83 protein-coding genes and 4 pseudogenes are annotated in these 107448 nt (G+C 73.5%); 32 read left to right on the forward strand and 55 right to left on the reverse strand.

Features of this window, described 5'->3' with window-relative positions:
* Positions 1–105 precede the first annotated feature (105 nt).
* From ABTZ58_RS29115 to ABTZ58_RS29155, 9 genes are all read right to left on the reverse strand, one after another.
* A complete protein-coding gene (locus tag ABTZ58_RS29115) occupies positions 106–3633 on the reverse strand; it encodes a non-ribosomal peptide synthetase (RefSeq protein WP_351362906.1) in 3528 nt (1175 codons plus the stop codon).
* Between the two features lie 18 nt (positions 3634–3651).
* The gene (locus ABTZ58_RS29120; RefSeq protein WP_351362909.1) at positions 3652–11607 is read right to left on the reverse strand and encodes a non-ribosomal peptide synthetase; all 7956 of its coding nucleotides are present in this window, start codon (positions 11605–11607) and stop codon (positions 3652–3654) included.
* Complete coding sequence (locus ABTZ58_RS29125; protein WP_351362912.1) at positions 11604–16169, reverse strand: non-ribosomal peptide synthetase; 4566 nt, start codon at positions 16167–16169, stop codon at positions 11604–11606. The genes ABTZ58_RS29120 and ABTZ58_RS29125 overlap by 4 nt, the downstream gene beginning before the upstream one ends.
* Positions 16166–19897 carry a condensation domain-containing protein gene (locus tag ABTZ58_RS29130; RefSeq protein WP_351362915.1) on the reverse strand — a complete coding sequence of 1244 codons (3732 nt, stop codon included), beginning with the start codon at positions 19895–19897 and terminating at the stop codon, positions 16166–16168. Before ABTZ58_RS29130 ends, ABTZ58_RS29125 begins: the two co-directional genes overlap by 4 nt.
* The gene (locus tag ABTZ58_RS29135) at positions 19897–20115 is read right to left on the reverse strand and encodes an MbtH family protein (protein ID WP_351362918.1); all 219 of its coding nucleotides are present in this window, start codon (positions 20113–20115) and stop codon (positions 19897–19899) included. Before ABTZ58_RS29135 ends, ABTZ58_RS29130 begins: the two co-directional genes overlap by 1 nt.
* Positions 20116–20118: 3 nt before the next feature.
* Positions 20119–20547, reverse strand: coding sequence for an aspartate 1-decarboxylase (gene panD / locus ABTZ58_RS29140; protein ID WP_351363151.1), 429 nt, complete (start codon positions 20545–20547; stop codon positions 20119–20121).
* A gap of 70 nt (positions 20548–20617) precedes the next feature.
* The gene (locus ABTZ58_RS29145) at positions 20618–21430 is read right to left on the reverse strand and encodes an alpha/beta fold hydrolase (protein ID WP_351362921.1); all 813 of its coding nucleotides are present in this window, start codon (positions 21428–21430) and stop codon (positions 20618–20620) included.
* Between the two features lie 22 nt (positions 21431–21452).
* Positions 21453–22742, reverse strand: a complete 1290-nt coding sequence (entS, locus tag ABTZ58_RS29150) for an enterobactin transporter EntS (RefSeq protein ID WP_351362924.1) — start codon at positions 22740–22742, stop codon at positions 21453–21455.
* Positions 22743–22750: 8 nt separating this feature from the next.
* Complete coding sequence (locus ABTZ58_RS29155) at positions 22751–24094, reverse strand: salicylate synthase (RefSeq protein WP_351362927.1); 1344 nt, start codon at positions 24092–24094, stop codon at positions 22751–22753.
* A 134-nt stretch (positions 24095–24228) separates the two neighbouring features.
* On the opposite strand from ABTZ58_RS29155, the gene ABTZ58_RS29160 reads away from it, so the two are divergent.
* The 4 genes from ABTZ58_RS29160 to ABTZ58_RS29175 all read left to right on the forward strand — a co-directional run bounded on the left by ABTZ58_RS29160 (position 24229) and on the right by ABTZ58_RS29175 (position 28828).
* Positions 24229–25860, forward strand: coding sequence for a (2,3-dihydroxybenzoyl)adenylate synthase (locus ABTZ58_RS29160; RefSeq protein WP_351362930.1), 1632 nt, complete (start codon positions 24229–24231; stop codon positions 25858–25860).
* A complete protein-coding gene (locus tag ABTZ58_RS29165; protein ID WP_351362933.1) occupies positions 25850–26908 on the forward strand; it encodes a FecCD family ABC transporter permease in 1059 nt (352 codons plus the stop codon). Before ABTZ58_RS29160 ends, ABTZ58_RS29165 begins: the two co-directional genes overlap by 11 nt.
* Positions 26905–27978 (forward strand): FecCD family ABC transporter permease, encoded by a 1074-nt coding sequence (locus ABTZ58_RS29170; protein WP_351362936.1) that lies wholly within the window; start codon positions 26905–26907, stop codon positions 27976–27978. Before ABTZ58_RS29165 ends, ABTZ58_RS29170 begins: the two co-directional genes overlap by 4 nt.
* Positions 27979–28126: 148 nt before the next feature.
* A complete protein-coding gene (locus ABTZ58_RS29175; protein ID WP_351362939.1) occupies positions 28127–28828 on the forward strand; it encodes a phosphatase PAP2 family protein in 702 nt (233 codons plus the stop codon).
* Between the two features lie 87 nt (positions 28829–28915).
* Here the strand turns inward: ABTZ58_RS29175 and ABTZ58_RS29180 are convergent, their stop codons facing one another.
* From ABTZ58_RS29180 to ABTZ58_RS29210, 7 genes are all read right to left on the reverse strand, one after another.
* Positions 28916–29368 carry a phospholipase gene (locus tag ABTZ58_RS29180; protein ID WP_351362942.1) on the reverse strand — a complete coding sequence of 151 codons (453 nt, stop codon included), beginning with the start codon at positions 29366–29368 and terminating at the stop codon, positions 28916–28918.
* A gap of 165 nt (positions 29369–29533) precedes the next feature.
* A complete protein-coding gene (locus tag ABTZ58_RS29185) occupies positions 29534–30295 on the reverse strand; it encodes a cupin domain-containing protein (RefSeq protein WP_351362945.1) in 762 nt (253 codons plus the stop codon).
* On the reverse strand, positions 30289–31215 hold the full coding sequence (locus ABTZ58_RS29190; RefSeq protein WP_351362948.1) for a DUF6807 domain-containing protein: 927 nt from the start codon (positions 31213–31215) through the stop codon (positions 30289–30291). Before ABTZ58_RS29190 ends, ABTZ58_RS29185 begins: the two co-directional genes overlap by 7 nt.
* Positions 31212–32336, reverse strand: coding sequence for a Gfo/Idh/MocA family protein (locus tag ABTZ58_RS29195; protein ID WP_351362951.1), 1125 nt, complete (start codon positions 32334–32336; stop codon positions 31212–31214). The genes ABTZ58_RS29190 and ABTZ58_RS29195 overlap by 4 nt, the downstream gene beginning before the upstream one ends.
* Before the next feature lie 508 nt (positions 32337–32844).
* The gene (locus ABTZ58_RS29200) at positions 32845–33336 is read right to left on the reverse strand and encodes a hemerythrin domain-containing protein (RefSeq protein ID WP_351362954.1); all 492 of its coding nucleotides are present in this window, start codon (positions 33334–33336) and stop codon (positions 32845–32847) included.
* Between the two features lie 80 nt (positions 33337–33416).
* Positions 33417–33587: a hypothetical protein gene (locus ABTZ58_RS29205; protein WP_031106884.1), complete on the reverse strand. Its 171-nt coding sequence runs from the start codon at positions 33585–33587 to the stop codon at positions 33417–33419.
* A gap of 119 nt (positions 33588–33706) precedes the next feature.
* Entirely contained in the window at positions 33707–35593 is a 1887-nt protein-coding gene (locus tag ABTZ58_RS29210) for a CASTOR/POLLUX-related putative ion channel (RefSeq protein ID WP_351362957.1), read from the reverse strand.
* A 289-nt stretch (positions 35594–35882) separates the two neighbouring features.
* Here ABTZ58_RS29210 and lgoX point away from each other — a divergent pair, with 289 nt between their 5' ends.
* The 6 genes from lgoX (at position 35883) to ABTZ58_RS29240 (ending at position 44415) form a co-directional block, all read left to right on the forward strand.
* Positions 35883–37904, forward strand: a complete 2022-nt coding sequence (gene lgoX, locus ABTZ58_RS29215; RefSeq protein WP_351362960.1) for an L-glutamate oxidase LgoX — start codon at positions 35883–35885, stop codon at positions 37902–37904.
* A 219-nt stretch (positions 37905–38123) separates the two neighbouring features.
* Positions 38124–39107, forward strand: a complete 984-nt coding sequence (locus tag ABTZ58_RS29220) for a Bug family tripartite tricarboxylate transporter substrate binding protein (RefSeq protein ID WP_351363154.1) — start codon at positions 38124–38126, stop codon at positions 39105–39107.
* Entirely contained in the window at positions 39104–39643 is a 540-nt protein-coding gene (locus ABTZ58_RS29225) for a tripartite tricarboxylate transporter TctB family protein (RefSeq protein ID WP_351362963.1), read from the forward strand. The genes ABTZ58_RS29220 and ABTZ58_RS29225 overlap by 4 nt, the downstream gene beginning before the upstream one ends.
* A 1-nt stretch (position 39644) precedes the next feature.
* On the forward strand, positions 39645–41138 hold the full coding sequence (locus ABTZ58_RS29230) for a tripartite tricarboxylate transporter permease (RefSeq protein WP_351362966.1): 1494 nt from the start codon (positions 39645–39647) through the stop codon (positions 41136–41138).
* 284 nt (positions 41139–41422) lie between these two features.
* Positions 41423–42538, forward strand: a complete 1116-nt coding sequence (locus ABTZ58_RS29235; RefSeq protein WP_351362969.1) for a GDSL-type esterase/lipase family protein — start codon at positions 41423–41425, stop codon at positions 42536–42538.
* Between the two features lie 239 nt (positions 42539–42777).
* The gene (locus tag ABTZ58_RS29240) at positions 42778–44415 is read left to right on the forward strand and encodes a cellulase family glycosylhydrolase (protein WP_351362972.1); all 1638 of its coding nucleotides are present in this window, start codon (positions 42778–42780) and stop codon (positions 44413–44415) included.
* Positions 44416–44680: 265 nt separating this feature from the next.
* On the opposite strand, the pseudogene ABTZ58_RS29245 reads toward ABTZ58_RS29240, so the two are convergent.
* Positions 44681–44974: pseudogene (locus tag ABTZ58_RS29245) on the reverse strand (M56 family peptidase); the annotation flags it as partial.
* Positions 44917–45306, reverse strand: coding sequence for a BlaI/MecI/CopY family transcriptional regulator (locus ABTZ58_RS29250; protein ID WP_351362975.1), 390 nt, complete (start codon positions 45304–45306; stop codon positions 44917–44919). The gene ABTZ58_RS29250 and the pseudogene ABTZ58_RS29245, both read right to left, overlap by 58 nt.
* A 426-nt stretch (positions 45307–45732) precedes the next feature.
* Between ABTZ58_RS29250 and ABTZ58_RS29255 the strand changes: the two genes are divergently transcribed.
* Complete coding sequence (locus ABTZ58_RS29255) at positions 45733–45984, forward strand: twin-arginine translocase TatA/TatE family subunit (protein WP_351362978.1); 252 nt, start codon at positions 45733–45735, stop codon at positions 45982–45984.
* A gap of 63 nt (positions 45985–46047) precedes the next feature.
* Here the strand turns inward: ABTZ58_RS29255 and htpG are convergent, their stop codons facing one another.
* The 3 genes from htpG to ABTZ58_RS29270 all read right to left on the reverse strand — a co-directional run bounded on the left by htpG (position 46048) and on the right by ABTZ58_RS29270 (position 49700).
* Entirely contained in the window at positions 46048–47943 is a 1896-nt protein-coding gene (gene htpG / locus ABTZ58_RS29260; protein ID WP_351362981.1) for a molecular chaperone HtpG, read from the reverse strand.
* An 86-nt stretch (positions 47944–48029) separates the two neighbouring features.
* A complete protein-coding gene (locus ABTZ58_RS29265) occupies positions 48030–48731 on the reverse strand; it encodes a class F sortase (RefSeq protein ID WP_351362984.1) in 702 nt (233 codons plus the stop codon).
* A 132-nt stretch (positions 48732–48863) separates the two neighbouring features.
* Positions 48864–49700, reverse strand: coding sequence for a hypothetical protein (locus ABTZ58_RS29270; protein WP_351362987.1), 837 nt, complete (start codon positions 49698–49700; stop codon positions 48864–48866).
* A 270-nt stretch (positions 49701–49970) separates the two neighbouring features.
* On the opposite strand from ABTZ58_RS29270, the gene ABTZ58_RS29275 reads away from it, so the two are divergent.
* The gene (locus ABTZ58_RS29275; RefSeq protein WP_351362990.1) at positions 49971–50186 is read left to right on the forward strand and encodes a hypothetical protein; all 216 of its coding nucleotides are present in this window, start codon (positions 49971–49973) and stop codon (positions 50184–50186) included.
* A gap of 18 nt (positions 50187–50204) precedes the next feature.
* Here ABTZ58_RS29275 and ABTZ58_RS29280 read toward each other — a convergent pair whose 3' ends face one another.
* The 4 genes and pseudogenes from ABTZ58_RS29280 to ABTZ58_RS29295 all read right to left on the reverse strand — a co-directional run bounded on the left by ABTZ58_RS29280 (position 50205) and on the right by ABTZ58_RS29295 (position 55061).
* A complete protein-coding gene (locus ABTZ58_RS29280; protein ID WP_351362993.1) occupies positions 50205–50486 on the reverse strand; it encodes a DUF3040 domain-containing protein in 282 nt (93 codons plus the stop codon).
* A 356-nt stretch (positions 50487–50842) separates the two neighbouring features.
* A pseudogene (locus ABTZ58_RS29285) lies at positions 50843–52045 on the reverse strand (cation:proton antiporter).
* A gap of 255 nt (positions 52046–52300) precedes the next feature.
* Positions 52301–53764 carry an L-fucose/L-arabinose isomerase family protein gene (locus tag ABTZ58_RS29290; protein WP_351362996.1) on the reverse strand — a complete coding sequence of 488 codons (1464 nt, stop codon included), beginning with the start codon at positions 53762–53764 and terminating at the stop codon, positions 52301–52303.
* 34 nt (positions 53765–53798) lie between these two features.
* Positions 53799–55061 (reverse strand): MFS transporter, encoded by a 1263-nt coding sequence (locus ABTZ58_RS29295; protein ID WP_351362999.1) that lies wholly within the window; start codon positions 55059–55061, stop codon positions 53799–53801.
* A gap of 207 nt (positions 55062–55268) precedes the next feature.
* Here ABTZ58_RS29295 and ABTZ58_RS29300 point away from each other — a divergent pair, with 207 nt between their 5' ends.
* Positions 55269–59267 (forward strand): glycosyl hydrolase, encoded by a 3999-nt coding sequence (locus tag ABTZ58_RS29300; protein WP_351363002.1) that lies wholly within the window; start codon positions 55269–55271, stop codon positions 59265–59267.
* Between the two features lie 172 nt (positions 59268–59439).
* Here the strand turns inward: ABTZ58_RS29300 and ABTZ58_RS29305 are convergent, their stop codons facing one another.
* Complete coding sequence (locus ABTZ58_RS29305) at positions 59440–60462, reverse strand: LacI family DNA-binding transcriptional regulator (protein ID WP_351363005.1); 1023 nt, start codon at positions 60460–60462, stop codon at positions 59440–59442.
* A gap of 312 nt (positions 60463–60774) precedes the next feature.
* Positions 60775–61188, reverse strand: a complete 414-nt coding sequence (locus tag ABTZ58_RS29310) for a helix-turn-helix domain-containing protein (protein ID WP_309095713.1) — start codon at positions 61186–61188, stop codon at positions 60775–60777.
* A 77-nt stretch (positions 61189–61265) separates the two neighbouring features.
* On the opposite strand from ABTZ58_RS29310, the gene ABTZ58_RS29315 reads away from it, so the two are divergent.
* The 3 genes from ABTZ58_RS29315 to ABTZ58_RS29325 are packed head-to-tail and all read left to right on the forward strand — an operon-like array spanning position 61266 to position 63961.
* Complete coding sequence (locus tag ABTZ58_RS29315) at positions 61266–62117, forward strand: class I SAM-dependent methyltransferase (protein WP_351363009.1); 852 nt, start codon at positions 61266–61268, stop codon at positions 62115–62117.
* Positions 62118–62168: 51 nt separating this feature from the next.
* Positions 62169–62879 carry a ThuA domain-containing protein gene (locus ABTZ58_RS29320; protein ID WP_351363012.1) on the forward strand — a complete coding sequence of 237 codons (711 nt, stop codon included), beginning with the start codon at positions 62169–62171 and terminating at the stop codon, positions 62877–62879.
* Entirely contained in the window at positions 62849–63961 is a 1113-nt protein-coding gene (locus ABTZ58_RS29325; RefSeq protein ID WP_351363015.1) for a Gfo/Idh/MocA family protein, read from the forward strand. Before ABTZ58_RS29320 ends, ABTZ58_RS29325 begins: the two co-directional genes overlap by 31 nt.
* 5 nt (positions 63962–63966) lie before the next feature.
* Here ABTZ58_RS29325 and ABTZ58_RS29330 read toward each other — a convergent pair whose 3' ends face one another.
* Positions 63967–65445 carry a glutamate-cysteine ligase family protein gene (locus ABTZ58_RS29330; RefSeq protein WP_351363018.1) on the reverse strand — a complete coding sequence of 493 codons (1479 nt, stop codon included), beginning with the start codon at positions 65443–65445 and terminating at the stop codon, positions 63967–63969.
* 122 nt (positions 65446–65567) lie between these two features.
* Between ABTZ58_RS29330 and ABTZ58_RS29335 the strand changes: the two genes are divergently transcribed.
* The 3 genes from ABTZ58_RS29335 to ABTZ58_RS29345 all read left to right on the forward strand — a co-directional run bounded on the left by ABTZ58_RS29335 (position 65568) and on the right by ABTZ58_RS29345 (position 68533).
* Positions 65568–66740 (forward strand): MFS transporter, encoded by a 1173-nt coding sequence (locus tag ABTZ58_RS29335; RefSeq protein WP_351363021.1) that lies wholly within the window; start codon positions 65568–65570, stop codon positions 66738–66740.
* A gap of 142 nt (positions 66741–66882) precedes the next feature.
* Positions 66883–67761, forward strand: coding sequence for an SDR family oxidoreductase (locus tag ABTZ58_RS29340; protein ID WP_351363024.1), 879 nt, complete (start codon positions 66883–66885; stop codon positions 67759–67761).
* Between the two features lie 43 nt (positions 67762–67804).
* Positions 67805–68533 (forward strand): maleylpyruvate isomerase family mycothiol-dependent enzyme, encoded by a 729-nt coding sequence (locus tag ABTZ58_RS29345; protein WP_351363027.1) that lies wholly within the window; start codon positions 67805–67807, stop codon positions 68531–68533.
* An 18-nt stretch (positions 68534–68551) separates the two neighbouring features.
* Here the strand turns inward: ABTZ58_RS29345 and ABTZ58_RS29350 are convergent, their stop codons facing one another.
* Entirely contained in the window at positions 68552–68947 is a 396-nt protein-coding gene (locus tag ABTZ58_RS29350; protein ID WP_351363030.1) for a MarR family winged helix-turn-helix transcriptional regulator, read from the reverse strand.
* Positions 68948–69033: 86 nt separating this feature from the next.
* Between ABTZ58_RS29350 and ABTZ58_RS29355 the strand changes: the two genes are divergently transcribed.
* Together ABTZ58_RS29355 and ABTZ58_RS29360 are read left to right on the forward strand one after the other, a co-directional pair.
* The gene (locus ABTZ58_RS29355) at positions 69034–70515 is read left to right on the forward strand and encodes an MFS transporter (RefSeq protein WP_351363033.1); all 1482 of its coding nucleotides are present in this window, start codon (positions 69034–69036) and stop codon (positions 70513–70515) included.
* Positions 70516–70595: 80 nt separating this feature from the next.
* On the forward strand, positions 70596–70880 hold the full coding sequence (locus tag ABTZ58_RS29360) for a DUF6332 family protein (protein WP_351363036.1): 285 nt from the start codon (positions 70596–70598) through the stop codon (positions 70878–70880).
* Here ABTZ58_RS29360 and ABTZ58_RS29365 read toward each other — a convergent pair.
* Together ABTZ58_RS29365 and ABTZ58_RS29370 are read right to left on the reverse strand one after the other, a co-directional pair.
* Positions 70841–71506, reverse strand: coding sequence for a response regulator transcription factor (locus ABTZ58_RS29365; RefSeq protein ID WP_351363038.1), 666 nt, complete (start codon positions 71504–71506; stop codon positions 70841–70843). The genes ABTZ58_RS29360 and ABTZ58_RS29365 overlap by 40 nt on opposite strands.
* 53 nt (positions 71507–71559) lie before the next feature.
* On the reverse strand, positions 71560–72783 hold the full coding sequence (locus tag ABTZ58_RS29370; RefSeq protein WP_351363041.1) for a sensor histidine kinase: 1224 nt from the start codon (positions 72781–72783) through the stop codon (positions 71560–71562).
* A gap of 122 nt (positions 72784–72905) precedes the next feature.
* On the opposite strand from ABTZ58_RS29370, the pseudogene ABTZ58_RS29375 reads away from it, so the two are divergent.
* Positions 72906–73154: pseudogene (locus ABTZ58_RS29375) on the forward strand (PNPOx family protein); the annotation flags it as partial.
* On the opposite strand, the gene ABTZ58_RS29380 reads toward ABTZ58_RS29375, so the two are convergent.
* Complete coding sequence (locus ABTZ58_RS29380; RefSeq protein WP_351363044.1) at positions 73138–74379, reverse strand: geranylgeranyl reductase family protein; 1242 nt, start codon at positions 74377–74379, stop codon at positions 73138–73140. The pseudogene ABTZ58_RS29375 and the gene ABTZ58_RS29380 overlap by 17 nt on opposite strands.
* A gap of 134 nt (positions 74380–74513) precedes the next feature.
* Here ABTZ58_RS29380 and ABTZ58_RS29385 point away from each other — a divergent pair, with 134 nt between their 5' ends.
* Positions 74514–75869 carry a dipeptidase gene (locus ABTZ58_RS29385; protein ID WP_351363047.1) on the forward strand — a complete coding sequence of 452 codons (1356 nt, stop codon included), beginning with the start codon at positions 74514–74516 and terminating at the stop codon, positions 75867–75869.
* A 61-nt stretch (positions 75870–75930) separates the two neighbouring features.
* Positions 75931–76632 carry an MBL fold metallo-hydrolase gene (locus ABTZ58_RS29390; RefSeq protein ID WP_351363050.1) on the forward strand — a complete coding sequence of 234 codons (702 nt, stop codon included), beginning with the start codon at positions 75931–75933 and terminating at the stop codon, positions 76630–76632.
* A gap of 6 nt (positions 76633–76638) precedes the next feature.
* Here ABTZ58_RS29390 and ABTZ58_RS29395 read toward each other — a convergent pair whose 3' ends face one another.
* From ABTZ58_RS29395 to ABTZ58_RS29445, 11 genes are all read right to left on the reverse strand, one after another.
* On the reverse strand, positions 76639–77724 hold the full coding sequence (locus tag ABTZ58_RS29395) for an ABC transporter ATP-binding protein (protein ID WP_351363053.1): 1086 nt from the start codon (positions 77722–77724) through the stop codon (positions 76639–76641).
* A 26-nt stretch (positions 77725–77750) separates the two neighbouring features.
* Positions 77751–78851 carry an ABC transporter ATP-binding protein gene (locus tag ABTZ58_RS29400; protein ID WP_351363056.1) on the reverse strand — a complete coding sequence of 367 codons (1101 nt, stop codon included), beginning with the start codon at positions 78849–78851 and terminating at the stop codon, positions 77751–77753.
* Between the two features lie 26 nt (positions 78852–78877).
* Positions 78878–79825, reverse strand: a complete 948-nt coding sequence (locus ABTZ58_RS29405) for an ABC transporter permease (protein WP_351363059.1) — start codon at positions 79823–79825, stop codon at positions 78878–78880.
* Between the two features lie 2 nt (positions 79826–79827).
* Positions 79828–80379 (reverse strand): ABC transporter permease, encoded by a 552-nt coding sequence (locus tag ABTZ58_RS29410; RefSeq protein ID WP_351363062.1) that lies wholly within the window; start codon positions 80377–80379, stop codon positions 79828–79830.
* A 308-nt stretch (positions 80380–80687) separates the two neighbouring features.
* A complete protein-coding gene (locus ABTZ58_RS29415) occupies positions 80688–81731 on the reverse strand; it encodes an NUDIX hydrolase (RefSeq protein ID WP_351363065.1) in 1044 nt (347 codons plus the stop codon).
* 144 nt (positions 81732–81875) lie between these two features.
* Entirely contained in the window at positions 81876–82076 is a 201-nt protein-coding gene (locus tag ABTZ58_RS29420) for a hypothetical protein (protein WP_094052079.1), read from the reverse strand.
* A 66-nt stretch (positions 82077–82142) separates the two neighbouring features.
* Positions 82143–82379, reverse strand: coding sequence for a hypothetical protein (locus ABTZ58_RS29425; protein ID WP_351363069.1), 237 nt, complete (start codon positions 82377–82379; stop codon positions 82143–82145).
* 453 nt (positions 82380–82832) lie between these two features.
* On the reverse strand, positions 82833–85229 hold the full coding sequence (locus tag ABTZ58_RS29430; RefSeq protein WP_351363072.1) for an ATP-binding cassette domain-containing protein: 2397 nt from the start codon (positions 85227–85229) through the stop codon (positions 82833–82835).
* Between the two features lie 99 nt (positions 85230–85328).
* Positions 85329–85745 (reverse strand): VOC family protein, encoded by a 417-nt coding sequence (locus ABTZ58_RS29435; RefSeq protein ID WP_351363075.1) that lies wholly within the window; start codon positions 85743–85745, stop codon positions 85329–85331.
* A 10-nt stretch (positions 85746–85755) separates the two neighbouring features.
* A complete protein-coding gene (locus ABTZ58_RS29440) occupies positions 85756–86232 on the reverse strand; it encodes a helix-turn-helix transcriptional regulator (protein WP_351363078.1) in 477 nt (158 codons plus the stop codon).
* Between the two features lie 720 nt (positions 86233–86952).
* Positions 86953–87906 (reverse strand): ROK family protein, encoded by a 954-nt coding sequence (locus tag ABTZ58_RS29445; protein ID WP_351363081.1) that lies wholly within the window; start codon positions 87904–87906, stop codon positions 86953–86955.
* A 273-nt stretch (positions 87907–88179) separates the two neighbouring features.
* Here ABTZ58_RS29445 and ABTZ58_RS29450 point away from each other — a divergent pair, with 273 nt between their 5' ends.
* Both ABTZ58_RS29450 and ABTZ58_RS29455 read left to right on the forward strand, forming a co-directional pair.
* Complete coding sequence (locus ABTZ58_RS29450) at positions 88180–89166, forward strand: LacI family DNA-binding transcriptional regulator (protein ID WP_375141736.1); 987 nt, start codon at positions 88180–88182, stop codon at positions 89164–89166.
* Between the two features lie 6 nt (positions 89167–89172).
* A complete protein-coding gene (locus ABTZ58_RS29455) occupies positions 89173–89988 on the forward strand; it encodes a hypothetical protein (protein ID WP_351363084.1) in 816 nt (271 codons plus the stop codon).
* Here ABTZ58_RS29455 and ABTZ58_RS29460 read toward each other — a convergent pair.
* A complete protein-coding gene (locus ABTZ58_RS29460; RefSeq protein WP_351363087.1) occupies positions 89934–91853 on the reverse strand; it encodes a serine/threonine-protein kinase in 1920 nt (639 codons plus the stop codon). The two genes, ABTZ58_RS29455 and ABTZ58_RS29460, sit on opposite strands and share 55 nt — an antisense overlap.
* Before the next feature lie 137 nt (positions 91854–91990).
* The gene (locus ABTZ58_RS29465; protein ID WP_351363091.1) at positions 91991–93292 is read right to left on the reverse strand and encodes a DUF6986 family protein; all 1302 of its coding nucleotides are present in this window, start codon (positions 93290–93292) and stop codon (positions 91991–91993) included.
* Positions 93293–93486: 194 nt separating this feature from the next.
* Between ABTZ58_RS29465 and ABTZ58_RS29470 the strand changes: the two genes are divergently transcribed.
* Positions 93487–94392 (forward strand): endonuclease/exonuclease/phosphatase family protein, encoded by a 906-nt coding sequence (locus ABTZ58_RS29470; protein WP_351363094.1) that lies wholly within the window; start codon positions 93487–93489, stop codon positions 94390–94392.
* A gap of 59 nt (positions 94393–94451) precedes the next feature.
* Here ABTZ58_RS29470 and ABTZ58_RS29475 read toward each other — a convergent pair whose 3' ends face one another.
* The 4 genes from ABTZ58_RS29475 to ABTZ58_RS29490 all read right to left on the reverse strand — a co-directional run bounded on the left by ABTZ58_RS29475 (position 94452) and on the right by ABTZ58_RS29490 (position 97466).
* Complete coding sequence (locus ABTZ58_RS29475; RefSeq protein ID WP_351363096.1) at positions 94452–95414, reverse strand: electron transfer flavoprotein subunit alpha/FixB family protein; 963 nt, start codon at positions 95412–95414, stop codon at positions 94452–94454.
* A 55-nt stretch (positions 95415–95469) separates the two neighbouring features.
* On the reverse strand, positions 95470–96258 hold the full coding sequence (locus tag ABTZ58_RS29480; protein ID WP_309096809.1) for an electron transfer flavoprotein subunit beta/FixA family protein: 789 nt from the start codon (positions 96256–96258) through the stop codon (positions 95470–95472).
* A 219-nt stretch (positions 96259–96477) separates the two neighbouring features.
* The gene (locus ABTZ58_RS29485; RefSeq protein ID WP_351363100.1) at positions 96478–96969 is read right to left on the reverse strand and encodes a flavin reductase family protein; all 492 of its coding nucleotides are present in this window, start codon (positions 96967–96969) and stop codon (positions 96478–96480) included.
* Between the two features lie 83 nt (positions 96970–97052).
* On the reverse strand, positions 97053–97466 hold the full coding sequence (locus ABTZ58_RS29490) for a TlpA family protein disulfide reductase (protein WP_351363157.1): 414 nt from the start codon (positions 97464–97466) through the stop codon (positions 97053–97055).
* Between the two features lie 78 nt (positions 97467–97544).
* On the opposite strand from ABTZ58_RS29490, the pseudogene ABTZ58_RS29495 reads away from it, so the two are divergent.
* Positions 97545–97962 (forward strand): annotated as a pseudogene (locus tag ABTZ58_RS29495) (DUF4395 domain-containing protein).
* 187 nt (positions 97963–98149) lie between these two features.
* Positions 98150–98878 (forward strand): lysophospholipid acyltransferase family protein, encoded by a 729-nt coding sequence (locus ABTZ58_RS29500; RefSeq protein ID WP_309096807.1) that lies wholly within the window; start codon positions 98150–98152, stop codon positions 98876–98878.
* A gap of 27 nt (positions 98879–98905) precedes the next feature.
* Here ABTZ58_RS29500 and ABTZ58_RS29505 read toward each other — a convergent pair whose 3' ends face one another.
* A complete protein-coding gene (locus tag ABTZ58_RS29505) occupies positions 98906–99607 on the reverse strand; it encodes a B3/B4 domain-containing protein (protein ID WP_351363103.1) in 702 nt (233 codons plus the stop codon).
* A 217-nt stretch (positions 99608–99824) separates the two neighbouring features.
* On the opposite strand from ABTZ58_RS29505, the gene ABTZ58_RS29510 reads away from it, so the two are divergent.
* Positions 99825–101195: a hypothetical protein gene (locus ABTZ58_RS29510; RefSeq protein WP_351363106.1), complete on the forward strand. Its 1371-nt coding sequence runs from the start codon at positions 99825–99827 to the stop codon at positions 101193–101195.
* 23 nt (positions 101196–101218) lie between these two features.
* Here the strand turns inward: ABTZ58_RS29510 and ABTZ58_RS29515 are convergent, their stop codons facing one another.
* From ABTZ58_RS29515 to ABTZ58_RS29525, 3 genes are read right to left on the reverse strand one after another with little or no spacing between them, the layout of a single operon-like run.
* On the reverse strand, positions 101219–102289 hold the full coding sequence (locus ABTZ58_RS29515) for a threonine aldolase family protein (RefSeq protein ID WP_351363109.1): 1071 nt from the start codon (positions 102287–102289) through the stop codon (positions 101219–101221).
* Positions 102286–103035, reverse strand: a complete 750-nt coding sequence (locus tag ABTZ58_RS29520; RefSeq protein ID WP_351363160.1) for an SDR family NAD(P)-dependent oxidoreductase — start codon at positions 103033–103035, stop codon at positions 102286–102288. The genes ABTZ58_RS29515 and ABTZ58_RS29520 overlap by 4 nt, the downstream gene beginning before the upstream one ends.
* Before the next feature lie 41 nt (positions 103036–103076).
* The gene (locus ABTZ58_RS29525) at positions 103077–104474 is read right to left on the reverse strand and encodes a DUF6421 family protein (RefSeq protein WP_351363112.1); all 1398 of its coding nucleotides are present in this window, start codon (positions 104472–104474) and stop codon (positions 103077–103079) included.
* 250 nt (positions 104475–104724) lie between these two features.
* Here ABTZ58_RS29525 and ABTZ58_RS29530 point away from each other — a divergent pair, with 250 nt between their 5' ends.
* On the forward strand, positions 104725–105408 hold the full coding sequence (locus ABTZ58_RS29530) for a glycerophosphodiester phosphodiesterase (protein WP_351363115.1): 684 nt from the start codon (positions 104725–104727) through the stop codon (positions 105406–105408).
* A gap of 3 nt (positions 105409–105411) precedes the next feature.
* On the opposite strand, the gene ABTZ58_RS29535 is transcribed toward ABTZ58_RS29530, so the two are convergent.
* Complete coding sequence (locus ABTZ58_RS29535; protein WP_351363117.1) at positions 105412–105951, reverse strand: GNAT family N-acetyltransferase; 540 nt, start codon at positions 105949–105951, stop codon at positions 105412–105414.
* A gap of 72 nt (positions 105952–106023) precedes the next feature.
* On the opposite strand from ABTZ58_RS29535, the gene ABTZ58_RS29540 reads away from it, so the two are divergent.
* Complete coding sequence (locus ABTZ58_RS29540) at positions 106024–106416, forward strand: VOC family protein (RefSeq protein WP_309096800.1); 393 nt, start codon at positions 106024–106026, stop codon at positions 106414–106416.
* A 245-nt stretch (positions 106417–106661) separates the two neighbouring features.
* Here ABTZ58_RS29540 and ABTZ58_RS29545 read toward each other — a convergent pair whose 3' ends face one another.
* Positions 106662–107180 (reverse strand): MarR family winged helix-turn-helix transcriptional regulator, encoded by a 519-nt coding sequence (locus ABTZ58_RS29545; protein ID WP_351363163.1) that lies wholly within the window; start codon positions 107178–107180, stop codon positions 106662–106664.
* Between the last annotated feature and the right edge of the window lie 268 nt (positions 107181–107448).

The raw sequence follows: 107448 nt of genomic DNA on the forward strand, positions 1-107448 counted from the left end.
GGAACACGCCGCCCCAGTGCAGCACATCCTCCAGGGTCCTGCGGTTGTGGAGCACGGCGGGGAGCTGTCCCGACACGCCCTGCGGGTCCGGTGCTCCGGCCTCCGTCAGGTGTCGCGCAGCGCCGAGTCGACCTCCTCCGCCGACATGCCCTCGATCTCCAGGTGGAGCGCGGCGACCTGTTCCAGACGCCCCGGGGTGTGCTCCTCGGCGGCCAGCCACTTGGCCATGCCGCCCGCCGTGAGGGTCGCGAACAGGGCGCGCACCGACACCTCGGAGGTGTCCAGGGCTTCCCGCAGCCGGCTCACGATCACGGTGGCGAGCACCGAGTCCCCGCCGAGGGCGAAGAACCCGTCGTCGAGGCCCACGTGTGCGGCGCCGAGGACGTCGGCCCACACCCGGGCGACGACCGTCTCCAGGGCGCTGCCGGGTGCCCGGTGCCCCTCCTCCCCCGGCCCGCGCGTCTCCCACAGCGCCCGGACGGCCCGGCGGTCGAGTTTGCCGTTGGCGGTGAGCGGCAGCTCCGCGGCGACGGCGATCCGGGCCGGGACCATGTGCGGCGGCAGCACCGCTCGCGCCCACCGCCGCAGCTCCTCCTCCGTCGTGCCCGGACCGGCGGCCACCGCGGCCGCCAGCTGGACTCCGGGGCCGTCCGTCAGGCCCGCGACGGCGCGCCGCACCGCCGGGTGCCCGGCGAGTCCCGCCTCCACCTCGCCGAGTTCGATGCGGAAGCCGCGCAGTTTCACCTGGTGGTCGCGGCGGCCGAGGAACTCCAGCGTGCCGTCGGGCCGGTAGCGGGCGAGGTCGCCGGTGCGGTACCAGCGCACGCCGTCGGCCTCGGTGAACCTCGCGGCCGTGCGCTCCGGGTCGCCCCGGTAGCCGAGCGCCAGGCCGTCCCCGCCGATCCACAGCTCGCCCGGCACCCAGTCGGGGCAGTCCCGGCCGCGCGGGTCGACGACCCGGCAGCGCACGTTGCGCAGCGGGGTGCCGTACGGCACGGCCCGCCAGTGCGCGGGCACCCGGGCGTCCACGACCTCGCAGACGGTGGAGTGGATGGCGGTCTCGGTGGTGCCGCCGAGGCCGGCGAACCGGCAGCCGGGTGCCCGCTCGGCGAGCCGCCCGGGCAGGTCGGTGCCCACCCGGTCCCCGCCCAGCAGCACCGCGCGCAGTCCGGTCAGCTCACCGGGGCCGGTGGCGAGCAGCAGCATGTCCAGCAGGGGCGGGACACAGTTGAGGAGCGTCACCCGGTGCCGGCGCACCAGCTCGGCCCACGGCCGGGCCTCACGGCGGTCGGCCTCGTCGATCAGCACCACCGCGCCGCCCGCGCTCAGCAGCCCGAACACGTCGTAGACGGAGAGGTCGAAGTCGAGCGCGGACAGGGCGAGGCAGCGGTCGGCGGGGCCCACGGCGAAGCGCACGTCGAGGTCGTCGATGGTGTTCATGGCCGCCCGGTGCGGCACCTCGACGCCCTTGGGCTCGCCCGTGGAGCCGGAGGTGAACAGGACGTAGGCGACCTGTTCCTCGTCCACCGGGACGGGTGCGGGCAGCGGGTCGTGACCGAGCGCGTCCGGGACGGCCAGGCGGTCGCCGGCCGTGGGGTCGCCCGGGGGCCCGTCGGTGGACCTGCCGGTGAGGCCGTCGGTGGGGCCGTCGGTGAGGGTGAGGCGGTAGCCGGCGGTGGCGCGGATGCGGTCGCGGCGGGCGGGGGGCTGCTCGACGCCGACCGGTACGTACGCGGCCCCGGCGGCCAGCACGCCGAGGACGGCGGTGATCTGACCGGGCCCCTTGGGGAGGCTGACCGCGACGGTGTCGCCCGGCCGTACTCCCCGGTCCACGAGGGCGGCGGCGCAGCGCAGGGCCCGGTCCGCCAGCTCCCCGTAGGTCAGGGCGCCTTCCGTTCCCCACAGCAGGGCCGGCGCGTCGGGCCGCTCGGCCGCGCGGGCGAAGAAGCCCTCGTGCAGGAGGCGGTGGCTGCGCGGGGCGTCGGTGGCGTTCACCGCCCCGCGCACCGCCGACTGCTCCTCGGGCAGCAGGGCGGGGACCGGCCGCTCCCAGACGTCGTCCTCGGTGCCGAGCCGGGTGACGAGCCCGTGGAACGCGGCGAACATCGCGTCGACCAGCCCCGCGGGGAAGGCGTCCTCGCGTACGTCCCAATTGACGAGCAGTCCGCCGTCGACCTCGGTGACCTGGGCGTCGAGCAGCACCTGCGGGCCCTGCGAGATGATCCACACCGGCGTGCCGAAGGAGTCGCGCACATCCGCGTCGAACAGCTCTCCCAGGTTGAGGGCGCTGGTGAACACCACGGGCGCGAGGACCTGTTCACCGCGCTGCCGGGTCAGGTCGCGCAGCACCTCCACGCCGGAGTAGTCGGCGTGCGCGGCATCGGTGTGCATCCGGTCCTGGAGCCGGCGGGCGTGCTCGGTGAACGAGGCCGGCTCGGCCAGGTCCACGTCGAGCAGGACCGAGCTGGTGAAGTCGCCGACGAGCAGGTCGGTGTCGGGGTGGGAGCCGCGGCGGTCGAACATCGGGACGTTCAGCAGGAAGCGCGGCTGACCGCTGTGGGCGGCCAGCACCTCCGAGAAGGCGGTCGCGACGGCCATGGCGGGGGTCAGCCCGTGCTGGTGGGCGCGGGCGGTCAGTCGCCGCTTCTCCTCCGGCGGCAGCCAGTGGTGCCGGCGCGTCACCCGGGCCGGGTCGGCCCGTTCCGTCTCGGGCACCAGCGGCAGGTCCGGCGCGCTGGGCAGCTCGGGCACCCGCCTGCGCCACCACTGCTGCGCCTGCTCCCGGCTCAGCCGCCGCAGTCCGGCCCGCTCCGCCAGGTAGGCGGGGTAGCTGGTGCGGATCGGTGGCAGGGCGGCGCCGGGGTCGCGGTAGAGCTGCGCGAGGTCGGAGAGCAGGACGCGGTAGCTGAGGGCGTCCGCGGCGAGCATGTCGACGTCCACGTGCAGCCGGCTGCGGCCCTCGGGGAGCAGGGAGAGCTGCACGGAGAACACCTCGCCGGCGGCGACGTCGAGCCGGGCGTGCGAGGAGGAGTGCCGGACGTCCTCCAGTTCGGCCGCCGCGGTCTCGTCGTCCAGGTCCCGCAGGTCGTTGACGGTCGTGGCCGGGCGGGTGAGTCCGGGCAGGATCTGCTGGCGGCCGTCGTCGGTGAACCGGGCCCGGAGCATGCCGTGCCGCCGGACCAGGGCCCGTACGGCGGTGTCGAGCCACTCCGGGTCGACACCGGAGCCGTCGAACTCGACGTACAGATGGGCGGCGACGGAGCCGAGGGTGGTGTCGTCGCCGCGACCGATCCAGTAGGCGTGCTGCATCACGGCGAGCGGGAAGGGCTCGCCCGGTTCGGGGGCCGGGGCCTCGGGCGGGGCTTCGGCCCGGGCCTCGGTGGCCGGCTCGGCATGGGCGGGGGCCCGGGACGCGAGCAGGGATCGCCAGGCGCGCAGGGTGGGTTCGCGCGCGAGTTCGGCGAAGCCGACCTTGACGCCCTGCTTGCGCCAGGAGCCGGCGATCCTCATCAGCGTGATGGAGTCCAGGCCCCAGGCTATGAGGCTGTCGTCGTCGCCCGGCGGGGTGTCCGGGCCCAATGTGTCGGTGACCGTACGGAGCAGCTCGTCCGCGGTCGGGGGGTGCTGCGTCACCGGTTCCTCCGCTGTCCCTCAGAAGCCGTCGTTGTCGTCGAAGTCGTCGAAGTCGTCGCCGTTCTGCTCGAAGGCGTGCTCGAAGTCCTCGATGTCCTCCTGGGTCAGGGCCACCAAGGGCAGGTCCGAGGGGGTGAGTCCGCCCGCCGGGGTGTCGCCGGCGTGCCGCACGAGGCCGCGCAGCGCCCGCTCCCACAGCGTCAGCAGGGCGCGGGTCGCGGAGGGGGCGAGGAAGGCCCGCGGAGCGCAGGCCGAGACGTGCAGCCGGACCCCGTCGGCCCGTTCGACGGCGACGGCGTTGATCTCCAGCCCGAACGCGGCGGGCCGGCCGGGATCCGGCGGCACGCCGAGCACCGGCGCCTCCGGGGCCAGTTCCCAGGGTTCGGCGCCCGAGGCGGCGGCGGTGAACCGGCCGAGGTAGTTGAAGACGACCTGGGGATGCGGGCGTTCGGCCAGCCCGGGAGCGGTGGCGGGGTTGAGGTGGCGCAGCAGGCCGTAGCCGATGCCGTGGTCCGGTACGGCGCGCAGCTGCTCCTTGATCCGCTTCAGGGCCGTGCCCGCGGCCGGGCCGCCGGACAGGGCCTCGTCGAGGTCGAGGGGGCCCGGGTCGACGGCGACGGGGTGGAGGGTGGTGAACCAGCCCACCGTGGACGACAGGTGGACGCCCTCGGCGAGTTCCTCCTCACGCCCGTGGCCTTCGAGTCCGACGAGGAGCGAGCGGCCGGCGAGGTCGCCGCGCTCCTCGCGCCAGGCGGCCGCCGCCACCGCGAAGGCGCTCAGCAGCACGTCCGGAACGGCGGCCCGGTAGGCGGCGGGCACCGTCGTCAGCAGCGGGACGGTCAGGTCCGCGGGAAGCACGAGCCTCTCCTCCCGCACGGTCGCCGCGGTGTCCCGGGCGGGGTCGAGGGCCTGGTCCAGCAGGGGCCGTCCGCGTTCCAGCGTCTCGGTCCACCAGGGCAGTTCGCGCGTCCGCCGCGGCGTGCGGGCCTGCTCGGCCAGGAGGCCGCTCCAGCGGCGGAACGAGGTGCCCCTCCGCCGCCGGGGCGTGGCTGTCCCGGACCGCAGGGCCTGCCAGGCGTCGGCCAGTTCGGCGGTGATGATCCGCCAGGACACGCCGTCCACGACGAGATGGTGCGCGACCAGGAGCAGCCGGTCCGTGCCGAGCAGCACCGCCTGGAGCATCCGTCCGGCCCTGGGGTCCAGCCGGGCCGCCGCCCTCTCCACCTGCCCCTGCGGGCCGGTGTCCGGGGCGCGGGTCAGCAGGTCGCTCGCGCGCACGGTGCCCTCGGCGGGGACCGTGAGGTGGCTGCCGTCGTCCGCCAGCCGGGCGCGGAGCATGTCGTGCCGGTCCAGGAGGGTCTGCAGGACGGTGGTGGCGTCGTCGTCGGTCAGGCCGTCGGGCGTCACCAGGAGGACGGCCTGGGCGAGGCCGCCGTAGGAGCCGTCGGGGCCGGCCGCCCACCGCATGACCGGGGTGAGCCCGACGTCGCCCAGCGGGTCGTCGGCGGGTGCCCCGGCCGTGGCCGGGTGCCCGGTGTCACCGGCGGCCGCGGCCAGTCCGGCCGGGGTGGGCGACTGGAAGACCTGCCGCGGGCTGAGGGCCAGGCCGGCCTTGCGGGCGAGGGTCACCAGCCGGATGGAGACGATGCTGTCGCCGCCCAGCTGGAAGAAGTCGTCGTCGACGCCGACCTGTTCGAGGCCGAGGACGGTGGCGAACAGGGCGCTGAGCCGCCGTTCGCGTTCGTTCGCGGGTTCCCGGGAGGTGCCGGTGGCGGCCGACTCGGGGGCGGGCAGACCGGCCCGGTTCACCTTGCCGGAGGGCAGCAGCGGGAAGGCGTCCAGGACGGTGAGGGTGCGCGGCACCATGTGCTCGGGCAGCCGCTCGCGGAGCCAGTCGCGCAGTTCGGGCAGGACGCCGGGGGCGGCCAGGCAGTATCCGGCGAGCTGTGTGACGCCGGGGGCGTCCTCGCGGACGACCACCACGCCGCGCCGGACGCCCGGGTGCTGTTCGAGGACCGCCTCGATCTCCTCCAGCTCCACCCGCATGCCGCGGATCTTCACCTGGTTGTCGGCGCGGCCGAGGAACTCCAGGGTGCCGTCGCGCTGCCGGCGGACCAGGTCGCCGGTGCGGTAGAGGCGTTCGCCGGGCGGGCCGTACGGGTCGGCGACGAAGTGACCGGCGGTGCGGCGCGGGTCGTTGACGTAGCCCCGGCCGAGGTAGACGCCGCCCGCGTACAACTCGCCCGGCACGCCCACCGGCACGGGCTGCAGCCGTTCGTCCAGGACGTACAGGCGGGTGTTGGAGTTGGGCCGGCCGATGGAGACGGCGCTGCGGACGGAGCCGGTGCGGTACACGACGTGGCTGACGCCGATGGTGGCCTCGGCCGGGCCGTAGCCGTGGTACATCACCGCCGCGCTGGCCTTGCGGAAGCGGGCGAACAGTTCGGGGGTGAGCACCTCGCCGCCGCACCACACGTGTTTCAGCGAGGCGGCGCGGCGGGCGAAGCCGTCCAGTTCGAGGAGCAGGTCGAGCATGGAGGAGACCAGGTAGGTGAAGGTCACCCGGTGCCGCTCGACGGTGTCGAGGAGGTAGTCGGTGTCCCGTTCGCCGCCGGGTTCGGCGATCACCACGCGCCCGCCGTTGACGAGCGGCAGGAAGATCTCGTTGATGGAGATGTCGAAGCCGAGCGGCGCCTTGAACAGGGCCGCGTCGCCGGTGCCGAACCCCAGCAGCCCGCGCTGCCACAGCAGCCGGTGCGCGATGGCCCGGTGCCGGATCATGGCGCCCTTGGGGACGCCGGTCGAGCCGGAGGTGTAGATGACGTAGGCGAGGCCCTCGGGGTCGACGGGGACGCCGGGGTGGTGAGCCGTGGGTCCGTCGAGGGCGACCTCGACGACGGGCGGCGCGTCCGGCCCGAGCGTGTCCCGCCCGAGGACGCCGTCGTCGCCGGGCCGGCCCAGGACGGCGGTCAGGGCCGCGCCCCGGCACACCTCGGCGATGCGGCGGGCCGGCCAGGACGGCTCCAGCGGCACGAAGGCACCGCCCGCCTTCAGCACGGCGAGCAGCCCGACGGCCATTTCCACGGAGCGTTCCAGGTGGATGCCGACGCGGCACTCGGGGCCCACGCCCAGGGCGACGAGCCGCCGCGCCAGGCCGCCCGCCAGGGCGTCGAGTTCGGCGTAGGTGAGGGTGCGGCCGCCGGGGACGCCGTACTCGACGGCCACCAGGTGCGGGGTTCTGGCGACCTGCTCCTCCACCAGTGCGGTGAGGGTGGTGGCCGGCACGGGGCGGGCGGTGTCGTTCCACTCCCTCAGCAGCAGGTGCCTCTCGCGTGGGGTGAGGACGTCGGCCGCGCCCACCGGGCGGTCCGGGTGCCGGGCCAGTTCGCCGGCCAGGCGGACGAACCGCTCGGTCACCTCCCGCGCGGTGTCCGGGTCGTACAAGGCCTCGCTGTAGACCAGGCAGCCGTCGATGCCGCCGGCGTCGGCCCGCTCGGACACGTGGAAGGCCAGGTCGGTCTTGGCGGTGTGGAAGGGGACGCGCCGCTCGGTCAGGGTGAGTCCGGCGAAGTCCCGGACGGCGGGCGGGGCCTGCTGGTGGGCCAGCATGACCTGGAACAGCGGGTGGCGGCCCGTGGAGCGGGTGGGTCCGAGCGCGTCCACCAGCCGTTCGAAGGGCAGGTCCTGGTGGGCGTAGGCGTCCACGTCGGCCTCGCGCACCCGGGTGAGCAGGGCGCGGAACGCCGGGTCGCCGGAGACGTCGGTGCGCAGCACGAGGGTGTTGACGAACAGGCCCACCAGGTCGTCCAGGGCGGGGTCGGCGCGGCCGGCGACCGGGGTGCCGAGCGGGATGTCGTCCCCGGCGCCCAGCCGGGCGAGCAGGACGGCCAGGGCGGCCTGGAGGGCCATGAAGACGGTGCCGCCCGCCTCGGCGGACAGGTCGCGCAGCGCCCGGTGGGTCGTGGCGTCGAGGGTGAAGTCGACGGCGCCGGCCCGGTGGCCGGGCACGGCCGGGCGCGGCCGGTCGACGGGCAGCTGGAGTTCCTCCGGGAGCCCTTCCAGACGCCGGGCCCAGGAGTGGACCTCGCGGGCGGTGTACGCCTCGTCGAGCAGGTCGCGCTGCCACAGGGTGTGGTCGGCGTACTGCACGGCGAGCGGCGGCCAGGCGGGGGGCGCGCCGTCGCGGCGTGCGGCGTAGGCGGTCTCCAGGTCGCGCAGCAGCGGCTCGGCCGACCAGCCGTCGGTGGCGATGTGGTGGACGAGCACGAGCAGCACGTGGTCGTCTGGGGCGAGGGCCGCGAGGGTGGCGCGGACGGGGATCTCGCGGTCGAGGGCGAAGGAGTGGGCGGCGGCCCGGGCGAGCAGCGCGTCGACGTCGGCGGCGGGGGCGGTCACCACGTCGAAGGGCACGGCCGCGTCCCTGCGGATCTCCTGCCGGGGCACGCCGTCGGCGTCGGGGAAGACGGTGCGCAGGGCCTCGTGGCGGTCCACGACGTCCTGGAGCGCCGCCCGCAGGGCCGCCGGGTCGAGCGGGCCGCGGAGCCGGACGGCGGTGGGGATGTTGTAGGTGGGGGTCGGCCCTTCCAGCCGGTACAGGAACCACAGCCGGGACTGGGCGAAGGACAGCGGCAGCGGGTCGGGGCGCCGGGCGGCGGGGCGCAGGGCGGGCCGCCGCTGGGCGGGCGCGTCCAGCAGGGGTGCCAGGCCGGCCGGGGTGGGGGTGTCGAAGACGGCCCGCAGCGGCAGGTCGACGCCGTGCTCGGCGCGGACGCGGGCGACGAGGCGGGTGGCGAGCAGGGAGTGGCCGCCGAGGGCGAAGAACGCGTCGTGGACACCGACCGAGGGCAGCCCGAGCAGGTCGGCGAAGAGGCGGCACAGGGTCGCCTCGGCCTGGGTGCGGGGCGCGGTGGCGGTGGTGAGCGCCGACAGGTCGGGGCAGGGCAGGGCGGCGCGGTCGAGTTTGCCGTTGGGGGTCAGCGGCAGGGCGTCCAGCACGACGACCGCGGAGGGCACCTGGTGGTCCGGCAGGGTGCGCGCGAGGTTCCGCCGGACCTCCAGTGGTTCCGGGCGGGAGCCGGGCCCGGGGACGGCGTAGGCGACCAGGCGGGGTTCGCCGTGGGCGTCCCGGCGTACGGTGACCGCGGCCTGGGACACCCCGGGCAGGGCGGCCAGGGCGGCCTCCGTCTCGCCGGGCTCGACCCGGGCACCGCGGATCTTCACCTGGTCGTCGGCCCGGCCGAGGAACTCCAGGGCGCCGTGGGCGGTCCAGCGGACCACGTCGCCGGTGCGGTAGAGGCGGCTGCCGGGCGGGCCGTAGGGGTCGGCGACGAAGCGTGCGGCGGTCAGGGCCGGGCGGGAGTGGTAGCCCCGGGCGAGCTGGGTCCCGGCGAGGTACAGCTCGCCCGCCACGCCGGGCGGCACCGGGCGCAGGGCGGCGTCCAGGACGAGCGTGCGGGTGTTCCACACCGGGCGCCCGATGGGCACGGAGCCGGAGGCGGAGCGTGTGCCGTCGGCGCAGGACCAGGCGGTGACGTCGACGGCCGCCTCGGTCGGGCCGTAGAGGTTGTGCAGGCCGGTGCCGGGCAGCAGGCGGGCGCAGCGCTCGGCGAGGTCCGCCGGCAGGGCCTCGCCGCTGCACACGATCCGGCGCAGCACGCCCCGGGCCCGCGCGGCGGCGGGGTCGTCGAGGAAGACCCGCAGCATCGACGGGACGAAGTGGGCGGTGGTGACCCGCTGTTCGCGGATCAGGGAGGCCAGGTGGGCGGGGTCGCGGTGGCCGCCGGGGCGGGCGAGGATGAGCGCCGCCCCGGTGATCAGCGGCCAGAAGAACTCCCAGACGGAGACGTCGAAGCCCGCCGGGGTCTTCTGCAGCACCCGGTCCTCGGGGCCGAGACGGTAGGTGTCCTGCATCCACAGCAGCCGGTTGACGATCGCGGCGTGCGGGACGACGACGCCCTTGGGGCGGCCGGTGGAGCCGGAGGTGAAGATGACGTACGCGGGGTGGCCGGGCCGCAGCGGCGCGAGCCGTTCCGCGTCGGTGACGGGGGCGGGGTCGTGTGCGGCCAGGCGGTCGCGCACGCTCGGGTCGTCGAGCAGGAGCGTGGGTGCCGCGCAGGCCGGGACCCGGTCGGCGGTGCCGCTCGACGTCAGCACGAGGGCCGGGGCGGCGTCCTCGATCATCACGGCGAGGCGTTCGGCGGGGTACCCGGTGTCCAGGGGGACGTAGGCGGCGCCCGCCTGGAGGACGGCGAGGAGCGCCACGACCAGGTCGGGTCCCCGGTCGAGGGCCACGGCGACGCGGTGTTCCGGGCCGGCGCCGCGGGCGATCAGCAGACGGGCCAGGCGGTTGGCGCGGGCGTGGAGGGCGGCGTGGCCGAGGGTGCCGCCCTCGTGGGTGAGCGCCGGCGCGTCGGGGGTGCGTGCGGCCTGCTCGGTGAGCAGGGCGGCCAGGGTGGTGCCGGGGACGGGCCGGGCGGTGGCGTTCCACTCCCCCAGCACCTGCTGTTCCTCCGTGGCGGGCATCAACGGCAACCGCGAGACGGGCAGTTCGGGGTCGGCCAGGCCGGCGGCGAGGAGCGTCTCCAGCCGGTGCAGCAGCCGGTCGACGGTCTCCGGGGTGAACAGGGCGCTGCGGTAGGTGGCCTCGACGCGCAGCTGTCCGCCGGTGAGGAAGGCCTCCAGGGACAGGTCGAACTGGGTGGTGCCGTTGTGGACGGTCTCCCATTCGGCGCTCACCCCGGGCAGCCGCGGCCCCTGGAGGCCCTGGGTGAGGAAGAGCAGCATGACGTCGAACCAGACGGCCCGGCCCGGGTGCCGCTCCGGGCGCAGCCGCTCCACCAGCAGGTCGAACGGCATGTCCTGGTGGGCGTACGCCTCGGTGCACAACGCGCGGACCCGTTCGACGAGTTCGCCGGTTCCGGGGTCGCCGTCGAGGTCGGCGCGCAGGGCCAGGGTGTTGCCGAAGTTGCCGATGAGCTGGTCGAGTCCGGGCAGGTCGCGGTTCATCACGGCCGAGCCGACGGGGATGTCGGTGGCTCCGGTGAGGCGGTGGAGCAGGGCGGCGAGGCCCGCGAGCAGCACCATGAACGGGGTGGCGCCGGCCGTGCGGGCGTAGGCGGTGAGCCGTTCGGTGACCTCGGGCGCGAAGGTGTGGAAGCGGCGGTCGCCGTGCGCGGTGGGCCGGGGCGTGCGGGGCGCGTCGGTGGGCAGGTCCAGGGGGCGGGGCGGCGGGGCCAGGGCGGTGCGCCAGTGGTCGAGGTGGCCGGAGAGCCGCTCGTCGGTGAAGGTGGTGCGCTGCCAGAGGGCGAAGTCGGCGTACTGGGCAGGCAGTTCGGGCAGTCCGTCGCCTTCGCCCCCGAGCGCGGCCCGGTAGAGGGCGCTCAGGTCACGGGACAGGGCGTTGAAGGTGCCGCCGTCCCAGGCAATGTGGTGCACCGTCAGCACGAGGGTGTGGTCGTGCTCGTCCCGCCGGACCAGCAGGGCCCGCAGGGGGTGGTCGGCGGTGAGGTCGAACGGGGTCGCGGAGGCCGCACGGGCGAGGGCGGCGGCCCGCCGGTCCCGCTCGCCGGCGGGCAGTCCGTGCAGGTCCGCCGTGTCGAAGCGCAACTCGGCCGTGGCATCGACGACTTGGTGGGGCGTTCCGTCGTCGGTCGTGGGATACCGGGTGCGCAGCACCTCGTGCCGGGCGAGCAGGCCGGCCAGGGCGGTGCGCAGCGCGTGGGCGTCGAGCGGGCCGCGCAGCCGGATGGCCAGGCAGACGTTGTAGGCGGGGCCGGCCGGGTCGAGCTGCTGGAGGAGCCACATCCGGGACTGGGCGTACGACAGGGGCAGCGGGCTCGCGTCCCGGGGCCGGGGCGGGATCCGCTCGGCCCGGACGGGGGTGTCGGCCAGGCCGGCGTTCTCCAGTCTGCGGCGCAGCAGTTCCCGCTTGCGGGCCGCGAGATCACCGGGCGGGGCCGCCTGGGTGTCGGTCACTGGTCTCCGCCTTTCAGCAGCCGTTCGAGGGAAGCGGTCCACAACGCGCCGAGCCGCTCGGTCTGCGCCCGTGTGAAGAGCCGTTCCGGCCAGTGCCAGCAGGCCGTGAGGACCGGGCCGCCGGTGTCCGTGCCGTCGCTGATCAGCGCGTCGAGGACCAGCGGGTACCGGACCGGTGTCGCGGGGTCGGCCCGTCCGCCCACGGCGCCCGTCTCGGGGGCGCCGGTGAACGCGGCGTCCCCGGTCCGCTCGCCGAGGGTCATCCGGCCCAGGTAGTTGACCTGGATCCGGGGTTCCGGGAGCTCGGCGAGGAGGGGGGCGGTGTCCGGGTTGAGGTGGCGCAGCAGGCCGTGGCCGATGCCCTGGTCGGGCGCGGCGGCCACCTGCTCGCGCACGCGCCGGAGCTGCTCGGCGGGGGGCGCGTCGCCGGGGTCGAGGCGGACGGGGAAGACGGTGGTGAACCAGCCGAGGGTGCCCGACAGGTCGGCGTCCGGCAGCAGGTGCTCCTCGCGGCCGTGCCCCTCCAGGGCGATGTGGACGGACTCGTCCGGGGCGGGGCGGCCGAGTTCGCGCCGCCAGGCCGGGACGGCGAGGGCCAGCGCCGTCAGCAGGACGTCCCGCACGGGGTGGGCGAGGAGGCGCGCGGTGAGGTCCGGGCCGAGAGTCGTCTGGTGGCGGCGCACGGTGGCCAGGGTGTCCCGGGCGGGGTCGAGCGCGGCGGCGCCCGGCTCCGGTTCGGGCCGGCCCGACACGGCGGTCCAGTGGGCGAGTTCGGCCGTGCGGCGTGGCGAGACGGCCTCGGCGCGCAGCGCCCGGGCCCATTCCCGGAAGGACGTGCCGGGCGCCGGCAGGGGGGTGCCGTGCCAGGCCGCGGCGAGGTCGGCGGTGAGGACGCCCCAGGAGGCGGCGTCGGTCGCCAGGTGGTGCAGGACGGCCAGCAGGCGTCCCTCGCGGCCCGGCCCGGTGTCGAACCACAGGAACCGGGCCACCGCCCCGGCGGCGGGGTCGAGTTGGGCGGCGAGTTCCTCGAAGGCGCCGGGCACGCGGGCGCCGATCGTGGCGTGGTCCAGCCGGGCGGCGTCGGTGCGCCGTACGCAGTCCGGGGCGCGGACGGTGCCCGGCGGGGCGGTGCGCAGGCGCCAGGTGCCTCGCTCGTCGGGTGCGAGGGTGGCGCGCAGCAGGTCGTGCCGGTCCAGGACGGTCTGGACCGTGCGGTGCAGGCGGTCGAGGTCCATGCCGGGCGGGGTGCGCAGGAAGCGGGCCTGGGCGAGGGTGTCGAAGGGGGCGTTCCGGGCGACGAGCGAGGCGAGCGCCGGGGGCAGCGGGATGTCGCCGACTCCGGCGTCCGGGTCCGCGTCCGGGCGCCGGGCGGTGCAGGCGGCCGCCGCGAGTCCCGCGACGGTCGGGTGTTCGAACACGTCGCGTGGGGAGAGCGCAAGGCCGGCGGCGCGGGCCCGGCCGACCAGCCGCATGGAGACGATGCTGTCGCCGCCGAGCGTGAAGAAGCTGTCGTGCACGCCCACCGAGTCCACCCCGAGGACCTGCGCGAAGAGTTCGGCGAGCTGTTTCTCGGCCGCGGTGCGCGGCGGTTGCGCGGCGGGCCCGGCGGTGCGGGACGGGGCCGGGAGCGCGGCGGTGTCGAGCTTGCCGTTGAGGGTGAGGGGGAACGCGTCGACCGGGACGAACGCCGACGGCACCATGTAGTCGGGCAGGACGGCGGCGGCCGCGAGGCGCAGCAGCTGAGCCGTCTCCTCGGCGGGCGGGGCGGCCGGGGTCGTGACGACGTAGGCGACGAGGCTGCGTACGCCCGGGGTGTCCTCGCGGACCACGACCGCGGCGCGTTCGACGAGCGGGTGGTCGAGCAGGACCGCCTCGATCTCGCCGGGTTCGATCCGGTAGCCCCTGATCTTGACCTGGTCGTCGACACGGCCGAGGCACTCCACCAGGCCGTGCCGGGTCCACCGGGCGATGTCCCCGGTGCGGTACATGCGGGCGCCGGGCCGGAGGGCGAACGGGTCGGCGACGAACCGGCTCGCGGTGGTCCCGGGGCGGCCGAGGTAGCCGCGGGCCAGTCCCTCGCCGGCGATGTACAGCTCGCCGTCGACGCCGGCCGGCACGGGGTTGAGGTGCCCGTCGAGGATGTACAGGGTGGCCCCGGCCACGGGCCGGCCGATGGCGGGCCGGTCGCTGAGCGCGAGGTCGCAGTCGGCGGAGTCGACGGTGCACTCGGTGGGCCCGTACAGGTTGTGCGCGGCCGGCTGGCCGGTCTCCCTGAGGGTGCGCCACAGGTCGGGCGGTACGGCCTCGCCGCCGACGGCCAGCACCTTCAGCTCGCCCCGCCAGTCGCCGCCGCCCGCGACCACCTCCGCCAGCAGGGACGGGGACAGCTCGATGAACTCGATGCGGTTCCCGGCGAGGAAGGCGCGCAGCGCGTCGGGGTCGCGGCGGACGTCCTCGGGCACCAGGTGCAGTTCGTGCCCGGCGAACATCCACAGCATGGGCTGCCAGGAGGCGTCGAAGGCCGTCGGCCAGGCGTGGCCGACGCGCAGCGGCCGGCCGCCCACCGCCGCCGAGGCCGGTGCGTGCAGGGCGGCGTGGTGTGCGGCGCAGAGGTTGACGATCGCCCGCTGCGGCACGACGACGGCCTTGGGGCGGCCGGTGGAGCCCGAGGTGTAGATGACGTACGCGGGGTGCTCGGGCAGCAGCGGTCCGGCGCGGTCGGTGTCCGTGAGGTCGGTGCCGTCCGCCTCCGCGAGGCGCCGCCGGGTGCCGGGGTCGTCGAGGAGGAGCGCGGGCACGTCGCCGAGGGCGGCGGGGCCGGGGGCGGTGCCGGTGGTGGCGACCAGGGCGACGGGCCGGGCGTCGGCCAGCATGCCGGCGATCCGCTCCTCGGGCCAGGCTGGGTCGAGGGGCAGATAGGCGGCGCCCGCCTTCTGGACGGCGAGCAGCGCGGTGATGGTGTCGGGCGTGGGCGGCAGGGCCAGGGCGACGATCCGCTCCGGCCCGGCGCCTAAGCCGGCCAGCACCCGGGCCAGCCGGTTGGCCTCGGTGTTGACCTCGGCGAAGGTGAGCCGCCGCCCGTCGCCGGCGACGGCCACCGCGTCCGGGGTCCGGGCGGCTTGTTCCTGGAAGACCTCCGGCAGGGTGGCGTGCGGGGTGGGCGGCCGTTCCGTCCTGCCGCGGGCGAGCAGCGCGGTCCGTTCCTCGGGGGCGAGGACGTCCAGTGCCGCGAGGGGCGTGTCGGGTGCCGCGACGACCGCGCGGACGAGCTGTTCGAAGCGTCCGGCGAGCCGCTGGACGGCCGGGCGGTCGTAGCAGTCGGGCCGGAACTCGAAGACCACGCCGAGGCGTTCCCCGGTGAGGACGGCGAGGGTCAGGGGGTAGTGGGTGGCGCCGGAGCCCTTGACGTCGCGGATCCGCAGCCCGGCCTCCGCCTCCGCGCGGGCCACCGCCGCCTGGTCGATCGGGTAGTTCTCGAAGACCAGCAGGGTGTCGAAGAGGTCGTCGGCCCCGGCGAGGCGCTGGATCTCGGTGAGCCCGAGGTACTGGTGGTCCATCAGCCGGGACTGCTCGTCCTGCAGCCGGCGCAGGTAGGCGCAGACCCGCTCCCCCGGCGGCACGGACACCCGCACGGGCACGGTGTTGATGAACAGGCCGATCATCGACTCGGCGCCGGGGAGTTCGGCGGGCCGCCCCGCCACGGTCGCGCCGAAGACCACGTCGTCCCGGCCGGTCAGGCGTGCCAGCAGCAGGGCCCACAGGCCCTGGACGACGGTGTTGACGGTGACGCCCCGGGCGCGGGCGGTCCGCCGCACGCCGGCGGTGAGGTCCTCGGACAGGCGCAGGGTGTGCAGTTCGGGCGGGACGGGGACGAGGCCGGCCGGCGCGGGGGCCAGCAGGGTCGGTGCCGCCCTGGCGAGCGCCCGGCGCCAGGCCCGGCCGGACACCTCCCGGTCCCGGCTCGCCAGCCAGGCGAGGAAGTCCCGGTACGGCCGTACGGCGGGCAGCGGCGCACAGCGGCCGGGGGCGATCCGGTGGGCGTACAGCTGGAGGAGTTCGCGCAGGAGCAGCGGGATCGACCAGCCGTCCAGGAGCAGGTGGTGGTTGGTGAGGACGAGCAGACGGCGGTCCTCGCCCCGGTCGATCAGGGTCAGGCGCAGCAGCGGGGGGTCGGTCGGGTCGAAGCGGGCGGCGGCGTCGGCGGCGACGAGGCGCTCCACGTCCGCCTCGTCGGCGGCGGTGGCCTCCCGCCAGTCGACGGGGACCTCCTTGAGGACGACCTGTACCGGCTCGTCCATGTCGTCCTCGTGCAGGAAGGCGCTGCGCAGCACGGCGTGCCGGGCGACGAGCTCCTCGGCGGCGGCGCGCAGCGGCCCGGGGCGCAGCGCGCCCTCGATCTCCACGAGGGACTGCATGGTGTAGACGTCCTGGGCGGCCTCGTCGAACAGGGCGTGGAACAGCAGGCCCTGTTGCAGCGGGGACAGCGGCAGGACGTCCTCCACCAGGGACCCGTCGTCGGCCCCGGGCCCGTCCTCCGCCGCCCCGGCGGGCTCTGTGCTCATCGGCTCCTCCACCTCGCCTTGACGTTGTCGAGCTGCGACGGGCTGAGCGACACCAGCGGCGCGGCGGTCGCGGTGAACTGCTCCTGCGGTGCGGCGCCGTCCCGCCGTGCGCGGGCGAGACCGGCCGGGGTGCGGTGGGTGAACACGTCCCGGGGTGACAGGGCGAGTCCCGCCCTGCGGGCGCGGTCGGCCAGCCGGACCGAGACGACGCTGTCGCCGCCCAGGGCGAAGAAGTCGTCGTGGACGCCCACCCGTTCGACTCCGAGGACCTCGGCGAACAGTGCGCACAGCACCTTCTCCGGCTCGGTGCGCGGCGGATCGAAGGTGCTCGCCCGCGTGAAGTCGGGAGCGGGCAGCGCACGGCGGTCGAGCTTGCCGCTGGGGGTGTGCGGCAGTGCCGGCAGGACCACCACGGCGGCCGGGACGCAGTGCGCGGGGAGACGCTCGGCGAGCGCGTGCCGCAGGGCGGCCGGGTCCGGTACGTCGTCGCCGTCCGGCTCGGGCTCGACGTACGCCACGAGCCGCCGCGGCGCCGTGCCGTCCTGGCGGGCCACGACCGCGGCCCGGCGCACGCCCGGCAGGGCACGGGCCGCGGCCTCGACCTCTCCGGGCTCGACGCGGAAGCCGCGGATCTTGACCTGCTGGTCGGCCCGGCCCAGGAACTCGACCGTGCCGTCGGGCCGGAGCCGGGCGAGGTCGCCGGTGCGGTAGAGGCGGCTGCCGGGCGGACCGAAGGGGTCGGCGACGAACCGTTCGGCGGTACGCCCGGGCTGACCGAGGTACCCACGGGCGAGCCCGTCCCCCGCGAGATACAACTCCCCGGCCGCACCGACGGGCGCCGGGCGCAGGAACGGGTCCAGCACGTACACCCGGGTACCGGCGATGGGCCGCCCGAGCGGGACGGAGCCGGTGGCCGGCCGGTCAGGTGACACGACGGGGGCGACGGGGCCGCCGGGCGGGACGGCCGGGGTGACGGCCCCGCCGGGAGAGGCAGGACGGGTGACCGGCCCGCCAAGAGAGACAGTACGGGTGACCGGCCCGCCGGGAGAGACAGTACGGGTGACCGGCCCGCCGGGAGAGGCGGTGTCGGCAAGGGACCCGATCGGTGCAGCGGTGCCCGGACGTGGCTCGCCCTGCGGGACGGAGCCGATGCCGGACCGGTCCAGCGGCGCGGCATCGGTGACAGGCCCGCCGGGCGGGGCGCCACCGGCGGCCGACCGGCCAGGCGGGACGGTGCCGGCGGCGGGTCCGGCCGGCCGGGCGGTGCCGCCGGCTGGCCCGCCGGGGGAGGCGGTGTCGGCACCCGGCCCGCCCGGCGAAGCACCGTCCCGGCCCGGCCCAGCCGGCGAGGCGGCGTCCGGAGCCTGGCCCGGCAGCGTCCGTGCTGTGCTGGTCGGTTGGGGCGTCGTGGTGTTCTCGGGGGTGTACACGTGGGCCAGGCTGTCGCCCGCCGCTTCCGAGCAGCCGTAGAGGTTGACGAGGCGGGAGCCGGGCCAGCGGGCGGTGAGCCGGCGGGCCAGGTCGGTGGTGAGGGGTTCGCCGCTGGAGATCCAGGTGCGCACCGAGGCGAAGCCGCCCGGCGGGGTGGACTCCACCAGGGTGCCGTGGAGGCTGGGCACCGCGGTGAGCAGGGTGGCCCCGTACCGGTCGGCCAGCGCGGCCAGCGCGGTCGGATCGCCGGCCGACGCGTCGTCGGCGAGGGCCACGGCCTCGCCGGCGACCAGCGCGCCGAGCAGTTCGGTCAGTCCGTCGATGAAGCTGATCGGGCTCTTGGCGATACGCGCGCCGCCCGGACCGTTCGTCAGTTCCCTTCCCCAGGCGAGCCGGTTGGCCAGGGCGCGCTGGGTGCCGAGCACGCCCTTGGGGCGGCCGGTGGAGCCGGAGGTGAAGACGACGTAGGCAGGGTGGTCGGGTGACAGCGGCGGGCGCGGTGCGGCGGTGGCCCTCTCCCCGGGATGGCAGACGGACTCCGGGTCGAGGGCGAGGCGCCGGGCCGTGTCCCGGTCGCTCACCACGAGCGGGGGCCGGGCGTCTTCGAGCATGACGGCGACGCGCTCGGGCGGGTAGGCCGGGTCGAGGGGCATGCAGGCCGCCCCGGCCTTGAGGACGGCGAGCAGGGCGATGACGAGATCCGCTCCGCGCGGCAGGGCGACGCCGACGATCGTCTCGGGTCCGGCGCCGCGGGCGAGCAGGGCGGCGGCCGACGCGCCGGCAGCCGCGTCGAGTTCGGCGAAGGTGAGGGTGGTGTCCCCGTGGTGGACGGCGGGGGCGTGGGGCGTGCGGGCGGCCTGGTCCTCGAAGAGGTCGCGGACGGTGGTGTGCTGCGCGTACCGGCCGTGCGTCTCGTGTGCGGCGAAGGTCCTCTCCTGGTCGGGGCGTTCCCCCGGGGCGCCGCGCAGCGCGTCGGCCGGGGCGGTGCCGAGCCGCCCCACCAGTTGGCCGGGCTCCTCCGTGAACGCCCCAACGAGCCGGTGCAGGCCGGCCGCGATGCCGGTCACCGTCGCCTGGTCGAGTGCCGTGGGCCGGTGACTGAAGGTCAGGGTGAGCCGGTCGCCGGGCAGGGCGGTGAGGGTCAGCGGGTAGTGCGTGGCGTCGCGGACCGACACCTCGGTCATGCGGGGGCCGTCGGGGCCCAGGGCGTCGGCGATGCCCTCGTCGTCGATGGGGTAGCTCTCGAACACCAGCAGCGTGTCGAAAAGCAGGTCGTGCCCGGCGGCCCGCTGGATGCCGGCCAGACCGAGGTGCTCGTGGCCGAGCAGGGCCGACCGCTCGGCCTGGATCCGCCGGAGCAGGCCGCTGAGCGGTTCGGCGGGGCGTAACCGCACGCGGACCGGCTGGGTGGTGATGAACAGGCCGACCATCGACTCGATGCCGGGCACGTCGGCGTCGCGGCCGGAGACCGTGGCGCCGAGGACGACGTCGAGCCGGCCGGTGTGCCGGGCGAGCAGCACCGCCCACAGACCCTGCAGCACCGTGCTGACGGTCACGCCGTGCGCGCGGGCGGTGGCGGTGAGGGCCTCGGTCTCCCGCTCGGACAGCTCCACGACGTGCCGTCCCGGCTGTTCGGCGGGCAGATCGCGTGCCCCGGGGGCGAGGAGGCACGGCTCGTCGAGGTCCTGGAGGGCGTCCCGCCAGGCCTGTTCGGCGGCCGCGCGGTCCTGGCGGGCCAGCCACGCGAGGTAGTCGCGGTAGGGGCGGACCGGGGGCAGGGCGGCCGGGTCGCCGCCCGAGGTGTAGAGGCGGAAGAGCTCGCGGACCAGCACGGGCGCGGACCAGCCGTCCCAGAGCAGGTGGTGGGAGGAGATCAGCAGCCGGTGGTCCCGGTCCCCGAAGGCCACCAGCCGGACCCGCAGCAACGGCGGGCGGGCCAGGTCGAAGCGGGCCTCCCGGTCCCGGGCGAGCAGGTCCTCGAACGCCTCCTGCCGCTCGGCGGGCGGCAGGCCGGACAGGTCCGTGTGGCGCCACGGCGTGCGCACGCCATGGGCGATCACCTGGACCGGCCGGCCCGACCGCTGGGTGCGGAAGGCAGCCCGGAGGTTGGCGTGCCGGGCCAGCAGGGCGTCCGCGGCCGCGCGCAACCGGCCCGGGTCCAGGGGCCCTTCGAGCCGGATGACGAGCCGGCCGGTGTAGACGTCCGGGGCGTGCTCGTCGTACAGGGCGTGGAAGACCATGCCCTCCTGGGTCGGGGACAGGGGCAGGACGTCCTCCACGACCGGGCGGGGCGCCATCAGTCGCCGGCTCCGCGCATGGCCTCGGCCAGGCTGCGCGGGCGCATGTCCGTCCAGTGCCGCTCGATGTGCTCCAGGCAGGCGGCCCGGGTGTCCGGGCCGTGCACGCTCTCCCAGCCGGCCGGTACGGGCGCGAAGTCGGGCCACAGCGAGTACTGGCCCTCGTCGTTGACCAGCGCGCGGAAGGTGCCGCTGTCGTCGTCGAACGGGTTGGCCATGGCTCAGTTCCCCTTCTGCTGGGTGACGGCTCCCGAGTACTGGTCCGGCGCCCCGGGCACCGGCTCGGCCGGATCCGCGCCGAGCGCGAGGATCCGGTTGGCCTTGTCGACGTGGACGACGCGGGGCCGGTGGACGGCCCGTTCGGCCTCGTCGAGCGCGGCGAACGACATGATGATCACGAGGTGGCCGGGGTGGACGAGGTGGGCGGCGGCCCCGTTGACGCCGATGACGCCGGTGCCGCGTGCGCCGGTGATGGCGTAGGTGGTGAGCCGGGCGCCGTTGTCGATGTCGACCACGTGGACCTGCTCGCCCTCGGTGATGCCGGCGGCGTCCATGAGATCCTGATCGATCGTCAGGGACCCTACGTAGTGCAGATCGGCCTGGGTGACGGTGGCTCGGTGGATCTTGCCGTTGAGCAAGGTGCGCTGCACCATGACCCCCTGAGGAGTAGCACTTAGGTGAGGCTAACCTAAATCAACATCGCCGTGTCCGGAAGAACGGCTACGCGGAAGAGTTCCGGAAGAACTCCAGCAGCACCCGGTTCACTTCGTCCGGGCGCTCCAGGTAGCCGTAGTGGCCGCAGCCCTTGATCTCCTGGTAGAGGGCACCGGGGACGGCCTCGGCGACCTCGCGCCCCAGGTGCGGCGGCAGCACGACGTCGTCCGCGAAGCCGATCACCAGGCAGGGCACGTCGATCGCCCGGTAGGCCCGCAGCCGCCCCTCGGGGACCTCCAGGTCGAGCTGGGCGCGCACGCCCGGCCCGGCGGGCTCAGGGGACAGCTCGAAGAGCTCCAGCCAGTCGCGCGCCCGCTGTTCGTCGTCGAGGGTGGCGGGCGAGAGGTTCGTCAGGGCCCGCACCCACGCCGCGTAGGACGGGGGCAGGGTCACCGCGCTGTCGTGCAGGGCGCGTTCGGCGGCGGCCAGGGCGGAACGCAGGGTGTCGGTCCGGCCCCGGGTGGCCATCAGCACGCCCTGCCGCACCACTCGGGGCCGGCGCAGCATCAGCTCCTGGACGACGTAGGCGCCCAGGGAAACGCCGACCATGCGGCAGGGAGCGAGCCCCAGGTGTTCGACGAGGCCCGCGGTGTCGTCGACGAGGTCGTCGACGGTGAAGCCGCCGGGGCAGTCCTCGCTCGGCGGGACGCCCCGGTTGTCGAAGGTGACCACGCGGTACCCGGCGTCGACCAGCGCCGGCACCTGGTGGAGGTGCCAGGCGCGGCCGCGGGCGCCCCGGCCCATGACCAGCACCACGGGTTCGCCCCGGCCGGTGTCGTCGTAGTGGATCCGGACTTTGTTGACGATCGCGCTGGGCATGGCTCTCCTCGCGGGCGCTCGGTCAGTCGGCGGCCGGTGACGGCTCGGCCGGCGCCGTCCGCCCCTCGTCGGCGGGCGGCCCCTGCAGGGTCGCCTTGCGCAGCCCCGGCAGGGCGACGGCGACCGCCGCGACACCGGCCAGGCAGACCAGTCCGCCGAGGGCGGCGGCACCGGCCGCGGAGCCGAGCCCGCGCGCGACCAGACCAGCCTCCACGTTCCCGACGGAGGGTCCGGCCGTGGCCTGGGCCAGCCACAGGCTGCCGACCCGGCCCTGGAGGCGGTCGGGCGTGTAGTGCTGCAGCAGCGCCCGGCGCAGGATCTCGGAGACGGTGTCGCCGAGGCCGGCCAGCGCCAGGAAGGCCAGCGCGGTCCACAGGCCGGGGCTGAGGCCGAAGCAGGTGATCGCCACGCCCCACAGCGCGACCGCGCCGATCAGGGCCCGGCCGGTGTGGTGGATGCGGCCCGTCCAGCCGCTGGTCAGCGCCCCGAGGAAGGAGCCGACGGCGGGGGCGGTGTAGAGCAGGCCGACGGTGGACGGGCCGCCGCCGAAGTGCTCGGTGCCGAGCTCCGGGAAGAGCGCGTACGGCATGGCGAAGACCACTGCGCACACGTCGATGAGCAGCAGTCCGGCCACGACCTGGTTGCCGCGCAGGAACCGCAGCCCCTCCCCCATGGCCCGCAGCGGGTGCTGCGGCTTTCCGCCCCCTTCGGGCGCGAGGCGGGGCAGCGGGGCGAGCAGGGCGAGACCGACGACGTAGATGACGGCGTCGATCGCGAAGCACAGCGCGATCCCGGGCCCGGCCGCGATCACGCCCGCGAGGGAGGGACCGGCCATGGCGCCGAGCTGTGCGGTGAGGGTCATCAGCGCCCCGGCGGCGGCCAGTTGGCCCGGCGCCACCAGGGCCGGTGTCGCGGCCATCAGCGCCGGTCCGCCCAGCCCGGCGGTGCCGCCCGCGAGGACGGCGGCCACGAACACGAACCACACCCGCGGGTCCGGCAGGGCCGCGTTCACCGCGAGACCGGTGATGACCACGGCGGTCGCGGCCCGGGTCACGAGCACGATCCGGCGCCGGTCCACCCGGTCGGCGAGCACCCCGCCGGCGACCAGCCCGACCAGCAGCGACAGCCCCAGCGACAGGCTCATCAGGCCCACTTGGACCGAGGAACCGGTCAGCGCGTAGACCTGGAGGCCGGCCGCGACCGAGGTGAGGTGCGTGCCCAGCATGGAGATGGCCTGGGTGGCGAACAGCAGCCGGAAATCCCTCCCGGACCGCAGGGGTGTGACGTCGACGACGACTTCTCCCAGTCGCACCTTCGCACCTAACTCCTCAGCGACGGCGCGGCGAGCGGCACCGGTTGCGCGGGGACGACGTAGGGGGCGACGCTGCGGAGCTTCTCACAGGTCTCCTCCAGTTCCCGGGCGGGAGTCGACCCGGCGAGGATACCGGCGCCGGCCCGCAGCCAGGTCCGGCCGTCCTCCTCGAAGAGGCTGCGCAGCACGAGAGCGGCGTCGAGCGAGCCGTCGCTGCCCGCCATGAGGGCCGCACCGCTGTAGATGCCGCGTGGTTCCTTCTCCAGCCGGGCGATGCAGTCGTACGCCGGCTCCTTGGGGATGCCGGAGGCGGTCACGGCCGGGAAGACGGCGCGCAGCACGTCCCAGGCGGTGGTGTTCTCGGCGAGCAGTCCGTGCACGCTGGACCCGAGGTGCTGGACGGAGCCGCGCCGGCGCACGCTCAGCAGGTCGCGCACCGACACCGTGCCCGGGCGGCACACGGTGGCCATCTCCTCTTCCGCCAGCTTCACGGAGAGCACGTGCTCGGAGATCTCCTTCGGGTCGGCGAGGAGTTCGGCGCGCAGCCGTTCGTCCTCCTGCTCGCCAAAGCCCCGGGCGCGGGTTCCGGCGAGCGGCTGGGTGAGGGCCCGCCCGTCCGCGCCGACCTCGGCGACGGTCTCGGGACTGAAGCCGACGACCCGGCGTCCGCCGAGGTGCATCAGGTAGGAACGGGCCGGGGTGTTGTGGGACCGGCCGTGCACATAGGTGGCGACGAAGTCGACCGGAAACGGCACCGGGACGGTGCGCGAGAGGATGACCTTCTGCAGGGCGCCGGCCCGGATCTCCTCGATCGCGCGGGCCACGAGTTCGGGGTAGGTGCCGTCGGTGTCGGCGACGTCGATCGGCCGGGCCTCGACGGGGACCCGGGTGACGGGCTCGGCCAGCAGCCGGAGTAACCCCTCCAGGGTCTCCGGGTCGGCACTGCGCACCTCCGCGCCGCCCTGACGGAGCCTCACCTCGCTGTGCGGGACGACGAGATGCAGCAGTCGCCGGTCTCCGGCGCGGTCGGGGCGGCCGGCGTTCAGATGCGCGAACTCATACGCCATCCAGCCGTAGGCGTGCCAGCCCTCGACGGCCATCTCCGCGAGCCGTTCCTGGACTTGACGCAGGGGGTGCGGTCCGACGGGGTCCGCGTGCTCCTCGGTGAGCCAGCGGTGGCGGACCGTGGAGCCGTCGGCCACGACCTCACCGAGCGCGCCTCCGGCGAACCACCACTCGCCGTCCCTCTCGTAGACCATGTACTGGTCGAACAGTCCCGACTCGGCCAGCCTGGCGGCCAGCAGGACGGGGTCTCCCGGCAGTTCCGTCCGCGCGCTCCGGTACCGCAGCAACGACTACCTCCCGAGCTGGCTTAGGTTAACCTAACCTAAGGAGAGACCCTAGCTTCCGCGTCGAAGTCTCGTCCAGGCTTGACCCCGATATGTCATTAGGCAAGCCTTTCCTGAACTGCAGGCGGGAGTTGAGGATGCTCGACGGTTGGGTGCCCTGGCCGGAAGAGGTCGCGCAGCGGTATCGGGCCGAGGGGTTCTGGGAGGGCCGGCCACTGGACCGGCTGCTGCGGGACCGGGCCGAACGCGACCCGGAGCGGATCGCGCTGGTCGACGCGGAGGGTGCCCGGTGGACCTACACCGAGCTCGACGCCCGCGCCGACCGGCAGGCCGCCGGACTGCGGCGGCTCGGCATCGCCGCCGGGGACCGGGTGGTGGTCCAACTCCCCAACACGGACGCCTTCGTGGTGCTGTTCTTCGCCCTGCTGCGGACCGGCGCCGTACCGGTCCTCACCCTCCCCGCGCACCGGGAGAGCGAGATCGTCCACGTGGCCGAGACCGCCGGCGCGAGGGCCTACGCGATCCCCGACACGCACGACCACTTCGACCACCGGGTCCTCGCCCGGGCCGTTCGCAAGGCCGTGCCGTCCGTGGAGCACGTCCTGGTGGCCGGTGACGCCGCCGAGTTCACCGCCCTGGCCGAGGTCGACGCCGATCCCGTCCCGCTGCCGGTGCCCGACCCCTCGGACGTGGCGGTGCTGCTGCTGTCCGGCGGCACCACCGGCAAACCCAAGCTCATCCCCCGCACCCACGACGACTACGCCTACAACGTCCGCGCCAGCGCCGGGATCTGCGGCTTCGACAGCTCCACCGTCTACCTCGTGGTGCTGCCCACCGCGCACAACTTCGCGCTCGCCTGCCCCGGCCTGCTCGGCACGCTGCTGGTGGGCGGCACCGTCGTGCTCTCCCCGACGCCGAGCCCGGAGGACGCCTTCACGCTGATCGAGCGCGAGCGGGTCACCGTCACCGCCGTCGTACCGCCGATCGCCCTGCTGTGGCTGGACGCCGTGGAGTGGGAGGAGGCCGACCTGTCGTCACTGCGGCTGCTCCAGGTCGGCGGCTCCAAGCTGGGCGCCGAGCCCGCGGCCCGGGTCTCACCCGCCCTCGGCTGCGCCCTCCAGCAGGTGTTCGGCATGGCCGAGGGCCTGCTCAACTACACGCGCCTGGACGACCCGCCGGAACTGGTCGCCCGGACCCAGGGCCGCCCGTTGTCCCCGGCCGACGAGATCCGCGTCGTCGACGAGGACGGGCACGACGTGCCGCCCGGCACGACCGGCGAGCTGCTCACCCGCGGCCCCTACACCCTGCGCGGCTACTACCGGGCACCCGCGCACAACGCCCGCTCCTTCACCGAGGACGGCTTCTACCGCACCGGCGACCTGGTGCGCGTCCTGCCCTCCGGGCACCTGGTCGTCGAGGGCCGGGCCAAGGACCAGATCAACCGGGGCGGCGACAAGATCTCCGCCGAGGAGCTGGAGAACCACCTCCTGGCTCACCCCGCCGTGCACGACGCGGCCGTCGTCGGCATGCCCGACGCGACCATGGGCGAGCGCACCTGCGCCTACCTGGTGCTCCGCGGCGAGACCGCCCCGACCCCGCGGGAACTGGCCGCGTTCCTCACCGAGCGGGGCGTCGCCGCGTACAAGCTGCCCGACCGGGTGGAGGTGGCCGGCGCCTTCCCCCGCACCTCCGTCGGCAAGATCGACAAGAAGGAGCTGGGGCGCAGGATCGCCGCCCTGCTGCGCGCGGAGGGCAGCGGTGCCGGCTGAGACCACCGCTCCGGCCCGCCCGGAGAAGCCGTCCGTCGCGCCGCCCCGCCGCCGGACCTCCACCCGCACCCTCGCCGTCCTCGGCGCCCTGCTGCTGCTCCTGGCGGCGGTCCTGCTCAGCCTCGCCATCGGGTCGCGGTCGCTGCCGGTGTCCGTCGTCGTGGACGCGCTGCGGCGCGACGACGGCTCGACCGCCGCCTCCGTCATCTGGGACGTGCGGGTGCCGCGCACGCTGGCCGGGATCGCCGCGGGGGCCGCCCTCGGTGTCGCGGGCGCCCTCATCCAGGCGCTCACCCGCAACCCGCTGGCCGATCCCGGCCTGCTCGGCGTCAACGCCGGAGCCGCCACCGGCGTCGTGCTGTCCCTGACCGTGCTCGGCGTGACCAGCCTGTGGGCGTCGGTATGGTTCGCCATGGCCGGCGCGGTGGTGGCGGGCCTGCTGGTGTACTCGCTGGCCTCGGGCGGACGCGGTGGCGCCACGCCCGAACGGCTCGCGCTCGGCGGCGCGGTGATCGCCGCGGTCTTCACCGGCGTCGGCCAGACGCTGATGCTGCTCGACGCCCAGGCCCTGGACGAACTGCGGTTCTGGAGCGTGGGCTCGCTCGCCCGGGCCGGCAGCGACACGCTGACGACCATCACGCCGTTCGTCGTGGTGGGCCTGGTGCTGGCCCTCGGCCTGGTCCGGCCGCTCAACGCGATGGCCCTCGGCGACGACGCCGCGCGCTCGCTCGGCGCCCATCTGCACCGCACCCGCTTCCTCGGCCTGCTCGCCGTGACCCTGCTGTGCGGGGCGGCGACCTCGGCGGTCGGGCCGCTGGTGTTCGTCGGGCTCGCCGTCCCGCACATCGCCCGCATGATCGTCGGCGCCGACCAGCGCTGGACCGTCCCGCTGTCGCTGCTGCTGGCCCCCGCCCTGCTGCTGTTCGCGGACGTCCTCGGCCGGGTCGCCGTACGCCCGGACGAGCTCGACGCGGGCGTGGTCACGGCGGTCGTCGGGGCGCCGGTGTTCATCGCGCTGGTCCGGCACCGCAGGGTGGTGGCGTCATGAGCACGCGCGCTCCCGCCCCCGAGCGGCTCCCGGCCCGCACCCGCGTCGTCCGCAGCGGCCGCCACCGCGTCTCCCTGCGGCTGGACGTCCGCGCCCTGACGGTCTGTCTGCTGGCGCTGGCCGCCACGGCCGGGGCGGGCGTCCTCGCCCTGGGCACCGGGGAGTACCCGATCTCCCCCACCGACGTCGTGCGCACCCTGCTCGGCAACGGCAGCCCGCGCACCGACTTCGTCGTCAACGAACTGCGCCTGCCGCGACTGCTGACGGGCATCCTGGCCGGGGCCGCCCTCGGGGTCAGCGGCGCGCTGTTCCAGAGCCTGTCCCGCAACCCGCTCGGCAGCCCCGACATCGTCGGTTTCACCTACGGCTCGGCCACCGGCGGCCTGCTGGTCGTGCTGGTCGTGGGCGGCACCGGCGGCCAGGTCGCGCTCGGGGCGGTGGGCGGCGGCCTGGCGACCGCCGTCCTGGTCTACGTCCTCGCCTGGCGGCAGGGCATCCACGGCTTCCGGCTCGTCCTCGTCGGCATCGGCGTCAGCGCCCTGCTCCAGGGAGTGAACGCCTATCTGCTGGCCAAGGCCCGTTTCACCGAGGCCGCCCAGGCCATGGTGTGGCTCAACGGCAGCCTCAACGGCCGGGGTTGGGCCGATGTGCGGCCCGCCGCGCTCGGACTGCTCATGGTGCTGCCGCTGATCGTGTGCGTCGCGGGCCGGCTGAGGATCCTGGAGATGGGCGACGACGTCGCGGGCGGGCTCGGGGTGCCGGTGCAGCGCACCCGGCTGGTGATGCTCGTCCTCGCCACGGCCGCCTGCGCGGTCGCCACCGCAGCGGCCGGCCCGATCCCCTTCGTCGCCCTCATCGCGCCCCAGCTGGCCCGGCGCCTGACCCGGCAGCCCGGACCGAACCTCCTCGCCGCCACCTGCACCGGCGCGCTCCTCGTGGTCACCGCGGACTTCGGCTCGCAGCATCTGCACGAGTCGGCCCAGCTGCCCGTCGGCGTGGTCACCGCGGTCGTCGGCGGCCTGTACCTGGCCCTGCTGCTGCGCCGTCAGCGACGGGCCGGACGGATCTGAGGGACGCCCGGTCGCACGGGGTCGCGGTCCACCGGATGACGGGCCGCCGCCTGGGCACCCGGGGAGGTACCGGCGCGCGGGGGTGCTGGGCGTGCGCCCCGCGTGAGCCGGTACCGTGCTGGGAAGGCCACTGCGGGGAGAACCACACATGACCGATCCGACGACGTCAGACGAGAACGCACTCCGTCCGCTCCCGGAGGACGCCACGCCCTCGGGCGGCCCCGGCCGGCTCCTGAGCGCCGTCATGGGCGATCTCAGGGCCGTGGACGGCGCCCTGTACGCGGCGGTGGCCGCCACCCCGACCCCCACCCTCGACCGGACGCTGCGCCATCTGTCCCACGCGGCCGACCACTCGAAGATCTCCTTCGCCATCGCCGCCGCACTGGCCCTCGCCGGGAAGCGGCCGCGCAGGGCGGCGCTCGCCGGGGTCGGGGCGATCGCCGTGGCCTCGGCCTCGGCCAACCTGCTCGGCAAGCGCCTGGTGCGCCGGGCCCGCCCGGACCGGGAGGCGGCCCGGGTGACGGTGGACCGGCACGTGCCGATGCCCACGTCGGCCTCGTTCCCGTCGGGGCACACCGCGTCGGCGGTCGCGTTCGCCACCGCGGTCGGCGTGGTGCTGCCCCCGGCGGCGGTCCCGCTCGGGGCGCTGGCGGGCGCCGTCGGCTACTCCCGCATCCACACGGGCGTGCACTATCCGGGTGACGTGGCGGCGGGCGCCGTCCTCGGCATCGCGAGCGCCGCCGCGGCCCTGGCGGCAGCGGCGGCCACGCCGTCGGCCCGCACCCAGGCCCTGCTCGCGGCGGCCCGCTCGTGGCCGCGCGTCCGCGTCGCCGGCCTGGTGCGCGACTGAGCAGCGCGGCGCAGCGGACACCGGACCCACGCGGAGGCCGGGCACGGAGTCGCCGCTCCGCGCCCGGCCTCCCGGTCGTGCCGGCGGTCAGCCGAAGGCGCGCACGGCCTGGTAGTACGTCCAGGCCGTGCCGTTGCAGGAGGTCTTGGTGCCTCCGCTGTACGCGTTGCACACCCGCTTCAGGTCCTCGTAGAAGGCGCTGTCGACACGGGACTTGTTGGCGTCGAAGGTGCCCGCGGCCTTGTAGTTGCGGTAGCCGAAGTCGTGGCGGGCGCAGGACATGGAGAACGGGAAGCCGAACGGGTTGTCCGGCGAGGTGGAACAGTAGTCGGTCGACCAGTCGAAGCCGTACGCGGACCAGGCGGCCTGGTTCGCGCGGGCGGCGGCCCAGGCGTTGTAGCTGGACGCGCTGGTCTGCGTCCAACTGGCGAGCACCTGGGGCTTGTCGGCGGGAGCGGCACTTGCGGTCGTGGCGGTGGCGGCGACGGTGACGAGGGCCAGGGTCGAGGCGGCAAGACCCGTGGCGATCTTTCGGTGCATCCCACACCTCCATGCGGCTGCGGCCCGCCCATCGGGCCACAGGTTCATGACAAGAGGATGACCACCTCCCCAGGGGGCTCACACCCGTCGTGCCCCAAGAACCCCTGAGTTTCTGGCTGTTCGAGGAGAACGGCAGCGGACCGGCGGATGTCGCCGGCCCGGCGGCTACCCTCCCTGATAGGGCGTCGTCGTCCCGGGAAGGTCGTACTCGTCTCGGCGGCCGCACATGCCGAAGCCGCCGAGCCGGGTCGGCGCGGCCTCGTGGGCGGTGGCCTCGTCGAGGTAGGCCGGTTCGCCGTCGGCCAGCGCGTCGAGCTGCGCGCCGGTGCGTTCGGCGGTGGCCAGGGCGCCCGCCCGCCACAGGGCGCGCCAGGTGGGCACCTTGTCCCGCACGAGCCGGGCGGCGGCCCGCTGGAACTCGAGGTACGGGCCCTCGTCCCCGGCGACCAGGGCCTCGCGCAGGCCGAGGTAGCCCTCGACGGCCAGGTCCCGGCGGCGGCGCGCGGCCGCCTCGGTCTCCGGTCCCGTGCCGGGCGGCAGGGCGGCGGCGTCCGCGTACCGGCCGGGGTCGGCGAGCACCTCGGGCGGGAAGGTGAACACCGCGTCCCCCGCCTCGGGCAGGCCGCTGTTCTCCATCAGCACGGTGACGCGCAGGTCGCCGCCCTGCACCATGCGGTGCACGGTGCCCGGCGTGAACCAGGCGATCGACCCGGCCTGGAGGGGGATCTCCCGGTAACCGTCGGGGCTCAGCGTCTGGACCGCGCCCCGGCCGGCGGTGACGACGTAGGCCTCCGTGCACACCAGGTGCAGGTGCGGGCTGCCCCCGCGGACCCCGTCGGCGGCCTCCCAGTCGTAGGCGCTGAGATGGGACAGGCCGACCGCGCCGGGCAGCGGGTGCGGGAGGCCCGGCTCGGGTTCGCTCACCACGGCATGCCTCGCAGGTGGGCGCCGACCCGGTCGCGGTCCCAGGCACCGTCGGCGATCACCAACCGGTAGCGGTAGGCGAAGGACTCGCCCGGCGGGAGCTCGAACTCCTCGAAGAAAGCCCAGGAGAAGGCGACCGTCGGGAAGGGCTCGGAGCGCACGAACCAGTGCGACTGGTGGATCGCGGACGCGTCGTCGAGGTTCTCGGGCGCGTGCGCGAAGACCAGGGTGGAGTGGCCGTCGACGTCGTCGTGCTCGGTGGTGAAGGCGAGCCACGGGCCCTGACTACCCATCAGCTCGGCCGCGTCGGCGTCGGTGTCCGGTGCGAGGACCGTACCGCCGGTGAAGTCGCGCGGGCCGCGCCACTGGAGTCCGGTGTAGCCGGCCATCTCCCGGCCCGCGGTGGTCGGTGAGCCGAAGGCCAGCGGCGTGGAGCGCGTGTTGGTGAGGCGGATCGACCAGTCCAGGGCCCAGGCGCCGGCCTCCTCGTCCACCGAGTGGACGGTCAGCCCGCGCACCTCGCGGGCCCACTCCGCGCCGCCGTTCTCGATCCAGGTGAGGTCCTCGGTGAGGGCGAGCCGGTCGTCCTCGGCCGTGAACTGCGGGAAGCCGTCGTGCCGCATCGAGCCGACCCGCTCGGGCAGGCGCAGATAACCCTCGCCGTGCACGTAGCAGTTGCCGCCCCAGAAGTTCTGGCCGGACAGGTGGCTCGCGGTCATCTGCAGGCCCTTGTGCCAGCGGTGGTCGCTCGGGCGGTAGCCGGTCACGGTGCGGCCGGAGAGGGTGCGCACGGGGTGGGCGTACGGCTTGCGGGCCTCGAACGGGTCGGGGTCGGGGCGGTAGACGTAGCGGAGGATCTCCGTGCCGTTCGCCGCCGTGACGGCGACGGCCTCGCCGACCGTGTGGGTGACGCGGATGGTCATGCGCGCTCCTTGGGGGCCCAGTCGGGGTACTCGCCGTGCATGGCCTCGTAGAACGGGTCGCCGGGGCCGATCTCCCCCGCGTGCACGGACCGGCCGGTGAACGCCGCCTTGTACAGGGCGGCGGCGAACTCGAGGGTGGCGCGGGCGTCCCGGCCGCTGCCCGGGGGCCGGGTGCCGGTGTCGTAGGCGTCGAGGAGCGCGCCGAGCTGGGCCGTGTGAGAGCTGGGCACGTCGTGCGCGGGGGTGCGCCAGGCGGTGGCGCGTTCGGCCGGGACGTGCGGGGCCTGGGTGTAGACCCAGCTGTCGTTGGTGTGGCCGTACAGGTGCGTGAGCTCGACCGTGGCGTCCGCGCAGTCGACGCGGATGCGGCTCACCTCGTCCGGGGACAGCACGCTGTTGACGACGGTGGCGAGGGCGCCGCTGCGGAACCGCACCAGGGCGGTGGAGACGTCCTCGCTCTCGGTGTCGTGGACCAGGCGCGCGGCCATGGCCCGGATCTCCTCCCACTCGCCGAGCAGGTGCAGCATCAGGTCGTACTGGTGGATGCCGTGGCCCATGGTGGGGCCGCCGCCCTCACCGGCCCACTTCCCACGCCAGGGCGCCGCGTAGTACGCGGCGTCGCGGTGCCAGGTCGTCTGGCAGTGCGCGACCAGCGGGGCGCCCAGCTCGCCGCTGGTGATCAGCTTCCGGGCGTGCACGGCGCCGGAGCCGTAGCGGTGTTGGAAGACGACCGCCGCGTAGGCGCCCGAGGCCTCCTCGGCGGCGGCGATGTCGTCGTACTCCGCGAGGGACAGGGTGAGCGGCTTCTCGCACAGCACCCAGGCGCCGGACTTCAGGGCGGCGACCGTCTGGTCCCGGTGCAGCCAGGGCGGGGTGCCGATCAGGACGAGGTCGGGGCGCTCGGCGTCCAGCATCGCGTCGACCGAGGTGTACCCGGCGACCCGCTCGCCCGCCAGCTCGCGGAACGCCTCCAGGCGTCCCTCGTCCACGTCGACGGCGGCCACCAGGTCCACCCGGTCGGAGTGGGCGCGCAGCGCCGGCAGATGGCTGCCCGCGACGATGGCTCCGGTGCCGACGACGGCCACGCGGCGGCGGGTGGAGGACCCTGGGGACACGGACATGCGGCGCTCCTCGGACGGCCGGCGGACACACGCTTGGAAAGCGCTTGCACTCGGAAGGACCCTAGGCGCGAGCGAATGTCTGGACAACCCCCCTGCAGCGCACCGCACCCCCTGCGCCCCCGCATTCTCCCAGCTTGGGGCGGAGTTTCCGATTGCTGCCGCAGCCACCGAACCCGCGTTTCCGCGCCTCACCTGGCCCCACCGGGAACGGGGCGTCGGCACCGACTCCGCGTACGGCAGCGCGCAGACGGCGATCCTCTGCGGCGACCGTGCCGCTCCGCGCGACCCCGAGGTCTACTGGCGTGACGCGCGGCGCGCCCGCGATCCGCTGTCGGGCCCGTGACACACGACCTCGGCGCGCGCATTCCGGGACCGGCCGGGCGAAGGTGCTGGCCACGGGGCGCCTTCCGGGGCGGGACCGCGACTGCGCCGCGCCCACCGGCCGTCAGCGCACTGAGGAGCCCGGACCGGTGACGGTCCGGACTCCTCACGGGTGGTGCCGGGTCCCTCAGGACTCGACGATCTTGCGTACGTTGTCGACGGAGCCGCAGCCGGCCTTCAGTTGCCGCTCACGCTCCTGCCAGAACTCCCGGCCGAGCTCCTCGCGCCGCTCCATCGCCACGTTCTCGCGTGCGCCGTTGAGGATGGTGCGTTCCTCCTCGTCGGCGTGGTGGGTCACGGCCTGCACCAGTTCCTCGAGCTTCTCGTCCCACTCGTCGGAGCCGACCTCCTCCACCTGGAGGAGTTCCAGGAGGGCCTCGTTGCCCTCGTCGTGTTCGTGCTCGCCGTGCTCCACCTCTTCGTCGTCGATGTTCTTGTAGCGCTTGAGCGCCGGGTAGACCTTGGACTCCTCGGCGAGCGCGTGCGCGATCAAGAGGTCCGAGAATTCACGCAGTGCACCCTCGCGGTCGGCTTCGACGCTGCGCATCTGACGGAAGAGGTCTTCCATGCGCCGGTGGTCCTGGAGAATGAGTTCGACGACGTCCTGAGTGTCGGCCATGAACAGGCACCCCTTTCGTACGGAGAATCAGGCCTTTTCCCTTTACCCCCTCCCCTGCCAGGGGAACGGGGCCGGATGGGTCACCAGCGGTACCAGCGGCCCTTACGCCCACCTGTGTCCGCGCTGCGCAGTACGAAGCCGAGCAGCCAGACCACCAGCACGATCACCGCGATCCACCACAGGGCCTTCAGAGCGAAACCGGCGCCGAAAAGGATTAGGGCCAGCAGCAGAACAAGAAGCAAAGGAACCATTGTCATCTACCTCCGCAACTCCTGATGCCCGGGCTTTTGCCGCGCACACAGGCGGAATTCTTCGTTTTTCCAGGCGGATGGCGGGCAGATGGACCGATTCGGCCGGGCGGGGGGGGACGTCAGTCCCTGCCGACGACCACGACCTCGTCCCCCGCCGTCCAGCGGCGCCGCTCCGCCTTGGGCGGGTTGATGCGCACGCCGTGGCCGGGGTCCGCCGACGCCTCGGCGTGGCTGCGGTAGCCGATGGCGCACTCGCCCCGCTGCCGTGCCGCGGCCACGACGGTGGCGAAGGCCGTGTCGCACCCGGGCAGCACGTAGTCGCCGGCGGGCCGCAACCGGATGCCGGTGCCGTCGGCGGAGAACAGTTCCTCGAAGACAGCCGCCAGATGCCGGTTCTGGGAGATCTGCGCCATCAGCAGGCCGATGAGCTTGCCGCTGATGATCACGTCGGCGCCCGGGCTGACGGGGGCCAGCGCCCGGTTGCGGTCGTCGACCAGCTCGGTGACGACCGGCAGTTCCCGTCCGGTGACCTCCTCCAGCCGGCGCAGCAGCAGGAGCGTGACGAGCGTGCGGTTGTCCGGGTGGTCCGCGCTCTCGCCGGGAGCGAGGTCCTGGCCGAGGACGATGACGCTGTCGTAGGAGTGCACATCCAGACGCTGCAGGGTCTCCGGGCGGGTGACGTCCCCCTGGTGGAGGGTCAGAACCGGGCCCGTGCCGGACTCGCGCACCTGCCGGACCGTCTCCTCCGCGCAGTCGGCCACCACGTCGACGGCCGACCCGGGCAGGGCGCGGCGGCGCAGCTGGTCGACCATGAGCGGCGCCCTGCGGTTCCAGCCGAGCATCAGGACCCGCTCCGGCCGCGCCGGCGTCGGCGGACCGGACGCCATCACCTCCTTGTCGACCCACTGACCGCAGTCGCCCGGCCAGGCCGTGTCGTCGTCACGGGAGACGACGATGAGCAGATCGTCCGCGGCGATGGCCGTCTGCGGCGGCGGAGCGAGCAGCGGGGTGTCGCCGCGCACCAGCCCCACCACACAGGACGTCGGATAGGACAGCAGCGCGTCGCCGAAGGTGCGGCCGGTCAGGGACGCCTCGCCGACCAGGTAGAACTCGTCGCCTGCGAAGTCGAGGAGCTCCTGATGGACCAGGGACAGCCCGGGGCGGCGGGCGGCCTGGACGATCAGCCGGGCCGTGACCGTGTCGCTCTCCAGGACGACTCCGCCCGGCCCCGCGGCGAGGCAGGCGGCCAGCCGGTAGCGGTCGTCCCGCACGGCGGCGACGACCGGCGGCCGGTTCTCCGCCCCTGCCAGGGCCGCCCGGAGCGCCAGCAGCGTCTTGACGACCTCGGCGTCGGCGTCGGGCTCGTCCCGCGGCAGCACCAGTACGACACCGGCCGTCGCAGGACTGGTCAGGGTGAGCACGGCCGGGTCGGTGGTGGGGCCGCTGCGGCAGATCAGCCGCGTACGGCCGACGGGCCCGACCTTCGTGGCGAGGGCCTCCTCCATCGCGGTCTTGTCGCGGTCGGCCAGCACCGCCACCGCCGCGCGCCGCTGATTGGCGTTGGCCGCGACCAGTTCGCCGACCACCGTGAACACCTGCTCCGACCATCCGAGGACCACGACGTGCCCCTGTTCCAGCACGGTCGAGCGGCCCCGCCGCAACGCGGTGAGCCGTTCCGTGAGGGCGGTGGTGATCAGGCCGACCAGCGTCGACACGTACAGCAGCGCGACCAGGGCGAGCAGCACCGACATCGTCACGCGCAGCGGCGTGCCGGTCGCACCGCCCAGCCGCAGGGTCTCCCCCGTCAGGTGCCACACCTGCGCCAGCCGGCCCGGCAGGGACCGCGGCGCGTCCGGGTCGGTCCAGACCACCGCCGCGCTGGCCGGGACGACGACGGCCAGACACAACAGTGCCATCCACCCGACGAGGGCGGAGGCACCGCGGGCCAGGGTGCTGTCGAACCAGTACCGAAGCCGGTCACCGAACGAAGTGCGCCGCTGCGCCACCCTTCCCCTTCCGTCGCCCCGGGCCACCCGTGCGCCGGTCGGCGCCGCCGTGCGCGGGCGGCGCACGGACGGACGGAGAGCGCGGGTGTGAGTACGCATGTCGCAGTCTGAGGGCACGTGGCGGGCGGTGAGCGCGGTTTGCCGGGCATTCATTCCTTCGGGTTCCCCAGGCGCGCCGAGAGCGCAACGACCCACGTGACGTGCGGGTTTCGCCCCGGATTCGCTCCTTGGGGTCATTGCCCGGCCGAAGCGCGGCGCCCGGTGAACGGCCGACGCTACAAAGTTCGCCATGACTGATGATCACGCGGTGGCACGCCCCGACCACGCGGTGGCACGCCCCGACGGCGGGCTCTCCCGGCGGAGTTTCGCGACGGTGGCCGGCACGGCCACCGTCGCGACGGCCCTCACCGGCGGTACCGCCACGGCCCTGCCCGCGCCGGCCGCGCCGGCCGCCCCCGGCGCGCCACGCGGTGCCGACCCCGAGCGGTGCCTCGCCGTCGCCCGGGCTCTGCTCGTCCTCGACTCCGACGACCGCCCACTCGTCCCGCGCTACCAGCGCGTCCTGCGGGACGGGCTGCCGGCCCGCGGGACCCGCCCCAAGGACGTCCTCGTCATCGGCGCGGGCCCGGCGGGGCTGGTGACCGCCTGGCTGCTGAAGCGGGCGGGGCACCGGGTGACGGTCCTGGAGGCCAACGGCAACCGGGCGGGCGGCCGGGTCAAGACCTTCCGCAAGGGCGGGCACGAAGGCGCCGCGCAGCCGTTCGCCGACCCCCGCCAGTACGCCGAGGCGGGCGCGATGCGCCTGCCCGGCAGCCACCCGCTTGTGATGCAGCTCATCGACCAGCTCGACCTGAAGAAGCGGCGCTTCCACTACGTCGACGTCGACGAGGAAGGGCGCCCCGCCGCGCGCACCTGGATCCACGTCAACGGCATCCGGGTGCGGCGTGCCGACTACGCCCGCTCGCCCCGGCGTGTGAACCGCTCCTTCGGTGTCCCGAAGGCCCACTGGGACACCCCGGCCGCCGCCATCCTGCGCGCCGCCCTCGACCCGGTGCGCGACGAGTTCAGCCGTGTCGGCCCGGACGGCAAGCGCGTCGACAAGCCCCTGCCCGAACGGCTGCGGGGCTGGGCCCGCGTGGTGCAGAGGTTCGGCGACTGGTCGATGTTCCGCTTCCTCACCGAGCACGCCGGTCTCGACGAGCGGACCGTCGACCTGATCGGCACCCTGGAGAACCTCACCTCACGCCTGCCCCTGTCGTTCATCCACAGCTTCATCGGCTCCTCTCTCATCAGCCCCGACACGCCCTTCTACGAACTGGAGGGCGGCACGGCCGTACTGCCGGACGCGCTGCTGGAACGGGTGCGCAAGGAGGTGCGGTTCGACCGCCGGGTGACCCGCATCCAGTACCACCACCCCGACCGCCCGTCGCCGGAGGACGGGCACGTGCGGAGCAAGGGACCGCACGTGTGGGTGGACACCGTGTCCGAGGGCCGCGACGGACCGGTGGTCCGCGAGCAGTTCACCGCCGACGTCGCCGTGGTCACGGTGCCCTTCTCCGGGCTGCGCCACGTGCAGATCGACCCGCCGCTGTCGTACCGCAAGCGGCGCGCGGTGTGCGAGCTGCACTACGACAGCGCGACCAAGGTGCTGCTCGAATTCAGCCGCCGCTGGTGGGAGTTCGACGAGGACGACTGGAAGCGCGAACTGAACGCCGTCAGGCCGGGCCTGTACGAGGCGTACCGCACGGGCCGGGCCCCGGCGGACGGCAGCCTGCTCGGCGCGCATCCCTCCGTGCCGGAAGGGCACATCACGGCGGCCCAGCGCACCCACTACGCCGCCAACCGCGCGATCGGCCGCGACCAGCCGGAGGCGGCCGGTGTGGTGGGCGGCGGCTCGGTGTCGGACAACGCCAACCGCTTCATGTTCAACCCCTCGCACCCGGTCCGGGGCAGCGCGGGCGGTGTGGTCCTGGCCTCCTACAGCTGGGCGGACGACGCCCTGCGCTGGGACTCCCTGGACGACGAGGCGCGCTATCCGCACGCGCTGTGCGGTCTGCAGCAGGTCTACGGCCGGCGCGTCGAGGTGTTCTACACCGGCGCGGGCCGTACCCAGAGCTGGCTGCGCGACCCGTACGCCTACGGGGAGGCATCCGTGCTGCTGCCCGGACAGCACACGGAACTGCTGCCCGTGATCCCGGCGGCCGAAGGGCCGTTGCACTTCGCCGGGGACCACACCTCGGTCAAGCCGGCGTGGATCGAGGGGGCCCTGGAGTCCGCCGTGCGGGCCGCCCTGGAGGTGCACACGGACTAACCGGCCCCGAGTGACGGAGCCCCGGCCGCACGGCCGGGGCTCCCGCGTCTTCGGACGACGACCGCGGCGGTCGCTCCGCCGCGACCACAACGACCACAACCTCCGTTGATTCCGCAAGCGAGACACCATGTCGCCGGCCGGGCACCATGTGGCCCACCTCACCCTCCCCCACAGGGCATCGACCTACCCGCAACGACGTACCGACAGGTGGTGGCACTCGTGCGCCTGCGCACTCCCCTCGCCCTGCTCGGGGCCGCCGTGCTCGTGCTCGTCGGACCGCCGCTGCTGACCACCGGCAGCGGGGCCGAGACCGGCACACAGATCCCGGGCCTGCGTTTCATGGTCCCCAACACGCCGGGCGGCGGCTACGACATCACGGCCCGCACGGCCGCGAAGAACGCCGAGGACGCCGGACTCACCCACAACATCGAGGTGTTCAACCTGCCCGGCGCCGGCGGCACGGTGGGCCTGAGCCGGCTGGTGAGCGAGCACGGCAACGGCAAACTCGCCATGTCCATGGGCCTCGGCGTCGTGGGCGCCGTCCGCTCCAACGACGCCCCGAAGACGCTCGGCGACACCACGCCCATCGCCCGGCTCACCGAGGAGCAGGACGTCGTCGTGGTCGCCAAGGACTCCCCGTACAAGACGATCGACGACCTGATCGGCGCCTGGAAGGAGAACCCGGGCAAACTGCCGGTGGGGGGCGGCTCCTCCCCCGGCGGGCCCGACCACCTCGCGCCGATGCTGATGGCGCGCGCCGCCGGCATCCCGCCGAAGCAGGTCAACTACATCCCCTTCGACGGCGGCGGCGAGCTGCTCGCCTCCATCCTCGGCAACAAGGTCGCCTTCGGGGTCTCCGGCGTCGGCGAGTACCTCGACCAGATCAAGGCGGGCGAGCTGCGTCTCCTCGCGGTCACCGGCCCCGAGCGCGTGGCAGGGCTGGACGCGCCCACCCTGAAGGAGGCCGGGTACGACGTGAACTTCACCAACTGGCGTGGCATCGTCGCCCCGCCCGGGCTGACGGACGGCGAGCGCGCCAAGCTCGTACGGCTGATCGAGGAGCTGCACGACTCCGACGAGTGGCGCGAGGCCATGGAGCAGAACGGCTGGGACGACGCCTTCCTCGCGGGCGAGGAGTTCGGCGCGTTCCTCGACGCCGAGGACAAGCGCGTGGTGTCGGTGCTGAAGGAGCTGGGACTGTGACGACGCGGACCACCGACCAGCCCCCCGCGCGGGAGGGCGAGCGGCGCTCGTGGCTGAACGAGCACTCGGAACTCGGCGTGTGCGTCCTGCTGCTGGCGCTCGGTGTGCTCGTCCTGACCGACGCGCTCACCATGGACGTCGACATCGCCCAGCGCGGGCCGGTCGGACCGAGGACCGTGCCGGTCGTGGTCGGGGCGGGCCTGCTCGTGATCGCGGCGCTGCTCGCCGTGGACGTGCTGCGCGGCGGCCGGGGCCAGGCCGAGGGCGGTGAGGACATCGACCTGTCGGAGCCCGCCGACTGGCGCACCGTGCTGCTGCTGGCCGGGGTGTTCCTCGGCGCGGCCGTGCTGATCGAGCCGCTCGGCTTCCCCGTCGCGGGCGCCCTGTTGTTCTGGGGCGCGGCGTTCGCGCTGGGCAGCCGCCGGGTCGACCGCGATCCGCTCATCGCGGCCGGGCTCTCCCTCGTCACCTACACCGTCTTCAACAACCTGCTCGGAGTGCCCCTGCCCGGCGGTCCGCTGATGGGAGTGCTGTGACATGAACGCCCTCAACTCCCTGCTGGACGGCTTCGGTACGGCCCTCACGCCGGTCAACCTGCTCTGGGCCGCGATCGGTGTCCTGCTGGGCACGGCGATCGGGGTGCTGCCGGGCATCGGCCCGGCGATGGCGGTGGCGCTGCTGCTGCCGGTGACGTACGGGCTGGACCCGACCGGCGCGTTCATCATGTTCGCCGGCATCTACTACGGCGCCATGTTCGGCGGCTCCACGACCTCCATCCTGCTCAACACCCCCGGCGAGAGCGCGGCGGTGGTGGCGGCCATGGAGGGCAACCCCATGGCGAAGTCCGGCCGGGGCGCTCAGGCGCTGGCAGCGGCGGCCATCGGCCACTTCGCGGGCGGCATGGTCGGCACGCTCCTGCTGGTCGCGCTCGCGCCGACGGTCGCCGAACTGGCCGTGGACATCGGCGCGCCGGACTACTTCGCCATCATGGTGCTGGCGTTCATCGCGGTGACGTCGGTGCTGGGTGCGTCCCGGGTCCGGGGCATGGCCTCCCTGCTCATCGGGCTCACCCTGGGCCTGGTGGGCCTGGACCAGATGACCGGCCAGCAGCGCCTCACCTTCGGCTCGCTGCAACTCGCGGACGGAATCGACGTCGTCATCGTCGCGGTCGGCCTCTTCGCCATCGGCGAGGCCCTGTGGGTCGCGGCGCACCTGCGGCGCAGGCCGCCGGAGCCGATCCCGGTGGGGCGGCCGTGGCTGGGGCGCGGCGATCTCCGCCGCACCTGGAAGTCGTGGCTGCGCGGCCCGTTCATCGGGTTCCCGTTCGGCGCGATCCCGGCGGGCGGCGCGGAGATCCCCACCTTCCTATCGTACGTGACGGAGAAGCGCCTGTCGAAGCACAAGGACGAGTGGGGCAAGGGCGCCATCGAGGGCGTCGCGGGGCCGGAGTCGGCGGCGTCGGCCTCGGCCGCGGGCACGCTGGTGTCGATGCTGACCCTGGGCCTGCCGACCACGGCGGTCGCGGCCGTGATGCTGGCCGCCTTCCAGCAGTACGGCATCCAGCCCGGCCCGCTCCTCTTCGAGCGCGAACCCGACCTCGTGTGGGGCCTGATCGCCTCCCTGTTCGTCGGCATGGTGCTGCTGCTCGCGCTCAACCTGCCGCTGGCGCCGGTGTGGGCGAAGCTGCTGCGCATCCCGCGGCCGTACCTGTACGCCGGGATCCTGTTCTTCGCGGCGGTCGGCGCCTACGCGGTCGGCGGCGAGGTGATCGACCTGGTGATCCTGCTGGTCATCGGCCTGATCGGCTTCGGCATGCGCCGTTACGGGCTGCCGGTGCTGCCCGCCGTCATCGGCGTGATCCTCGGTCCGAGCGCGGAGCAGCAGCTGCGCCGCGCCCTGCAGATCAGCGACGGCAGCGTCACGGGGCTGGTCGACACGCCGTTCGCGGTGACCGTCTACGCGGTGATCGTGGTGCTGCTGGCCTGGCCCCTGCTGCGGAAGGCGGTGACACGGGCCCGCGAGGCGGCCTGACCTGGTCACCATGACCTTTCCATGACCTCTCCATCGGCCAGGGCGGCCCGCACGCGCGGACCTGAACACCGCGCGTACGGGCCGCCGTTGGTCCGTGCTGGCTCTTCGAGCCTTGTCGGCCGGCCGGCGACTGCGCATCCTCGACGGCCGGGGAACGGGCTCGACCGCCCGGATTCGGTCCCGGTCGCCCAGCGCGCTCCACCCTCCCGCCTCTTGACGCGTCACGGACAAGGGTGGCTTGATGTCATGGGAGCGCTCCCACATCCTCCAGGGAAGGGACCACCATGCGCAGAACCCCCCGCACGTTCCCCCGCCCACGGCTCGTCCCGCTCCTCGGCCTGCTGGCCGCCCTGCTCCTCCCGCTCGGTCTGACCTCGGCCCCGCGCGCCGCGGCCGCCCCCGGCGCGGACCCCGTCCGCGTCATGCCGCTCGGCGACTCGATCACCGGCTCGCCGGGCTGCTGGCGGGCCGTGCTGTGGAACCGGCTGGTCGGCAGCGGCTATACGGACATCGACTTCGTCGGCACCCTCCCGCCGCAGGGCTGCGGCCAGGCCCACGACGGCGACAACGAGGGCCACGGCGGCGAGTTGGCCACCCACGTGGCCGACCAGAACCTGCTGCCCGGCCGGCTCGCGGCCACCGACCCGGACATCGTTGTCATGCACTTCGGCACGAACGACGTGTGGAGCGGCATCGCTCCCGACCGCATCCTCGCCGCCTACACCCGGCTGGTCGGGCAGATGCGGGCCGCCAACCCGGAGATGCGGATCCTCGTCGCGCAGCTCATCCCGATGAACCCGGGCAGTTGTGCGGCCTGCGCGCAGCGCGTCGTCGACTTCAACGCGCGGATTCCCGCATGGGCGCGGGCGACGAGCACCGACCGCTCGCCGGTCACCGTGGTCGACCAGTGGACGGGCTTCAGCACGGCCACCGACACCTACGACGGCGTGCATCCCAACGCCTCCGGCGACGCGAAGATCGCCGCTCGCTGGTTCCCGGCCCTGGCGGCGGTCCTCGACGCGGGCGTCCCGCAGGGCCCGGATGACCCCGGCGACCCCGGTGATCCCGGTGATCCCGCCGCCTGCACCGCCCGTTTCCGGGCCGTCTCCGCCTGGCAGGGCGGCTATCAGGGCGAGGTGACGGTGACCAACACCGCCGCCTCCGCCACCGCGGGCTGGACCGCGACCGTCGTTCCGGCGGGCGGCGCGCGTCTCACCCAGGTCTGGAACGGCACGCTCGGCACGGCCGCGGACGGCAAGGCCACCGTCGCGAACGCGGGCTGGAACGGTGCGCTGGCCCCGGGCGCGAGCGCCACGTTCGGTTTCGTAGCCACCGCCCCGGCAACCGCCCACGCCCCGGCGGCGACCGTCACGTGCACGGTAGGGGCCCCGGCCTCCTGACACCCGGCCGGGCCGGTGGCACCCGCGCACCAACTCCACCTCCCGGTCGCTCCCGCCCGGGCTGCGGCAACCGGCAGCCACGGACCAGCGGTCCCCGCCCCGTACGGCACCACACGCCCCACCACGAGCGACCCGGCCGGGCAGCGAACCCGACGGCCGGCCGAAGGACCCCTGCACCACTGGCACCACCGCACCACCCGCAGCGCACACCCCCACCCGACCCCGCACCCGGAGCCGCCATGAAATCCCGAGTACCGCTTCCAGCCCCTCGCCCGGCCACCGTCGCCACCGTCCTGCTCGGCCTGCTCCTGTCCTTCCTCACCCTCACCACCCCGGCCCACGCCGCCCCCGCCGGCTTCCGTGTCGAGAACGGCCGGCTCCTTGAGGCCTCCGGGAACGACTTCGTGATGCGCGGCGTCAATCACGCGCACACCTGGTACCCGGACCGGATCAGCTCCCTCGCCCACATCAAGGCCAAGGGCGCCAACACCGTCCGCGTGGTGCTCTCCAGCGGTGACCGCTGGACCCGCAACGACACCGCCGACGTGGCGAACGTGGTCGCGCAGTGCAAGCAGAACCGGCTGATCTGCGTCCTGGAGGTGCACGACACCACCGGCTACGGCGAGCAGAGCGGAGCCGTCACGCTCTCCCGCGCCGCCGACTACTGGATCAGCGTGCAGAGCGCGCTGACCGGCCAGGAGGACTACGTCATCGTCAACATCGGCAACGAGCCGTACGGCAACACGAACTACTCGGCGTGGACGGCCGACACGAAGGCGGCGATCCAGAAGCTGCGCACCGCCGGCTTCGACCACACGATCATGGTCGACGCGCCCAACTGGGGCCAGGACTGGGCGTTCACCATGCGCGACAACGCCGCCTCGGTCTTCGCCGCCGACCCGGACGCCAACACCGTCTTCTCGATCCACATGTACGGCGTCTTCGACACGGCCGCCGAGATCACCGACTACCTCAACCGCTTCGTCACCGCGAAACTCCCCATCGTGGTCGGCGAGTTCGGCCACGACCACTCGGACGGCAACCCCGACGAGGACACCATCCTGGCCGTCACCCAGCAGCTCCGTCTGGGCTACCTCGGCTGGTCCTGGAGCGGCAACGGCGGCGGCGTCGAGTATCTGGACATGGTCACGAACTTCGACCCGAACCAGCTCACCAGCTGGGGGCAGCGGCTCTTCAACGGCCCGAACGGCATCGCCGCCACCGCAAAGGAGGCCGCGATCTACTCCTCCGGCGGTGGCGACACCACTGCCCCGACGGCCCCCGGCACCCCGGCCGCCTCGGGGGTGACGTCCTCCTCCGCGACCCTGACGTGGGACGCCGCCACCGACGCCACGGGCGTCACCGGCTACGACGTCGTCCGGATCAGCGGCGGCACCGAGACGGTCGTGAACAGCACGACCCGCACCACCGCGACCCTGACCGGCCTGTCCCCCGCGACCGTCCACACCTTCGCCGTCTACGCCCGTGACGCCGCCGGCAACCGCTCGCCCCGCTCGGGCACGGTGACGGTGACGACCGCCCCCGGCGGCACCCCGTCGGCGTGCGGGGTCGGCTACCGGGTGACGGGCAGCTGGCCCGGCGGCTTCCAGGGCGAGATCACCCTGCGCAACACCGGGACGTCCGCGATCAACGGCTGGACGCTGCGCTGGACCTTCCCGGACGGCCAGCGGATCAGCAGCCTCTGGGGCGGTACGGCCACGCAGAGCGGCTCCGACGTCAGTGTGGCGGCCGCCCCGTACACGGCGACCGTCCCCGCCGCCGGCTCGGTCACCCTGGGCTTCACGGCGACCCGGGGGGCCTCCAACCCCAGCCCGACCGCGTTCACCCTGAACGGCGCGGCCTGCTCCGTGAGCTGACCGCGCCCCGTGCGGCGGTGCCGCCGCGGCCTTGGTCGTCCGGGCCCGGCGGCAGCGTCGGTGCAGAGCACGAGGGTGCCGCCGGGCGCGTCGGTGAGGCCGGCCCGCGGACGGAGGACGTGGTACGGGCGGGCGGCGGCCCGGCCGCCTTCCGCCGGGGCCGTCCTTCCTCCCGGCCCCGCACACCTCGCCACGAGACACGGCGTATCCGCGCCGGACGATGCCCTGAATGTCGGTGAGAGGCCGAGGCCCGCCGCGAGGCCTGTCAGAGCGGCGCCGCCGCGTGCAGGATGAACACCATCGTGACGGCCGAGTTCGCGGACGACATCGCCGACACCGCCGTCCCGGCCGCCGCAGCCCACGCCGCCAGCCCCACCGAGGTGAAGGCCGGGGGCCAGTCGCGCGCCGCCGGTGCCGGACCGAACAGCGCCGGCGCCGGGGTGCCCCGGGAGACGAGCGCGGCGGTGCCGATGGCGCGGGCCACCGTGCGGCGGCTGCCGGTCACCCGGGCGGCCTCCTCGTCTGGGCCTTGTCCAGCAGGTCGCGCAGCAGCCGCTCGTCGTCCGGGCCGAGGCCGGTGAGGAAGCTGGCCAGCACGGCCTCGCGGTCGCTCTCGGCGTCCAGGACCTTGCGCATCTTCCGGGCGGCCAGGCCCGCCTGGTCGGAGGCGGGCGTCCAGACGAAGGACCGGCCGACCCGCTCCCGGGTGACCGCGCCCTTGCCCAGCAGCCGGGTCAGGATCGTGATCACCGTCGTGTACGCGAGGTCGCCGCCGAGGCGTTCCTGCACCCAGCCGGCCGTGGCCGGACCGTCCGCCTCCCGCAGCGCCGACAGCACCAGCGCCTCCAGCTCGCCCTGTCCCCGCCGGGGACGCTGCCGGGGATCCGTCACTGCCCTGCCTCCCTTCCGCCGCACTGCGCTGCCCGTGCGGACATCGTATAGATCCGCCGGACCGCCCCCGTCATCTTCTACACTGATGTAGATTTCGGAGCGACACCACCGCACACGCCAACAAGGAGCACCTCGTGGGAGTTGGGCAGCGCGCACATCCGCGCCGCGCTCGCGCACGCCGTCGCCATGACGGTGGCGGCGCGCTGCGGGCGGCGGGTGCGCCGGGGCGCTGCCCGGCTCGCTCGTCACGGCCGGCTGGAGCGTGGCCCTCGTCGCGGCCCTGACCGGACTCGCCGCGGGGACCGCACTGCCGCTGGCGGCCCTGCGCCGGCACCCGGGGGCGCGTCCCGAGGCGGCGATCACCCCCTGCTCCCCGCCCGATACGCTCGCGCCGTGCCCGGCCCGGGCGAGAAAGGACAGGACACCATGTTCGGACTGAGCGAGCTCGCGATCATCCTCATCGTCGTCATAGCCGTCATCGGGATCAGGAAGCTCCCCGAGCTGACGCGCTCGGCCGGCAAGGCGGCCCGCATCCTCAAGGCCGAGGCCCGGGCCGCGAAGGACCAGGAGGCCGGGACGGCCCCCGCGCCGCGGGTGGTCCAGGGCGAAGTCGTCCCGCCGGGCACCGGGACGCCCCCGCCCGGCGCGCGGACGGCGGACGCCCCGGACCCCCGCTGATCCGTCCCTCGCCGGAGCGACGCGACACCGGCGTGACGGCGTGACGGCGTGACGGCGTGACGGCTACAGCGTGCGCTCCAGGCGGTCCGCCACCAGCTTCACGAACTTCGCCGGGTCCTTCGGCTGGCCACCCTCGGCGAGCACCGCGAGGGTGTGCAGCAGTTCCGCGGACTCGGCCAGCTCCGAGCGGTCCGTGCGCTCCTGGTAGGCCTGGTTCAGGCCCTTCACCAGCGGGTGACCCGGGTTGAGCTCCAGGATCCGCTTCGTCCGCGGCACCTCCTGGCCCATAGCCCGGTACATGTTCTCCAGGGCCGGGGTCAGGTCGTGCGCGTCGGAGACGACACAGGCCGGGGAGACGGTGAGCCGGGTCGACAGACGCACCTCCTTGATCTCTTCGTCCAGCTGCTCGCGCATCCAGCCGAGCAGACCGGCGTACTCCTCGGCCTGCTTCTCCCGCTCCTCGCCGGCCTTCTCCGCCTCCTCGGCGTCCAGGTCGATCTCGCCCTTGGCCACCGACCGCAGCTTCTTGCCCTCGTACTCGCCGACGGCGTCGACCCACACCTCGTCGACGGCGTCGGTGAGCAGCAGCACCTCGATGCCCTTGGCACGGAACGCCTCCATGTGCGGGGAGTTCTCGATGCTCTGCCGGGACTCGCCGGTGAGGTAGTAGATGTCCTCCTGGCCGTCCTTCATCCGCTCCACGTACTGGGCGAGCGTGGTCGGCTCGTCCCCGTGCGTGGTCGTGAACGAGGCGACGGCGAGCAGGGCGTCGCGGTTCTCGGAGTCGGTGACCAGGCCCTCCTTCAGAACCGTGCCGAACTCGCGCCAGAGGGTGGCGTAGCGGTCGGCGTCCTTGGTCATGATCTCCTTGACCGTGGACAGCACCTTCTTCGTCAGCCGGCGCTGCATCATCCGGATGTGCCGGTCCTGCTGCAGGATCTCGCGCGAGACGTTCAGCGAGAGGTCCTGCGCGTCGACGACCCCCTTGACGAATCGCAGGTAGGGCGGCAGCAGTTCCTCGCAGTCGTCCATGATGAAGACGCGCTTCACATACAGCTGGACACCGCGCTTGAAGTCCCGGGTGAACAGGTCGTGCGGCGCGTGCGCGGGGATGAACAGCAGCGACTGGTACTCGAAGGTGCCCTCCGCCTGGAGCCGGATCGTCTCCAGCGGCTCGCGCCAGTCGTGGCTGATGTGCTTGTACAGCTCGTGGTACTCGTCGTCGGAGACCTCGTCGCGCGAGCGGGCCCACAGGGCCTTCATGGAGTTCAGCGTCTCCGGCTCGGGCGCCTCCTGCCCCTCACCGGCCTCCGGGATCATCCGGATGGGCCAGGTGATGAAGTCCGAGTACCGCTTGACGATCTCCCGGATCTTCCACTCGGAGGTGTAGTCGTGGAGCTGGTTCTCGGTGTCGGCCGGCTTCAGGTGGAGGGTGACGGAGGTGCCCTGCGGGGCGTCGTCGACACGCTCCAGGGTGTAGGTGGCCTCGCCGCGCGAGCTCCAGCGGGTGCCCTGGTCCTCTCCGGCCCGGCGGGTGACCAGCGTGACCTCGTCCGCCACCATGAAGCCGGAGTAGAAGCCGACACCGAACTGTCCGATCAGCCCCTCGGCCCCGGCCGCGTCCTGGGCCTCGCGCAGCTCCTTCAGCAGGGTCGCCGTGCCCGACTTGGCGATGGTCCCGATGAGCTGCCCGACCTCGTCGTACGACATGCCGATGCCGTTGTCCCGCACTGTGAGGGTGCGGGCCTCCTTGTCGACGTCGATCTCGATGTGCAGGTCCGACACGTCGGCGTCGAGCGAATCGTCCCGCAGCTTCTCCAGACGCAGCTTGTCGAGCGCGTCGGAGGCGTTGGAGACGAGTTCGCGCAGGAAGACATCCTTGTTCGAGTAGACCGAGTGGATCATCAGCTGCAGCAGCTGACGGGCCTCTACCTGGAACTCAAACGTTTCGGTCGTCATGGTTAGCGAATACCTCACAGGTCGCACAGTCGCCTGAACTGGTGGCAGTCACTGTAAAACACCAAGTCAGGCGGGAGGACCGGAAGTCAGACGAGGTGGGCGAAGACCACGAGGTTCTCGGTGTAGTCCCGGGCCCGACGGTCGTAGGCGCCGGCGCAGGTGATGAGGCGGACCTGGGCGTCGGGGGTGTCGCCGTAGACGCGCTCGCTGGGGAAGGCGTCCTTGCGGAACGACTCCTTGTGGTCGACGACGAAGGTGGCCCTGCTGCCGTCGGCCCGGTTCACGTGGAACCGGTCGCCCTTCTTCAGCTCGCCGAGCCGGGCGAACACCGCCGGTGAGGTCGTGGTGTCCACGTGCCCGGCGATGATCGCGGTTCCGGCCTCGCCGGGCGAGTGGCCCTTGGCGTACCAGCCGACGAGGTTGGTGTCGTCGGGCGGGGGCGGGTCGAGTTGCCCCGACCGGCCGATGGCCAGGTCGGTGAAGGGCGCGTCGACGTCGATCTTCGGGATGAGCAGGCGGACCGGCTTGGACCGCGGCAGGTGCGCGGCGGCCTCGGACGCGGCGGACGGCCGCGCCGCCGGGGCGGCGGATCCGTCGGGCACGGCGGAGGCGGTGGCCGGCGGGGCGTGCGGCGGGCCGCCCGCGTCGGACGACGTGCCGCGGCCGCCGACCAGGTGCGCGGTCAGCAGGAGCGCGGCCGCGATCCAGACCGCCGTCACGGCGGTGCGCAGCCGCCGTTGCTTCGGGGCGGGAGCGGGTTCGGCCGGGGAGTCGGGACTGGCTGCCATCGGGAACCACCTCATTCGGGCACGGCGACGGGTCGGGCGCGGCAGCGGGCGCGACCCGCGGGAGGACGAGCCGGGCCGCCGCGACGCCCGGAGGCGTGCGGCGGCCGCGGCGCTTGTGGCGTCAGGCACCCGTCATGCGGCACCCTGCGACGCCCGCTGGCGGCGCAGCACGTACAGGCCGGTGCCGGCCGCCGCCAGCACGGCGAGGCCGCCGGCGGTCACGCCCGGTGCGCCGGCCAGTCCGCCGCCACCGGTGTGCATGCCACCGTGCGGCTTGTCGTGCTTGCCGTGCCAGGAGCCCTTCTCGTTCTCGTCGTGCTTGCCGTTCTCCTCGTGCTTGCCGTTCTCGTCGTGCTTGCCGTTCTCCTCGTGCTTGCCGTTCTCCTCGTGCTTGCCGTTCTCCTCGTGCTTGCCGTTCTCCTCGTGCTTGCCGTTCTCCTCGTGCTTGCTGTTCTCCTCGTGCTTGCCGTTCTCCTCGTGCTTCTCGCCGTAGGCGTTCCCTTCCTGCTTGTCGCCCCAGGGGTCCTCGGCGTCGTGGTTGTCCCAGTTGTCGTCCGCGTTCACCGCGGTCAGGGCTCCGCCACCGGTGTGCACCCCGCCACGCGGCTTGTCGTGGCCGTCGTGCTTGCCGTGCTCCTCGTACCGGTCTTCCTTGGCGTTCCAGGAGTTCTCGTCGTGCCCGTCGTCCTTGCCGTGCTCCTCGTGCTTGCCCTCGTCGTCACGGTGGTCGCCGTAACCGTTCTCGTCGTGGCTCGAGTCGTCGTCCGCGGTCAGCCCGGTCAGCGCCCCGCCGCCCGTGTGCATCCCGCCGCGCGGCTCGTGGTGCTTGCCGTCCTTGTGGTGCTCCTTGCTGTACGAAGTGGTGTCGTGGTCCCAGTCACCCATCGCCTCGGCGCAGGCGGTGGGTGCGGCGATCGCGAGTGCGGCCGTGGCCGTGGCCGTCGCGAGCAGCATTCGGGCAGAGCGCATCAGTGAGTCCTTTCGTCGCCGACCGGGCAGCTGACGCCGCGCCAGCTCACGAGACCCGGTCCCGACGTGAACCACCGTCAGTCATGCCGGGCCGTCCCACCATCCGGGGCGTTCACATGGGTTACGCCCCCACTCTGACGGCGGCATCCCTGCCCTCGCCGCGCCGCTCCCGAGAGAGCCGCGACCTCCGCCTCCGGGCACCGTCTCCCACGGCGGCCGAGCCCCTGGGGGAGGGGGCCCGGGGTGTGACTGACCGAGGACGGCATCGCGGTGCCCGGCACCGACGGGGGCAACGCGCACGCGGCCGTCCCCGGAGGCAGCTACCCGCCGGCGGAGTACGAGCTGTCCCCCGCGCTCCTCCGGCGGCTGGCCGAGGGCAGCGCCGACGTAGCCGATCTCCTGGCGTGGGCCGCGCACACGCGGCGGAGGGGCACTCCCGCGCCCCAGGAGCGCGAGGCGCTGCCGCGGAAGTGGGCCGGGCTGTAGCGTCCGGGTGCCCGACCGCTACCTCGGTCCGCGGTGGCCCCGGCGGGCCGGGTCCGGGTCGACCAGCTGGGCCGTCAGGCCGGCCAGGACCAGTCCGCAGGCGATGAGCAGGCCCTGGGACAGGGCGATGCCCGACCCGAGGACGGTCACACCGAGGGCGAGGCCCCACCAGGCACCGGTGCGCCGGTACTGCCTGGGCCGGACCGGGCGGCCGGACCGCAGGGCGCGGGCGAACCGGGGGTCCTCACGCTCCAGGCGCGCTGCGAGGTCGACCAGACGTTCGTCTTCGGGCGGGGGCACGGCGACTCCTTCCGGAACCCGGCAGCGCTGGGGGGCAGGGCACGGCCGACGCCATGACACGTCCTGGGTGCCGGGCCCTGTGACGGTGCGACGGGGGACAGCCTGCCGCCGCCGTCCCACCGGGGCTTCAGCGTCTCCCCCCTCCAGAGGCGTCCGCCATCAGGCCCTGCCCTCATTCTTCCCGGTGGCCGCGCCCCACGAACGCCGGGCGGCGGGCGGGTGTTCGCTCCGCTCATGGGTGGTGTCACGGATGGCAACGCCTCCCGGGGCGTCACCGAGCGCGAGCAACCGCGAGGAGAGCACTGCGCCCGGGGCTCCCCCGCGGTGCCGCGGCCCGACGCTCCCCCGCGGTGTCGTCAGCGCTCGGCCTCGGCGGGCTCGGGCACGGAGGGAGTGCCGCCGGCCGGGGTGTCGTCCGCCGGGTCCATGGCGCCCCGGTCGTGCGACGTGCGGCCGGGCAGCAGGCCCTGGCCGGCCCGGAGCGCGCGGGCGAGCAGGTGGGCACGTCCGGCGGCGATGGGCCCGAGGACCGCGAGGACGAGGACGGACCCGGCGATGAACGGGGCGAGGCGGGCGTCCAGTCCGGCGGTGGCGGCCATGGCGGCCAGGATCAGCGCGAACTCCCCGCGGGCGACGAGCGTGGTGGCGATCTCGGCGGCGGGCTCGGTGCCGTAGCGGTAGAGGCGGGCGACGAGGAGGCCCGCGGCGACGTTCATGACGACGGTCAGCGCGGCCGCCGCGGCGACCGGGCCGGCGACGGACAGGAGGTCGCCGGGGTCGATGGACAGGCCGAAGGCGAAGAAGAAGATCGCCGCGAAGGCGTCGCGCAGCGGGTGCACCAGGTCCCGGACGCGTGGGCCGGAGGGTGTGCCGGCGAGGATCAGGCCGACCATGACGCGCCGATGGCGTCGGCGACTCCGAGGGCCTCGGACACTCCGGCCACCAGGACGGCCGCGCCGAGGAAGCTGATGACGAGGAGTTCGTCGTCGCGGGTCGCGATCAGCCGCCCGACCAGGCGGGCGGCGTAGCGGGCCGCGGCGGCCAGCGCCAGCAGGAAGCCGAAGGCCTTGGCGCCCTGCAGGACCATGTCGCCCATGTCCGCCGAGGACGAGCCGTGTCTCGGGGCGGCCGATGCGGCCCAGGTCGATGAGGATCTTGGTGACGATGGCGGACGAGGAGATCCCGAGGACACCGGCGAGGACGAGGGCCTCCCGGACCCCCCAGCCCAGGGCGAAGCCGAAGGCCAGGCCCGCGCCGACGTTGAGCAGCAGGTAGATGCCGCCCGCGGTCAGCAGGCGCCGGCCGCCGCTTCTGAGGTCGTCGAGGTGGAACTCCAGGCCCAGGTAGAACAGCAGCAGCACCAGTCCGAGCGCGGAGAGCATCTCGAAGTCGTGTGCGTCCTCGACGATGACCAGGCCCGGGGTGTGCGGTCCGAGCAGGATGCCGGCGAGCATGAACAGCGGGATCGTCGGGAGTCCGATCCTGCCGCCGAGGCGGGCGAGGAAGGCGGCGGCGAGGAAGGCACCGCCCATGGCGAGCAGGCTGTCAGCGTGTCCCACGGGTCACCGCCTTCGTCCGCGGCGGGCGGATCGTTTCATCGTGCGGGGACGGATAAGGGCTCCTCCTTGGTGGGCGGTGCGGGGGGCGTCGTCGTGCGCCGCACGGCTGACGGCCGTCGGCTCAAGCGTGGTCGGCTCGGACGACGCTGCCAGCCTCACACGGGCACCGGTGGCGCGACCATCGGTGCCCGCACCCACATCCGGGCGGGAACGACACCCATCCCGTCCGTCCTGCCGTCCCGTCCTGCCGTCCCGTCAGACGTGCCGGTGTCCGATGCCCAGCAGGCTGGCCGCCGCCCCGAAGTCCTCGGCGTGGTGGCCGACCGCGAGGGACCAGTGGTGGCCCACGCCCGTGGCGCTCCACGCGTCGACCCACTCGCCGGGATCCCGGCCGAAGTCGACCCGGCTGGTGGTGTTGCCGATCTCCAGCAGCGGTCCGGGGACGACGGTGCCCTCGGAGGTGACGAAGGACAGGCTGCCATCGGCGTCCTGGCCCAGTCCGAGCAGGGTGACGGGCCCGTGCCGGACGTCGAACTCCACGCTCACGCCCCAGCCGCGCTTGCCGTGATAGACGCCGAGGCCGCGCAGCAGCGGGTCGCGGGAGGCGACGGCGAGGTGGGCGGGCCCGTCGTGGCCCATCTCCACCACGCCGTCCTCGAAGTTCAGGGCCTGGATCTCCGTGAAGGACCCTCCGGCGCCGATGCTCTGGGAGGCCAGCTGAGCGAGGGAGGTGCGCAGTTCGTACTCGCCGGCGGCGGGCACGCCCCGGGCGGTGAGCAAGGAGGCGCCGAGGATCATGCCGGCGCCGAGCCGCTCGTGCAGTTCGCCGTCGAGGCCGCGGTGGTAGTAGGCGAGGCTGTCGAGCGCGAAGTCCTCCACGAGCCGGTCGAGGGCGACCGAGACGGTCGCGCCCCAGGCGAAGTCCTCCTCGTCCACGCTGTCGTCCAGGGTGAAGACCTGTCGGGCGAGCGCCATGCGCTGTTGCGTCTCGGTCTCGGTCACCCGCTCGACGCGGTGCCGCAGGTCGTCGAACTCCAGCACCTCCACGTGCGAGCCGAACGTCGCGGCCAGCAGGGTCGGGTCGGTCTGCACGTCGAGCATGCCGGGATACACGTGCCCCATGAGGCCGTGCCGGGCGTGCCGGAGCGCGGCACGCACGTGCGCGGCCCGGATCCACCGCTCGATGCGCCGCCAGGCGGACTCCTGCCGCAGCCAGCCCGACACCGAACGGAAGGGGACGCCGGCGCGCCGGAAGACGTTGCCGACCTCGGGGACGGGGCACTGCCCGCAGTAGGCCAGCCAGGCCCCGGTGTCGAAGGAGGCGTGGTCCATCCGCTCGGTCGGCTGGAGGTCGATGACCAGCACGGGGGTGTGCGAGCGCCGGGCGATCGGCAGCACCATGGAGGAGGTGAGGTAGGTCGTCAGGAACAGCACGATCAGGTCGCAGTCGGCGCGGCGCAACTGCTCGGCGGCGCGCGCTCCTTCCTGCGCGTCGGAGATGAACCCGGCGTCGGTCACCTCCGCGTCCATGGCCCGGAACCGCTCGGCGACGTAGGCGGCGGACTCCTTCAGTTGCGGGAGGAGGCCGGGGAACTGCGGCCAGTAGGCGCCGAGTCCGCCGGCGACCAGCCCGATACGGGTGGGGCGCCGGGTGACCGGTGGGAGCAGGTCGTGCAGGGCGGCGGCCCGTACGGCCGTGTGATCCGCGGTCGTTGCCATGGTCGTGCTCCTTGTCGGGTCGGCCTGCTGCGGCTCAGGGACTGGTGACGCGCAGGTCCGCTCTGCCGGGCACCGCACCCGGGACACGCGGGACCAGGACGCGGATGATGAACACGCCCGCGAACGCCGCGGCCGTCATGCAGGCGGTGATAGTCCAGAGCAGGACGGACGGGCTGTGGTCGGCGAGGGCGGGGGTGAAGAACGCGGCGATCGCGAACACGCCCCGGGACAGGGCGTAGGTGAGGCCCTGGGTGGTGCCGCGGGTGTCGGCGGGCAGGGTGAGCTGCGACCACACCTTGTAGTTGGCCTCGCCGGCGAAGGGGTTGGAGAGCTGGTAGAGCACGAAGAAGACGAGCATGCCGGAGAGGGCGCCCGCGGTGAGGGACGCGATGACGAACGCCAGGATCTGCACGACCGCGGCCACGTGGAAGAGCCGGTCGCGCCAGGGGGTGTCGGCGACCCGGACGAAGGCGAGGGTCAGCAGGACCCCGATGGGGATGAAGGCCAGGTTGATGCCGGTGGCCAGGCTCTGGGAGGCGTCGCTGACGGTGACGAGGAGGTAGGTGCCGAACTGGCCGAAGGTGTTGGCACCGAGGCCCCAGGTGACGTAGAAGACGAACGTCGCGGCCATCGGCAGCAGGGCGGCGCGGGTCCACACGCTCCTCAGCGAGATGCCCTCCGGGGCGTCCTGCGGCTCCGTGCCGGCCGTCCCGTGCCCGGCCGGCAGTTTCAGCCGGGAGCGCAGGGCCCAGGTGACGAGTGCCGCGACGGCCAGTTGCCCGGTGATGAGCCGGGCCCCGGTCATGCCGGTGGTGGACAGGACGAAGCCGAGGAAGACGGCGACGGTGATGCCCAGCATCCACATGACCTGCGTGAACGCCACGAGTCTGCCCCGCGCCCAGGAGGGGGCGGCGTCCGACACCACGGCCAGGGAGGTCGGCAGGTCGGCGCCCGCCGCGAGTCCCGCGACGAAGACGCCGATCAGCAGGGTGATGTCATCAGGCGCCAGAGTGATGACGAGCGCGCCGAGCGCGAAGCAGAAGATGTCCCAGTTGTAGACGCGGCGGCGGCCGAAGAGGTCGGCGAGCCGTCCGCCGACGAGGGACCCGACGGCGATGCAGCCGGTGACGAGCGCGCTGACCGCCCCGGCCGTCCACACGCCCATGTCGTAACTGTCGCGGTAGATGGCCAGGTTGACGGAGATGCTCACGATCAGCCCGGCGTCGAGGTAGGAGGCCATGCCCGACAGGGCGGCGGCCTTCCAGAGCGGTTTCGGGATGGGTCGGGTACCGGCCATGCTGCGACTCCGTCGTCTGGTGACATCGCGGTTCCGGGGCCTGGTCGCAGCGAATATAGAGCGCTGAAAACGTTGCAACAAGGTGTCGCGCACGGATGCGTGGGATGACGTCGGCGTCCCCCTAACCGTTTCCGGCTCTGGCGTGACTTCCCCAGCTCGCCTACGGTGAGAGCGGGATAAAAACGTTTTAGGGGAAGGACCGCGCCCGTGCTCTCCCCCGCGCTCCGGCAGCTGTTCGACGACCCGCCGCGTGCGTTCGGCCCCACACCCCTGTGGTGGTGGTCGGGCGCGCAGGTCACCCGCGATCGACTCGCCTGGCAGTTGCGGGCGTTCGCGCGGGGCGGTGTGCACAACCTCGTGATCATCAACCTGGCCCCGGCCGGCCCGGCCTTCGGCGCACGGGCCGACGACCCGGCCTGGTTCAGCGAGGAGTGGTGGACCCGCTTCACCGACGCCTGCGAGATCGCCGGCGAACTCGGCACGCGCCTGTGGTTCTACGACCAGATCGGCTTCTCCGGCGCCAATGTGCAGGGGCAGGTGACGCGGCGTCACCCGGAGGCGGCCGGGCTCGCGCTGCGCTGCCGCGCCGTGCGGGTCCACCGGGGCAGGGTTGGCCTGCGCGAGGCCGGCACGCCCCTGGCCGCGTACGATGCGCGGGGCCGGCGCCTCGGCCTCGGCGCGGACGGGGCCGTCGCGGCCGGTGACGGGACGCAGGTGCGGCTCGTTACCGCCGTCCCCACCGCGTTCGACTACCTGAACCCGCACGCCGTCGGCCTGTTGATGGACACGGTCCACCACGAGTACGACCGCCGGGTGCCCGAGTACCTGGGCACCGTCGTCGCGGGCAGCTTCCAGGACGAACTGCCCGGCACGAACGCCTGGAGCCACCGCTTCGCCGAGGAGTTCCGCACCCGGCGGGGCTACGACCTGCTCGATCATCTGCCGGCGTTGTTCGGCACGGACGCCGGGGTGCCGGAGGGGAAGGTCCGCGCCGACTACTACGCGGTCCGGGCGGAGCTCACCGAGGAGGCGCTGTTCCGGCCGCTCGCCGACTGGCACCGAAAGCGGGGCCTGCTGCTGGGCAGCGACCAGAGCCACCCGGCCCGCGCGGGCCACCCGGCGCAGTCGACACAGATCTACACCGACTACTTCCGCACCCACCGCTGGTACAGCGCGGCGGGCAGCGATCATCACGGCGACTCCAAGGTGCACTCCTCGATGGCGCACCTCTACGGCCACGAGCGGGTGTGGATCGAGGCGTTCCACTCCTCCGGCTGGGGCGGCACGCTGGAGGAGACCTACGCCTGGCTGCTGCCGTTCCTGCGCAGCGGCGCCAATCTGTACAACCCGCACGCCAGTTACTTCGGCACCGCGGGCGGCTGGTTCGAGTGGGCGCCGCCGTCCACCGACTGGCGCCAGCCGTACTGGAAGCAGTACCCCGCCTTCTCCCGGGCTGTGGCGCGGATCTGCTCGATCATGTCGTGGGGCGGCTACGCGGCCGACGTGGCGGTGCTGCACCCCACCGCCACCATGCAGGCGCTGCTGCCGCTGGACGCGCCCGTGCGGCACTTCGGCGACGGCCGGCTGGGCGAGGGACACGCCGCCGCCGACGAGACGCAGCGGCACTACCTGGACCTGTGCGGCACGAACAACTGGCTCGCGCCGCACGCCGGTTCCCTGGACCGGCACGGGATCTCCTTCGACGTGGTCGACGACGACTCGGTGCAGCGCGCCGGGATTGCCGATGGCGCCCTGCGGGTCAGGGACCTGGCGTACCGCGCGGTGCTGCTGCCGTCGGCGAGCGTGCTGGAGGAGGGGACGGCGCGCCGGCTGGCCGAGCTGCTCGACGCGGGCGGGCGGGTCGTGGTCGTGGGGCGCCCGCCCGTGACGGCGGCGGGCCGGTCCGGGGACGACTCCGTGGTGGCCGCGCTGAGCGCCCACCGGCGGCTGGAGCGGGTGCCCGGTTCGGAGGCCGCGGCGGCCGCTCTGGCGGACCTGGCCGGGTACGCGACGGGTGAGGTGCCGCTGCTGGTCCGGCGGCGGGGCGGTGAGGGGGTGGCCCTGGTGACGGCGGCCTTCCCGGAGATCGGCCCGCACCCGCTGCGGCCCGGCGCCGCCCCGGCCGCCGCCCGCACGTCGACCGTGACCGTGCGGGCCCGCCTCGCCGGGGCCGAGGTGTGGAATCCGGCGACCGGCTCCCGCCGCGCCGCGCGCGTGACGGTCGCCGGCGACGGCACCGTGTCGGATGTCGAGGTGCCGCTGGAGGGCGCGCCCGCCGTGCTGGTCGTCTGGCGCGAGGGGCGGGAGGCGCCCGTGCCGGGCGGCCCGTCCGCACTGCCGGAAGCACCACCGTCGGCCGGAGTGACCCGGCCGGACGAACCGACCCCGCCGGACGGACGGCGGCCGGGCGGCCGGGTCGTCGACCTGTCGACCGGCTGGCACGGCCGGCTCGTCCCCACCCTGGACAACACCTGGGGCGACTTCGCCCTGCCCCCGGGTGCGCCCGTGGACGAGCCGCAGATCTGGACCATGGAGTGGACCGAGGGCACGGGGTGGGAGCGGACCCGGGCCACCTACGGCAACCGTGTCCGGGTCCTGCCCCCGGTCCCGGCCGACGAGGCTCCCGAACCGCTGGACGCCGCACTCGCGGAGCGGATCCTGGCCGGTGTACTGCCGCTCGTGCCGCCGGAGTCGGGCTGGGACCTCGCGGTGTTCTCGTCGAGCCGCGGGGCGCCGGACCAGGACGGGCTGCTGGGCACCAAGGGGCTGGTGAACGAGGAGTTCGTACGGGTTCCCGTGCCGGGCGGCGGATCGGCCGCCCGGGTCCGGGCGATCGTGGAGACCGGCCGGCGGGGGCCGGCCGAGCTGCACGTGGGCGCGGAGGCGGTCAAACGGGTGTGGTGGAACGGCGAGCCGCTGACCCCGCGGGAGCGTGGGTACGTGGCCTCCGCGCCGGTGACCGTGACCCGTGAACGGAACGTCCTGGAGTACGAACTGTCCGGGGCCCAGGACCGGCCGGCCACGATCTCCGCCACCGGCGGCACACCGCTCGGCAGCTTCTTCTGTCTGTCCGGGCCGGGCGGGCTCGGGCCCCGGCCCCGGTTCATGCGCCTGCCCGGCGGAGTGCGGCCGGACGGCCCGGTGACCTACCGCGCACGGCTGCGGGTCCCGGCCGGCGGCGCTCCGGCGGTGCTGGTCGTGGGGGCCGCGTCGGCGGTCACCGTGCTCCTCGACGGGGACGTGGTGGCCCGGCAGGAGAAGGTGGAGTACTACGAGGCGGACTGGGGCGCCGTCGCGATGTTCTTCCGTCACGCGCCGGTGCTCGGGGCGGGCGAGCACACGCTGGAGGTCGTCGCCACCACCCCGGACGCGGTGTTCGTCGACCTGGTGGTGGGGTCCGGTGCCGAGGCGACGGCTCTGGTGAGCGGCGCCGGCTGGGAGGCCGGGGCGGGGGCGTGGCGGGGCCGGACCGTCGAGGACGAGCGCAGACGCGGGGAGCTGCGGCACTGCCACGCGGCCGTGCGGCCGCACCCGCTGCCGGACGCCGCCTGGCTGACGGGCCGGCCGGTGCCGGACGGCACGGTGTGGCCGTCGCGGACGACCGACGACGTCCGCGCCTCGCCCCAGCGTTTCCGGTTCACCGTGCCCCCGGGAACCGTGTCGCTCCACCTGCCGTCGGCGCTGCAGGCGCGCGTGCGGGTGGGGGACGGCGACGAGGTCTCCCCGGCGGGCGACCGTCTGACGCTTCCCGAGCCCCTGGCGGTGCCCACCCGGGTCGAGGTCGTCACGGAGCCCACGGCGTTCCTGCGCGGCGGCGCCGCCTGGCGCGGGCCGGTGCGGGTGCGGACGGTGCCGGCGCCGCTGCCGCTGGGCGACTGGCGGGAGCTGGGGCTGGGCGGCTGGAGCGGGGGCGTGACGTACGAGCGGGAGGTCCGGGTGCCGCCGGGGCCCGATCCGGTGCTCGATCTGGGACGGGTGCGGGGCAGTGTGGAGGTGTCGGTGGACGGGGAGGCGGCCGGGGAGGCGTTCTGCGCGCCGTACCGCTTCCCGCTGCGCGGTGCGGCCGGGCGGACCGTGCGGCTGGAGGTGACCGTGCGCGGGACGCTGGCGCCGTATCTCGCGGAGGCCACTCCGACGCGGTGGGCCTTCGCATCCCAGCTGGCGTCGGGCCTGTTCGGGCCGGTGACGCTGCGGCTCCCGCCGTAGGCCGTCTCCGCACAGTCCCTCCGTCCGCCCGGATGGCGGCCCCCACGGCGTCCGGTGCGTGCTCTCGGCGTGCCGGACGCGGTCCCTCGTACCGGGTGTACTCGGGACCGGGTCAGGTGCGACGGGAGTGCGTGCCGGGGTCGGGGAGCAGGGGGGACGGTGCGGACCCGGCCTAGGGCCGGTCGGCGGGGGGGCGGGTGGAGTCGCGCAGGACCAGGCCGGGTGCGAAGACGCGGGTCTCGTGGACGTGGTCCGCGCGGGCCTCGATCTCGTCGAGCAGCATCTCCACGGCCGCCCGGCCGAGGTCCTCGACCGGCTGCCGGACCGTCGTCAGGGTCGTCGCCCCGAAGTCGGCGATGTCCAGGTCGCCGTAGCCGACGACCTGGACGTCCTCGGGGATGCGCACGCCCCGTTCGGTCAGGCCACGGCACAGGCCGGCGGCGAGGAAGTCGTTGGTGCAGAACACCCCGTCGGGCAGTTCCTTCAGGCCGCGGGCGATCTCCGTGCCGTACCCGACGGTCATCCGCTCGGCGACGACCTGGTCCAGTCGGGCCGCGCGCCGGCTGCGCACGGCCTGCCGGGCGCCCTGGTAGCGGTCGGCGCACTGGCGTATGCCGCGCTCGCCGTTGACGACGAGGATGTCGCGCGCCCCCCTGTCGAGGAGGTGCTGGACGGCGATGCGGCCGCCGGCGATGTCGTCGACGGAGGCCGAGCAGCCGTCCCGGTCGGGCATGGCGCGGTCGGCGAGGACCAGCGGGATGCCCCGTTCGCGCAGCCGGGCCAGCCGGCCGGGGTCGGCGCCGAGCGGCACGACGACCACGCCGACCGCCCGTTGCCCGGCGAGCATGCCGAAGTAGCCCTGTTCGCGTTCCGGGTCGTCCCCGCTGTGGCACAGGACGAGCGAGTAGCCGTGGTCGTAGGCCGCGTCCGCCGCGCCCCGGGCGATGCGCGCGTAGAAGGAGTTGGTGACGTCGGGCAGCACCAGACCGATCGCGCTGGCCCGTCCGGTGCGCAGTCCGGCGGCTCCGGGGTGGGGGAGGTAGTCGAGTTCGGCGACGGCGACGCGGACGCGCTCGGCGGTGCGGGCGTTGACGCGCTCGGGCCGGTTGAGCACGTTGGACACCGTGGACACCGAGACGCCGGCGGCGGCCGCGACGTCCTGGATGCGGGCGGGGCGTGCCGGAACGGCGTCCACCCCCTCGCTGTTGCGGCCGTGCGACCAGGCACGACGGTGACCTTCCCGGGCGCCGCAAGTATAACGTGGAACGTTTTTCGCCGGACGCGGATCAGGGCCGCGCGGTGGCCGCCCCGCTCGGTGCCTCCGCCCCGCCGCCGATGCGGATCCCCCTTGGCCTCCTCGCCGGCCGCGCCGAGCGGGATCACCCTCGCATCGTCGGCGATCGAGCTGTACAGGAGCACGACCAGGAAAGAGTCCGCAGCCGCGGTCGGGGCCGCGGGGACCGGGCAGAAGCGCGGACCAGGACCGGACCAAGCCCGCGGCGGTCCGTCAGCGGCCGGGCACGTGCCGTCCGGGCGCGGTCGCCTCCTCCAGGAGGCGGCGGAAGGTGGGGCATTCCAGGTGGCTGGGCGCCGGGCACGCGGCCGCATGCCGCAGGGAGTCGCGCAGCGCGCCCAGTTCGCGGATCCTGCGGTCCAGTTCCTCCGCCTTGTCCGTGAGCATCCGCCGGTCGATGCGCGGCCGGCCGTCCGGTGCGAACATGCGGCCGATCTCGTCGAGCGAGAAACCGGCCGTGCGGCCCAGCGCGATCAGCGCCAGCCGCTCCAGCACACCCGGGTCGTACTGGCGGCGCAGGCCCCGCCGGCCGGTCGAGGCGATCAGCCCCTTCTCCTCGTAGAACCGCAGCGTCGAGGCGGGAACCCCGGCGCGCTGCGCCACCTCGGCGATGTCCAGCTCCGTCATTGCCTTGACCTCAAGTCGACTTGAAGTAGAACGCTGTCATCCCCGTTCGACGAAGGCAAGCAGGAGGAGCGACGACCATGAACGGCCCGCGCAGGAGCGACGACGAACAGGCCGCCCGCTGGAACGGGCCCGCGGGACACGCGTGGCTGGATCTCCAGGAGGTGCTGGACGGGATGTTCCGGCCCTTCGAGGAGCTGCTCGTCGAGGCCGTGGCGGCGCAGGGTGCGGCCGGCGTGCTCGACGTCGGGTGCGGCACGGGCGGTGTCACCCGGGCCGTCGCGCGACGGGTCGGTCACTGCGTCGGCATCGACCTCTCCGAACCGATGATCGGCGCCGCCCGCGAGCAGGCCGAACGGGGGGGCGTACCGGCGGTCTTCGTCCGGGGCGACGCGCAGGAGCACGCGTTCGAGCCGGCCGGTTTCGACGCCGTCGTCTCGCGCTTCGGCGTCATGTTCTTCAGCGATCCCGTCCGGGCGTTCACGAACCTGCGCGGTGCCGTCGCGGACGGCGGCACCCTGCGGCTCGTGGTGTGGCGCGGTCCCGAGGAGAACCCGTTCATGACGACGGCCGAGCGTGCCGCGGCGCCCTTCCTGCCGGACCTTCCGCCGCGCCGGCCCGACCAGCCGGGGCAGTTCGCCTTCGCCGACCCGGAGCGGGTCCGCCGGATCCTGGCGGCCGGCGGATGGGCCGGGATCGAGCTCCGGCCGGTCGACGCGGTCTGCACCCTGCCCGAGAGCGAACTCGAGCGCTACTTCACCCGGCTCGGGCCCCTCGGCATGATCCTGCCCGAGGCGGACGAGCCGGCCCGGGCGCGCGTCGTCGACACGGTCCGCCCCGCGTTCGAGCCCTTCGTCGAGGGCCCGGAGGTCCGTTTCACCGCGGCCTGCTGGGAGGTCCGCGCCCGGGCCGTCCCCGCGAAACTTTCGTGAGGCACTGCCCCCTTTTCGGAGCCCGGGTGCCCCGCGCATAGTGAGATCACGATGACGCAGAAGAGAGCGCTGGTTGTCCGAGGCGGTTGGGAAGGCCACGAGCCGGTCAAGGCGACGGAGCTGTTCCTGCCCTTCCTCCGGGACAACGGATACGCCGTCCGGGTCGAGGAATCGACCGACGTCTATGCCGACACCGCCGAGATGGCCCGCACCGACCTCGTCGTGCAGTGCGTGACGATGTCGCAGATCACGCCCGAGCAGCTGGCCGGACTGAGTGCGGCGGTCGTCGCCGGCACCGGTTTCACCGGCTGGCACGGCGGCATCGTCGACTCGTTCCGTTCCTCGGCCGACTATCTCCTTCTGGTGGGTGGCCAGTTCGCCACCCATCCCGGGAAGGAGCCGTGCGAGCGGCGGGGCGAGGCGGCGGACAACTTCCTGCCGCACACCATCAGCCTCACCGAGGCCGGCCGGGCCCACCCGGTCACGGCCGGTATCGAGGACTTCGACCTGCACACCGAGCAGTACTGGGTGCTCCACGACGACCTCGTCGACGTCCTGGCGACCACCACGCACCCGGTCCGGCCGTGGCAGCCCTGGCACCGGCCGGTCACCTCGCCGGCCGTCTGGACGCGCCGCTGGGGCGCCGGGCGGATCGTGGTGACCACCCCCGGGCACAGCATCGACGTGCTGGAACACCCCAGCGTCCGCACCATCATCGAGAGGGGCATGCTGTGGGCGACGCGCACCGCGTCGGCGTCGTAGGGCTCGGGGTCATATCCGGCGCCTATCTGAACACGCTCGCCGGCCATCCCGCCGTGCGCGTCACCGCGGTCGCCGATCTCGACGCCGCCCGGGCGGCCACGGCCGCCGCCGCGCTGCCGGGTGCGCGGGCGCTGACCGTCGAGGAGTTGCTGAGCAGCCCGGACGTCGACACGGTCCTGAACCTCACCACGCCGGCGGCCCACGCCGGGATCGCCCTCGGGTCGATCGCCCACGGCAAGCACGTCTACGGGGAGAAACCCCTCGCGGCGGACCTGGAGGAGGCCCGGGCCGTCATGGCGGCCGCCGCGCAGGCGGGCGTCCGGGTGGGGTGCGCGCCGGACACCGTGCTGGGCACGGGGATTCAGACGGCCCGGGCGGCCGTGGCGGCGGGCTCCGTCGGCCGCCCCCAGTTCGCCTCGGCCGTGATGGTCACCCCGGGCCACGAACGCTGGCACCCCCACCCCGACTTCTACTACACGGCCGGCGGCGGCCCGCTGCTGGACATGGGGCCGTACTACCTCTCGGCCCTGGTGCATCTGCTGGGCCCGGTGCGGGCCGTGACCGGGGCGGCCGGCCGGCTGCGCGCCGAGCGGGTGATCGGTTCCGGGCCGCGCGCGGGCGAGCGGATACCGGTCGAGGTGGACAGTCATGTCTCGGGTGTCCTGGAGCACGTCGACGGCACGCTGACGACCCTGACGACGAGCTTCGACGGGGTGGCGACCACGGCGGCCCCGATCGAGGTGCACGGCGAGCGGGGCAGCCTCTCGGTGCCGGATCCGAACCGCTTCGACGGCGAGGTACGCCTCCACGCCCTCGGCGACACGCAGTGGCGTGCCCTGCCCGTGTCGGCGGGCTACGAGGACGGGGCACGCGGCCTCGGCCTGCTGGACTTCCTCGCGTCCGGCGGGCGGCGCGCGAACGGCGAGGTCGCGCTGCACGTGCTGGAGACGATGACCGCCCTGCTCCGTTCCGCGACCGAGGGACGGCGCGTGGAGCTGACGACGTCGGCGGCGGTGCCCGCGCCCGTGCCGCTGACGGCGGCCGCGCACTGGAGGGGGCAGTCCGCCCCCGGTCGCGCGTGAGCCCGTCAGTCCACCGGCCAGGTGTGCGCGGGCGCGTTCATGTGCATGTAGTCCATGTACGTCCTGGTCATCTGCCGCAGCGCCTCGCGCCGGTCGGAGACGCCGGCCTGCTCCAGGTGGTGCACCGTCTCCGTCTGCCACAGCGCGCCGTTGCGGGCGGTGACGCAGCGCTGCTCGATGATGCCCAGCAGCGGTTCGCGCCACGCGGCGTCCAGGCCGGCCAGCTCCAGGCCCCGGTGGGCCAGGGGCAGCAGACGGCGCAACACCAGTTCCGTGACGGGCACCTCACCCACGCCGGGCCAGTACAGGCGGGCGTCGATGCCGTCGCGGGCGGCGGTGTGCAGGTTCTCCTCGGCGACCGAGAAGGACATCCGCGTCCACACCGGCCGGTCCTCGTCGACCAGGGCGCGGGTCAGGCCGTAGTAGAAGGCGCCGTTGGCGATGATGTCGGCCACGGTGGGCCCGGCGGGCAGGACCCGGTTCTCGATGCGCAGGTGCGGGCCGCTGTCGGTGACCGCGTAGACGGGGCGGTTCCAGCGGTAGATCGTGCCGTTGTGGAGGGTGAGTTCGCCCAGCCGCGGGACGCGGCCGTTGTCGAGTTCCCGTTGCGGGTCCTCGTCCTCGCACAGCGGCAGCAGGGCCGGGAAGTAGCGGACGTTCTCCTCGAAGAGGTCGAAGACGCTGGTGATCCAGCGCTCCCCGAACCACACGCGGGGCCGGACGCCCTGCGCCTTGATCTCCTCGGGGCGGGTGTCGGTGGCCTGCTCGAACAGGGGGATGCGGGTCTCGCGCCACAGCTCCTTGCCGAACAGGAAGGGCGAGTTCGCCGCGAGGGCGATCTGCACGCCCGCGATGGCCTGGGCGGCGTTCCAGTACAGCGGGAAGTCCCGGGGGGCGACCTGGAGGTGGAACTGGGTGCTGGTGCAGGCCGCCTCGGGGGTGATGGTGTCGGCGTACGTCGCCAGGCGCTCCACGCCGTCGACCGTGATCCGCAGGTCCTCGCCTCGCGCGGCGAAGATCTGCTCGTTGAGCAGCCGGTAGCGGGGGTCGCCGGAGAGGGCGGCCTCGCTCACGTCCGACTCCCCCAGCGTCGGCAGGATGCCCACCATGATCAGGTGGGCGCCCACGGCCGAGGCGCGGTCCTCGGCGTGGTTGAGCGCGTCGCGGATGGCCCGCTCCCAGTCGCCGGGCCCGCCGGTCGTCAGCTCCCGCGGCGGGATGTTGATCTCCAGATTGAAGCGGCCCAGCTCGCTGGCCCAGGCCGGGTCGGCGATCGCCCGCAGCACGTCGGTGTTCCGCATCGCCGGCAGCCCGTGGTCGTCGACGAGGTTGAGCTCGATCTCCAGCCCGACCCGGGGGCGCTCGCTCTCGAACCCGGACTCGCTCAGCATGTGCGCCAGCACTTCCAGGTCGGTGTGCATCTTCTCCCGGTAGCGGCGGCGGTCCTCGCGCGTGAACACCAGGGCCGGCACGTCACGTCCCATCGTGCCCTCCGGGGCTGGCTCGGCGGATGCGTACCGTCCAAGCCTCGCACCTTGTCCCCGGCCCCGCACCCACCTAGCCTGAGTTTGTGCCGCAAATAAACAAATCCCGAACGCACAGTGCCGTGCCGGGCAACGGCGACTCCCTCACCCGACTCCGTGCCGCCCTCACCGTCTTCTTCGCCCTGGACGGCTTCGTCTTCGCCGGCTGGGTCGTCCGGATCCCCGCGATCAAGGAGCAGACGAACGCCTCCGCCAGCGCCCTCGGTCTCGCCCTGCTGGGCGTGTCCGCGGGAGCCGTCGTCACCATGACCCTCACCGGGCGGCTGTGCCGTCGCTACGGCAACCACCGGGTCACCGTCGTCTGCGCGGTGCTGCTCTCGCTCAGCGTCGCCCTGCCCCCGCTCACCCACTCGGCCCTCGCGCTCGGCCTCGTCCTGCTGCTCTTCGGCGCCGCGTACGGCGGGATCAACGTCGCCTTCAACAGCGCCGCCGTGGAACTGGTGGCCGCGCTGCGGCGGCCGATCATGCCGAGCTTCCACGCCGCCTTCAGCCTGGGCGGGATGACCGGCGCGGGGCTGGGCGGGCTGGTCGCGGGGTCCCTCTCCCCCATCCGGCACCTGTTGCTGCTCACGGCCGTCGGGCTGGTGGTGACGGCCGCGGTCGGCCCCACGCTGCTGCGGCACGAACCGCCGGCGCCGCCCCGGCGGGAGCGGGAGGACGCCCCTCGCCGGCTGGACGGCCGCACCCGGGCCCTGGTGCTCGTCTTCGGACTGATCGCCGGGTGCACCGCCTACGGCGAGGGGGCGCTGGCCGACTGGGGCGCCCTGCACCTGGAACAGGACCTGGGCGCCTCCGCGGGCGCCGCGGCCGCCGGCTACTCCTGCTTCGCGCTGGCGATGACGGTGGGCCGGCTGACCGGCACGACCCTCCTGGAGCGTCTGGGGCAGACCCGGACCGTCGTCGCCGGCGGCACCACCGCGGCGGCCGGCATGCTCCTCGGCTCCCTCGCCCCCTCCCTGTGGGCGGCCCTGCTCGGCTACGCGGTCACGGGCCTCGGCCTCGCCAACCTCTTCCCCGTGGCGGTCGAACGGGCGGGCGCGCTGGCCGGGTCGAGCGGCGTGGCCACGGCCTCCACCCTGGGCTACGGCGGCATGCTGCTCGGCCCGCCCGCGATCGGCTTCATGGCGGACTGGTTCACGCTGCCGGCCGCGCTGACCAGCGTGGCGCTGCTGGCCGCGGTCGCGGCGGCGGTCGGCGCGCTGGTGGGCCTGGCCACCCGCCGGGCCGGCGGCTGACCCCGAGACGGCCGTCCGGGTGAACGACGGCCCGGAACGCAATCAACCCCGGCGCGGAGGTCGGCACCGTCGTGATCCTGGGTACCCGTGGCCACGTCCGATGTGATCACCGGGCCGTACGTCATCTCCAGGAGGAAGACCCGTGACCGAACAGCAGCACCCCGGCGAGCAGCACCCGAACCCGGAGTTTCCCTCCCAGGACCAGCCGCACCCGGGCTGGACGGGGCCCATGGACCCGCCCCCGGACCACGGTGAGGAGTCCTACCGCGGCAGCGGGCGGCTCGACGGCCGCAAGGCCGTGATCACCGGCGGGGACTCCGGCATCGGCCGGGCGGTGGCCCTGGCGTTCGCCCGCGAGGGAGCGGACGTGCTCTTCACCCACCTCGACGAGGAGAAGGACGACGCCGCCGAGACCGTCCGGCTGGTGGAGGAGGCCGGCCGGCGCGCCGTGGCCGTCTCCTGCGACATCCGCGAGGAGGACAACTGCCGGGCGCTGATCGAGCGTGCGGTGGACGAGTTCGGCCGGATCGACATCCTGGTGAACAACGCGGCGTACCAGATGTCGCAGCCCGACGGCATCGAGGCGATCTCCACCGAGCAGTTCGACCGGGTGATGCGCACCAACCTGTACGGCATGTTCTGGCTGTGCAAGTTCGCCCTGCCGCACATGCGCGAGGGCGGCAGCATCATCAACTCGACCTCGGTGCAGGCGTACAAGCCGAGCCCGCACCTGCTGGACTACGCGACGACCAAGGGCGCGATCGTCACCTTCACGCAGGGGCTGGCGCAGATGGTGATCGACCGGGGCATCCGGGTGAACGCCGTGGCGCCCGGCCCGGTGTGGACGCCGCTGATCCCGGCGACCATGCCGGACACGCAGGAGTTCGGCAAGCAGGCGCCCATCGGACGGCCCGCGCAGCCCGCCGAGATGGCGCCGGCGTACGTCTTCCTGGCCTCGCAGGAGGCGTCGTACATCACCGCCGAGATCGTCAACGCCACGGGCGGTACGCCGCTGCCGTAAAACCCTCCGCGGGTCGCGCGCCCCGTGCGGCAGACTCGGCGCCATGGAGACCGCCGAGTTCCTGCGAGCGCTGGAGACCGAGGGAAGGCTGCTGGCCGTGGCCGCCGAGCGGGCCGGGACGGACGCGAGGGTGCCGACCTGCCCGCGGTGGCGGGTGCGCGATCTGCTGCGGCACACGGGGGCGGTGCACCGCTGGGCCGCTTCGTACATCACCGAGCGGCACACCGAGCACCGCCCCCTGACCGAACCCACCGGTCCGGACGGGACGGAGCTGGTGGCCTGGTACCGCGAGGCCCACCGGCAGCTGGTCACCGCCCTGGCCGGCGCTTCGCCCTCCCTGGAGTGCTGGGCCTTCCTGCCCGCGCCGTCCCCGCTGGCCTTCTGGACCCGGCGGCAGGCGCACGAGACGGCCGTGCACCGGTTCGACGCGGAGTCGGCGCGCGGTGGCGAACCCACCGCCGTCGCGCCGCGGTTCGCGACCGACGGCATCGACGAACTGCTGCGCGGCTTCCACGCCCGTACGCGCAGCCGGGTACGCACCCCCGAGCCGCGCGTGCTGCGCGTGCGCACGGACGACACCGACGCGGTGTGGACCGTACGGCTGTCCTCCGGGCCGCCTGTGACCGAGCGGGGCGCGTCCGGGGAGGCCGAGTGCGAACTGTCGGGACCCGCCGGGGAGTTGTACCTGGCGTTGTGGAACCGCGTTCCCCTGCCGTCGGTCACGGGCGACCGGGCGCTCGCCGAGCTGTGGCGGAAGACGTCGGCGATCTGACCGGTCCGCCCGTCCGGCTCAGCCGTCCGCGAGCATCCGGGCCAGCACCGCGCGCTGCACGGGCAGCACCTCGTCGTGCAGCGCGCGTCCCGCGGCCGTGAGGGAGACGCGTACGCCCCGCCGGTCCTCGGGGCACATGCAGCGCTCCACGAGACCTTCCTTCTCCAGCCGCGCGATCAGGCGCGAGAGCGCGCTCTGGCTCAGGTGGACCCGCTCGGCGATCTCCTGCACGCGGTAGGCCGGGGTGCCCCTGGGCGTGCGGCAGCGGGCGAGGACGTCGAGCACCTCGAAGTCGCTGGCACACAGACCGTGGTCGTGGAGCGCGCGGTCCAGTTCGCACTGGGTGCGCGCGTGCAGCGCCAGGATGTCGCGCCACTGTTCCACCAGCGCCTGTTCGGCCTGCTTCGCCGTCATGCGCGGCACCGTAACAGAGAACCGAGATTGTTGCACCTGAATTAAATGCACTTGCATTCCATGCATGCGCATGTAGCCTCTCGGGCATGACCTCTCCGCTCACCACCCCGACGTCCGGCGGACGTTGGACTCCCCGACTCTGGGGCACCCTGCTGGTGCTCTGCGCCGCGATGTTCCTGGACGCCCTCGACGTGTCGATGGTCGGCGTCGCGCTGCCGTCCATCGGCGCCGACCTCGGCCTGTCGACCTCCGCGCTGCAATGGATCGTCAGCGGCTACATCCTCGGCTACGGCGGCCTGCTCCTCCTCGGCGGACGCACCGCCGATCTGCTGGGCCGGCGCCAGGTCTTCCTGGTGGCGCTGGGCGTCTTCGCGCTGGCCTCGCTGCTCGGCGGTCTCGTCGACTCCGGCCCGCTGCTCATCGCCAGCCGCTTCATCAAGGGCCTGAGCGCGGCGTTCACGGCCCCCGCCGGCCTGTCCATCATCACCACGACGTTCCCCGAGGGCCCGCTGCGCAACCGGGCGCTGGCCATCTACACCACCTGCGCGGCCACCGGCTTCTCCATGGGCCTGGTCCTGTCCGGCCTGCTCACCGAGGCCAGTTGGCGCCTCACCATGCTGCTGCCCGCGCCGATCGCCCTGATCGCGCTCGCCGCCGGCCTGAAGCTGCTGCCGCGCAGCGAACGGGAGAAGGACCACAACGGCTACGACATCCCCGGCGCCGTCCTCGGCACCGCGTCGATGCTGCTGCTGGTCTTCACCGTCGTCCAGGCACCGGAGACCGGCTGGGCGTCCGCCCGCACCCTGCTGTCCTTCCTCGCCGTGGCCGTGCTGCTGACCGCGTTCGTCCTGGTCGAACGGCGCTCGGCGGGCCCGCTGATCCGGCTCGGCGTGCTGCGCTCCGGCACCCAGATCCGCGCCCAGCTCGGCGCGATGACCTTCTTCGGCTCCTACGTCGGCTTCCAGTTCCTCGCGACGCTCTACATGCAGTCCCTGCTCGGCTGGTCGGCGCTGCACACCGCGCTCGCCTTCCTGCCCGCGGGCGCGCTGGTGGCGGCGTCCTCGACGAAGGTGGGCGCGATCGTGGACCGGTTCGGCACCCAGCGGCTGATCGCGGCCGGCTTCGCGCTCATGGTCGTCGGCTACGCGCTGTTCCTGCGCGTCGACCTCGACCCGGTGTACGCCGCGGTGATCCTGCCGAGCATGCTGCTCATCGGCGCGGCCTGTGCCCTGGTCTTCCCCTCGCTCAACATCCAGGCCACCAACGGCGTCGACGACCACGAGCAGGGCATGGTCTCCGGGCTGCTCAACACCTCGGTGCAGGTGGGCGGCGCGATCTTCCTGGCCGTCGTGACGGCGGTGGTGACCGCGAACTCCCCCGAGGGCGAAGGTGCCTCCGCGCGGGCCGTCCTCGACAGCTACCGGCCCGGCCTGGTGGTCGTCACGCTCATCGCCCTCGCCGGCCTGCTGATCACCCTCACCGGCCTGCGGACCCGCCGGAAGCGGCCGTCCGTCGTGGTCGCCGTGTCCACCCCGAAGGAGGCGGAGCGCGTCGCCGTACGCGACTAGCGCGATCCGGGGGACCGCCTCACAGCGTGTGCCCGGCGGGCTGCCTTGCCCGCCGGGCACACGCCTGTTTGACTCGCCGTATGACACGTCACGGGGGACGGCGCGCCCAGGCCGAGCGCGATGCGATCACCGTCGAGATCGGATACGCGCTGTGCAGTGCCGCCTTCGCCGCCGCGGTCGTCTTCGGGGCCGTGGCCGGGCCCGCGCTCCTCTTCGACCTCCCGGACACGGCGGAGCTGCTGCTGGTGCGCGCCGGACTGGTGCTGGCGCCGGTGCTCTTCGCCGCCCGCGTCGCGAGTGTGCTGCTGCGGTTCCGGGCGGCGGGTCAGCCCAGCCAGCCCGGCCGTACGAGTCCCGACTCGTAGGCCAGCACGACCAGTTGGGCCCGGTCGCGGGCGCCGAGTTTCACCATCGTGCGGCTGACGTGGGTCTTCGCGGTGAGCGGGCTGACGACCAGACGGCGGGCGATCTCCTCGTTGGACAGGCCGATCCCGACCAGGGCCATCACCTCGCGTTCCCGCTCGGTGAGCCGGGCCGGCGCGTCGGCCGCCGCGGGTTCCTTGGAACGGGCCGCGAACTCGGCGATCAGCCGCCGCGTCACCCCCGGCGAGAGCAGCGCGTCGCCCGCGACCACCGCCCTGACCGCGCGCAGGAGTTCCTCCGGCTCGGTGTCCTTGACCAGAAAACCCGAGGCGCCCGAGCGGATCGCCTCGAAGACGTACTCGTCGAGCTCGAAGGTGGTCAGCATGACGACCTTCACGTCCCGCAGCTCCGGGTCCCCGGTGACCCGCCGGGTCGCTGCCAGGCCGTCGAGCGTGGGCATGCGGATGTCCATCAGGACGACGTCCGGGCGCAGTTCACGGATCCGCCGCACGGCCTCCTCGCCGTCTGCCGCCTCCGCGGTCACCTCGATGTCCGGCTGCGCGTCCAGCAGCGCCCGGAACCCGGCTCTGACCAGTGACTGGTCGTCGGCGAGCAGTACGCGGATCACCCTCGTCCTCCTGTCATGGTTCCGGGTGCGGCTGTCATGGTTCCGGGTGCGGTTCAACGGCCGGCGGAAGCCCTGAGCGGCAGTACGGCGAGCACCCGGAAACCGCCGCCCGGGCGGGGTCCCGCCTCGATGGTGCCACCCAGCGCGGCGGCCCGCTCCCGCATGCCGGCCAGCCCGTTGCCGCTGCCGCCCGCCTCGGCGCCGGTCGCGGGCCCGTCGTCGTCCACGCGCAGGCGCAGCACCTCCCCGTCGTGCGCCAGGCGTACGCACGCGTGCCGCGAACCCGAGTGCCGCACGACGTTCGTCAGGGCCTCCTGGACGATCCGGAACGCGGCGAGGTCGGTGGCCGGGGCGAGGTGCGGCGGCTCCCCCTCGACCTCGACGGTGAGCCCCGCGCTCGCCGCCTGCTCCACCAGCTCGGGCAGCCGGTCGAGGCCGGGTGCCGGAGCGCGCGGCGCGGCACCGGGAGCGCGCAGCGTGTCGAGCACCTGGCGCACCTCGCCGAGCGCCTCCTTGCTCTTGGCCTTGATCGTGGTGAGCGCCGAACGGGCCTGCTCCGGGTCGGTGTCCAGCAGCGCCAGGCCGACACCCGCCTGCACGTTGATGACGGAGATGCTGTGCGCCAGTACGTCGTGCAGCTCCCGGGCGATCCGCAGCCGCTCCTCGTCGGCCCGCCGCCGCGCGGCCTCGGCACGCTCGGCCCGTTCGCGGGCCCACTGCTCCCGCCGCACCCGGAACAGCTCCGCCACGGCGGTGATCGCCACCACCCACGTGGCCACGACGACCTCCGCGCTCCAGGAGGCGGCGGGGTCCCCCGACGGCGGCAGCCACTGGTACAGCCAGTGCGCCACCAGCACGTGCCCGGCCCACAGGGTCCCCATCGCCGTCCAGGCCGCCCGGCGGTGCCCGGTGACGATGGCGCTGAAGCAGGCGAGCGCGACGGTGAGGAGCACCGGCCCGTAGGGGTAACCGGCCCCCAGGTAGACCATGACGGCACCGGCCGTGCCGAACACCACGGCCACCGGATACCGCTTCCGCCACAGCAACAGGCCCGCGGCCACCAGCAGCAGCACCCGCGCGAAGGGATCCAGGGCGGCCCGCTCACCCTCCTGCCCCTGCGCCGCGAAGTTCGAACCGGTCAGTACGAAGACGGTGAGGGCGGCGGTGGACCGCCAGGGCCACCGGGACGCACGCTCCCCGTCGGCCCACCGGTCCCACCAGGGAGGCCCGTGCCGCCACCACTGCGGCGGACCGCCCCGCGCACGCTGCTCGTCCATACCGGCCACGCTAGACGCCACCCGCCCGGGGCGGCGTCCCCCGGACGTGGTGATCAGGCGTACTCCCGGGGAAGTACGTACGCCAGCCCTCAAGGCACCGGGAGGGCCGGGGCGCCGCACGCTACGTCCAGTGGACGCACAACATGCGCGCGGCGGGCGGCGGCGAACTGCACCTCGGCAAGAACGTGGCCCCGTTCACCGCGACCGAGGTGCCCGACGCCGACAAGGCGCCGATCCTGCGCGCCTACCTCAAGCGCTGGAAGGCGGAGGTCGGGGTCTTCTTCAACGGCGTCGGCCCCGACTCCCCGGAAGCCAAGCTGCGCCGCATCGCCCCCGATCACCCGGTCTTCGAGATCATTCCGGCGCGCTGACCTCGCCGCCCGCCGCGGGGCGGCGGTCCATCGCGGTGAGGGCCCGCTGCGCCAGCGGATGCGTGCGGACGATCTCGCCCAGGGACGTCGATCCCTGGGTGATCTCCTTGAACGCCTTCCAGGCCGGGCGGAAGCCCGTCAGCACCGCGTGGAACAGTCCGGGACGGCGCTCGAACACCGTCAGCAGCCGCTTGCCGACGCTCATCTCCACACCGAGCCCGGCCTTGACCGCGAAGGCGTAGTTCAGGGCCTGCCGGCGCGTGTCCACGGCGTCGTGCGCCTCGGCGATGCGCACCGCCCACTCCCCCGCCAGCCGGCCCGAGCGCAGCGCGAAGGAGATGCCCTCGCGGCTCCACGGCTCCAGCAGCCCCGCCGCGTCACCGCAGACCAGTACCCGTCCGCGGGAGAGCGGCGAGTCCTCGGCCCGGCAGCGGGTCAGGTGCCCGGAGGAGATGCTCGGTTCGAAACCGGCGAGGCCGAGCCGTCCGATGAACTCCTCGAGGTACCGCTTGGTCGCGGCTCCTTCGCCACGCGCCGAGATCACCCCGACCGTCAGGGTGTCGCCCTTGGGGAAGACCCAGCCGTAACTGCCGGGCATCGGGCCCCAGTCGATGAGCACCCTCCCCTTCCAGTCCTCGGCGACCGTGTCCGGGACCGGGATCTCCGCCTCCAGGCCGAGATCCACCTGCTCGACCTTGACCCCGACATGGGCCCCTATGCGGCTGGCGCTGCCGTCCGCCCCGACCACGGCCCGGGCCAGCACGACCTCGCCGCCCTGCAGCACGACCGCGACCGTGCGCCGGTCCGGAACCGCCGAGCCGTGCTGCTCGACCCGCTGGACCGTGACACCCGTGCGCAGCTCGGCGCCGGCCTTCTGGGCGTGCTCGACGAGCCGCTGGTCGAACTCGGGCCGGTTGATCAGCCCGAACAGCATCTGCCGGGACCGCCGCGTGCGCGTGAAACGGCCGTTGTTCGAGAACGTCACCGCGTGGACGCGGTCCTTGAGGGGCAGCTCGAAACCGGGCGGCAGCGCGTCCCGCGAGGGGCCGATGATGCCGCCGCCGCACGTCTTGTACCGCGGCAGCTCGGCCTTCTCCAGCAACAGCACACGTCTCCCGGCGACCGCCGCCGCGTACGCGGCCGAAGCACCCGCGGGTCCCGCGCCCACCACGACGACGTCCCACACCTGCCGCACGTCGTCCGCCGAAGAGTTCTCGCTGCTCACGATGGTCTACTGCTCCCGATCAAGCCGCCCGCTGCTGCTGTCTCCCGCATCCTACGGCGGACCTGGTCACAGACCGCTGTGGGAGGATCTGCAGCACTCACCGCTACAACGTCGCACCCACAAGGAGCGTGCCCATGTCGTCGCATCCGGTCGCCGGGACCGTCGCCTCGCTGATGCCCCGGGCGAAGGAGGAGCTCGCCGAGCTGGTGGCCTTCCGGTCGGTGGCGGACTTCGACCAGTTCCCGCGCAGCGAGAGCGAGGGGGCCGCACGCTGGATCGCGGACGCGCTCACCGCCGAGGGGTTCCAGGACGTGGCGCTGCTCGACACCCCGGACGGCACGCAGTCGGTCTACGGCTGCCTGCCCGGCCCGGCCGGAGCGAAGACCGTCCTGCTCTACGCGCATTACGACGTGCAGCCGCCCCTGGACGAGGCCGGCTGGACGACCCCGCCGTTCGAGCTGACCGAGCGGGACGGGCGCTGGTACGGGCGGGGGGCCGCCGACTGCAAGGGCGGTGTGATCATGCACCTGCTGGCACTGCGCGCGCTGAAGGCGAACGGCGGCGTCCCGGTGCATGTGAAGGTGATCGCCGAGGGCTCGGAGGAGATGGGCACGGGGGGCCTGGAGCGGTACGCCGAGGAGCACCCGGAGCTGCTGGAGGCCGACACGATCGTCATCGGCGACGCCGGCAACTTCCGGGTGGGTCTGCCGACCGTCACCTCCACCCTGCGGGGCATGACGCTGGTGCGGGTGAGCGTCGACACGCTCGCCGGCAACCTGCACTCGGGCCAGTTCGGCGGTGCCGCGCCCGACGCGCTGGCCGCGCTGATCCGCGCCCTTGACTCACTGCGCGCCGAGGACGGTTCCACGACCGTCGACGGGCTCACCGCGGACACGTCCTGGGACGGGCTGCAGTACGACGAGGAGCAGTTCCGGCGGGACGCCAAGGTGCTGGACGGCGTGGAGCTGATCGGGTCGGGGACGGTCGCCGACCGCATCTGGGCACGGCCGGCCGTGACGGTGCTCGGCATCGACTGCCCGCCCGTGGTCGGTGCCACCCCGTCCGTGCAGGCGAGCGCCCGCGCGCTGGTCAGCCTGCGGGTGCCGCCGGGCGTGGACGCGGCCGAGGCGACCAAGCTGCTCCAGGCGCACCTGGAGGCGCACACGCCGTGGGGTGCGCGGGTGAGCACCGAGCAGATCGGCCAGGGCCAGGCCTTCCGTGCCGACACCAGCAGCCCGGCGTACCAGGCGATGGCGGACGCGATGGCGGTGGCGTACCCGGGGCAGGAGATGCAGTACGCCGGTCAGGGCGGCTCCATTCCGCTGTGCAACACGCTCGCGGCGCTCTACCCGCGGGCGGAGATCCTGCTCATCGGGCTGAGTGAACCGGAGGCGCAGATCCACGCGATGAACGAGAGCGTGTCGCCCGAGGAACTGGAGCGGCTGTCGGTGGCGGAGGCACTGTTCCTGCGCAACTACGCGGCGAGCTGACGGCTCTGCTGTCGGCAGAAGGCCCTCGTCCGCGGACGGGGGCCTTCTCTACGGTCGTGCCATGGACGTCATCGAGCTGCTCCCCCGCCTGCGTATGCTGCGCTTCCCGGTCGGCCAGGCCTATCTCTGGCGCGACGGCGACGAGTGGACGCTGGTCGACGCGGGCCCGGCGGGTTCCGGGGCCCTGATCGCCGAGGCGGTGACCGCGCTGGGCTCGGACCCCCGGGCCGTGCGGCGGATCGTGCTCACGCACTTCCACGAGGACCACGTGGGCGGGGCGGGCGAGTTCGCCGCGCTCAGCGGTGCCGAGGTGCTGGCGCACCGGCTGGACGCGCCGTTCGTACGGGGGGACGCCCCGGGCCCGGAGCCGGTGTTCGAGGACTGGGAGCGGCCGCTGCACGAACGGGCGGTGCGGCTGCTGCCCGCCGGTGACTTCGCCCGGCCGGCCGAGATCACGGAGCTGGCCGGCGGCGAGGTGCTGGACATCGGCGGCGGGGCGCGGGTCGTGCACGTGCCCGGGCACACGGACGGCAGCCTGGCGCTCCATCTCCCGGCCCACGGCGTGCTGTTCACGGGTGACACGGTCGCGGCGTCCCCCGTGGACGGCTCGGTGATCCCCGGCGTGTTCAATCTCGACCGCGACCGGGTCCTGGCCGCCTGTGGGCGGCTGGCGGACCTGGACCCGGACATGGCCTGCTTCGGCCACGGGGACCCGGTGACGGCACAGGCGTCCCGCGCGCTGCGGCACGCGGCCCGGGGATAGCCGCCGCTACCCGAGGGCCGGGTCCAGGACGATGTCCTGTGCGCGGGCCGCGACCGTCGGTTCCTCGGGGAAGTGGCAGGCGGTGAGGTGGCCGGCGGGGCTGCCCTCCACGCGCACCAGCGGCGGTTCCTCGGTGGCGCACTTGTCCTGGGCCTTCCAGCAGCGGGTGCGGAAGCGGCAGCCGGAGGGCGGGTCGATGGGCGAGGGCACGTCCCCGGCCAGCCGGATGCGCTCGCGCCGCTCGGTGGCGTCCGGGTCGGCGTCGGGGACAGCGGACAGCAGGGCGTGGGTGTAGGGGTGCCGGGGGCGGGTGTAGAGGGACTCCCGGTCGGCGGTCTCCACGATCTTGCCCAGGTACATGACGGCGACGCGTTCGGAGAAGTGCCGTACGACGGCGAGGTCGTGGGCGATGAAGACGAAGGCGATGCCGAACTCCCGCTGCAGGTCCTGGAGCAGGTTGACGACCTGGGCCTGGATGGAGACGTCCAGCGCGGAGACGGGCTCGTCGGCGACGATCAGCTTGGGCCGCAGCGCGAGGGCGCGGGCGATGCCGATGCGCTGGCGCTGGCCGCCGGAGAACTTGTCGGGGTAGCGGTTGTAGTGCTCCGGGTTGAGGCCGACCGTCTCCAGGAGTTCCTGGGCGCGCTTCTTGTGCCCCTGGAGCGGGTTGATGCCGTTGAGGCGCATCGGTGTCTCGATGATCGTGCCGACGGTGTGCCGCGGGTTCAGCGAGGAGTACGGGTCCTGGAAGATCATCTGGAGGTTGCTGCGGGCTTCCCGCATCCGTCCGGGCGGCCGGTGCGTGATGTCCTCGCCGTCGAACACGACGGAACCGCCGGTGGGTTCGAGCAGGCGGGTGATGAGGCGTCCCGTGGTGGACTTGCCGCATCCGGACTCGCCGACCAGACCGAGCGACTCGCCGGGCCCGACGGAGAAGTCGATGCCGTCGACGGCGCGGACGGCCCCGATCTGCCGCTGGAAGATGATGCCCTGCCGCAGGGGGAAGTGCTTTTGCAGCCCGCGCACTTCCAGGAGGCTCTCGCCACGGGTGCGGTCGGTGGGCTGCCCGGTCACGGGCTGGGTCGTGCTCACGGCTTGCTCCCTTTCGTCCGCCGCCGTCACCGCGCGGTCCGTGCGGTTGCGGCGTGGTCGTCCGGACCGGTCCCGCAGCCGCGGATCTCCTGTTTGGCCTCGTCGGTGAGGTGGCAGGCGGCGAGGTGCCCCTCGTTGCCGGCGAGCAGGCGCAGTTCGGGCCGCTCCCGGGTGCACCGGCCGTCCGGGACCCAGCCCTTGTAGGCGCAGCGCGGGTGGAAGGCACAGCCGCCGGGCAGGTGGATCAGGCTCGGCGGGGTGCCGGGGACCGGGTCGAGCCGTTCGCCGACGTCGCCGGTGAGGTGCGGCATCGACTGCAACAGCCCCCAGGTGTAGGGGTGCTGGGGGTTCTTGAGGACGTCGCGGGTGGTGCCGTACTCGATGCGGCGGCCGCCGTACATGACCAGGATGTCGTCGGCGACGTCGGAGACCACGCCGAGGTCGTGGGTGATGATGACGACGGCGGAGCCGAACTCCTCCTGCAGATCGCCGATGAGATCGAGGATCTGCGCCTGGACGGTGACGTCCAGGGCGGTGGTGGGTTCGTCGGCGACGAGCAGGGCGGGGTCGCAGACCAGGGACATGGCGATCATGGCGCGCTGGCGCATGCCGCCGGAGAACTGGTGGGGGTAGTCCCCGGCCCGGCGTTCGGGTTGCGGGATGCCGACCCGCTTCAGCATCTCCACCGCGCGGTCCCTGGCCTCCTTCCTGGAGACCCTGTGGTGGACGCGGTAGGCCTCGGCGATCTGGGAGCCGACGGTGAGGAAGGGGTGCAGCGCGGACAGCGGGTCCTGGAAGATCATGGAGACGGTGCGGCCGCGCAGGGCGCGCATCTCGGCCTCGGGCAGGCCGACGAGTTCCCTGCCCTCCAGCCAGATCTCGCCGCCGACCTGGGCGCGGGTGCCCTTGTGCAGTCCGAGAAGGGCCAGTGAGGTCACCGACTTGCCGGAGCCGGACTCGCCGACGATGCCGAGGGTGCGGCCCTTGTCCAGGGTGAAGGAGACTCCGTCGACGGACCTGACGAGGCCGTCCTCGGTCGGGAAGTGCACCTTCAGGTCGCGTACGTCGAGGAAGGGTGCGGGGCGGGGCGCGAGGTCCGGGCGCCGCGGTGAGGTCTGAACGGACACGGGTGTTCCTAAGGACGAGGAAGGGCTCAGGCGAGGCGTACGCGCGGGTCGACGAGGCCGTACACCAGGTCGACGACCACGTTGGCGAGGACGACGAACGTCGCGGCGAAGAGCGTGGTGCCGAGGATGACGGGCAGGTCGGAGTTCTGCACGGAGTCGACCGCGAGCTTGCCGATGCCGTTGATGCCGAACACCGACTCGGTGATGACAGCGGAGCCGCCGATCAGGGAGCCGACGTCCATGCCGAAGATGGTGATGACGGGGGTGATGGCGGCCCGCAGCCCGTGCTTGAGGACGACGGTGGCCGCGGGCAGGCCCTTGGCCCGGGCGGTGCGCATGTAGTCCTCGGCGAAGACCTCCAGCATGGAGGAGCGGGTGAGGCGGGTGTACATCGCGAGGTAGACGATGACCAGGGTGGTCCACGGCAGGATCAGCCCCTGGAACCAGCCGGCCGGGTCCTCGGTGATCGGGGTGTAGCCGGAGGCGGGCAGGATCTGGAACTTGTCGACGAAGACGTACAGCAGGAGCAGACCGATGAAGTAGATCTGCACGGACACGCCGACAAGGGCCAGTCCGACCGCCGCCTTGTCGGCGGCCCTGCCCCGGCGCACCGCCGCGACGGTGCCGAGGCCGACGCCCAGGACCAGGAACGCCACGGCGGCGCCGAGGCCGAGGGAGAGGTCCGCGGGGAAGTCCGACAGCAGGGTGGTCAGCACGGGGGTGTCGGTCTGGAAGGAGACGCCGAGGCAGGGCGCTCCGCAGTGGATGCGCACGCTCTGGTCGCCGAAGTCGCGCCCGGCGAACAGCCCCTTGAGGAACTCCCAGTACTGGGTCAGGTAGCTCTGGTCCAGGCCCAGCGAGTGCTTGATCTCCGCGAGGCGGGAGGGCGAGCAGGTCTTCCCGCAGGCCAGGAGCGCGGGGTCGGACGGCAGCGCGAAGAAGATGAAGAAGGTGATCGTGGTGATCACCAGCATGATCAGGGCCGCTGCCAGGAGGCGTCGAATGAGGTCGGGAACGCCAGCATGACGTCCATGACCCGTGACAGCAGCGAGTCGACCCAGCCGCCGAAATAACGGGCCGCGAGACCGGCCACGACTCCGACGGCGGTGGACAGCACGGCGGAGGCGAATCCCACGTAGAGGGAGGTGCGCAGGCCGTAGACGACCCGGGCGAACAGATCGTAGCCCGTGCCCGGTTCGACACCGAGCGGGTGCTGGGCGCTGATGCCGCCCAGGGAACCGTAGGGGAAGTTGCCCGTGTCCGGGTTGATCGCCCTGTTGTCGGGGGTGATCGGCCCCCAGCCGGTCACGGCGGTGAGGACCGGCGCGAGCAGGGCGACGGCGATGAACAGGAGGGTGGCCACCAGGGCGGCCAGGGTGACCTTGTCCCGCCTGATGCGCTTCCAGGCCATCCGGGCGGGTGAGCGGCCGGCGACGACCGTGCCGCCGGGTCTGGGGTCCTGCGTCGACGGCTCGGCCGGCAGCGCGGTGCCGCCGCCGGTGCCGACCGGCTGGTGTTGCGTGGTCATCGTACGGACATCCCGGATCTGCCCCTGGGGCAAGGAAATTGGGTGGCGGTCATTACTTCCGCCGTGAGACTCTGCGGACTTTCGCAATGGCGTGCGAGTCCGGTCAAGCCGCGCAGGGGCCGGAAAAGGGATCGTTTGCGGTCCTGGAGAAGTGTTGACGAGAGCGGGGAATGTGATTGCCCGCGGCGTGACGGAGTGCGGGAGATTCCTTGGGAATCGCTTAGGAGTGTCTCCGGCGGCGTTTCCTCTCGCTTTCCCCTCGGAATCCCCCGGGCCGGGTAAAGGGCGTGGGCTCGGGATGCGGAGGGTCAGCCGACCGGGACGCCGGCCTCCAGGTAGAACGCCGCTCCGCGCTCGCGTGCCCGCAGGGCCCAGCGCAGTCGCTCGTAGCGCACGGGCGGCAGCAGTTCGGCGGCCTCCTCCTCGGTGACGAACCGCCAGTCGCGCAGCTCCGGCCCGGGCAGCAGCATCTCGCCGGCCTCCGCGGAGTCGAGCCGGCCGCCGTCGAAGAGCAGGCGCAGTCCGCCGAAACCGGGCGGTACGGGGCGTTCCCAGTCGACGACGAGCAGGCCGGGCACCTCGTCGAGGCGGATGCCGGTCTCCTCGGTGACCTCGCGCATCCCGGCGCGGGCGGGCGCCTCACCGGGTTCGACGACGCCGCCGGGGAACTCCCAGCCGGCCTTGTAGGTGGGATCGACGAGGAGTACGCGGTCCTGTTCGTCGAAGAGGAGCACACCGGCGGCGAGTGTCTCGGCGGTGGGCTCGGGCGTCTGGACGATGTCGCAGACGGGCACGGAGCCGCTGTTCAGGGCCTCGGCGATGCGGGCGGCGGCCTGGTACGGGGTCAGGTGGCTGGTGTCGACGGGATGGGCGTCGGCGGTGAGCCAGGAGGCGAGGGCGGCGCGGTAGGGCTCGATGTGGTCGAAGGACCACCGGCGTATGCGCAGCTCGCCGTCGGGCAGGTCGGGCGGTATCTCACGGCCCGCTATACGCTTCCGCAGTATCGTTTCGGCCGGGGCGAGCAGGATGTGGCTGACGGCGATCCTGCGCGCGGCCAGTCCGCCGAAGATCTCGTCCCGGTACTCCTGGCGCAGCAGGGTCATGGGGACCACGAGGGTCCCGCCGAGCTCCGCGAGCATCGCGGCGGCGGTGTCGATCACGAGCCGGCGCCAGATCGGCAGCTCCTGGAAGTCGCCGACCTCGGCGAGGTGTTTCGGCGGCAGCAGGTACCGGAGCGCTCCGCCGATGACCTCGGGGTCGAAGAGCGTGCTGTTCGGGATCAGTTCGATCAGTTCCTGTGCGGTGGTGGTCTTTCCCGCACCGAACGCGCCGTTGATCCAGACGACGGTCACAGGTCCCCCTCTTCTGTTGGCCCCCTGAGGCTTGCCCGCTCCACCCTGCCACGGAAACCAGCCCCAGTTGAGGGCGCATGACGACGGCGCCGGCGCCCCCGCGTGCGGGAGCGCCGGCGCCGTCGGCCGGGGCCGGGCGGCTCGTCAGCCCTTCTCGTTCTTCTCGCTGCCGTCCTCCCGGTCCAGGGACAGGCTGTCCTTGGCGACGGTCTCGTCGAGCGTCTTGAGGGTGTCGTCCACGCTGAGGGTGCCCAGGTTCTCCGTGAGGGCGTGCGACGGGGTGACCGCCGCGACGACGAAGCCGGTGGCGAGGGAGGCGATGGCGAGCATGCTGCGCTTCTTCATGCCCGGCACAACGCCCGGACCCGCTCCGGGGTCACGCGGGCGCGTACGACCGGGCGAAGCGGGGCCTCACGCGAGGTCGTCCTCGGAGCCGCCGCCCCAGCTGTCCGGGCCGCCGCCGCGCCACTCGATCAGCCCCGACGCCGTCACGTACGCCTCGTCGGCGTCCTCGATCCCCGCGCGCCGCAGGAACTCGGCGACGTCCAGCAGCCCGTAGGCGATGCCGAGGAACTGGTCGTCCACACGGACCCGCCGGCCGCCGTCCGCGGCGGGCGGGTAGACCACGACGGGTTTCACGGACGCCATGCCACCACCCTGCGCGGGGGCGGCCCGGGCCGCCCCCCGGAGGCGTCCGTTCGGCCGACCCGACGACCGGGGCGTCCCGGGCTGCGGGACGGGGTCGGGCCGGGCCGCCCCACCGGATACCGAGCAGCCACGACCGGCGAGCACCCCCGGAAGGCGACGGACAACCCCGGCGGGACGAGCCGTCCGGCCAGGGACCGGACGCAGCCGCACGGCGCGAGGACAGCATCGGACGCCCCACGGAGGAGGCCGTTCGGCCAGGCCAGGAGCCGCGGCTCGATGCCCGCGGCGGAACGGGCTGTGGGATCGGGCCAGGCCGCCCTGCCGGAGACCCAGGAGCCGCGACCGGCCCGGGGGCTGCCGGAAGCGGTGGAGAGCCCCGGCGGGACGGCATGTCCCGGCCAGGGCTCTCCGAGCAGCCGCGGAGCGGGCCATCGGCCTTCTGCGTGGGTCGTGTCAGGCGCCCACGTACGTCGCCAGGTGCTGCCCTGTCAGCGTGGAGCGGTCCGCGATCAGGTCGGCCGGGGTGCCCTCGAAGACGATGCGGCCGCCGTCGTGACCGGCACCGGGGCCGAGGTCGATGATCCAGTCGGCGTGTGCCATGACCGCCTGGTGGTGCTCGATCACGATCACCGACTTGCCCGCGTCGACGAGCCGGTCCAGCAGGCCGAGCAGCTGCTCCACGTCCGCGAGGTGCAGGCCGGTGGTCGGCTCGTCGAGCACGTAGACGCCACCCTTGTCGGCCATGTGCGTGGCCAGCTTCAGCCGCTGCCGCTCGCCGCCGGACAGCGTGGTGAGCGGCTGGCCGAGGGTGAGGTAGCCCAGCCCGACATCGGCGAGCCGCTCCAGGATGCGGTGCGCGGCCGGGGTGCGGGCCTCGCCCGTGCCGAAGAACTCCTCCGCCTCGGTCACCGACATCGCGAGCACCTCGCTGATGTCGCGGCCGCCGAGCCGGTACTCCAGCACGGAGGCCTGGAACCGCTTGCCCTCGCAGTCCTCGCAGGGGGTGTCGACGCCGGCCATCATGCCGAGGTCGACGTAGATGACGCCGGCGCCGTTGCAGGTGGGGCAGGCGCCCTCGGAGTTGGCGCTGAACAAGGCCGGCTTCACACCGTTGGCCTTGGCGAAGGCCTTGCGGATCGGATCGGCGAGCCCGGTGTACGTCGCCGGGTTGCTGCGGCGCGAGCCCTTGATCGGGCTCTGGTCCACGGAGATCACACCCGCGTCGGCCGGGATCGAGCCGTGCAGCAGCGAGCTCTTGCCCGAGCCGGCCACACCGGTCACCACGGTGAGCACCCCGAGGGGGATGTCGACGTCGACGTCCTGGAGATTGTTGGCCGAGGCGCCCCGGATCTCCAGCGCGCCGGTGGGCTCGCGGACCGTCTCCTTGAGCCGCGCCCGGTCGTCGAGATGCCGTCCGGTGACGGTGTCGGCTGCGCGCAGCCTCTCGACCGTGCCCTCGAAGCAGACGGTGCCGCCGGCCGTCCCGGCGCCGGGACCCAGGTCGACGACGTGGTCGGCGATCGCGATGGTCTCCGGCTTGTGCTCCACGACGAGGACCGTGTTGCCCTTGTCCCGCAGCCGCAGCAGCAGGTCGTTCATGCGCTGGATGTCGTGCGGGTGGAGGCCGATGGTGGGCTCGTCGAAGACGTAGGTGACGTCCGTGAGGGAGGAGCCGAGGTGGCGGATCATCTTCACCCGCTGCGCCTCACCGCCCGAGAGCGTGCCCGCCGGCCGGTCGAGCGAGAGGTAGCCGAGGCCGATCTCCACGAAGGAGTCGAGGGTGCCCTGCAACGCGGTGAGCAGCGGTGCCACCGACGGCTCCGTCAGACTCCGCACCCACTCCGCCAGGTCCCGGATCTCCATGGCGCAGGCGTCGGCGATGCTGACCTTGCCGATCCGCGACGAACGGGCCGCCTCGGTCAGCCGCGTGCCGTCGCACTCGGGGCAGGTGGTGAAGGTGACCGCCCGCTCCACGAACGCCCGGATGTGCGGCTGCATCGCCTCCTTGTCCTTGGACAGGAACGACTTCTGGATCTTGGGGATCAGGCCCTCGTAGGTGAGGTTGACTCCGTTGACCTTGACCTTGGTCGGCTCGCCGTAGAGGAAGTCCTGCATCTCCTTCTTGGTGAACCGGCGGATCGGCTTGTTCGGGTCGAGGAAGCCGGACTGGGCGTAGAGGCCGACGGTCCAGACGTTGTCGGACTTCCAGCCGGGGATGGTGAACGCGCCCTCGGCGATCGACTTGGAGTCGTCGTAGAGCTGGGTCAGGTCGATGTCGGAGACCTTGCCGCGGCCCTCGCAGCGGGTGCACATGCCGCCGGTGCGGGAGAAGGTCGCCTTGACCGTCCTGGTCTTCTCCGCTCCGCGGTCGACGCGGATGCCGCCGCTCGCGCTGACCGAGGCGGTGTTGAAGGAGTAGGCGCTGGGCGGGCCGATGTGCGGCTCGGCGAGCCGGCTGAACAGGATGCGCAGCATGGCGTTGGCGTCGGTGGCGGTGCCGACCGTGGAGCGGGGGTCGCCGCCCATGCGCTGCTGGTCGACGGCGATCGCGGTGGTGAGGCCGTCCAGCACGTCGACCTCGGGCCGGGCCCGGTTGGGCATGAAGCCCTGCAAAAAGGCGCTGTAGGTCTCGTTGATCAGCCGCTGCGACTCGGCCGCGATCGTGTCGAACACCAGTGAGCTCTTGCCCGAGCCGGAGACACCGGTGAAGACCGTCAGCCGGCGCTTGGGGATCTCGATGCTGACGTCCTTGAGGTTGTTCTCGCGCACGCCGTGCACGCGGATCACGTCATGGCTGTCGGCGAGGTGCGGCCCGGGCGATCGTCTGTCCGTCGTCGTGGCCTTGCTCATGGTGGCTCCATCTGTCGGGCGGGGCTGCCGCGCTCGGACGGTCTCGTCCCCGCGCCGCACCCCTCGGGGCGCGGCGCGGGGTGGGTACTGCGGGGGCTGCTACTGCCCCTTGAGCTGCTGGATGCGGACCATGTTGCCCGCGGGGTCGCGGAAGGCGCAGTCGCGGACGCCGTAGGGCTGGTCCACCGGTTCCTGCACCACCTCGGCGTCGCCCGCCTGCAGCCGCTCGAAGACGCCGTCGACGTCGGTGGTGGACAGCACGATGCTGGCGTAGGTGCCCTTGGCCATCATCTCGGTGATGGTGCGGCGCTCGTCGTCGGTGATGCCCGGGTCGGCGGCCGGCGGGTGCAGCACGATGCTGGTGCCGGGCTGGCCGGCGGGGCCGACCGTGATCCAGCGCATGCCCTCGTACCCGACGTCGTTGCGGACTTCGAAGCCGAGGGTGTCGCGGTAGAACGCCAGGGCGGCGTCCGGGTCGTCGTGCGGCAGGAAGCTGGCGTGAATGTTGAGGTCCATGGCCCTCACGCTAGTTTCGGCTCGTGGTGGGCGCTTCTCGATTCCTGACCGGTCTGGTGACCTGCTTGGCGACGCACGACGGGATCCCGGCGGTCGCTCGCGCCGCCTCCCGCCGATAGGCGCTGGGGGGCATGCCGACCAGCTCGGTGAAGCGGGTGCTGAAGGTGCCCAGCGACGAGCAGCCGACCTCGAAGCACACCTGTGTGACGCTGAGGTCGCCGCGGCGCAGCAGCGCCATCGCGCGCTCGATACGGCGCGTCATGAGGTAGCTGTACGGCGACTCGCCGTACGCCTGACGGAACGCGCGGCTGAGATGTCCGGCCGACATGTGCACCCCCCGTGCCAGCGCCTCGACGTCCAGCGGCTGCGCGTACTCCCGGTCGATCCGGTCCTTGACCCGGCGCAGCCGGGCGAGATCGCTCAGCCGCTGGGCCGAGGCGGGTCTGCTGCTGCTCACATGCGCGATCGTGCCACATCGCACGGACATGCGGTCGAATTCAGGGACAGAGCGGCCGGCCCTGCTGCGGGCCGGCCCGCAGCAGGCGCGGTCGATGTCGAAGGTGCCGAGCCACCATGCCACGCGCGGCAGGTGCCCACCCGCGGTGAGCCGGCACCGGGCGAGGACCGCCGCTCCGGCGCTTCACCACGCCACCTCCGCGGCACGCTCTCCACCGCGGTCTGGTGTCCGCGCCCGGCGGGATCGACCATGCCGGGCTGTCCCGTCCACTCCTCGGTGAAGACCCCGTCCGCCCCGAACACGACCACCGCCGACACGAGCCGGAGGTCGGCCGGGACGGCCGCCACGGCGAGCGCCCTGTCAGAAGGCGCAGGCAGGCGGGCGCCGGTCCCAGCAGCCGGGCCGCGGGGGTCCCGTCCCGGCGGGTCCCGTCCCGGCGGGTCCCGTCCCGGCGGGTCCCGTCCCGGCGGGTCCCGTCCCGGCGGGTCCCGTCCCGGCGGGTCCCGCCGGGCGGGTCCCGTCCCGGCGGGTGTCCGGTCGAGGCGCCGGTCGCGCACCGGCGCGACCGCGGCGAAGGCCGGTGCGGCCGGGGCCGCCGCCCATCCGGTCATGAGGACGAGCCCGGAGAAGACCACAAGGAGACTCACGCGGGGCCGGATGCCGCGCCGTTCGGAGGGGTCCCCTCCGGATCAGGGAGCGGTGGGGTGCGGGGAACGCCGCACCCCTCTGCCTGAACGTTCCTGCCGGCAGTCAGACCCCCGCGGCCGCCGGGTCCGTCCGCCGGGTCAGCACGGCCGCCGCCGCCCCCACCAGGCCCGCGTCCGTGCCCATCTGGGCCGGTGCCACGGTGAGGTGCTGGACGAAGGACAGGGTCGCGTAGGTGCGCAGGGCCTCGCGCAGGGGCGTGAAGAGGATGTCGCCCGCCTTGCCCACTCCCCCGCCGATCACGACGATGTCGATCTCCACGAGGGTGGCGGTGGCGGCGATCCCGGCGGCCAGGGCCTGGGCGGCCCGCTCGAAGGAGGCGACGGCGACCGGGTCGCCGGACCGGGCGGCGGCGGCCACCGCGGCGGCGGAGGTGTCCCCGTCCGGGCCGGGCCGCCAGCCGTTGTCCAGGGCGCGGCGGGCGATGTTGGGGCCGCTGGCGATGCGCTCCACGCAGCCGTGCGAGCCGCAGGGGCACAGGTCGCCGTCGAGGTCGACGCTGATGTGGCCGATGTGCCCGGCGTTGCCGGTGGGCCCGGCGTGCAGCCGCCCGCCGAGCACCAGACCGCCGCCGACGCCGGTGGAGACCACCATGCACAGGGCGTTGTCGTGGCCGCGGGCGGCGCCCTGCCAGTGCTCCGCCGCCGTGATCGCCACACCGTCGCCGATCAGCTCCACGGGCAGGTCCCCGGTCGCGGCCCGGACCCGGGCGACGAGCGGGTAGTCGCGCCAGCCGGGCACGTTCACCGGGCTGACCGTCCCCGCCGAGGCGTCCACGGGCCCGGCGCTGCCGATCCCGACGGCCGTGGCGCGCGGCCACAGCGGCGACGCGCCGAGCTCGCCGAGCACCTGCTCCACCGCCCGCATCACGGTGTCGCCGTCCTCCCGGGCGGGCGTCGGCCGCTGGGCGCGTGCCAGGATCCGGCCCTGGCCGTCCACCAGAGCGCCGGCGATCTTGGTGCCGCCGATGTCGAGCGCGGCCACGAGGTCGGTGTGCATCAGTGTCGGATCTCCCCGTCAACCATGAGAAAAACGCCGAGAATAGCCATCGGGCAGGGCAAAGCGCGGACCGGCCCTGCGGCGGTGCGCCGGTCCGGAGTTCGCGGTGGACAGTCTCCCCCGAGCCTGACAACGTTGTCCAGGCTCTATGCTCGACGCCACATCCTCATACAGACCCAGGACCGACGCATCCCCGTGGACGACAGGACAGGACACCGCACCGTGCCCCAGACGCACCTCCGATCCGCAACGCGCTACGGCAACCGTCCGACGATGAAGGACGTCGCCGCCCGTGCCGGGGTCGGCCTCAAGACGGTCTCGCGGGTCGTGAACGGAGAGCCGGGGGTCACGCCGGAGACGGAGCGACGGGTCCAGGAGGCGATCGACGCGCTCGGTTTCCGCCGCAACGACAGCGCGCGGGTGCTGCGCAAGGGCCGCACGGCGAGCATCGGCCTGGTCCTGGAGGACCTCGCGGACCCGTTCTACGGACCGCTGAGCCGGTCGGTCGAGGAGGTGGCCCGCGCACACGGCGCCCTGCTGATCAACGGCTCCAGCGCGGAGGACCCGGAGCGCGAGCAGGAACTGGTGCTGGCCCTGTGCGCCCGGCGGGTGGACGGGCTGGTGGTCATCCCTGCCGGGGACGACCACCGGTATCTGGAACCGGAGCTCAAGGCGGGCGTGGCCACGGTGTTCGTGGACCGGCCGGCCGGGCACATCGACGCCGACGTGGTGCTGTCGGACAACTTCGGCGGCGCCCGCGACGGCGTGGCCCATCTCATCGCGCACGGGCACCGCCGGATCGGTTTCGTCGGTGACATGCCCCGCATCCACACCGCCGCCGAGCGGCTGCGCGGCTACCGGGCCGCGATGGAGGACGCGGGCATACCGGTGGCGGACTCCTGGATGTCCCTCGGGGTCACCGACCCCGAGCGGGTGCGCAGGGCCGCCGAGGAGATGCTGTCGGGGCCGGACCCGGTCACCGCGATCTTCGCGGGCAACAACCGGGTGACGGTCACCGTGATCCGGGTGCTCGCCGAGCAGACCCGGCGGGTCGCCCTCGTCGGCTTCGACGACATCGAGCTGGCCGACCTGCTGCAGCCGGGCGTCACGGTCGTCGCCCAGGACGCGGCGGACATCGGCCGCACCGCGGCGGAACGTCTCTTCCGGCAGCTGGACGGCAGCCTGCTCAGCCCCGAGCGCATCGAACTGCCGACCCGTCTGATCACCCGCGGCTCGGGCGAGATCCCCCCGGCGGACTGAGCGGCCATGCCCCGCCCCGTGGAACGGACGCTGCGAGCCCTCGGCCTCGCCGACGCGCCGCGCCGGCATCCCCTGCTGTATCCGGGCGCGTGGCCCGCCGGCTCGGGGATCCTCGACGGGGACCGCTTCCTGCCGCCCGAGCGGCTGGTGTACGACGACCGCACGCCCGTCCTCGCCATCGGCTCCAACGGCTCCCCGGGCCAGTTGCGGCACAAGATGCGCGAGTTCGGTATCAGCACGCCGCTGCCGATGGTGCAGGCCCGGGTGACCGGCGTCGACGCCGGGGTCTCCGCGCATGTGAGCCGCATGGGCTACGTGTCGGCGTCGCCGGTCGGCGCCCCGGACACCGTGCGCGCGTTGTTCGTGCTCTGGCTGGACGCCGAGCAGCTCGCGGTGATCGACGCGAGCGAGGGTGTACCGGTGCCGGGCGGCAACTTCGACCGGGCCTGGCTGCCCGCACCCGACCTACGGGTCGACCTGGCGGACGGTACGCGGCTGCCCGGCGCGTACGCCTACGTCAACCGGCACGGCGTCCTGCACGACGGCACGGGCGTGCCGCGCACCCACCCCGGTCAGCGCCAGCTGCTCACCGAACTGCTCGTCGCGCTGCCGCGGCTGCGGGAGCTGTTCGGGGTGGTGCCCGAGGAGTTCTGCGCACAGGCCCGCGCCGACCGGCGGCTGTGCGAGCGGGGCACCCGGCTGTTCGTCGAGGAGAAACTGGTGACGGCCTCCGGTCTTGAGCGGTACGCGGCGGCCGCGGTGCGCCGTCAGCAGAGCGGGAGCCCGGGGACGGGCCCGTCGTTGTCACCGCCCCTGACGTAGACGTCGCTGACCCAGACGTCCGTGTTGCCGCTGTCGTCGTCGGTCTTCGCCCACCAGACGTTGGTCCACTCGCCGTACGTCTCGCGGCGGCCCAGGTTCTGCTGGCAGTAGAAGTAGTTGGTGCCGGCGTTGAGGATGCCCACCTTGGTGCCGGAGGCCGTGTAGGAGTCGGCGGTCTTCCAGACCTGGCAGTCGTACTTGCCGCCGCCGATGGCGTGGCAGGCCGGGGCCGGGGTGCTCGTACCGCCGCCGGTCGTACCGCCGGTTCCAAAGCCGCCTCCGGAGGACTTGGCGGGGGCCGAGGTGGAGGGCCGGCCGGAGGGCTCGGGCGTGTTCTCGTCCCCGGGCTTCGCGGACGGGTCCTCGCCCTTGCCGTCTGCCTTCCCGTCTTTCCCGTCTCCCTGCCGTGTGGGCCTCGGGGCGTTCGAGCCGTCGTCGGTGCGACCGGGTTCGGAGGCCGCGGCTCCGGCGACGTCGGGCCGTGCGTCCGGTGCCGAGCCGTCCCCCTTCCCGAGCAGGGCGACCGTGGTGCCGGCCACCGCGAGGACGACGGCGACGGCCGCGGCGGCGAGGAGGGCGCGGGTCTTCTTGCGGCGGGCGGTGGGGTGAGGGCTCACCGGGCCGGTCGGGGCGGTGCCGCTCACCTCGCCCGGACCGAAACCCTGCGTGCCGGCGCCCGGGCCGTGCGGACCCGACGCCTGCGCACCGGTGCCGGGGGCGCCCGGGAAGCCGGTGCCCGGATCCTGCGGGCCGGCGCCCGGGAAACCGGCGCTGGGACCCTGCGGGCGACTGCCGGGCGCGTCCTGGCCCGCCGTGCCCCCGGTACCGGACGCCCCGGAGGGCGGGCCGAATCCCGTGTCCCGGCTCTCCTGTGGCGCGGCGGCGCCCTGGAGCGGCTGCTGCGGCGGTCCGAACCCCGGCGGCACCGACGGCACACTGCGCTCGGTCTCCGGGCGCGGGGGCGTGGCCGCCGGGCCGCGCAGGGTCGACGTCGGCGTGTCCGTGCCGCCCGACTCCGCCACCGCCCGGAGCAGTTCGCGGGCCTGGCCGGCCTCGGGGCGGGCCTCGGGACGCTTGTCCAGCAGGCGCTGCAGCACCGGGGCGAGCGGGCCGGCGCGGCGGGGCTCGGGCAGCGGCTCGGTGACGATCGCGGTGAGCGTGGAGAACGTGGAGGTGCGGCGGAACGGCGAGGCGCCCTCGACGGCCGCGTACAGCGTTGCGCCCAGGGCCCAGACGTCGCAGGCGGGGCCCGGCTCGGCGCCCTGGGCCCGCTCGGGGGCCAGGTAGTCCAGGGAGCCGACGAGTTCGCCGCTGCGGGTCAGGTGCGTGGCCGAGCCGTCGCCCGGGTCGTCCATGGTGGCGATGCCGAAGTCCGTGAGGACGACCCGGCCGGAGTGGTCGAGCAGGATGTTGCCGGGCTTCACGTCCCGGTGCAGGACGCCCACCCGGTGGGCGGCGGCCAGCGCCTCCATGACCTTCGCGCCGATCCCTGCGGCCTCGTGCGGGTCCAGCGTGCCGCGGTCGCGCAGGACGTCGTCCAGTGACGGTCCGTCGACCAGTTCCATGACGATGAGCGGGCGCCCGTCGACCTCGGCGATGTCGTGCACGGCGATGACGCCGGGGTGACGGACCCGGGCCGCCGCCCGCGCCTCGCGCTGCATGCGCAGCTGCAGACCGGCCAGTTCGGGACCGGGCGCGTCGGTGTAGGTGCGCAGTTCCTTGACGGCGACCTCGCGGCCGAGGACCTCGTCGACGGCCTTCCAGACGACGCCCATGCCGCCGCGCCCCAGCTGGGCCGTGACGCGGTACCTGCCCGCCAGCAGCCGGCCGGTCCCGTCCGCCTGCCCGTACTCCCCCGTCGACACCGCTGCCCCGTTCCCTCGAGCCCACCGGATCCGCTGACGCGTCCGTATGTGGCGCACAGACTACGGGGCCGCGGTGACGGCGACAGCGTTGTGGTGCGGGCTGTGACCGGGCCGGTACGGGCCGGCCGGCGGACCCTTCAGGCGGACGCGGTCAGGTCGCCTCGGCGGGGTGTCGCGAAGCTCTCCAGGTCGGTCCGGGTCAGGCCGGTGAGCCGGGCGACCTCGCCGATGTCGAGGGCGCCGCAGTCCAGGCCGCGCAGCAGGTAGCCGCTGAGGGCCTTGGCGGTGGCGGGTTCGTCCATGACGTCGCCGGCGGTGCGGTTGGCGTAGCGGGTGAGGCGGGCGGCGGCCTGTTCGAAGCCCTCGCGGTAGAAGGCGAAGACGGCCGCATACCGGGTGGGGAGGTGGCCGGGGTGCATGTCCCAGCCCTGGTAGTAGGCGCGGGTCAGGGCGCGGCGGGTGAGGCCGTAGTGCAGGCGCCAGGCGACGTGCACCTTCTCGGTGGGGCCGACCGGCAGGACGTTGGTGGAGCCGTCCGAGACGCGGACACCCGTCCCGGCCGCGGCGACCTGCATGACGGCCTTGGCGTGGTCGGCGGCGGGGTGGTCGCTCGCCTGGTGGGCGGCGGAGACGCCGAGGCAGGCGCTGTAGTCGAAGGTGCCGTAGTGCAGTCCGGTGGCGCGGCCCTCGGCGGCCTGGATCATGCGGGCGACGGTGGCGGTGCCGTCGGCGGCGAGGATGGACTGGCTGGTCTCGATCTGGATCTCGAAGCCGATCCGGCCGGGTTCGAGGCCGTGGGTCTCCTCGAAGGCGTCCAGCAGCCGGGCCATGGCGGTGACCTGCTCGGCGTAGGTCACCTTGGGCAGGGTGAGGACCAGGCCCGCGGGCAGGCCACCGGCCTCCATCAGGCCGGTGAGGAAGATGTCGAGGGTGCGGATGCCCCGGGCGCGCACGGGCGCTTCCATGCACTTCATGCGGATGCCCATGTAGGGCGCCGCGGTGCCCTCGGCATACGCCTCGGCGACGATCCGGGCGGCGCGGGCGGCGGCCTCGTCCTCCTCGGCGTCGGGGCGGCCGCCGTAGCCGTCCTCGAAGTCGACGCGCAGGTCCTCGATCGGCTCGCGCTCCAGCTTCGCCCGCACGCGCGCGTGGACGGGCTCGGCGAGTTCCCCGGGCAGGCCGAGGACGGCGGCGAAGGCAGCGGCGTCGGGTGCGTGTTCGTCCAGGGCGGCCAGGGCCCGGTCGCCCCAGGAGCGGATCGTGTCGGCGGCGAAGGCGTCGCCGGGCACGTAGACGGTGTGGACGGGCTGGCGGGTGCCGGGGTCTCCGGGGTAGCGGCGCTCCAGTTCGGCGTCGACCGGGGCGAGGGAGGCGCTGATCTCCTCGCTGACGGCGCCCGCGAGGCTCGTCGCCACCTTCTCCTGCTGGCCCTGACCCATTCCGCGATCCTCCTGTATTCCGCTGTACGGAATCAATAATCCGTAGAGCGAAGTTATCGGCCGACCTTCGGCCTGGTCAACACCGCCCTGACGTGGGATTCCCCATCCTTCCCCCTCGATCGCTGCAGACCCGCCCTCAACTTCCGTATTGAGCAGGCAGGCTTCATCCTGACGTGCAAGGGGAGGGAGATCACGTGCCGAACGAGGCCCGAGTGACGCGCCGCCACGGGCTCAAGGCAGCGGCGGCCGCCGCCGTCGCGGGACCGCTGCTCACCACCGCGGGGCCCACCCGGCCCGCCACCGCCGGCGAGCACGCGGGCGCACTGAACGTCATGACGTTCAACGTGCGCTTCGGGACCGTCGTCGACGAGACACCGCGCTGGTCCGTGCGCCGGCCGGTGATGCGGGAACTGCTGCGCCGCGAGCGACCGCACGTCATCGGCACCCAGGAAGGGCTCTACCGGCAGGTGCGCGCGATCCGGACGGATCTGGGCGAGCACTACGACTGGATCGGCGTCGGACGCGGGGGCGGCAGCAAGGACGAGTTCATGGCGATCTTCTACGACACACACAGACTCGACCCGGTCGAGTTCGATCACTTCTGGCTGTCCGGCACCCCGTACACGATCGCCTCGAACACCTGGGGCGCGGACTGGCTGCGCATGGTCACCTGGGTCCGTTTCGCCGATCTCGCCCGCGACGGACGGGAGTTCTACGTCCTCAACACCCACCTGGACAGCGTCAGCCAGTACGCCCGGGAGCGCTCCGCGGGGCTCATCGGCGAGACGATCGCCCAGTGGGACCGGTCGTTGCCGGTCATCGTCACCGGGGACTTCAACGCGGACGCCCACCACAACCGGGTGTACGACCTCATGCTGGACATCCCACTGGTGGACGCCTGGGACACGGCGGCCTCGCGGGGCCCCGCGTACGGGACGTACCACGGCTACCGGGGACCCAGGCCCGGCGGGCGGCGCATCGACTGGATCCTCACCACGCCCGGGGTCACCACGCACTGGGCCCGGATGAACACCTTCAGCCTGAACGGGACCTACCCGAGCGACCATCTGCCGGTGCAGGCCTCGATGACCCTGGGATGACAAGAGGCCCCCGCGACCGTTCGCGCGGTCACGGGGGCCTGCTGCTGCCGGGGAGGCGATCAGCCCTTGCGGGCCTTGATCTCCTCGGTCAGGGCCGGGACGACGTCGAAGAGGTCGCCGACGACGCCGTAGTCGACGAGGTCGAAGATCGGGGCCTCGGCGTCCTTGTTGATCGCCACGATCGTCTTCGAGGTCTGCATACCGGCGCGGTGCTGGATCGCGCCGGAGATGCCGGAGGCGATGTACAGCTGCGGCGACACGCTCTTGCCGGTCTGGCCGACCTGGTTGGTGTGCGGGTACCAGCCGGCGTCCACCGCGGCGCGCGAGGCACCGACGGCCGCGCCGAGGGAGTCGGCGAGCGCCTCGATGATCGCGAAGTTCTCCGCGCCGTTGACGCCACGGCCACCGGAGACCACGATCGCGGCCTCGGTCAGCTCCGGACGGCCCGTGGACTCACGCGGCGTACGGCCGGTGACCTTGGTGCCGGTGGCCTGAGCGGAGAAGGACACGTTCAGGGCCTCGACGCTGCCTGCGGCCGGGGCGGCCTCGACGGCGGCGCTGTTCGGCTTGACCGTGATGACCGGGGTGCCCTTGGAGACGCGGGACTTGGTGGTGAAGGACGCGGCGAACACCGACTGGGTGGCCACCGGGCCCTCGTCGCCGGCCTCCAGGTCGACGGCGTCGGTGATGATGCCGGAGCCCAGGCGCAGCGCCAGGCGGGCGGCGATCTCCTTGCCCTCGGCGGAGGAGGGGACCAGCACGGCGGCCGGGGAGACGGCCTCGTGCGCCGCCTGGAGGGCGTCGACCTTCGGCACGACCAGGTAGTCGGCGTATTCGGCGGCCTCGTGGGTGAGCACCTTGACCGCGCCGTGCTCGGCGAGGGTGGCGGCGGTGCCGGCGGCGCCGTTGCCCAGCGCGACGGCGACGGGGTCGCCGATGCGGCGGGCGAGGGTCAGCAGCTCCAGGGTGGGCTTGCGGACGGCACCGTCCACGTGGTCGACGTAGACGAGAACTTCAGCCATGGGACTTCTTCTCTCCTGCTTGCGAAAGATGAGGGGCGGTCGGCGAATGCGGGGCTCAGATGAACTTCTGGCCCGCGAGGAACTCAGCGAGCTGCTTGCCGCCCTCGCCCTCGTCCTTGACGATCGTGCCCGCGGTACGGGCCGGGCGCTCGGTCGCGCCGTCGACGACCGTGTAGGCGCCCTCCAGGCCGACCTCCTCGGCCTCGATGTCGAGGTCGGACAGGTCCCAGGACTCCACCGGCTTCTTCTTGGCCGCCATGATGCCCTTGAAGGACGGGTAACGCGCCTCGCCCGACTGGTCGGTCACGGACACGACCGCCGGCAGGGAGGCCTCCAGGTTCTCGGAGGCGGCGTCGCCGTCGCGGCGGCCCTTGACGGTGCCGTCCTCGACCGAGACCTCGGAGAGCAGGGTGACCTGCGGGACGCCCAGGCGCTCGGCGAGCAGCGCGGGGACGATGCCCATGGTGCCGTCGGTGGAGGCCATGCCGGAGATGACCAGGTCGTAGCCGGCCTTCTCGATCGCCTTGGCCAGGATCAGGGAGGTGCCGATGGCGTCGGTGCCGTGGATGTCGTCGTCCTCGACGTGGATCGCCTTGTCGGCGCCCATGGACAGCGCCTTGCGCAGGGCGTCCTTGGCGTCCTCGGGGCCCACCGTCAGGACGGTGATCTCCACGTCGTCGTCGGAGTTCTCGGAGATCTGCAGTGCCTGCTCGACCGCGTACTCGTCGAGTTCGGAGAGCAGACCGTCCACGTCGTCCCGGTCGACGGTCAGGTCATCGGCGAAGTGCCGGTCGCCAGTGGCGTCGGGCACGTACTTCACAGTGACAACGATCCTCAAGCTCACGCCGGCTCTCCTACTGCATCGTCATTTCTCGGCTGCCTCTTGCAGGCAGCATAGGCGCCTCAAGCGGCCGATCCCGGTCGGGGCGACCCACGCTCCGAGCGAAATATTACTCGTCAGTACACAGAGTTCGTTCCCGCTAAGCAAGCGCTTTGAACTGTGACCTTCGCAACGCAGCGTAACCGGAACTCGACGGTCACGCAGTCCGGGGAGAGGCCCGGATCAGCCGCCCAGGCGCCGGAAACGTCCCTGGTGGTAGAGGAGGGGACGGCCGGTGCCGGTGAGGTCTCCGTGCACGACCTCGGCGATGACGATGCGGTGGTCCCCGGCCGGTACGCGCGCGACGACCCGGCCGACCAGCCAGGCGAGCACGCCGTCCAGTACGGGGACACCCTCGGGCCCTTCCCGCCAGGCGGTGGGCGCGCCGAAGCGGTCGGCTCCGCTGCGGGCGAAGGTGGCGGCCAGCTCCTGCTGGTCTTCGCCGAGGACATGGACGCCGACGTGGCCGGCCTCGGCCATCGCGGGCCAGCTGGAGGCGCTGGTGCCGACGCCGAAGGAGAGCAGGGGCGGCTCGGCGGAGACGGAGGTGAGGGAGGTGGCGGTGAAGCCCACCGGACCGGCGTCGCCACGGGCGGTGATGACGGCGACGCCCGCGGCGTGCCGCCGGAAGACCGAGCGGAAGAGATCGGTCGTGGTCAGAAGGTCCGCAGGCATGGGGTCAGACTGACGATAAAGGGTCGGCGCAGTCAAGTTCGTTTCCTGATGTGGGAGATGACTCACCGACGGCGCCATGCCCCTCACACCGCCTCCCCCAGCGCCGCGATCACGTCGGCCTTGCGCGGCTGCCCCACGGCCCGCCGCACCACCCGGCCCTCGGCGTCCAGGACCAGCACGGTCGGGGTCTTGAGGATGTCCAGCCGCCGCACGAGCTCCAGCTGTGCCTCGGCGTCGATCTCGACGTGGGTCACGCCCGGAACCAGACCGGCGACCTCTCCGAGAACCCGCCGGGTGGCGCGGCAGGGCGCGCAGAACGCGCTGGAGAACTGCACGAGAGTGGCCCTCTTCCCGAGCTCCGCGCCCAGGTCCGCCGCACCGAGCCGCCTGTCCTCGTCCCGCCCGCGCACCCGCACTCTCCCGCTCCGCCGCTTGTGCAGCACTCCGAAGGCGCTCGCCGCCGCGAGCACCGTCACGCACACCACCAGTCCGGTCATCATCTGCTGCAAGCGTTCACGAGACCGCAAAGATTCCCGCTCCCGCAACGGCGCGTGGCTGCGGAATGCTTGGTTCCCATGGACCTCGACGCAAGAGGGCCGCGCTTCGGCGCGGCCGTCACGACCGTCGTGCCGGCGGCGGTACTGATCACGGGGGGGCGCGTGGCTGCTGGCGTGGCAGACGCTGGCGTTCCTGCTGGGAGCGGCGGGCGGGGTGCGCCGGTCGCCGTACGGATGGCTGTTCGCCCGTGCCGTACGGCCGCGGCTCGGGCCGCCGGCCGCCTTCGAGGCGCCCGAACCGCCGCGTTCCGCCCAGGCGGTGGGGCTGCTGTTCGCCGGGCTCGGCCTCGTGGGCTACACCCTGGGCCCCGAGTGGCTCGGACTCGCGGCGGCCGGCGCGGCGCTCGCGGCCGCTTTTCCGAACGCGGCGTTCGGGTACTGCCTGGGCTGCGAGTTGTACCTGCTGGTGCGGCGCGTGACGGTGCGCGCGGAGTAATGCGGGCGTAAAAGGACGAGGTGGGGATCGGCGGCTACGTGACGAGAATCTCTCCGGCTGGGGGCACGGAGACTGGCTACCCGGCCGTTCTTGGGGCACCATCTGCGACAAGCCGTAAACCTACGGCTGCGTAACTTGTCCGCTGGGAATCCCTTCCCAGGCAGAGCAGGAAGGGTCCGAACCGCCCATGGCAGAGCTCGTCTACCGTCCCGTCGTCGGTTTCGCCCGCACGCTGTTCAAGGTGTGGGATCTCAAGATCGACTGTCAGGGTTCGGAGAACATCCCGCGCTCGGGCGGCGCCGTGCTGGTGAGCAACCACATCAGTTACCTGGACTTCGTCTTCAACGGCCTGGCGGCGCTGCCGCAGAAACGTCTCGTGCGCTTCATGGCGAAGGAGTCGGTCTTCCGGCACCGGATCTCCGGTCCGCTGATGCGCGGGATGAAGCACATCCCCGTGGACCGCAAGCAGGGCGAGGCCGCCTACGCACACGCCCTGGACTCGCTGCGGTCGGGCGAGATCGTCGGGGTCTTCCCGGAAGCCACGATCTCGCCGTCCTTCACGCTCAAGAGCTTCAAGACGGGCGCCGCGCGCCTGGCGCAGGAGGCCGGGGTGCCGCTGATCCCGATGGCGGTGTGGGGCACGCAGCGGCTGTGGACGAAGGGCCAGCCGCGCAACTTCAAGCGCAGCCACATCCCCGTCACCATCCGGGTGGGCGAGGCGATCGAGGCCTCGCGCGACAAGTACGCGGGCGCGATCACGCGGCAGCTGCGCGACCGCGTCCAGGAACTCCTGGAGGCCGCCCAGCGCGCCTACCCCGTACGCCCCAAGGGCCCGGACGACACCTGGTGGATGCCGGCGCACCTCGGCGGCACGGCCCCGACGCCGGAGCAGGTGCGGGCGGCCGAGGCGCACTGACGCCCGGGCGTCCGCGGCTCAGGCGGCTCAGGCGGCGGACCAGGGGGCGCGGATCTCGATGTCCGCGCCCGGACTGAACTTCTCCAGCAGCTCGGCCAGTTCCGCCGCGGCCGCCGTCACCCCGGCGACCGGCATCGGGGCCATGCTCTCCAGCAGGAAGATGCCCGAGGTCGTCCGCTCGGTGAGCCGGGTGCGCGGCCCCTGGCGCCAGTTCCAGCGCCGGCAGGTCACGCCCGCGTCGTCGCACCACACCACTTCGCCCGCTTCGGGGTGCTCGACGGTCTCCTCGCCGCCCGCGACGGTCACGAAGTCCTCCGCGCCCGTGGCCCGCACCAGGCGCATGCCGCCCTGGACGCGGTCGAGGTCCTCGCCGCCGACCGGGATCAGATGGGCGACGCTGACGGCGTTGTAGAGGTCGACGAGCAGGTTGACGCGGGGCAGGCCGGCGTCCGTCAGGGCCCGCTTGGCCAGGGCCTCCGCGGAGTTGCGGGTGCGCGACGGCTTCGCGCCGAAGGCCGTGTAGGCCGTGCGCCAGGCCGCCATGTGCGGGTCCTCGTGCGGGGCGCGGCCGTCCAGCCGGGCCGCGAGCCGACGGGCGGCGTCGTCCAGCAGCTGCGCGCCGGCATCCGTGCTCGGCCCGTTGACCAGGCCGTGCGCCTCGATCGCGACATGGGTGAAACCGGGCGCGAGCGCGCGGACGTCGTCGGACACGGTGAGCGTGAGTGTCATGGTCGGGCCTCGGAGTGCGGTGGGGAGCGCGAGCATGGTGCATCATACAGGACTCGTCAGTCCACTCCATTGAACGCGGGATCAACAGTTGAGACGTGCGCATACCTGTGCACGGCCGCGGAAGACGGCCGAACACCGCCGCAACCCCCGGCCCCGCCACAACCCTTCCCCGGAACCACGGGTCTCGGGTTCACGGATCGGTGACGAGGAGGGGGACATGAAGCACCTACGACGTCTGGCAGGGGCCGCGGTCACGTGCGGCGCCCTCGCGGCCGGGGGAATCGGGGGCGCGCCCGCGCAGGCCGTGGAGAACCAGTTGTGGATCAGCGCACCGTACGAGACGGTGCTGCCGGGCGCGGAGGCGGACGGCAGCGCCCGCGAGCGCAGCCTGGAGGTGTCGGTCAGCAGAGATGTCGCGGACGGCAGCGTGCCGGCCGGGCGGTTGACGGTCGACGTGAGCGAGGTCGCCGCCTTCGCCCTGGTGTCGTGGCCGGCGAACTGCGCGCCCGAGTCGGAGGTCAGGGCGGTCTGCGCGTTCCCGGAGATGACGGAGGGGACGGACACCGTGGCGGCCGCCACGTTCGGGCTGCGGGCGCTGCCCGGAGCGGACCTCGGCGCCTCCGGGTACGTGCGCTATTCGGCCACCGCCGGGGAGTTCACCTCCCACGCCGGTGAGACCCGGGTCGGCCTGGGCAACGGGCCGGACCTCGGCCTCAGCCAGGCCCCCTACCAGCGCGACCTGAAGCCGGGCACCGGGACGAGCGTGCCCGCGACGGTGTCCAACACCGGCAACCGCACCGCCGAGCGCACCCTGATGTGGATCAGCGCCTCGTACGGGCTGCGCTTCGAGGAGCGGCACGCGAACTGCGAATACCGGGACCACACCACCGGGACGGGAGCCCTGTGCGTGCTGGACGAGGCGGTGGCGCCCGGGCAGCGGTACACGATGACGACCCGCCTGGGCGTCGGGCGCAAGGCGATGTACGAGCGGTTCGACCAGTCCGTCCAGCCGTACTCGGACGAGGCGCTGAAGGCAGCCCGCGGCGAGTGGACGTGGTCCCGGGGCACGGGCCCCGAGCTGGACCTGCGGCCCGTGGCGACCCGGGCGGCGGCGGCGTCGGAGCCCGACATCGACCCGCAGGACAACTACCAGGCCGTCATCCTCGACGCCCGGAACACCGCCGACCTGCAGCTCACCGGCAGCAGGGTGCGCGGGGCCGCGGGTGACACCGTGACCGCCGCGATCACCGTCCACAACCGCGGCCCGGCCTGGGTGGCGTCGCTGGGCGCGGGAGCCTCCGTGGCCACCGTACGGTTCCGGGCGCCGGAGGGGACCACGGTCGGCCCCCTGCCGGAGGACCGGTGCCGGCCGGCGGAGGACGGCGCGTCCCCCGCCACTTACTACTGCCGCACACCGATCCACCTGCACGACAAGGCGTCCTACACCTTCGAGATCCCGCTGCGGATCGACCGGGTGGTGCGCGGGGCGCAGACCACCGTGGCGACCCTCAACGACGACCCGGAGCTGAGCATCCGTGAGTTCGACCCGAACCTGCGCAACAACATCGCGCGGATTCTCGTCAACTGACGGTAGTCGCAGGGGAGATGGCCCTAACGGGCCATCTCCTCCTTCAGCGCCGCGAGGAACGCGTCCACGTCCTCCTCGGTCGTGTCGAACGCGCACATCCAGCGGACGTCACCCGCGGCCTCGTCCCAGAAGTAGAAGCGGAAGCGCTTCTGCAGGCGCTCGCTCACGTCGTGGGGCAGGCGCGCGAAGACCGCGTTGGCCTGCACCGGGTAGAGGATCTCCACGCCGTGCACGGACCGCACGCCCTCGGCGAGGCGCTGGGCCATCTCGTTGGCGTGCCGGGCGTTGCGCAGCCACAGGTCCCGGGCGAGCAGGGCCTCCAGCTGCACGGACACGAACCGCATCTTGGAGGCGAGCTGCATGGACAGCTTGCGCAGGTGCTTCATGTGGCTGACGGCGTCCTGGTTGAGGACCACGACGGCCTCGCCGAAGAGGGCGCCGTTCTTCGTGCCGCCCAGGGACAGGATGTCGACGCCGGCGACGTCGGTGAGCGTCCGCATCGGGACGTTCAGGGTGGCGGCGGCGTTGGCCAGCCGGGAGCCGTCCAGGTGCACCTTCATGCCGTGCGCGTGGGCGTGCTCGCACAGGGCGCGTATCTCGTCCGGTGTGTAGACCGTGCCCAGCTCGGTGGCCTGGGCGATCGACACGACCTGCGGCATCGCCCGGTGCTCGTCGTCCCAGCCGTATGCCTGCCGGTCGATCAGCTCGGGCGTGAGCTTGCCGTCGGGCGCCGGGACGGTGAGCAGCTTCAGCCCGCCGACCCGCTCGGGCGCGCCGCACTCGTCGACGTTGATGTGCGCGCTCTCGGCGCAGATCACCGCGCCCCAGCGGTCGGTGACCGCCTGGAGCGCGACGACGTTGGCGCCGGTGCCGTTGAAGACCGGGAACGCCTCGGCCGAGGCCCCGAAGTGGCTGCGGACGACGCTCTGCAGGTTCTCGGTGTAGGCGTCCTCGCCGTAGGCGACCTGATGCCCGCCGTTGGCCAGGGTCAGGGCGGCGAGCACCTCCGGGTGGGCACCGGCGTAGTTGTCGCTGGCGAAACCGCGGACCTCGGGGTCGTGGTGGCGGCGGGCGTCGGTCTTCGGCGGGTTCACGGCTTCTCGGTGAGCCACAGACGTTTTCCGTTCACTTCGGCGGCGGGCTTCTCCCAGACTTCGGTGATGGCCTCGGCCAGGTCCTTGACGTCGGTGAAGCCCGCGAACTTCGCGTTGGGGCGGTCGGCGCGCATCGCGTCGTGCACCAGTGCCTTCACCACCAGGATCGCAGCCGCCGAGGTCGCACCCTCGGGACCCCCGGCCTTGCGGAAGTAGTCGGCCATGGCCAGCGTCCACGCCTCGGCCGCCGCCTTGCCCGCCGCGTAGGCGGCGTTGCCCGCGGTGGGCTTGGTGGCCCCGGCGGCGCTGATCAGCACGTACCGGCCGCGGTCGCTGCGCTGCAGCGCCTCGTGGAAGGCGAGGGACGTGTGCTGCACCGTGCGCACCAGCAGCATCTCCAGGAAGTCCCAGTCGTCCAGACTGGTCCTGGTGAAGGTCTCGCTGCCGCGCCAGCCGCCGACGAGGTGGACCAGGCCGTCGACGCGGCCGAAGTCCTTCTCGATCCGGGCGGCCCAGTCGCGGGTGGCCTGCAGGTCGAGCAGGTCGACGGTGTCGCCGGTGACGGTGGCGCCGCCGGTCGCGTAGCTCGCCGCGTCCACCGCCTCCGCCAGCCGCTCCGGGTCGTTGTCCGAGCCGATGACGGTCGCTCCCGCCTCGGCCAGCCTGAGCAGCGCCGCCCGGCCCGCCGGCCCGCCCGCGCCGGCCACCGCGATCACCGCACCGCTGAGCGCCCCGTTCCCCGCCATGTTCTTCGCCTCCTGAGCAGTGTTCCCGGTCTGCCGATCGCTCACGCGGCGATCCGCTCGGCGCCGTCCGCCGTGATGCCCTTGGTGGAGGCGATCACGTTCTTCAGCTTCTTGGACAGTGCCTCATAGAACATGCTCAGCGGAAACTCGTCCGGAAGCACGTCATCGACGAGTCTGCGCGGCGGCTGCGTCAGGTCCAGGGCGTCGGGGCCCTTGGCCCACTTGGAGCCCGGGTGCGGGGAGAGGTACGTGGAGACGAGCTCGTACCCGGCGAACCAGTGGACGAGCTTGGGCCGGTCGATGCCGTCGCGGTACAGCTGCTCGATCTCGCCGCACAGCTCGTTGGTGACCTGCGGGGCGCGCTCCCAGTCGATGGTGAGCTTGTTGTCGGTCCAGCGGACGACGTCGTGCTTGTGCAGGTAGGCGAAGAGGAGCTGGCCGCCGAGGCCGTCGTAGTTGCGCACGCGCTCGCCGGTGACCGGGAAGCGGAACATGCGGTCGAAGAGGACCGCGACCTGGACGTCGCGCGCCTGCGGTACGCCCTCGGCCGCCAGCTTCACGGCCTCCTTGAAGGCGGTGAGGTCGCAGCGCAGCTCCTCCAGGCCGTACATCCAGAACGGCTGGCGCTGCTTGATCATGAACGGGTCGAAGGGCAGGTCGCCGTGGCTGTGGGTGCGGTCGTGGACCATGTCCCACAGGACGAACGCCTCCTCGCAGCGCTTCTGGTCGTGGACCATCGCGGCGACGTCCTCGGGCAGCTCCAGGCCCAGGATGTCGACGGCGGCGTCGGTCACGCGGCGGAAGCGGGCGGCCTCGCGGTCGCAGAAGATGCCGCCCCAGGTGAACCGCTCCGGCGCCTCGCGCACGGCGATGGTCTCCGGGAACAGCACGGCCGAGTTGGTGTCGTAGCCGGAGGTGAAGTCCTCGAACTTGATGCCGCAGAACAGCGGGTTGTCGTAGCGGGTGCGCTCCAGTTCGGCCAGCCAGTCCGGCCAGACCATGCGCAGCACGACCGCTTCGAGGTTGCGGTCCGGGTTGCCGTTCTGCGTGTACATCGGGAAGACGACCAGGTGCTGCAGACCGTCCCGGCGGTTCTGCGCCGGCTGGAAGGCGAGCAGCGAGTCCAGGAAGTCGGGCACCTGGAAGCCGCTGTCGGCCCACCGGGTCAGGTCCTTGGCCAGGGCCTCGTGGTACGCCTGGTCGTGCGGGAGCAGCGGGGAGAGCTCCAGGACCGCGTCGGCGACCTGCCGGACGGCGAGCTCGGCGTCGGCCGGGTCGGGCGCGCCCTCGGCGTCGAAGTCGATCGACCCGTCCTTGGACTGCCATGGCCGGATCCGCTCCACGGCATCCTTGAGCACGGGCCATGCCGGGTGCTCCACCACCCTGGCCACGGGAGGAACCCCGCCCTCCGAACCCACTTGCACAAGAATTTCCGTCATGTCCCATCCTCCACGGGAGAATCTCACGTATGCAGACCGTATACACACGAGGTTCCTCCCAGCAAGGGCCACCTCGGGAAATTATCCTGCCGCACCCCGCCCTTCACCGCACTTTTTCCTGCCGATCACGCTTATGCCCGTGCGCGCGCCGACCATACGCTCACTCTCCGCAAGGAGGGGGCGCAGGCGATACGGTCGGGTGGGCCCTGCGGGCCCGCACTGCCGCCTGTCGACGGAAGAGAGTCGCGTCTTGAACTTCCTCACCATCGGTCACCGCGGAGTCATGGGTGTGGAGCCCGAGAACACCCTCAGGTCCTTCGTCGCCGCCCAGGAGGCCGGCCTCGACGCCATCGAACTCGATCTGCACCTGAGCAAGGACGGCGCGCTCGTCGTCATGCACGACACGGACGTGGACCGCACGACCGACGGCACCGGGCCGATCGCCGAGAAGACCCTCGCCGAGCTGCGGACCCTGGACGCGGGGCGGGGCGAGCGGGTGCCGGTCTTCGAGGAGGTCCTGGAGGCCGTCCAGGCACCGCTCCAGGCGGAGATCAAGGACGCGCGGGCGGCGCGGGCCCTGGCGCGGGTGATGAACGAGCGGGGGCTGGCCGGGCGGGTGGAGGTGTCCTCGTTCCACGACGAGGCGATCGCCGAGATCAAGCCACTGGTGCCGGGGGTGCGCACGGCGCTGATCGCCAGCCGCTACGGCACGGACGTCGTGGACCGCGCCGTCGCGGCCGGCGCCGAGACCGTCTGCCTCAACATCCGCCGGCTCACCCTGGAGATCGTGGAGCGCGCCCGCCAGGCCGACCTGAGGGTCATCGGCTGGGTGGTGAACACGCAGGACCATCTGCGTCTGGTCCGGGCGTTCGGCCTGGACGGCGCGACCACCGACCACCCGGACATCAAGCGCACCGGCCGCTTCACGGCCTGAGGGCTAGCCGAGCTTTTTGACCAGCAGCTCGAACTGCAGGTCGTCGCGGAGCGGGATGCCGAAGCGCTCGTCGCCGTACGGGAACGGGGTCATCCGGCCCGTGCGGCGGTAGCCGCGGCGCTCGTACCAGGCGATGAGGTCGTCACGGACGGAGATCACGGTCATGCGCATCTCCGTCACACCCCAGGTCTCACGGGCCTGCCGCTCCGCCTCGGCGATGATCACCTTTCCGAGGCCCGCGCCCTGGAGTGCGGGGCTGACCGAGAACATCCCGAAGTAGGCGTGGTCACCGCGGTGCTCCAGCTGGCAGCAGGCGACGATCCGGCCCTCCCGCTCCACGGTCAGCAGCCGGCTGTCGGCCGCCTTGATGACGGCCCGTACCCCCTCCGGGTCGGTCCGCTGCCCCGCGAGGATGTCCGCCTCGGTGGTCCACCCGGCCCGGCTGGCCTCGCCCCGGTAGGCCGACTCGATCAGCGCGACCAGTTCGTCCACGTCCCCGTCGGTGGCGTCGCGGAAGGTCAGTCCGGTGGCAAGGGTGTCCATGGGCGTACGTCTCCGTGTCCTGGGCGCGGCTCGGGCAGGGTCGAGCGTAACCCTGCCACTAGTCTCGGGTGCATGGTGCATGTACTCGGCAGCCGGATCCTGCTCCGCCCCACCGACCCCGACAAGTCCCGGGCCTTCTACGGCGAACAGCTAGGGCTCGCCGTCTACCGGGAGTTCGGGACCGGGCCCGAGCGCGGCACGGTCTACTTCCTGGGCGGGGGCTTCCTGGAGGTCTCGGGGCGGGCCGAGACACCGCCCTCGCCCGCCGTGCGGCTCTGGCTCCAGGTCGACGACGTGACGGCGGCCCGGGACGAGCTGACGGCGAAGGGCGTGGAGATCGTGCGGCCTCCGGTGAAGGAGCCCTGGGGGCTGGTCGAGATGTGGATCGCGGACCCGGACGGCACGCCGATCGTGCTGGTGGAGGTCCCGGCCGACCATCCGATCCGCTACCGCCCGGGCATCTGACGCGGCCTGACCGGCGGGGATGGCCTGACCGGGGGATTCGGCCCGGCTGACAGCCGGCTCGTCCACCGGGTTCGGCCCGGCTGACGTCCGGCTCGTCCACCGGGTTCGGCCCGGCTGACGGGTCTCGTCCGACCGGGTCGGCCTGACCGACGGGATCGGATCGACCGACAGGCTCGGCCTGACCGACGGGATCGGATCGCCCGACAGGCTCGGAAAGCAGGGTGCGCTGCCTACGGGCCGGCTTCTCAGGCCCGCAGCGCGCCCAGCCTGCCTTCCAGCTGGGCGAGCAATTCCCCCAGCAGCGCGGAAAGTTCGCCCTGCTCCGGGCCGTCCAGTCCGGACAGCACGGCGGTCTCGTAGGCGAGCTGGGCCGGCAGGATGCCGTCGACGAGGTCGCGGCCGGCGTCGGTGAGGCGCAGGTGGGCGACGCGGCGGTCGCGGGCGTCGCCGCGGCGCTCGACCAGGCCGCGCTCCGTCAGCTGCTTGAGCCGCTTGGTGACGGCGGCGCCCGAGGAGAAGGTCTCTCGCGCCAGCTCCCCCGGCGTCAGCTCGTGCCCGGTGCGGCGCAGCGCGCCGAGCAGATCGAACTCGGGGCGGCTCAGTCCGGCCCGGCGCAGCGGGGCGTCCTCGGCCTGCTGGAGCAGGGCGGCGCAGCGGTTGATCCGGCCGATGATCTCCATCGGTCCCGTGTCGAGGCCGGGGTGCACGGCCCGCCACTGCCGCACGACAGCGGAGACGGTGTCGGTACGCGGTGCCCCGGCCACACCCGCCTCGAAGCCGGATGTCTCACCGGCCGGGTCGTTCCCGTGACCGGCGCCGCGAGTCCCGCCGCCCGCTTCCGCTCCGGCCTTGTCGGCCGCGCCACCGGTGGGACGCGAACCGCTGGCCGCTGCGCCCTTGTCGCCACCGCCAGCCGCAGGACGTGCACCGCTGTCCACCCCGGCCCCGTCAGCCCTGCCACCCGTGGGGCCCGCACCGCTCGCCGCTGCGCCCTTGTCGCCACCACCACCCGCGGGGCCCGCACCGCTGTCC

It is taken from the genome of Streptomyces sp. NPDC094143 (assembly GCF_040303825.1).
Lineage (GTDB): Bacteria > Actinomycetota > Actinomycetes > Streptomycetales > Streptomycetaceae > Streptomyces.

Bases quoted from the DNA above. Each gene is read 5' to 3' on its own strand.
- ABTZ58_RS29290 (WP_351362996.1), bottom strand. From the start codon at position 53,764: ATGGCAACGACCGCGGATCACACGGCCGTACGGGCCGCCGCCCTGCAC.
- ABTZ58_RS29175 (WP_351362939.1), top strand. From the start codon at position 28,127: ATGACCGATCCGACGACGTCAGACGAGAACGCACTCCGTCCGCTCCCG.
- htpG (WP_351362981.1), bottom strand. From the start codon at position 47,943: ATGACGACCGAAACGTTTGAGTTCCAGGTAGAGGCCCGTCAGCTGCTG.
- ABTZ58_RS29345 (WP_351363027.1), top strand. From the start codon at position 67,805: ATGGAGACCGCCGAGTTCCTGCGAGCGCTGGAGACCGAGGGAAGGCTG.
- ABTZ58_RS29255 (WP_351362978.1), top strand. From the start codon at position 45,733: ATGTTCGGACTGAGCGAGCTCGCGATCATCCTCATCGTCGTCATAGCC.
- ABTZ58_RS29405 (WP_351363059.1), bottom strand. From the start codon at position 79,825: ATGCTGGTGATCACCACGATCACCTTCTTCATCTTCTTCGCGCTGCCG.
- ABTZ58_RS29500 (WP_309096807.1), top strand. From the start codon at position 98,150: ATGGCAGAGCTCGTCTACCGTCCCGTCGTCGGTTTCGCCCGCACGCTG.
- ABTZ58_RS29130 (WP_351362915.1), bottom strand. From the start codon at position 19,897: ATGGCGCCCCGCCCGGTCGTGGAGGACGTCCTGCCCCTGTCCCCGACC.
- ABTZ58_RS29510 (WP_351363106.1), top strand. From the start codon at position 99,825: ATGAAGCACCTACGACGTCTGGCAGGGGCCGCGGTCACGTGCGGCGCC.
- ABTZ58_RS29310 (WP_309095713.1), bottom strand. From the start codon at position 61,188: ATGACGGAGCTGGACATCGCCGAGGTGGCGCAGCGCGCCGGGGTTCCC.
- ABTZ58_RS29535 (WP_351363117.1), bottom strand. From the start codon at position 105,951: ATGGACACCCTTGCCACCGGACTGACCTTCCGCGACGCCACCGACGGG.
- ABTZ58_RS29350 (WP_351363030.1), bottom strand. From the start codon at position 68,947: ATGACGGCGAAGCAGGCCGAACAGGCGCTGGTGGAACAGTGGCGCGAC.
- lgoX (WP_351362960.1), top strand. From the start codon at position 35,883: ATGACTGATGATCACGCGGTGGCACGCCCCGACCACGCGGTGGCACGC.
- ABTZ58_RS29160 (WP_351362930.1), top strand. From the start codon at position 24,229: ATGCTCGACGGTTGGGTGCCCTGGCCGGAAGAGGTCGCGCAGCGGTAT.
- ABTZ58_RS29410 (WP_351363062.1), bottom strand. From the start codon at position 80,379: ATGACCACGCAACACCAGCCGGTCGGCACCGGCGGCGGCACCGCGCTG.
- ABTZ58_RS29425 (WP_351363069.1), bottom strand. From the start codon at position 82,379: ATGGCGTCCGTGAAACCCGTCGTGGTCTACCCGCCCGCCGCGGACGGC.
- ABTZ58_RS29390 (WP_351363050.1), top strand. From the start codon at position 75,931: ATGGACGTCATCGAGCTGCTCCCCCGCCTGCGTATGCTGCGCTTCCCG.
- ABTZ58_RS29520 (WP_351363160.1), bottom strand. From the start codon at position 103,035: ATGGCGGGGAACGGGGCGCTCAGCGGTGCGGTGATCGCGGTGGCCGGC.
- ABTZ58_RS29355 (WP_351363033.1), top strand. From the start codon at position 69,034: ATGACCTCTCCGCTCACCACCCCGACGTCCGGCGGACGTTGGACTCCC.
- ABTZ58_RS29295 (WP_351362999.1), bottom strand. From the start codon at position 55,061: ATGGCCGGTACCCGACCCATCCCGAAACCGCTCTGGAAGGCCGCCGCC.
- ABTZ58_RS29320 (WP_351363012.1), top strand. From the start codon at position 62,169: ATGACGCAGAAGAGAGCGCTGGTTGTCCGAGGCGGTTGGGAAGGCCAC.
- ABTZ58_RS29330 (WP_351363018.1), bottom strand. From the start codon at position 65,445: ATGGGACGTGACGTGCCGGCCCTGGTGTTCACGCGCGAGGACCGCCGC.
- ABTZ58_RS29455 (WP_351363084.1), top strand. From the start codon at position 89,173: ATGCCCCGCCCCGTGGAACGGACGCTGCGAGCCCTCGGCCTCGCCGAC.
- ABTZ58_RS29205 (WP_031106884.1), bottom strand. From the start codon at position 33,587: ATGGTTCCTTTGCTTCTTGTTCTGCTGCTGGCCCTAATCCTTTTCGGC.
- ABTZ58_RS29385 (WP_351363047.1), top strand. From the start codon at position 74,514: ATGTCGTCGCATCCGGTCGCCGGGACCGTCGCCTCGCTGATGCCCCGG.
- ABTZ58_RS29465 (WP_351363091.1), bottom strand. From the start codon at position 93,292: ATGGGTCAGGGCCAGCAGGAGAAGGTGGCGACGAGCCTCGCGGGCGCC.
- ABTZ58_RS29435 (WP_351363075.1), bottom strand. From the start codon at position 85,745: ATGGACCTCAACATTCACGCCAGCTTCCTGCCGCACGACGACCCGGAC.
- ABTZ58_RS29505 (WP_351363103.1), bottom strand. From the start codon at position 99,607: ATGACACTCACGCTCACCGTGTCCGACGACGTCCGCGCGCTCGCGCCC.
- ABTZ58_RS29485 (WP_351363100.1), bottom strand. From the start codon at position 96,969: ATGCCTGCGGACCTTCTGACCACGACCGATCTCTTCCGCTCGGTCTTC.
- ABTZ58_RS29490 (WP_351363157.1), bottom strand. From the start codon at position 97,466: ATGACCGGACTGGTGGTGTGCGTGACGGTGCTCGCGGCGGCGAGCGCC.
- ABTZ58_RS29420 (WP_094052079.1), bottom strand. From the start codon at position 82,076: ATGAAGAAGCGCAGCATGCTCGCCATCGCCTCCCTCGCCACCGGCTTC.
- ABTZ58_RS29525 (WP_351363112.1), bottom strand. From the start codon at position 104,474: ATGACGGAAATTCTTGTGCAAGTGGGTTCGGAGGGCGGGGTTCCTCCC.
- ABTZ58_RS29360 (WP_351363036.1), top strand. From the start codon at position 70,596: ATGACACGTCACGGGGGACGGCGCGCCCAGGCCGAGCGCGATGCGATC.
- ABTZ58_RS29540 (WP_309096800.1), top strand. From the start codon at position 106,024: ATGGTGCATGTACTCGGCAGCCGGATCCTGCTCCGCCCCACCGACCCC.
- ABTZ58_RS29235 (WP_351362969.1), top strand. From the start codon at position 41,423: ATGCGCAGAACCCCCCGCACGTTCCCCCGCCCACGGCTCGTCCCGCTC.
- ABTZ58_RS29195 (WP_351362951.1), bottom strand. From the start codon at position 32,336: ATGTCCGTGTCCCCAGGGTCCTCCACCCGCCGCCGCGTGGCCGTCGTC.
- ABTZ58_RS29370 (WP_351363041.1), bottom strand. From the start codon at position 72,783: ATGGACGAGCAGCGTGCGCGGGGCGGTCCGCCGCAGTGGTGGCGGCAC.
- ABTZ58_RS29440 (WP_351363078.1), bottom strand. From the start codon at position 86,232: ATGTCCGTGCGATGTGGCACGATCGCGCATGTGAGCAGCAGCAGACCC.
- ABTZ58_RS29230 (WP_351362966.1), top strand. From the start codon at position 39,645: ATGAACGCCCTCAACTCCCTGCTGGACGGCTTCGGTACGGCCCTCACG.
- ABTZ58_RS29430 (WP_351363072.1), bottom strand. From the start codon at position 85,229: ATGAGCAAGGCCACGACGACGGACAGACGATCGCCCGGGCCGCACCTC.
- ABTZ58_RS29240 (WP_351362972.1), top strand. From the start codon at position 42,778: ATGAAATCCCGAGTACCGCTTCCAGCCCCTCGCCCGGCCACCGTCGCC.
- ABTZ58_RS29450 (WP_375141736.1), top strand. From the start codon at position 88,180: ATGAAGGACGTCGCCGCCCGTGCCGGGGTCGGCCTCAAGACGGTCTCG.
- ABTZ58_RS29265 (WP_351362984.1), bottom strand. From the start codon at position 48,731: ATGGCAGCCAGTCCCGACTCCCCGGCCGAACCCGCTCCCGCCCCGAAG.
- ABTZ58_RS29135 (WP_351362918.1), bottom strand. From the start codon at position 20,115: ATGGCCAACCCGTTCGACGACGACAGCGGCACCTTCCGCGCGCTGGTC.
- ABTZ58_RS29445 (WP_351363081.1), bottom strand. From the start codon at position 87,906: ATGCACACCGACCTCGTGGCCGCGCTCGACATCGGCGGCACCAAGATC.
- ABTZ58_RS29170 (WP_351362936.1), top strand. From the start codon at position 26,905: ATGAGCACGCGCGCTCCCGCCCCCGAGCGGCTCCCGGCCCGCACCCGC.
- ABTZ58_RS29145 (WP_351362921.1), bottom strand. From the start codon at position 21,430: ATGCCCAGCGCGATCGTCAACAAAGTCCGGATCCACTACGACGACACC.
- ABTZ58_RS29200 (WP_351362954.1), bottom strand. From the start codon at position 33,336: ATGGCCGACACTCAGGACGTCGTCGAACTCATTCTCCAGGACCACCGG.
- ABTZ58_RS29180 (WP_351362942.1), bottom strand. From the start codon at position 29,368: ATGCACCGAAAGATCGCCACGGGTCTTGCCGCCTCGACCCTGGCCCTC.
- ABTZ58_RS29125 (WP_351362912.1), bottom strand. From the start codon at position 16,169: ATGAGCACAGAGCCCGCCGGGGCGGCGGAGGACGGGCCCGGGGCCGAC.
- ABTZ58_RS29190 (WP_351362948.1), bottom strand. From the start codon at position 31,215: ATGACCATCCGCGTCACCCACACGGTCGGCGAGGCCGTCGCCGTCACG.
- ABTZ58_RS29270 (WP_351362987.1), bottom strand. From the start codon at position 49,700: ATGCGCTCTGCCCGAATGCTGCTCGCGACGGCCACGGCCACGGCCGCA.
- ABTZ58_RS29315 (WP_351363009.1), top strand. From the start codon at position 61,266: ATGAACGGCCCGCGCAGGAGCGACGACGAACAGGCCGCCCGCTGGAAC.
- ABTZ58_RS29475 (WP_351363096.1), bottom strand. From the start codon at position 95,414: ATGGCTGAAGTTCTCGTCTACGTCGACCACGTGGACGGTGCCGTCCGC.